The following is a 115,343-nucleotide window of genomic DNA, read 5'->3' as shown; positions in this document are numbered from 1 at the left end:
GCGATGCTGCTACATTCAGGCCATGCCGATCATCCACATAGCCGGTTTGATATTCTGGTCGCCGATCCACACACAACGCTAATTACGCAAGGCGATACCACCACAATAGCCAGCGGCGGAGAAGAACGCCATTCACAGGACAATCCGTTAACCCTGCTGCAAAACGTGCTCGACGCGCTGCATTTACAGCCTTCGCCGCAGGACGATCTGCCTTTTCAGGGTGGCGCGCTGGGGTTGTTTGGCTACGATTTAGGACGGCGTTTCGAGACGCTGCCGACAAAGGCTGAAGCCGATATTCCGCTGCCGGATATGGCGGTGGGAATTTATGACTGGGCCCTGGTTGTCGATCATCAACGCCAGCAGGTAACGCTGCTCAGCCACGGCGACGCACAGGAGCGGCTGGCCTGGTTGGCTGACAGATGCTTACCTGAATCTGCGGGCTTCCGGCTGACCTCCGGCTGGCGGTCGAATATGACCCGCACGCAGTACGGGGAAAAGTTTCGCCAGGTACAGGAATACCTGCACAGCGGAGACTGCTATCAGGTGAATCTGGCGCAGCGTTTTCAGGCACGTTACGAAGGCGATGAATGGGCGATGTTTCGCCAGCTCAATGCCGCCAACAAAGCGCCTTTCAGCGCCTTTTTACGCCTTGAGGAAGGCGCAATTCTCAGCCTGTCACCGGAACGCTTTATTCAGTTGCGTGAAGGCCACATCCAGACCCGGCCCATCAAGGGTACCCTGCCTCGTCTGAATAGCGCCGATGAAGATGCGCAACAGGCAGCAATACTGGCTCACTCACCGAAAGATCGCGCCGAGAATCTGATGATTGTCGACCTGATGCGTAACGATATCGGACGCGTCGCCGTTCCCGGCACGGTAAACGTCCCTGAACTGTTCGTGGTTGAGCCTTTCCCGGCGGTGCATCATCTCGTCAGTACCGTTACCGCGACACTACCAGAACATTTACACGCCAGCGATCTGCTGCGCGCCGCGTTTCCCGGCGGGTCGATTACCGGCGCACCGAAAGTACGGGCGATGGAGATCATCGACGAGCTCGAGCCGCACCGTCGCAACGCCTGGTGCGGCAGTATCGGCTACCTGAGCCTGTGCGGCAATATGGATACCAGCATTACTATTCGTACCCTGACGGCGCATAACGGCCAGCTATACTGTTCCGCAGGCGGCGGTATTGTGGCGGATAGCCAGGAGGACGCCGAATATCAGGAAACCTTTGATAAAGTGAATCGTATCCTGCACCAACTGGAGAAGTGATCCGTGGATGTTCCCAATCTGACTCTTGATGATTTTCTGTCGCGCTTTCAGCTCTTACGCCCCCAGCCCGGTCGCGGCACGCTTAACAGCCGTCAGGCGGCAGTGTTGATCCCCGTCGTTCGCCGGGAGCAGCCGGGACTATTATTGACGCAGCGATCCCCTCACCTGCGCAAACATGCCGGACAGGTGGCTTTTCCCGGCGGCGCGGTGGATGCCAGCGATGCCTCTCTGATTGCTGCCGCACTGCGTGAAGCGCAGGAGGAAGTCGCCATTCCGCCTGATGTGGTCGAGGTGATCGGGGTGTTACCGCCCGTCGATAGCGTTACCGGGTTTCAGGTCACGCCGGTGGTCGGCATCATTCCACCCGATCTTCCGTGGCACGCGAGTGAAGACGAGGTTGCCGCCGTGTTTGAAATGCCGCTGGCGGAAGCCCTGCGGCTGGGCCGTTACCATCCTCTTGATATCCACCGGCGCGGTAATTCGCACCGCGTCTGGCTCTCCTGGTATCAGCACTATTTTGTCTGGGGCATGACCGCAGGCATTATTCGTGAGCTGGCGCTACAAGTGGGACTCAAACCCTGACTATAGTTGTGGTAGCGGGGGGCTGCACTCATTAGTAAATCAGTGGTTACTCATTAGTTTAATTCATGTGAATAGTCGGGCTGAAATTGCCGTTCCCTCTTACACTAAGCCCAATTTTTACATCGTTACTGAGAACCAGTAACCCTGTCAGGAGTACATACCGTGATTAGTCTATTCGACATGTTTAAGGTGGGGATTGGCCCCTCATCTTCCCACACTGTAGGGCCAATGAAGGCCGGTAAACAGTTCGTCGATGATCTGGTCGAAAAAGATCTGCTGACAAGCGTCACTCGCCTGACCGTCGATGTCTACGGCTCGCTGTCGTTGACCGGTAAAGGTCACCATACTGATGTCGCCATTATTATGGGGCTGGCGGGTAATCTGCCTGCCACCGTCGATATTGACAGTATTCCGGCGTTTATACGCGATGTCGAAACGCGCGGCCGCCTGCTGCTGGCTCAGGGGGCGCATGAGGTGGATTTCCCCGCTAATGACGGGATGCATTTTCGCAGCGAAAATCTGTCGCTGCATGAGAACGGCATGCAAATTCATGCATGGAACGGCGATAAGGTTATTTACAGCAAAACCTATTATTCCATCGGCGGTGGTTTTATCGTTGATGAAGAGCATTTTGGTCAGGATGCCAGCAGCGACGTTAGCGTACCGTATCCATTCAAATCGGCAAAAGAGATGCTGGGCTACTGCAAAGAGACCGGTCTGTCGCTTTCCGGAATGGTGATGCAGAACGAACTGGCGCTGCACAGTAAAAAAGAGATCGAAGACTATTTTGCCGACGTCTGGCAGACGATGCGCGCCTGTATCGATCGCGGTCTGAATACCGAAGGCGTGCTGCCGGGTCCGCTGCGCGTGCCGCGTCGTGCGCCTGCCCTGCGCCGGATGCTGGTGTCCAGCGACAAGCTGTCTAACGATCCAATGATCGTTATTGACTGGGTAAACATGTTTGCGCTGGCAGTGAATGAAGAAAATGCCGCAGGCGGGCGTGTCGTCACCGCGCCGACCAACGGTGCGTGCGGTATCGTGCCCGCGGTGCTGGCGTATTACGATCATTTTATCGAGTCGGTCAGCCCGGAGATCTATATTCGCTACTTCCTCGCCGCAGGAGCCATCGGCGCGCTGTATAAAATGAATGCCTCTATTTCCGGCGCTGAAGTGGGTTGCCAGGGTGAAGTGGGCGTCGCCTGCTCAATGGCCGCGGCGGGTCTGGCGGAGTTGCTGGGCGCAAGCCCTGAGCAGGTGTGCGTTGCAGCAGAGATTGGCATGGAGCATAACCTCGGCTTAACCTGCGATCCGGTTGCCGGCCAGGTTCAGGTACCGTGCATTGAGCGTAATGCTATCGCCTCGGTTAAGGCGATTAACTCAGCAAGGATGGCCATGCGCCGCACCAGCGAGCCGCGCGTTTCGCTTGATAAGGTCATTGAGACGATGTACGAAACGGGCAAAGATATGAACGCTAAATACCGCGAAACGTCACGCGGTGGCCTGGCGATCAAAGTCCAGTGTGATTAAAACCTTTCGTTGCCCACCTTTACAGGTGGGCAAACTGCACGCTATTTTCTCGTCGCATTAGCCTTTCCGCACTACAATTTTAGTTAAAGGTACCGCTGGCACCGTCGCCAGTTACGCGAGAATGATCAAAACCAACTATGCAGACAGCGCAGCGGATTATCGTCAATTACCAGCGTAAACGATTTTTAGTCAGCGCCATTGTGGCGCTGGTAACGCTGAGTCTGACATTAGGTATACGATTTATTTCGCAGCGTAGCCTAAATCAGGAACGCATCCACGAGGCGGCGACGCAAGCCGTGTCGACGCTTGATAAAATCCTGCTGCCACTCGAAGATGGCCGCGAAGAAATCATTCGTCTGGTGGGTTTACCCTGTGATGAAGCGCAGCCGCTGATCCGCAAAAAAACGGCGGTACTGCAAACCGTGCGCTCTATTGCGCTGGTAAAATCCGGCATCCTGTACTGTTCCAGTATTTTCGGCACCCGCGACACGCCGGTTAATCAGCTACAGCCCGCGCTGCCTGCCAGCGAGGCGCGATTACTGCTCTCAACCGATCAGTCCTTGCTGAAAGGCTCGCCGATTATGCTGCAATGGTATCCGGTCTCGGCAGATGGCGAAGACGGCGTGATGGAAAGTATAAACATTGAGCTGCTGAGCAGTCTGATCCTGAGTCCACGCGCCCCGCTCATCTCGGCCTTAAGCCTGACGTTAGGCGACCGTCACTATATAGAGGGTCTCGGCGTAGTCGATCGATTGCCGGAAGATCCGGACCATCCCTTTTACCGTCTGGCGTCGGCCCATTTCCCGTTTACCATCAACGTCAGCACGCCCGGAGCCACCGCACTGGCGCTACGCGATCTGCCCAGCCAGCTTCCGCTGGCGCTGATCCTCAGCAGCCTGCTGGCGTGGATCGCCTGGCTTGCCACGGCGGGACGGATGAGTTTTACCTGGGAAATTAATCTGGGGATTGCCGCCCGAGAATTTGAGGTTTTTTGCCAGCCGATACTGAATACCAGAAATAATGAGTGTACCGGCGTGGAAATTTTGCTGCGCTGGAATAATCCCCGTCAGGGCTGGATTTCACCGGACGTTTTTATTCCAATTGCTGAAGATCATAATTTAATTATTCCCCTGACGCGGTACGTCATTGCTGAAACCGTGCGCAATCTGGCCGTCTTCCCGGCGGAGTTTCATATTGGTATTAATGTGGCTGCCAGCCATCTGCGCCGCGGGATCCTGCTGAAGGATTTGAATCACTACTGGTTTAGCGCGCATCCGTCACAACAACTGGTCGTGGAGTTGACCGAGCGTGCCGCGCTGGACGATGTGGATTACCGTCTCGTGCGCGAGCTGCACCATAAGGGCGTTAAACTGGCGATAGATGACTTCGGCACTGGCAACAGTTCACTGTCGTGGCTGGAAAAACTGCGTCCCGACGTGCTGAAAATAGATAAGTCGTTCACCGGTGCGATTGGCACCGATGCGGTTAATTCGACGGTAACGGATATTATTATTGCCCTTGGCCAACGGTTGCGTATTGAGCTGGTGGCGGAAGGAGTAGAAACGGAACAGCAGGCCACATATTTACGTCAGAACAACGTGCTATTGTTGCAGGGCTATCTGTATGCCCGGCCCATGCCTCTTGCCGAGTTGCCGAAGTGGCTGGCGGAAAGGTCTTCTCCGCCAGCACAGCACGATCGTCATCCAAATCCAATTATGCCGCTACGTTAAAGATTACTCTTCTTCGTCGTGTTCCGAAGGTTCTTTAACAACGCGAACCAGGTCTACGCGATAATCATTAGCTTTAACGATAGTGATCCGCAGCGGAGCCAGTTCAATTACCTCGCCCACGGCGGGAATATGGCCATTAACCGCGATCACCAGACCGGCGACCGTGGCGATATCGTCTTCATCGTTAACCAGGTTATCCAGATCCAGCGCGTGTTGCAGCGCGTGAAGATCGGTTCCGCCTTTCACCAGCCAGCCTTCACCATCGCCAATGATTTCCGGTGTTTCATCCGCATCCGGGAACTCACCGGCAATGGCTTCCAGTACGTCCAGCGGCGTGACCAGCCCCTGCACCACACCGAACTCGTTGGTTACCATCACAAAACTGCCGCGCGCACGGCGCAGAACGCCTAACAGGTTGATGGGATCCAGCGTCTCCGGAACCACGATAGCCGGAGAGGCAGAGGCCATCGCCGCGACATCTTCACCCGCTTCCAGCGCCACCAGCAGCTCTTTTGCCCGCACGATACCAATCACCTCATCCAGCTCGCCCCGGCACACCGGGAACAGGCTGTGCGGTGAGGAGAGGAGCTGTTGGCGGATGGCCTCAGTACTCAGGTTGGCATCAACCCAGCTAATGTCTCCGCGCGGGGTCATAATGCTGCGCAGCGAGCGGGAAGCCAGCGTCAGAACGCCATTGATCATGTAACGCTCTTCGTCAGCAAAGGCTCCTTCCGGGATCGGAACGTGGGTATGGCTGTCCGACTCACTTTGCGTACCGTTACGTTTGCGTCCGCCCATCAGACGCAGGATGGCGTCGGCGGTACGGGCGCGCAGCGGCAGCGTTGACTGATGGCGGATAAAGTTGCGTCGCGCCACCTGGTTGAAAAATTCGATAATAATCGAGAAGCCAATTGCCGCGTACAGATAGCCTTTCGGAATATGGAAGCCAAACCCTTCGGCCACCAGACTCAGGCCGATCATCAACAGGAAACTCAGGCACAGCACTACCACGGTCGGATGCTGGTTAACAAAGTTGGTCAACGGCTTCGACGCCAGCAGCATGACCGACATCGCGATCACCACCGCCGCCATCATCACCGGCAGATGGTTGACCATCCCTACCGCGGTGATCACCGCATCGAGGGAGAACACCGCATCAAGGACGACGATCTGTAAGACCACCACCCAGAAACTCGCGTAACCTTTACCATGTCCGCCGTCATGCTGGCGATTTTCCAGCCGCTCATGAAGTTCCGTCGTCGCTTTAAACAGCAGGAACAACCCCCCCAGCAGCATAATTAAATCGCGGCCAGAGAAGGCGTAGTCCCAGACGCTGAAAAGCGGTTTGGTGAGCGTCACCATCCACGAGATAACCGAAAGCAGCCCCAGTCGCATGATCAGCGCCAGCGACAGACCGATTAAACGGGCCTTATCACGCTGTTTAGGCGGCAATTTATCCGCGAGGATGGCAATAAAGACCAGGTTATCAATGCCAAGAACGATCTCAAGGACCACGAGCGTGAGTAGCCCGACCCAGATTGAGGGATCCATTAACAATTCCATGATCTGCTCCTGCTGACGACGTGTTTGGTCAGCGCCGGGGTTATTTCAGGCGCGACAAAGACGGAAGGAATAGTGAGGTGACGGGTGGCACGAGCGTGCGTGAATGTAAAGAGACGTCGGTGACGGTCCATATGACGGGCAACTGCCCTGTTCTCCTGCTATGTTAAACGAAAGATAAACATAACAGACAGAAATAACATTTGGCAAAGATTTACCTGTCTTTGCAATCTGTGCGATTTTTTGCGCTGCGAAATTAATCTCCGTACAAATTTAAATTACGGATCTTCATCACATTATTTATTTTTTTACTAACTAAAATAATTCACTGTAGTAACCATTTTAGGGCCAGAGCAGAGATCTGAATCGATTCGGTTTCTGACGACGATTCGCAATGCATCTTATAGTCGATGTATTAACGATAATAAAGGAGGTAGCAAGTGACGATTGCTATTGTAATTGGTACACATGGTTGGGCGGCAGAACAGCTGCTTAAGACGGCAGAGATGTTGTTGGGGGAGCAGGAAAACGTCGGCTGGATTGACTTTGTCCCAGGCGAAAATGCAGAAACACTGATTGAAAAGTATAACGCTCAGTTAGCGAAACTCGATACCGCTAGCGGCGTGCTATTTCTCGTCGATACATGGGGAGGCAGCCCGTTCAACGCTGCCAGCCGCATTGTCGTCGATAAAGAGCACTATGAAGTCATCGCTGGCGTCAATATTCCGATGCTGGTCGAGACGTTGATGGGTCGCGATGATAATCCGACGTTTGATGAACTGGTTGCCCTGGCAGTCGAAACGGGTCGTGAAGGCGTGAAAGCGCTGAAAGCGAAACCGGTTGAGAGTGCCGCACCAGCCCCTGTCGCTGCTGCGCCACGCGCGGCTGCACCGGTCAAACCGATGGGTGCAAATGACTATATGGTCATTGGTCTTGCGCGTATTGATGACCGCTTGATTCACGGTCAGGTTGCTACCCGCTGGACGAAAGAAACCAACGTCCGTCGCATCATCGTCGTCAGTGACGAAGTCGCGGCAGACACCGTGCGTAAAACCCTGTTAACTCAGGTTGCGCCTCCGGGCGTAACGGCGCACGTGGTTGACGTTGATAAAATGATCCGCGTTTACAACAACCCGAAATATGCGGGCGAGCGCGTCATGCTGCTGTTTACCAATCCAACCGACGTTGAACGTCTGGTGGAAGGTGGCGTGAAAATTACCTCCGTGAACATCGGCGGCATGGCATTCCGCCAGGGCAAAACTCAGGTCAATAACGCCGTTTCGGTCGATGAAAAAGACATCGACGCGTTCAAAAAACTTAACGAACGTGGCATTGAGCTGGAAGTCCGTAAGGTCTCCAGCGATCAGAAACTGAAAATGATGGAGCTGATTGGCAAAATCGGTAAGTAACGCGTCGCGCTGGTTATCATTCAATTTTCATATTTTAGTCTTACGTTTATAGGAGAAGTACAATGGAGATTACCGTTCTTCAGATTGTGCTGATATTTATCGTAGCGTGTATCGCGGGTATGGAGTCGATACTCGATGAATTTCAGTGCCACCGCCCGCTGGTCGCCTGTACCCTCGTCGGTATCGTTCTTGGGGATATGAAAACCGGTATTATTATCGGTGGTACGCTGGAAATGATCGCCCTGGGCTGGATGAACATCGGTGCGGCGGTTGCACCTGATGCGGCGCTGGCGTCTATCATTTCGACCATTCTGGTTATTGCCGGTCATCAGGGTATCGGTGCGGGTATCGCGCTGGCCATCCCGCTGGCGGCGGCAGGCCAGGTTCTGACCATCATCGTTCGTACCATCACCGTTGCATTCCAGCACGCTGCGGATAAGGCGGCGGAAAACGGCAACCTGACGGCACTGTCCTGGATCCACGTCTCTTCCCTGTTCCTGCAGGCGATGCGTATCGCGATCCCGGCGGTTATCGTTGCGGTTTCTGTCGGGACCAGTGAAGTCCAGAACATGCTGAACGCCATTCCGGAAGTGGTCACCAGCGGTCTGAACATCGCCGGTGGTATGATCGTGGTTGTTGGTTACGCGATGGTCATCAACATGATGCGCGCAGGCTACCTGATGCCGTTCTTCTATCTGGGCTTTGTGACTGCGGCCTTTACCAACTTTAACCTGGTTGCGCTTGGTGTTATCGGCGCGGTGATGGCAGTGCTGTACATCCAGCTGAGCCCGAAATACAACCGTTCCGCAGGGGCCCCGGTTCAGGCGGCTGGTGCAAACGATCTTGATAATGAACTGGACTAACAGGTGAGCGAAATGGTTGATATCACTAAAACTACCACCGAGAAAAAACTGACTCCGGGTGATATTCGTGGCGTGTTCCTTCGTTCTAACCTGTTCCAGGGTTCATGGAACTTCGAACGTATGCAGGCGCTGGGCTTCTGTTTCTCCATGGTACCGGCGATTAAACGCCTGTATCCGGAAAACAACGATGCGCGTAAACAGGCTATCAAGCGTCACCTGGAATTCTTTAACACCCATCCTTACGTTGCGGCTCCGGTTCTGGGCGTAACGCTGGCGATGGAAGAGCAGCGTGCTAACGGCGCTGAGATCGACGATGGTGCCATCAACGGTATCAAAGTTGGTCTGATGGGGCCGCTGGCAGGTGTAGGCGACCCGATCTTCTGGGGTACCGTACGTCCGGTGTTTGCCGCACTGGGTGCCGGTATCGCGATGAGCGGCAGCCTGCTCGGGCCACTGCTGTTCTTCATCCTGTTTAACGTGGTGCGTCTGGCAACCCGTTATTACGGCGTGGCTTACGGCTACCGTAAAGGTATCGATATCGTTAAGGATATGGGCGGTGGCTTCTTACAGAAACTGACTGAGGGGGCGTCAATCCTCGGCCTGTTTGTCATGGGGGCACTGGTCAACAAGTGGACACACGTGAATATTCCGCTGGTGGTATCGCGGATCACGGACCAGACCGGTAAAGAGAACGTTACCACGGTACAGACGATCCTCGATCAGCTGATGCCGGGTCTGGTTCCTCTGCTGCTGACCTTCGCATGTATGTGGCTGCTGCGTAAGAAAGTCAACCCGCTGTGGATCATCGTTGGCTTCTTCGTTATCGGTATCGCCGGTTATGCTGTTGGCCTGCTGGGTCTGTAATTAAGTGTTATGCTGCCGGGGCTCTGCCCCGGCTTTTTTTTGAGGAAAATTAATGACCCTGACCGATATCGTGCTGGTCGTGTTTATCGCCCTGCTGCTGGGATTTGCACTCTACGATCAGTTCATCATGCCCCGCCGTAACGGCCCCACCCTGCTCGCCGTGCCGCTGCTGCGCCGTAGCCGCATCGACGGTATTATCTTTGTCGGTTTAATTGTCATTCTTATCTACAACAACGTGAATGCGCATGGTGCAATTATAACCACATGGTTATTAAGTGCGCTGGCATTAATGGGTCTGTATCTGTTCTGGATCCGCATGCCGAAGATCATTTTCAAAAAAGCGGGCTTTTTCTTTACTAATGCATGGATAGAATATAACCGTATTAAAGAGATGAATTTATCCGAGGATGGTGTGCTGGTGATCCAGCTGGAGCAACGCCGCCTGCTGGTAAGGGTACGAAATATAGACGATCTGGAAAAAATATATAAATTACTCGTTACAAATTAACAGGTTATATTTATAGCCGCTGCTATATTTCCTTCACGCTGGTGTTCCTGAATATAGCCACGGCTATATTACCTGAGTAATACGCTTATATTTATTAACGTTTTATTCACCCATAAAACTAAATGAAAATCGTTATCAACTAGATAGCGAAATAATCATTTTTTGTTATTGTCTGATATTAATTAAATATGTTAAGGTTGCGCCCGTCATTGGGGAGTAGCCGATTTCCATATTCCCGGAAATGTACGTGTCAACATACTCGTTGAAAAACGTGGCGCGTACGGTTCGCAACACTGCGTTCAGGCGAGACCATAGGCGCATCAACCGCTGTTTGCTGGGGGTGGTGGTGTGTTTAATGGATCCCGGTCAGGACGCTTTTATGAATTTATCCGCTACCGTTCTTCTTGCCCTCGGCATGTCGATGGATGCCTTCGCTGCCTCTATCGGAAAGGGTGCCACCCTCCATAAACCCAAATTTTCTGAAGCCCTGCGTACCGGCCTTATCTTTGGTGCCGTTGAAACGCTGACGCCGCTGATTGGCTGGGCGCTGGGTATGCTGGCGACCCAGTTTGTGCTGGAGTGGAATCACTGGATCGCCTTTTTCCTGCTGCTGTTTTTAGGCTGCCGTATGGTATTTGAAGGCTTTCGTGGGAATGAGGAAGAGGAAGCGCCGCCGCACCGTCACGGTTTCTGGCTGCTGGTGACCACCGCGATTGCCACCAGTCTGGATGCGATGGCCGTCGGCGTGGGTCTGGCGTTCCTCCAGGTCAATATAATTGCTACCGCGCTGGCGATTGGCTGTGCAACGCTGGTCATGTCCACCACCGGTATGATGATCGGTCGCTTTATTGGCCCGCTACTGGGCAAACGGGCTGAAATTCTCGGAGGTATTGTGCTGATTGGTATCGGCATCCAGATCCTCTGGAGCCATTACGCCGGTTAACTCTCCCGCTGCCAGCAATGGATGCTGAAATCCGTCTGGCAGCGAAATGCAGACTGCGTCTTTAACGTTTCCCACACCTGCGGCTTTGCCCGCCATGCGAAAGGCGTCATTTGCAGCAGCGCCACCGCTTCTGCGCCATTGAGCGTCATGTCATAACCCAGCGTGTCATGCTGACGAAGCACAAACCCGGCAAGCTGCTCATTCGACAGTTCATGCAGATGGACTTGATCGTAAATCAGCCCCTTTAATTCCATAAGATGTCGGGGTCCCGGCGTTACCGTTATCACCCACCCGCCCGGCTTAACCACCCGCGCCAGCTCCTGCGGATTACATGGCGCATAGATGCGAATGATGACATCCATGCTCTGCGCGGTAAACGGCAGTCGCTGGCTGGATGCGACGCAAAAATTCACCTGCGGATAGCGTTTTGCTGCCGGACGGATCGCCGCTTTTGCCACGTCCAGCCCCCACGTTTCTCCGGCAATATCGGCAAACGCATGGGTGTAATAGCCTTCGCCACATCCTATATCGAGCAGCGCTGCCGGTTCCAGTACGCGCAGCTTTTCCACCAGCGCATCGCGTAGCGGCTGGTAGTGCCCGGCATCGAGAAAGGCGCGTCGCGCCTGCATCATATCCGCACTGTCTCCCGGATCGCGTGAACGTTTATGCTGTACCGGCAGCAGGTTAACGTATCCCTCTTTTGCCCGATCAAACTGATGCCGCTGCGGGCAAAGATAGCTGTTTTCATGCCGGGTCAACGGGGCATGGCAAAGCGGGCAACTGTAGGACATAACGACTCCGGGAAAAATTGAAGGGCGAAAGTGTAACGCTTATCGCCCCGTGAGGAAATCATTACAGTGTGGGAGGCTCCGCTGGTGAGGTATGCATCACCAGCAGATTTTTTGAATCGGCAGGCATGCCATCCGGCATCACGTTTTCCAGCCGCAATACATCCCCCATAATCTGACTGAAAACGGGCGCGGACACGGCCCCGCCGTAATATTTGCCATTTTGCGGATCGTTAATTACCACCACCAGCGCATAGCGAGGATGGCTGGCAGGCGCAACGCCCGCCGTGTACGCGACGTATTTATCAACGTACTTGCCGTCATCACCAATTTTTTTCGCCGTCCCGGTCTTCACCGCCACGCGATAGTCGCGCACCGCCGCCTTGATCCCGCCTCCGCCCGGCAGCGCCACGCTTTCCATCATGTGCTCAACCTGATGGACAATTTCTTCCGGCATCACCCGCTTGCCGATTACCGGCGGATCGATACGGGTGATCGACAGCGGCTTCTCAAGACCGAAACTGCCAATAGTTGCATAAACATGCGCCAGCTGTAGCGGCGTCACCATCAGGCCGTAGCCAAATGAAAAGGTCGCCCGGTCGAGTAAGCCCCAGTATCGACGCTGTGGCATCAGCCCGCTACTTTCCCCTGTCAGGCCAAGCCCCGTCGGTTCACCAAAGCCAAAGCCCTCATACGTATCCAGCAGATGCTGTACAGGCATAGCCAGCGAAAGCCGGGAAACGCCGGTATCACTCGATTTTTGCAAAATACCGGTCAATGTCAGTTCCGGATAGTAGCCCACGTCGCGAATGCGATGACCGTCCAGGGTATAGGGATGGGTATCGACCACGCTGTCAGGTTGCACAATGCCCTGCTGAAGTGCGGTCATGATCACCAGCGGTTTTACCGTCGAGCCCGGCTCAAAGGTATCGCTAATCGCCCGGTTGCGAAAATCATCCAGCGTCGCATTTTCCCGATTATTCGGATTAAAGTCCGGGTAGCTCGCCATTGAGAGGATCTCCCCGGTATCAATCTTAATTAATACCGCCGCCCCCGACTGTGCCTTGTTCCACCGGACAGCATTATCAAGCGCATCCTCCGTCACCGTTTGCAGACGTTCATCAATGCTGAGCTGAATATTGTGAGCCGGTACCGGCGTGACGTCGGTAAGATTTTCAATCACCTGCCCGTGACGATCGCGACGCACCAGACGTGCGCCCGCTTTGCCCGTTAGCTGGGCGTTAAAGCTTTTTTCCACCCCTTCAATGCCCTGACCATCGATGTTGGTAAATCCAATCAGATTCGCCGCCACGTGGCCCGCAGGGTAAAAGCGTCGGGATTCATCGCGCAGATTAATGCCCGGCAGATTCAGTTTGCCGACCCATTTTGCCTGCTGTGGATCGACCTGGCGTGCCAGATAAAGGAAACGCGAGCGCGGATGTTCATTGATGCGCTGTGCCAAAGTATCTAAGGGCATGTGTAACAGTTTTGCCAGCGCCTGCCAGCGCGCATCCGTTCCCGGACCGCCTTTTTGCAGCAGCGTATAGGGATCGGCCCAGATGGCACTGACCGGGACGCTGACCGCCAGCGGCCTTCCGTTACGATCTTCAATCATCCCGCGCGGTGCCTCTGACGGAATTTCACGCAGCGAGCGCATATCTTCTTGCTGAACCAGCTTATCCGGCTCCACGATTTGCAACCAGCCGACACGCACCAGCAGAACGGTCAGACAGCCTAAAATCGCAACGCACACCATGCCAAAACGCAGTGCAGTGAAATGATTACCCGAATTGATGCTTTTATGCTGCACGCAGACTCCATTCGTCCATTACAAAGCTATGATCGGGCAGGAGAATACCTTGTACGCCGGGTCAGCGGTGAGAATTATGATGTCGTTTTGCAACAAACCACGACGAGAAGAGGCGTACTGTAACACTTTGAAAAAATGTCGTAAAAAAGCCCCGCGCTGGCGAGGCTTTAAAGCTGATAGTGATGCGCATGCGCGCGACAAGATCAGTGGTTTCAGATTCAGATTGCGGTTACGTTAACAGCAGCCGGGCCTTTCTGACCGTCCTGAATTTCGAACTCAACGTTCTGGCCTTCAGCCAGAGTTTTGAAGCCGTTACCCTGGATGGCAGAGAAGTGTACAAACACGTCTTTGCTGCCGTCAGCAGGCGTAATGAAACCAAAACCTTTAGATTCGTTGAACCACTTAACTTGACCTTTGATCTTCGCCATTTGCAAAATTCCTTTGAGAGTTTTCTTCGCCCGGAGGCTCTAACATGGATAAACCTGAGACATTACATTACTGCATGAGGCACTAATAAAAGGTTCGGCAGAGAAGCGGTATTCAACGCAAGGTGTTTACTCAGGACTTCTTTACTGAAAATGCCACACATAAACAGAACTGTACCTCGTTTAACCTGAAGGTGTTATCACATACAACGTAAATTATGGCAAGCCATTTTTAAACGGGTATCGATCCATCGCACATATTTATTAGTTCTTTTTTGACCAACCCGCATTTTATGCGCTTTTTTGGGTAGCCAGCGTTGTACCACCCTCTGCTCCTGACGGCACGCCGAAGAAGGCAGAGCGGGGTTTTGCGCGGTAGTACATTAAATTCCAACGGTAAAGGCCGCCATTGCCTCTTACAACGTTTATCAGCAACTTAGATGATTTTGTGCATAGTTATGCGTAAAAAATCATAGACATCAAATAGCGCTGGCATACTTGTTAGCCACAATAGCGAAAATTTAATCAATGCGTAATGTTAATTAAATACTTTTATAGTGTGCACCAAAATAATGAAGCGCGGAAAGTATTGCATCATTGAAAGGCAATAAAAACGTTTCGATGAAGATAAGCTCTTTCTTAAAGAGATAATGGCACGAGGTTTTTAGGTTTATACAGCCCCGGCAGAGCAGGGATTATAATGTCGTTTTAATTGCCGGGTTTATGCGCAGCAGAGACAGGCTGTTTGCACCGATAGCGTGCAGGAGGGACCGGCAACGATAATGCATCGCTGCCGGGGTTCGCTGATTATCGTTCTGCGACCAGACGAATAAAATCGTCCTCTGCCGCTTCAGGCTTTTCAGGCTGGGCAACGGCTTCAGGCTTTTCAGGTTCGTTAGCTTCACAAAGACGGCGTAGCAACGCATTCTGCCGTTTTTGCTGATCGAGTAGTGCTTCCAGCAGTTCTATCTGCTCGCTGGTGCGAGAACTTGCCCGGTTAACGAAAAACCACAGCACCAGACCGACAGCCAGTATGACCAGAGAAACCAGCAGTGAGGCCAGATTAAGCGCCCCGGTACTCATTAAATCATTCATTTCACCACCTCAAAGGAAACACGCTATCTTACCACTCGCGGCGGGGAAGGAAATCACTGATGAAAAAAATGCTTACCAGGGAATGAATTTGTTTACCGCACAAATGCCGCTGAAAAACTGTACGTCCTGATCGCACAGAATATTGAGCAACTGGGTCCAGATGAGCAAACCGAGAACGATTGCCCCTACCAGCAGCACCCACCTAAATTTTTTCACTCCTGACTCCAGATCATCACTTCAGGCGACCAGGTTAACATGCGTATCTTAAACAGGGCGTTAACTGCACGTGTGTCACCTTCTTTAAAGAATTATCGTCTTGCACCAGGAAACCAGACCGGTAATCTTGCGTCAACGAGAGAAGTACAAAAGGAGTCCTCATGCGGCTTATCATACGCATTATCCTGTTACTGGCGCTGGTGTGGATTGGTTTATTGCTCAGCGGTTACGGCGTGTTAATTGGCAGCAACGTTAACGCGGCGGGCATGGGTCTGCAATGTCAGTATTTAACCGCCCGCGGCACCAGCACCGCCCAGTACGTTCACTCGGATAGCGGCATTATCGGGATGACGCGTTGTCCGCTGCTGCGTAAAAGTGAAACGGTGATAGCGCAGTAACCTTTACCTAATCACGCCGCCACTGGCGGCGTGACGGGCATCAGAATGGATAGGCGTTGTAGCCCATTTGTTCTGAAATCTTCCGTGCCGCCGTGTGCAGCATGGCCACATACTCGTGCAGACGTTCTTCAGAGAAACGCAGCGTCGGGAACGAGATGCTCAAACCGGCGATGACTACACCAAAACGGTCGAAGACCGGCACCCCGATGCAGCGCAGCCCCTCTTCCTGCTCTTCGTTATCTTCACCAAAGCCCTGCTCTCTCACCTGGTCGAGCATCGGCAGCAACGCTTCCGTGCTGGTGATCGTGCGTTCGGTGCTGCGTTTATACTCAACGCCTTCCAGGATCTGCACAACTTCATCACGATCGCGCCACGCCAGCAGCACTTTGCCTATCGCGGTGCTGTAGAGTGGGTTGCGACGGCCAATGCGTGAATACATACGCAGGTTGTACATCGAGTCGATTTTATGAATGTAGACAATACTGTCTTCATCCAGCGCGCCAAGGTGGATGGTCTCTTTGGTCAGACGCGACAGTTCACGCATCTGGATATCCGCACTGCGAATTAAATCGACGTTTTGCAGCGCGCGTGCGCCCAGTTCGAAAAGTTTAAGGGTCAGCGAGTATTTCTCGGACTCCCCTTCCTGAGCGACGTATCCCAGTGATTTCATGGTTTGTAAAAAGCGATAAACGGTGCTTTTCGACATCATGACGCGCTGCGACAGCTCGGTAATGCCAATTTCACGCTCTTCACCAAGCGCCTGCAGGATGCCAAAAACCTTCAATACTGAAGAGACAGAATCTGGCTGCTTGTCCAAATCTGCGAGTGCCATTTATCACCTCTGGGGTTTGTTTTATAAAAATCAGAACGAGTTTTTATTATAAATTCGTGCCCCCCCGGCCGCAACGGTTGTTCGGCTACTTCCTTACAATTCTGCGAACTAACGTTGAATTATCAGTGCTAAAATTATGTCCTGAATAATAATTTTCTCACCTTATCGTTTTACACTATGGATAAAACCTTTTCTGACGGTCTGCCCGTTGCTCAACGCTATGGGGCAATTGTCACCATTATTCTCGGCATCGCCATGGCCGTATTGGATGGTGCCATCGCCAACGTGGCGCTGCCCACCATCGCGGGCGATCTCAATGCCTCACCAGCCGCCTCTATCTGGATAGTCAACGCCTATCAAATTGCGATTGTTGTCTCTCTATTGTCACTGGCGTTTCTCGGCGATATGTTCGGCTACCGGCGTATTTATAAAATCGGGCTGGTGATTTTCACCTTTTCATCACTGGCGTGCGCGCTGTCGGACTCGCTGTTGACGTTGACGCTGGCCCGTGTTGCGCAGGGTTTTGGCGGCGCGGCGTTGATGAGCGTTAATACAGCCCTCATCCGCCTTATTTACCCTCCGCATCAGTTGGGGCGCGGTATGGGAATTAACTCTTTTGTGGTCGCCGTATCGTCAGCCGCCAGTCCAACTATCGCGGCAGGTATTCTCTCCGTGGCGTCCTGGAAGTGGTTATTTTTGATCAATGTCCCGCTCGGCGTGATCTCCCTGCTGCTGGCCCTGCGCTTTCTGCCACCCAATAGCGCACGTAGCAGCACCCCGCGTTTTGACTTGCCCAGCGCGGTGATGAACGCCCTGACGTTTGGCTTGTTGATCGCCGCCCTGAGCGGCTTTGCACAGGGGCAGTCGAAGGAGCTGATTATAGTTGAAGTGGTGGTGATGCTGGCCGCGGGCTTTTTCTTTGTCCGTCGACAGCTTCATCTGCCGGTGCCACTGCTGCCAATCGATCTGCTGCGTATTCCGATTTTTTCCTTGTCCATTTGCACCTCCATTTGCTCGTTCTGCGCGCAAATGCTGGCCCTGGTTTCTCTGCCCTTTTTCCTGCAATCCATTTTGGGCCGCAGCGAAGTGGAAACCGGGCTGCTGCTGACGCCGTGGCCGCTGGCAACGATGGTAATGGCTCCACTGGCTGGTTATCTCATTGAGAAAGTCCACGCGGGTTTGCTCGGGGCGCTGGGTCTGATCGTGATGGCCTGCGGGTTGTTCGGACTGGCATTGTTGCCCGCCTCCCCCTCTGACTGGAATATCATCTGGCCGATGATCCTGTGCGGTGCCGGTTTTGGCCTGTTTCAGTCGCCTAACAACCACACCATCGTCTCCTCCGCACCGCGTCAGCGCAGCGGTGGTGCCAGCGGGATGTTAGGTACGGCACGCCTGCTGGGGCAGAGCATCGGTGCCGCGCTGGTTGCGTTGATGTTTAACCTCTCCGGCAATGCTGGCACGCATACTTCGCTACTGCTGGCCGGAACCCTGGCAACGGTGGCTGCCATCGTCAGCGGTTTACGCATTACCCAGCCACGGGCGCAGGCATAAAAAAAAGCCTGGCCGTGAAAACACGGTCAGGCTTTATCATTCAGACATTACTTCAGGTATTCGCCGCTACGCAGCGCTTCAATGCGTTTATCCAGCGGCGGGTGCGTCATAAACAGCTCGCTCAACGATTTGGATTTCCCGTTAATGCAGAACGCCATCATGCTGCTCGCCTCCTGCGGCTCATAGCTGGTTTTCAGGCGCTGCAAGGCGGCAATCATTTTTTCACGCCCCACCAGACGTGCCGATCCGGCATCGGCATGAAACTCACGGTGGCGCGAGAACCACATCGTGATCAGGCTGGCGAGAATACCGAACAACAACTCCAGCACCATCGCCACCGCGAAGTAGATCAGCGGATTGCCGTTGTTGCCCTCGCCTTCATCGCGGTTGCCGCCGAGGAAACCGGCTGCAATTTGAGCGAGGATACGGGAGATAAAGATCACGAAGGTGTTCACCACCCCCTGAATCAACGTCATCGTCACCATATCGCCATTAGCAATGTGGCTGATTTCATGGGCGATGACGGCTTCCGCTTCGTCGCGGCTCATGTTCTGCAACAATCCGGTACTGACCGCCACCAGCGAGGCGTCACGACGCGCACCGGTGGCAAAGGCGTTAATATCCGGCGCATGGTAGACCGCCACCTGCGGCATGGCGATACCGGCCTGGCTCGCCTGGCTGGAAACGGTCTGCATCAGCCAGCGCTCGGTTTCGTTACGCGGCTGCTCAATAACTTCACCGCCGACGGATTTGAGGGCCATCCATTTCGACATCAGCAGCGAAACGATCGAACCACCAAAACCAAACAGCAGCGCCATGATTAACAGGCCGGTCATACTGCTCGACTGAATTCCCGTCAGGCTTAGCACCAGCCCAAACACAACCATTACTGCCAGGTTGGTCATCAGGAAAAGCGCGATTCGCATCATAATATTTTTTAACCTCAGTTTAACAAAACGCACTATGCGATACCCATATCGTATGGGTATTACGCTGATTTTCAAGCAAAGCAGGACGCTAAGTTACGAGAATCACGCAACTTTACATTTTGAAGGGTATTTCTTACGTCAGGCAAGATATGTAAAAAAACAGGCACAATTTCTTGTGCCTGTAGAAGGTTATTTGCTTTTCGCGGGTTGTGCCGCAGGTTGCTCTTTTTCCAGATGGGAAAGATCCACTGCAATATGCACCGTCTCATCAAGATACGGATCCGGCTCCTGATAATCCTTCGGCAGATCCTCAAGTTTCTTCAGCAGCGGTTTACCTTCGCGTTTGAAGCGATCGTTAATCCGCGCCAGACGCGTGGCATCATCTTCGGCATTCTCTTTTTCACGCTGGGCGTAGTTCAGAGAAATCGTGTTCCGCTTATCCTTCAGGGCATTAAAACGCGCGATGTCCTTGATGATGTACTGGAACTCGTGATCTTCAGCGATACGCGCGTTGTGATCCTTCAGCAATTCCGGACCAAACGGCGTCAGGTCGCCTGACTTGACGAAGGTTGCCGCGTTAATGCTGTCCCACGGGAGCGCATTATCTTCGAACTTCTCACCGGTTTCCGTCTCTTCCGTGCCGGTCGGCATGAGGATATCCGGCGTGACGCCTTTACGTTGCGTACTGCCGCCGTTCACGCGATAGAACTTCTGGATGGTGTACTGCACGGAACCCAGCGCAGGCCACTCAGGACGTAGCATCTGATCGTAAATCCGGTTCAGAGAGCGGTACTGTTGAACGGTACCTTTACCAAAGGTTGGCTCGCCGACAATCAGCGCCCGGCCATAGTCCTGCATCGCCGCCGCGAAGATTTCCGATGCCGACGCGCTGAAGCGATCGACCAGCACTACCAGCGGGCCTTTGTAATACACCACGCCATCAGTATCGCTGTCTTCGCGTACCTTGCCGTTATTATCACGCACCTGCACCACCGGGCCGGACGGAATAAACAGACCGGAGAGCGATACCGCTTCGGTCAGCGCCCCGCCACCGTTAGTACGCAGATCGATGATCACGCTGCTGACGTTCTGTTTTTCAAGCTTCTGTAGTTGAACCTTGACGTCATCCGTCAGGCCGACATAGAAGCCTGGAATATCCAGCACGCCGACTTTCTCTTTACCGACGGTTTTCACCGACATCTTGACCGCGCGATCTTCGAGACGGATACGTTCACGGGTCAGGGTGACAATGCGCGTTTTGGTTCCTTTACCGGCAGGCAATACTTCAAGACGAACCTTGCTGCCTTTCGGCCCTTTGATCAGCGCCACCACGTCATCCAGACGCCAGCCGATAACATCGACCATGCTCTGTCCAACCTGACCCACGCCGACAATGCGATCGCCGACAGCGATAGCTTTGCTCTTCGCCGCCGGGCCACCTGCGACCATCGAGTTGATCACCGTGTAATCATCATCCATCTGCAATACCGCGCCAATCCCTTCGAGCGACAGGCTCATTTCGGTATTGAACTGTTCGGTATTACGCGGCGACAAATAGTTGGTGTGCGGGTCAATCTCATGGGCAAAGGCGGTCATCGCCAGTGAGAAGACATCTTCACTGTTGGATTGCGCCAGACGACGGATCGCGAATTTATAACGACGGTTCAGCGTCTCGCGGATCTCTTTGTCGTTCTTACCGGTCAGCTTCAGGCTCAGCTCGTCATACTTAACCTTACCATCCCACAGGGCGTTCAGTTCGGCTTCATCTTTCGGCCACGGGGATTTGCTACGATCGAGGTTAAACGTATCGTTGCCGGTAAAATCCATCGGACGTTCCAGCACTTTTAATGCGTACTGGTAACGTTCGAAACGTCGCTGTTGCCCAAGATTGTACAGCGCATAGAAAACGTCCAGCTTGCCGGAACGCAGTTCGTCGCCGAGGGTCGTTTTTTTATCGGCAAACTTTTCTACGTCGCTGGCTAACAGAACGTTATGGCTGTAGTCGAGCAGGTTCAGATAGCGATCGAAGATTTTGGCGGAAAAAGCCTTATCCAGATCGAACTGGCGGTAATGCGAGCGCGTAAAGCGCGAGGTGACGCGCTCGCTTACCGTAGAGTGCTGCACTTCTTCCTTAAGAACCGGAATTTGATCGGCACGGGTGATCTCGTCCACCGCAAAAGCATGGCCTGCCGCTAAAAACATGCCTGCGATTGCAGTGAGCTTAAAAAATGTGTTCATGCCAGGCCTGCCTCCGTTTCAGAACACCAGGTGTTCTGCGCGTACAATCATTGACATACCAGACGTCAGCTGTACTCGAACGCCATCTTTGGTGATTTCCAGGATGGTGGCATCCATGGCGTTATTCCCTGCCTTCACCTTCAGGGACTGGCCTACGGACAACGTAGACAGATCTGAAACTGGAGTGAGTTTTTCTTCACGAGCCACAGGCTGCGCTTTAGGAGCCGGTTTGGCGGCGCGAGGTTTGCGCTCACCCTCTTCTTTACGACGCACCTGAGGACGCGGCTTACGCTCGCGACGCGGTGCATCGGTAGCCTGCTGGCCTTCACCTGCGGCTTCACGTTTCTTCGCCTGCTGCTCAGCACGCTGTGCCTGCACGCGTGCTTTGGCTTCTTCCAGCTGCTGACGAGCGTGAAGCACGTGCTGCTCTTCGAGTTCGCCGCAGGCGTTGCCGTCGAGATCGACACGCGTCGCGCCAGCTTTAATACCGTACAGATAACGCCAGCTTGAAGTGTACAGACGCAGGGCAGAACGGAGCTGGGTCTTGCTGAGGCTCATTTCGCCTTCAACGCGGGAGACCAGATCCTGAAAAATGCCGATTTTAAGCGGACGCGCTTCCCCTTCAGCACTGAAGCACTGAGGAAAACGTTCGGCCAGAAAAGCGATAACTTCTTTACTGCTATTCAACTTAGGTTGATTTTCCATGAAATTTCCTGATTACAACGGACGTAGCCAACAAGCCCGCAGGCATGAACAGGCGTCATTATAATGACGCTATCGGTAATTGCTACGTTATCCGTTGATTATCCTGCTTTGAGGGCAAAGAATTTTTGATAATCACTGGCAGCAAGCAGCTTCTCAAGATGCCCGACCAGTTCGCTCAGCCCCTGTTCGTCCTCGGCGGTGAAGCGCGAGAAGACGGTGCTGTCGATATCCAGAACGCCAATAATCTGATTTTCTACCGTCAGCGGCAGGACAATTTCAGCATTGCTGGCGGAATCGCAAGCGATGTGGCCGGCAAAAGCGTGGACATCTTCAACCCGCTGGACGCGGTTTTCGGCAACGGCCGTGCCGCAGACGCCCCGTCCCACCGGAATACGTACGCAGGCGATTTTGCCCTGGAAAGGCCCTAATACCAGGGTATCCTCTTCCAGCAGATAAAATCCGGCCCAGTTTACCCCTTCCAGGCGCTCAAAAAGCAGCGCGCTGGTATTGGAAAGAATCGCCAGAAAACTGGTTTCACCTGCCATTAATGCCTTTAAATCACGGTTCAGATCCGCGTAAAATTCTGTTTTGTTCATTATCCAACCATTTGTATTCATCCGGACGTCGGTTCTTCGCCCGACTCTTTGCCCTATAAAATAAGCATTAAATGCGTTTATGCTCAAGGTGAATCCCATTCATGAGTTAAGATAGTTTTATATATCCATTCCTGTTCTCACTAAATGGCACTTAAAGCAAACACGATTACACCGACAAAAAAAATTATCGTACATTCGGTTAGCGATCCGCTGCCCCGCGCACATTATCAACGTTGCCCGCAATGCGATACGCTTTTTATGTTGCCGGTGATGAAATCACACCAGAGCGCCTGGTGTCCGCAGTGCGAGGCGAAGATCCGTGACGGGCGCGACTGGTCACTCACCCGCCTGGGGGCGATGGCGATTGCCATGCTGCTGCTCATGCCTTTTGCCTGGAGCGAGCCGTTATTGCGGGTCTACCTGCTGGGCATTCGTATTGATGCCAACGTGTTTCAGGGGATCTGGCAGATGAAGGAGATGGGCGATCCTGTCACGGCGGCGATGGTGCTGTTTTGCACCGTTGCCGCGCCGTTGGTGCTGGTCTGCGCGATCGCTTATCTGTGGCTGGGCAATGTCCTGGGGATGAATTTGCGTCCGGTGCTGCTGATGCTGGATAAACTCAAAGAGTGGGTAATGCTCGATATCTATCTGGTGGGCATCGGCGTGGCGGCAATCAAAGTCCAGGATTATGCCTTTCTGCAACCGGGTATCGGCCTGCTGGCGTTCATTTCGCTGATGCTGCTGAGCATTCTGACGCTAATTCACCTGAATATTGAGCAGCTCTGGGAACGTTTTTACCCCACGCGCCCGGCTACCCGCGCCCATGAAAATCTGCGCGTGTGCCTGGGATGCCATTTTACCGGCCTTCCCGACGCACGCGGTCGCTGCCCGCGCTGTCACATTCCGCTGCGCCTGCGCCGCCGTCACAGCCTGCAAAAGTGCTGGGCCGCGTTAATCGCCTCGCTAATCTTTTTGGTGCCTGCTAACCTGCTGCCTATCTCCGTGATTTATCTTAACGGCGGACGTCAGGAGGATACGATTTTTTCAGGCATCCTTTCGCTTGCCAGTAGTAATGTTGCCGTCGCGGCCGTGGTGTTTGTCGCCAGTATTCTGGTGCCCTTTACCAAGGTCATTGTGCTGTTCACGCTGCTCATTAGCATTCATTTTAAATGGGCGCATGGGCTGCGCCTGCGCATTAATCTGCTGCGCATGGTGACGTGGATCGGCCGCTGGTCAATGCTGGATTTGTTTGTGATTTCGTTGACGATGTCGCTTATTAACCGCGACCAGTTACTTGCGTTTACCATGGGGCCAGCTGCGTTTTATTTCGGCGCAGCGGTAATTTTGACTATTCTTGCTGTTGAATGGCTGGACAGCCGCTTACTTTGGGATGCACATGAGTCAGGAAACGCCCGCTTCGACGACTGAAGCGCGAATTAAAACAAAACGGCGTATTTCGCCATTCTGGCTGCTGCCGGTGATCGCATTGCTGATCGCTGGCTGGTTAATCTGGAACACGTATGAGGATCGTGGCACCACGGTCACTATTGATTTTATGTCCGCTGACGGCATTGTGGCCGGTCGTACGCCGGTGCGCTATCAGGGGGTGGAAATCGGTACGGTGCAGGAGATCCGCCTGAGCGACGATCTGAAAAAGATTGAAGTGAAAGTCAGTATCAAAAGCGACATGAAAGACGCGCTGCGTAGCGAAACGCAGTTCTGGCTGATTACGCCGAAGGCTTCTCTGGCAGGTGTCTCGGGTCTTGATGCGCTGGTAGGCGGTAACTATATCGGCATGATGCCCGGTAAAGGTGAACCGGAAGACCATTTTACCGCCCTGGATACCCAGCCTAAATATCGCCTGAATAACGGCGAGCTGATGATTCATCTGCACGCACCGGATCTGGGTTCACTGAACAGTGGTTCGCTGGTCTATTTCCGTAAAATCCCGGTGGGCCGGGTCTACGATTACGCCATCAATACCAATAAAGAAGGCGTAACCGTTGATGTGCTGATTGAACGCCGCTTCACCAATCTGGTGAAAAAAGGCAGCCGTTTCTGGAACGTGTCGGGCGTTAAAGCGGATGTGGATTTTAGCGGCGCGAACATTCAGCTTGAAAGCCTGGCGGCGCTGGTCAACGGGGCGATTGCCTTCGACTCGCCTGAAGGTTCCAAACCGGCCACGCAAAACGATGAATTTGGTCTTTATGAAGACCTGGCGCACAGTCAACGCGGTGTACTGGTCAAGCTCGACCTGCCCAGCGGTAGCGGCCTGAAAGCGGGTTCTACTCGCCTGATGTATCAGGGGCTGGAGGTCGGCGAACTGAGTAAAATCACGCTTGATCCCGGTGGTGCCGTCAGCGGTGAAATGACCGTTGATCCGAGCGTGGTCAATCTGCTGCGGGAAAACACCCGCATTGAACTGCGCAGTCCGAAGCTGTCACTGGACAACGCCAGCGTCAGCTCTCTGCTCACCGGCAGCACCTTTGAGCTGGTGCCCGGCGAAGGTAAACCGCGCGATCACTTCGTGGTGCTTCCGGCTAACAAAACGCTATTACAAGAGCCTAACGTACTGACGCTGACGCTGACCGCGCCGGAAAGTTACGGTATTGATATCGGTCAGCCGCTGATCCTCCACGGCGTGCAGATTGGTCAGGTGCTTGAACGCAAGCTGTCCGACAAAGGCGTTTCGTTTGCCGTTGCGGTCGATCCGCAATATCGCGATTTAGTCCACGGCGACAGCAAATTCGTGGTGAACAGCCGCGTGGATGTCAAAGTCGGTCTGGACGGCGTTGAGTTTCTCGGTGCCAGCGCCAGCGAGTGGGTTAGCGGCGGTGTTCGTATATTGCCGGGCAAGAAAAGCGAGATGAAATCCAGCTATCCGCTGTACGCGAATCTGGAAAAAGCGCTGGAAAATAGTCTGAGCGATCTCCCCACCACCACCCTGACGCTGACCGCCAGTACCTTACCGGACGTCCAGCCGGGTTCGGTGGTGCTGTATCGTAAGTTTGAGGTCGGAGAAGTTATCACCGTGCGTCCGCGCGCCAACGCCTTTGACATTGAACTTCACGTGAAGCCGGAATATCAAAACCTGCTCACTAAAGACAGCGTCTTCTGGGCGGAAGGCGGCGCGAAAGTGCAGCTTAACGGCAGCGGCCTGACGGTGCAGGCTTCCCCGCTCTCACGCGCCATCAAAGGGGCAATCAGCTTTGATAACCTGAGCGGCGCGGGCGGCGGCCTGCGTAAAGGCGATAAACGTATTCTCTACGCGTCGGAGAACGAAGCGCGCGCGGTAGGCGGACAAATCACGCTGCATGCCTTTGATGCCGGTAAGCTGGCAGCCGGGATGCCGATCCGCTACCTGGGTATTGATATCGGCCAGGTCCAGACGCTGAACCTCATCACCTCGCGCAATGAGGTGCAGGCCAAAGCGGTGCTCTATCCGGAATATATGCAGACCTTCGCCAGGGCGGGCACCCGCTTCTCGGTGGTAACGCCGAAGATTTCTGCCGGAGGCGTGGAGCATCTGGATACCCTGTTGCAGCCTTACATTAACGTCGAACCGGGCCAGGGCAATGCCCGCCGCGAGTTTGAACTTCAGGAAGCCACGATCACCGATTCACGCTATCTCGACGGCCTGAGTCTGGTGGTGGAAGCGCCGGAAGCGGGTTCACTGAATATCGGTACGCCGGTGCTGTTCCGTGGTATTGAAGTCGGTACAGTGACCGGCATGACCCTCGGCTCACTTTCAGACCGCATTATGATCAATCTGCGCATCAGTAAACGCTATCAGCATCTGGTGCGCAATAATTCGGTCTTCTGGCTGGCCTCCGGCTACACCCTGGACTTCGGCATTACCGGCGGCATGGTGAAAACCGGGACCTTTAATCAGTTTATTCGCGGCGGTATTGCCTTTGCGACCCCACCGGGAACGCCGCTGTCGCCGAAAGCGCAGGAAGGTAAACACTTCCTGTTGCAGGAAAGCGAGCCGAAAGAGTGGCGTCAGTGGGGAACTGCCCTGCCGCGTTAACCGTCCCTGCTCCGGCGTACCTGCGCCGGAGCAAATGTGCTACACTGCGCACCCGTTTTTTTCTCTGGTGTGCGCCGTGTCTACCCATTCTGTCTTCTTCCCTGATGAATTTCTGACGCAAATGCGGGCGATCATGCCTGCGCATCTGTCATTCGATGATTTTATTGCCGCCTGCCAGCGCCCTCTGCGCCGCAGTATCCGGGTGAACACGCTTAAAATTTCCGTGACAGATTTCCTGACGCTGGTTGCGCCGTACGGCTGGCAGCTGACGCCGGTTCCCTGGTGTGCAGAAGGTTTCTGGATCGAGCGTGAGGATGAAGAGGCATTACCTCTCGGCAGCACGGCAGAGCATCTCAGCGGGCTGTTTTACATTCAGGAAGCCAGCTCAATGCTGCCCGTCGCGGCCCTTTTTGCCGATGGCGCAGCACCGCAGCGCGTCATGGACGTCGCCGCCGCACCAGGGTCTAAAACCACGCAGATCGCGGCCAGAATGGGCAATCAGGGCGTCATTCTGGCTAACGAGTTTTCCGCCAGCCGGGTGAAAGTGCTGCATGCCAATATCAGCCGCTGCGGCATCAGTAATGTCGCGCTGACCCATTTTGACGGGCGCGTCTTTGGTGCCGCTCTCCCGGAAGCCTTTGATGCCATCCTGCTGGATGCACCCTGCTCCGGTGAAGGCGTGGTGCGCAAAGATCCGGATGCGTTAAAAAACTGGTCGCCGGAGAGTAATCTCGATATCGCCGCCACCCAGCGCGAGCTAATAGAAAGCGCGTTTCATGCTCTGCGCCCCGGCGGCACGCTGGTTTACTCCACCTGCACTCTGAACCCGCAGGAGAACGAAAACGTAGTACAGTGGCTGCTGTCCCGCTTTCCACAGGCCGTCGAGGTTGCCCCGCTGGGCGATCTTTTCCCTCAGGCCACAGACGCGCTTACCCCGGAAGGTTTTCTGCACGTCTTCCCGCAAATTTTTGACTGTGAAGGCTTCTTTGTCGCCCGGCTACGTAAAACTGCCGCCATTGAGGCGCTGCCTGTGCCTGGGTATAAAGTGGGTAAATTCCCTTTTATGCCGATGAAAACCCGCGAGGCCGCGCAGGTGGTCGATGCCGCCAGCAGCGTCGGTCTTCACTGGGGTGACAGCCATAAGCTGTGGCAGCGTGATAAAGAGATCTGGCTGTTCCCCGTCAACGTGGAATCCATGCTGGGCCAGGTCCGTTTTTCACGCATCGGTCTTAAACTTGCCGAAACTCACAATAAAGGGTTTCGCTGGCAGCATGAGGCAGTTATTGCCCTCGCCGACCGCGAAAAAATGCCTTTTGAACTCACCGCCGCAGAAGCCGAAGAGTGGTATCGCGGCCGGGACGTTTATCCGCAGCACTCCCCGTCGACAGACGATGTGCTGGTGACATTTCAGGGTTTCCCGCTGGGGCTGGCGAAAAAAATCGGGTCGCGTTTGAAAAACAGTTATCCTCGCGAGCTGGTGCGAGACGGGCGATTGTTCGCGGCCAGACCGTGACGAGACGCAGAGATTCAGCATCTTCTGACTGGCTATTTTAGTGCCGTTGACTACGCTAAAAGATGAGCGACAGAACTGGTCGTACCACGTTTTTAGCAGATCAACGGAGAGCAATATGACGAAAACCAATGTGCGTATCGGTGCCTTCGAGATTGAAGATGCTGAACTGAAAGGGGATGTCCAGGGTGAGCGAACATTAGTGATCCCTTGTAGCTCAGACCCGGATTTATGTATGCAGCTTGATGCCTGGGATGCCGATACCAGCGTCCCGGCTATCCTTGACGGGGAGCATTCCGTTCTTTATCGCGAGCATTATGATCAACAGACCGATTCATGGGTAATGCGTCTTGCCTGACCCATAATGAACCCGTCCATGAGGCGGGTTATTTATCCTCCGACCTTTCCCCCGCATCGTTTCATCCCCTACACTTAGTTTATGTTTTTGCAGGCCTGAGGACAGGATGTACGCACTGGTATTGTTTATTTGTTATCTGGATGGCGGCTGTGATGACATCGTGGTAGATGTCTACAATACCGAGCAGCAATGTATCGTAGCCATGCACGATCAGCGGCTGCGGCACGGCGGGTGCTATCCCGTTGAAGAATTCATTGATGGTTTCTGGCGTCCGGCTCAGGAATACAGCGACTTTTAATCGTCTCTTTCTCCCCGCTTTTTACTCCGGGTCATTCACTGGCCCTCTCTGATAGTGTGCTCAACAGCGTTATGCACACAGATAACAGCATCGCCTGCTGCCTATAAAAAATGGCTAATGTGCCGAAAAAGAGTAGACGCACGTGGGGCCGAGTATGCTATGGTTTACAGCGAATGCGGAAAATCCAGGCGATTTTCGGGGCGTTTAAAGGGACAGATAAAAAAAGCCCAGCGTATTCAAATAGATAAAAAGAGACCGAATACGATTCCTGTATTCGGTCCAGGGAAATGGCTCTTGGGATAGAGCCGTGCGCTAAAAGTTGGCATTAATGCAGGCTTAGTCGCCATGCCTTATAAGAATAGTTGACCGTGCCAGGTTTTCCAGTCTGCTGTAAAAACGACCAGAAAAATCGCCTGTCATCAGAGTCAAAAAAAGAAAAAACCGCAGCTTTTCATAAAGATAAGCCTGCGGTTTTTTACTGGAAATTAGCCAGGTATTTCTCGTTACTGGCAGAGTTTTTGTGCTCGCTCAATAAACGGGTCCAGACTCATTTTTTGCCCCGGATGTTTCGGGTCGTCAATTTGAATCACGCTTAACGGTTGCCCGCTCATCTTACCGGCTTTGATCTGCTGCTCAGCGATATCATTCAGCGGATATTGCACCAGCGTCGAGGGGTTAATCACCACCAGCGCATTGCCGGGTCGGCACGTCAGCATCACTTCTTCGCGATCGAACGCCCATTTATCTTTACCAATATCGAAACGGCTGACGGTAATCAGGCCGGGCGCAGCCAGCGCAGCGGCTGAAGTGGCCAGTAAAACAGCAGAGATCACAATTTTTTTCATGGTTTTTGCCAGGTTATTCAAAAAGGTTCCCACGTCGCGAACACGCTAACGGTAGCCAGCACCAGTGCACCGAGAACCATTTCAGCGTGAGTCATACGAATAAAAAATGTCTGTAACCGCGCATTATCGCGCTTCATTTTAGGTACCAGAACATAACGGTTCACCAGCGCAATAGCTACCATCAGCACCACAAGCGCACATTTCAACAACAGTGCACGGCCATAGTCAGCCGCGCTTAGCAATGCGCCCTGCACAAGCCAGGCGTTGTTAACACCGGTAAGCAGCACCCCTGCCACCGCCAGGTGTCCATAGCGCGAAAAACGCATCATGGTGTAGATGGCGGGCTGCCGCCAGCGCCCGTTCGCCAGGCGCAGGCAATACACAAAAGGCAACAACCCGCCGAGCCAGACTGAGGCACACACTAAATGCAGCGCCTGATTTGTCCGATGCAGCAGTCCGGTCAGCCCGCTATGCATCGCCGTGTGGCCGGTACTTGCCTGTAGAATTAACTGGGCGCAGAGCAGCACTAACAATAAAGCAAGTTTGCGCCGGGGCCGCATCATGGCAATCGCCAGCGTTAACCCGCTCAGCACGATTTGCCAGAGCCAGACATTGCCAAAGCGGGTGCCGATCACCGCCCACCAGACGTCGGGCCGCCAGACATCCGGCCAGCCGCCAGCCATCATGCCTCCCTGCACCATTAATAACAGCAGCGCGGTTATCGCATTAAGCGCAAGCAGGAGGCGGATCGGTAAACGAAAACGGCGGGCGAGGCGCTGGCGGATCGCATCGTGGGCCAGCCACGCGCTGAAGAACGCCCAGCCAGACGCCAACATCAGCGCCGTAAAGTGTAAAAAACGCAGCCCAACCCACGCCAGTTCCAGCATATTATTTCACGCTAAAGTGATATTGCCCCTGCGTCTTATGCCCGTCGACGGACACAACATGCCAGTCAACGGTATACTGACCCGGTTTGAGTGGCTGATTCAGTGGGACAATCAGCTGGGTTTGATCTTTTTCATTACGCTTTGCTTTACCGGTGTCGATAACCGCTTGCGCCGGTCCGGTTAACGTTACGCCGCTGAAGCTGGCTTCCACGCCTTCAGAGAAATTAAGCGTCAGCGCCTGCGGTGCTGCGGCAACTTCCGCGTCGGCAGCCGGGTATTGATGTTTAAGATGGGCGTGAGCCCAAACAGCAGGTGTCGTCAATGCTATCGCCAGCATAAGCGCGATGTTACGCACAGAAGAGGCAGTAAAGGCCATTATGTCATTCCTTTTTGTTATGTAATTGCATCAAAGAATAACGCTGTATAATGCCTTAGTCGAGAATAGTCATCGGCAGGCTTGTTATTCTGCGGCAGTCTTAGTAACTTTTGCGTGTTTGAAAAAGGAGAGACCGATGCAAACCAATCTGGCCCAGCTTTCCCAGCAGGAAATGGATAAAATCAACGTTGACCTGGCGGCCGCTTCCGTGGCGTTTAAAGAGCGCTACAATATGCCGATCGTTGCCGAAGTGGTGGAGCGAGAGCAGCCTGAACATTTGCGCGACTGGTTTCGCGAACGGCTGATCGCCCACCGCCTTGCGTCCGTCAATTTGTCACGCTTGCCCTGGGAACCCAAAGCAAAATAAGCGCGATTTTTTATGCTAATTCAGGAGTAAACCATGCTGCGCGTTATTGATACCGAAACCTGCGATTTGCAGGGAGGAGTGGTTGAAATCGCCTCGGTGGACGTGGTGGATGGAAAGATCACCAACCCCATGAGCCATCTGGTTCGCCCGGACCGCCCTATCAGCCCGCAGGCAATGGCTATACACCGGATCACGGAAGCGATGGTCGCCGATCAGCCGTGGATTGAAGACGTGCTGCCGTTTTATCAGGGCAGCCCGTGGTATGTCGCGCACAACGCCAGTTTTGATCGCCGGGTGTTACCGGAGATGAATGGTGAGTGGATTTGCACCATGAAAATGGCGCGTCGCCTGTGGCCGGGGATCAAATACAGCAACATCGGTCTGTATAAATCGCGGAATCTGAACGTGCAGACGCCAGCGGGACTGCATCATCACCGCGCGCTGTATGATTGCTATATCACGGCCGCGCTGCTTATCGATATTATTAACACCTCGGGGTGGACGCCGGAAGAGATGGTCGAAGTGACCGGGCGTCCGGGGCTTATTTCAACGTTCAGCTTCGGGAAATACCGCGGCAAACCGGTCGCTGAAGTCGCCGAGCGCGATCCGGGCTATCTACGCTGGCTATTCAATAATCTCGACAGAATGAGCCCGGAGATGCGCCTGACGCTCAAGCACTATCTCGACAAAGCTTAACGCTCTGCTTTTCCGGGCAGCGTGCCCTGTGCAAGCGCAATGAGGAAAGTATACTCCATGGCGACACCCTCATAGCTCTTAAAGCGCCCGGACTTGCCGCCGTGCCCGGAGTCCATATCGGTACACAACAGCAGCAAATTTTCGTCGGTTTTCAGCTCACGCAGCCTCGCCACCCATTTGGCCGGTTCCCAGTACTGCACCTGTGAATCATGCAGCCCCGTTGTCACCAGCAAATGCGGATAGGCCTTCACGTCGACGTTGTCGTAAGGGCTGTAGCTTTTCATATAGTGATAATACGTTTCGTCTTTCGGATTGCCCCACTCTTCAAACTCACCGGTGGTGAGCGGGATAGATTCATCCAGCATGGTGGTCACCACATCGACAAACGGCACCTGAGCAATCACCCCGCGAAACAGGTCCGGACGCAGGTTAATGGCCGCGCCCATCAGCATACCGCCCGCACTGCCCCCCATGCCAAAGCAGTATGTCGGGTCGCCGTAGCCCTGCCTGAGCAACGCATCGCAGACATCAAGGTAGTCGTTAAAGGTATTTTTCTTCTTCAGGAATTTACCCTCTTCGTACCACTGCTGCCCCAGTTCGCCGCCGCCGCGCACATGCGCAATAGCGAAAACGAATCCCCGATCGAGCAGGCTCAGACGACTACTGCTGAAATCGGCATCCATACTGGTCCCATACGAACCGTAGCCGTAGACCAGAAGCGGATTTTTACCTTTGCGGAAATGCTGTCGGTGATAAACCAGCGACACGGGGACCTCTACGCCATCGCGCGCGGTGATCCACAGATGCTCGCTGCGATAGAGACTGCTGTCAAAACCGGCCACCTCTGACTGCTTCAATACCTGACGTTCACCGGTATCCATATCCAGTTCAAACAGCGTATCGGGTGTGGTCATTGATGAATAGCCGTAGCGCAGGCGCGAGGTTTCCGGCTCCGGATTGTAGGCCAGCCAGGTAACATACGCCGGATCGTCAAAGGCGATGCCGGTCACTTCCCGGGTTTTACGATTAATTTGCCGCAGGCTGGTCAGCCCTCGCTGACGCTCCTCCACCACCAGCCAGTCGGTAAAGAGGGTAAATCCCTCCAGCATGATGTCTTCCCGCGCCGGGATCAGCACTTCCCATTGCCGTTCATCACGCACGCGACTGCGGTAAAGACCGAAGTTTTTACCCTCGCGGTTAGAGCGGATATAAAATTTATGCTGATAATGATCGATGCTGTATTCGTGATCTTTGCGGCGCGGTAGAAAAGGTTGTGGCTGCGCGTCAGCCAGCGACGCGTCCAGCAGCAAAATCTCGCTGGTGGTGGCGCTGGAGAGATAAATGACGATGAAATGCTGCGAGGTGGTTTTATGCAGGCCGACGTAAAAGGTTTCATCGTGCTCTTCGTAAATCAGTTCGTCCGATGCCGATGAGGTTCCGACCATATGTCGCCAGACCTGGTACGGCAGCAGCGTGACCGGATGTTTACGCACATAATAAAGCGTCAGCGAATCGTTGCCCCAGACGAAATCGGGGGAGATGTTATCCAGCAATTCCGGATACCAGTTACCGGTTTGCAGATTACGCAGACGCAGGCCGTACTGACGACGCGACAGATAATCTTCCGCCAGCGCCATGATGGTATTATCCGGAGAAACCGCCATGCCACCAAGCGTATAAAACTCGCTGTGCGCCGCGCGTTTATTGGCGTCCAGCAGCAGCTCCCACTCATCCCATTCCGCAAGCAGCACCGACTGACGCTGATAAATAGCGTATTCACAACCAGGTTCGTAAATATGCCGGTAACGATAGCCGTTTCGGGTCCAGGGAGCAGAAACCTCACGTTGCGGAATACGCGCGACAATTTCCTCCAGGATACGGTCCTGAAGCCCCTGCTGCGACGCCATCACCCGATGACCGTAGCTATTTTCCTGCTGAAGGTAATCGAGAACCTCAGGATTTGAGCGCGTGTCATCGCGCAGCCAGTAGTAATCATCGGTGCGCGTGTCGCCGTGAAGCGTCATATGGTGCGGTATACGTCTGGCTTTTGGTGGCATAGCTCGGTTCTTTGGCTTTTTCTACATCCTATAAGATTGGCAAAAGACGCCTGTGATGCAAGCGAGACGCAGATACTTTCCGCACGAATTACTCAGGAAGCGCCTGTTTTTGCTGCTTAAGATCCTGCTCAACACCATCACGGACGTCTTGTGGTATGTTCAGCGCGTCACCGAGAGCATTAAGATAGCTCCGCTCCATAAAGTGATCGACATCGATAGCCGCGCAGCTCAGGAAATATAATTCCAGCGCTTCTTCTTCGTTCGGTACGTCACGCGCCAGCCTTTGCGGGTCGAGCGGCTGCGCCATAGCTTGCCTCACCAGCACCCTGCCCTCCTCTTCAACCCCGGCCTCGCGCATCTGTAGCTCAATGGCCTCACGCTCATGGTCGTCGATATGACCATCGCTTTTCGCGGCAAACACCAGCGCCAGGATCAGACGCTCTGTCCGCTTGTCCAGCGGCGTGCTTTGCGTGCCGTACTGCGGTTCAGCCTGATGGGCATCACGGATCTTGTCTTTGTATTTATTCCATAACACGGTTCCGGCAACCGCACCGCCGCCCATTAACAGCGCGCCGGTGCCATATTTGCTAAGAAGTTTACGTGATGATTTGTTCCCCACCAGCAGTCCGGCAAGACCGCCGAGCGCACCAGGCACCAGAAGCTGATTCAGACCTTGTGCACCGGATGACGAGGAAGAGACGCCTTTTTGCGCCAGAAGAGACTGTAGCTGATTAAGCCAGTTTGCCATGCGAAGATCCCTCCAGTTACCTGATAATGAAGATTCAGAGTAAGCGAAGGGACGTCAGAAAGTGTCAATGTGACAAAAGGTGCGCAAATAACTGTCGATTATCGGCTCTGATAGCTTGCACTGCCCGCCGCGCAATCGACCTGGACGAGATAATGGATATCGGCACTTTTACCCCGCACGGTGATCGGCACTTTCCACTTGCCTTTCTCACCCTTGATTTCATTGGTGTCTACCCACACCACAGGATCGGCCTGACCGATTTTCTGCCGATCTTCAGCCCAGCGGACGATACGGTTTTGCTGATAGTCACGTTTCACGCTTGCCGCGATGCCATCAGCATCCAGCTTTTCACAGTTGGGAAATTTGACCGTCTTCGAATGCGGATCCTGACTTACCGCGTGCACTGACGCACTTCCTGCCAACAGCAGCAGACAGAAAAGCGCTCCACGTTTATTCATTGTTTTCTCCTTATGACCCATTGTGACCAAGGACTAAAGAAAAAGCATGGTACAAAACGGCGGGAGCGCAAGTGGCTATTACGCCGCTTTGGTCCGTTTCGCGGGCGCATCCTCAGTTACGGCTTTTGGCGCGGGTAATTTTCCGGCTTTCAGCAGATTACCGAGAACATCTTTTTGTTCGGCAAGCCACATCGCCATGACTTCACGCTGCTCGTCTTCCAGCGTTACGGGCGACTGACCAAGCCAGTTCCCCAATACTTCCGCCAGATCGAGCATTTTGTCATAAGCATCGGCTTCCTTTTTGCTGGCAAAAGACATTTTTTCCTCACCTTCACGGATCACAACGTATTTAACTTCAACCGCCATTTTTGCAGCCCCATATCACTGTAATTTTATACAGTATAACACCCCGTTTTCAGCGAATCAATCAGTGAAAAGCATGTCGGCAAAGACAGGCGCAAACGTTTTCGTTTATACTGCGCGCAAATGCGTTAAAGGGAAAAAGTGATGATTTTATTAGGTACCGCGCTGCGCCCGGCAGCCACTCGCGTGATGTTATTAGGCTCCGGCGAATTAGGAAAAGAGGTGGCAATTGAGTGTCAGCGCCTGGGACTGGAGGTAATCGCAGTCGATCGCTACGCCGACGCCCCCGCCATGCACGTCGCGCACCGTGCACACGTCATCAATATGCTGGACGGTGAGGCACTCAAGGCGCTGGTCGAAGCCGAGAAGCCGGATTATATCGTGCCGGAAATTGAAGCCATTGCGACCGATATGCTGGTTGAACTGGAGCAGTCCGGACAGAAAGTGGTGCCCTGCGCCCGCGCCACGCAGCTGACGATGAATCGCGAAGGTATCCGTCGGCTGGCGGCGGAAACGTTATCGCTTCCCACCTCGGCGTATCGCTTCGCCAGTAGTGAAGAGAATTTCGTGCAGGCCGTGCGCGAAATCGGCCTGCCCTGCATTGTGAAACCGGTGATGAGTTCGTCCGGTAAAGGGCAATCTTTTATTCGTACTGAAGATCAGCTCAGCGACGCCTGGCGCTATGCCCAACAGGGTGGTCGTGCCGGAGCGGGACGCGTCATCGTTGAAGGGGTGGTGAATTTTGATTTTGAAATCACCCTGCTGACCGTGAGCGCGGTGGATGGCGTCCATTTCTGTGCGCCGGTAGGACACCGCCAGGAAGATGGCGATTATCGCGAGTCGTGGCAACCCCAGCAGATGAGCCCGCTTGCGCTTGAGCGGGCACACGCCATCGCCCGCGAGGTGGTGCTGGCGCTCGGTGGTTTTGGTCTGTTTGGCGTGGAACTTTTTGTCTGCGGCGACGAGATCGTCTTCAGCGAGGTCTCACCGCGTCCGCACGATACCGGGATGGTGACGTTAATCTCCCAGGATCTGTCAGAGTTTGCCCTGCACGTTCGCGCTTTCCTCGGCCTGCCGGTGGGCGGCATACGTCAATATGGCCCGGCAGCGTCGGCGGTGATCCTGCCGCAGTTGACCAGCCAGAACATTACGTTTAGTCACGTCGAGGAAGCCACCGGCGCAGGCTTGCAGGTGCGTCTGTTTGGTAAGCCGGAAATTGAGGGTACGCGTCGTTTAGGCGTGACGCTGGCAACCGGTGAGAGTGTTGAAGACGCCATTGCGCGGGCAAAAACGGCGGCGGCAAACATCAAGGTCGCGGGATAAACAAACGGGCGCGAATGCGCCCGTTTCTTATGACGCTCGTTGACTTACTGCTTCGCGCCTTCGACTGCTTCACGCGCCAGTTTAGTAATGCGATCATAATCACCCGCTTCCAGCGCATCCGCCGGCACCAGCCACGAACCGCCGATACACAGCACGCTTTTCAGCGCCAGGTAATCACGGTAGTTAGCCGGAGAAATCCCGCCCGTCGGGCAGAAACGGACCTGAGAGAACGGGCCCGCAATAGCCTGTAGCGCTTTCGTGCCGCCGTTGGCTTCCGCCGGGAAGAATTTGAATTCTTTCAGGCCGTAGTCCATCCCCAGCATCAGTTCAGAAACGGTGCTGATGCCTGGGATCAGTGGAATCGTCCCTTCAGTTGCCGCTTTCAGCAGCGGCTCGGTCAGACCTGGGCTGATGGCGAACTGCGCGCCTGCTTCGGTCACTTCTGCCAGTTGTTGCGCATTTAGCACGGTACCCGCACCGATGATGGCATCCGGGACCTCTTTCGCAATGGCGCGGATAGCGTCCATCGCACACGCGGTACGCAGCGTCACTTCCAGCACGCGCACGCCGCCTGCAACCAGCGCCTTCGCCATCGGGACAGCGTGTTCCAGCTTGTTCACTACGATAACCGGTACAACCGGACCGGTGGTCAGGATTGCTTCTGCACTTGTTTTCCAGTTTTTCATCAGACTTTTTCTCTCGCCAGATCTACAAATTTGTCATCTTAAAAAGTGATGCAGGTTGCACCCTGTTCGGCACCGGATAGCTTCTCACGCAGTGCACTAAACAGTTCACGCCCCGTCCCCACACGCAGTGCGCTCAGGTCAGGAATATGCGGCTGTCGGCTCGCAAGTTCCTGTTCATCGACCAGCAGCGTCAGCTCGCCCGTCTGCCCGTTCACGCGGATCATGTCGCCATCACACACTTTCGCCAGCAGTCCGCCGTCATACGCTTCCGGCGTAACATGAATGGCTGAAGGCACTTTACCCGACGCGCCAGAAAGGCGGCCATCGGTCACTAACGCAATTTTGAAACAGCGGTCCAATAATACACCAAGTGGCGGCATAAGTTTATGTAATTCTGGCATGCCGTTCGCTTTCGGTCCCTGATGGCGAACCACCACCACGCAATCTTTATCCAGGAGGCCGGCTTCAAAAGCAGGCAGCACATCATGCTGGCTTTCGAAAACCACGGCTGGCGCTTCAATGACCTGATTTTCAACCGGCACCGCCGACGTTTTCATCACCGCACGCCCCAGATTGCCGCTCATCACTTTCGTGCCGCCATGCTGAGAAAAAGGCTTATCAATGGAGGCAATAATGCTGGCATCCAGCGAAGCCTCTGCGCCTTCCCGCCATTCCAGCTTACCCTCGTTAAGCCACGGCTCCAGCGTATAGCGAGAAAGTCCAAAGCCCGCGACGGTGTTGACATCCTCATGCAGCAAACCGCCTTTCAGCAGTTCGCGGACCAGCACCGGCACGCCACCTGCGGCCTGGAAGTGATTAATATCTGCCGGACCGTTAGGATACAACCGCGCCATCAGCGGCACGATGGCAGAAAGATCGGAGAAGTCATCCCAGTTAATGAGAATGCCTGCCGCCCGCGCCATCGCCACCAGATGCATCGTATGGTTCGTCGAGCCGCCTGTCGCCAGCAGCGCCACGATCCCGTTAACTACCACTTTTTCGTCGATCATCTTACCGAGCGGCATGTATTCCGTGCCGTTGCTGGTCAGACGCGTCACCTGCCGCGCGGCCGCAGAGGTTAATGCCTCACGCAGCGGAGCATCGGGTTGAATGAAAGAGGAGCCGGGTAATTGCATCCCCATAAACTCAATCACCATCTGATTGGTGTTCGCCGTACCGTAAAAGGTACAGGTGCCTGGCGCATGATAGGACGCAGCCTCTGACTCCAGCAGCGCCATCCGGTCAACCTTACCTTCGGCATAAAGCTGGCGGATCCTGACTTTTTCTTTATTTGGCAGGCCGCTGGCCATCGGTCCCGAGGGGATAAACACCGATGGCAGGTGACCAAAAGAGAGCGCGGCCATCGCCAGACCGGGAACAATTTTGTCGCATACGCCAAGCCACAGCGCCCCGTCAAACATGTTATGCGATAGCCCTACCGCCGCTGACATGGCAATCACTTCACGGCTCAACAAGGAGAGTTCCATCCCGTCCTGCCCCTGCGTGACGCCGTCACACATTGCCGGTACACCGCCCGCCACCTGCCCGACCGCGTTTGCCTCGTGCAGCGCCTTGCGCAGAATCTCCGGGTAGTGTTCATAGGGCTGATGTGCTGACAGCATATCGTTATAGGAGGTGATGATGGCAATGTTATTGCGCAGCATACTTTTTAAGGACGCTTTGTCATCCGGCTGGCAGGCGGCAAAACCATGTGCCAGGTTGCCGCAGGCCAGCGTTGAACGTTGCACGGTACTGCTTTTGGCCGCTTCAATGCGAGCGAGGTAGCCCGAGCGGGTCTCATGTGAACGTTCAACAATTCGTTTTGTTACCCGTAACAAATCAGGATTCATAAAAGCCCCTTAATATTTAATCTTGTTAGCGGCACCGTAAGCGGATCTTCACTACGTGATAAATAGCGTATCGGCAGGGTTTGCGCAGCTCAGAGGTAAATTACTGGGAGTAGTGTAATAAAAAAAGCCCTGCGGGGAAATCCACGCAGGGCTTAAATGTTCGAAAATTACGCGACAATCTGAGTTAGATCATGTTACCGGTAAAATAACCCACAAGGATTATTCGAACTCGTTCCATGAACGACCATCGCGGGTGATCATCGCGACCGAAGCAACCGGTCCCCAGGTGCCCGCCTGATACGGTTTTGGTGCATCCTGATCGGCAGCCCAGGCTTCGGTAATAGAATCCACCCATTTCCACGCCTCTTCCACTTCGTCACGACGCACAAACAGCGCCTGAATGCCACGCATGGTTTCCAGCAGCAGGCGTTCATACGCGTCCGCCAGATGCGTCTCGTTGAAGGTTTCGGAATAGCTCAGGTCAAGCTTGGTGGTTTGCAGGTTGTGCTTGTGATCCAGGCCCGGTACTTTGTTGAGGATCTGGATATCGACCCCTTCGTCCGGTTGCAGACGAATAGTCAGCTTGTTCTGCGGCAGCTCCTGCCACGACTCTTTGAATAAATTGAGTTCCGGATTTTTAAAATAGACCACCACTTCAGAACATTTGGTCGGCAGACGTTTACCGGTACGCAGATAGAACGGCACGCCTGCCCAACGCCAGTTGTCGAGGTCGACGCGGATCGCCACAAATGTTTCCGTATGGCTGGATTTATTCGCGCCCTCTTCTTCCAGATAACCCGGCACTTTTTTACCCTGTGCGAATCCGGCAGTGTATTGACCACGCACCGTTTTTTCGCGCACGTTGGTACGGTCAATGCGGCGCAGTGACTTCAGCACCTTCACTTTTTCATCACGAATGCTGTCCGCGCTCAAATCGGCTGGCGGAGACATCGCAATCATGCACAGAATTTGCAGCAGGTGGTTCTGGATCATATCGCGCATCTGACCGGCCTGGTCAAAGTAACCCCAGCGGCCTTCAATCCCCACCTCTTCCGCCACGGTAATTTCAACGTGGTCGATGGTGCGATTATCCCAGTTATTTACAAAGAGCGAGTTGGCAAAGCGCAGCGCCAGCAGGTTAAGTACCGTCTCTTTACCGAGGTAATGGTCAATACGATAGACCTGGCACTCTTCGAAATACTCACCGACCTGGTCGTTGATATCGCGGGAGGTTTCCAGCGAGGTACCCAGCGGCTTCTCCATCACCACGCGCGCCGGTTTCGCATTTAACTTCGCCTTGCCCAGCCCTTTACAGATGGCACCAAAGGTATCCGGCGGCATAGCAAAGTAGTTAATCGTGACGCGATTTTCCTGATCCAGCATTTTCCCCAGACGGGAAAAAGCCGCCGTATCATTGACATCCAATGTGCAGAAATCCAGACGGGCGCTGAGCTTATCCCACAGGCCCTCATCGATTTTTTCTTTCATGAAGGTTTCCAGCGCCTCACGGACAACGCTGGTATAAGCTTTTTTATCCCAGTCCGCCCGTCCTACGCCCAGAATACGGGTGTCATCATGAATTTGGCCTGCTTTTTCGAGCTGATACAGGGAAGGCAGCAATTTGCGACGTGCCAAATCACCTTTCGCCCCGAATATGACCAAATCACATGCATGAGCCGTTTGCGTTACCGCCATGTCATTCTCCTCAATTGGACATCCTGGTACTTATGCCAGGTCTTACTTGTAATTTTCTTACGCTGCACTGTACTGTGTTTACGAAACTACTGAAACCCTCGGCCCCGGCGAGCGCCTGTAAAAGGCATAATTGGGAAAACGCGCGGGCTGCATTTAGGCATCTCCCTCATTTTCCTGTTACTTTTGCCCGGAATTGTGTGCCTGAAATCCGACCGCGATCATGTAATGAAAAAAAACAACACCATTTTGCCGTCCTTCTCCACCCTTCTCGATGTCACCGGAGTATATTCTTGCTCAAACGCACGACAATTCTACTTATTAAGCGATCCTTTATCACCGTGAGCGCACTGTAAATAATGAATATGCTGGAAAAAATTCAGTCTCAACTGGAACACCTTAGCAAATCCGAGCGTAAAGTGGCGGAAGTTATTCTCACCGCCCCTGCCCAGGCCATCCATTCCAGCATCGCGGCGCTGGCGGTGGAAGCCGGCGTCAGTGAGCCGACCGTCAACCGCTTCTGTCGCAGCATGGAGACCCGCGGCTTTCCCGATTTTAAACTGCATCTTGCGCAAAGCCTTGCCAACGGAACGCCCTATGTGAATCGCAATGTGGATGAAGATGACAGCGTCGAGGCCTATACCGGGAAAATATTTGAATCGGCGATGGCGAGCCTCGATCATGTGCGTCAGTCTCTGGATATGGCGGCCGTCAACCGCGCCGTCGATCTTCTGACCCAGGCAAAAAAAATTGCCTTCTTTGGGCTGGGTTCCTCCGCCGCCGTCGCCCATGACGCGATGAATAAATTTTTCCGCTTTAACGTCCCGGTCGTCTATACCGACGACATTGTTCTGCAACGCATGAGCTGTATGAATTGTAGCGATGATGACGTTGTAGTGTTGATTTCACATACGGGTCGCACCAAAACGCTGGTCGAACTGGCACAGCTGGCGCGTGAGAATGACGCCATGGTCATTGCGATCACCTCTCCGGGGACACCGCTTGCCCATGAAGCAACCCTGGCTATCACCCTTGACGTACCGGAAGATACCGACATTTATATGCCTATGGTTTCCCGATTGGCGCAATTGACCGTCATTGACGTGCTGGCTACCGGATTTACCTTGCGTCGTGGGGCAAAATTCAGAGATAACTTGAAGCGTGTCAAAGAAGCGTTAAAAGAATCGCGTTTTGATAAAGCACTACACACTTATGGGGATCTCCCCAGGAAAACGATAACAAAGCTGTAACTTATTGCGTCATTCGGTTAAGTTCTTGCAGTGTTGTTTAAACGCAGAACCGCCGAATTCCTGTTCAGGCAACACCAAAAATTGATTCAGTCAACGGAGTATTACATGTCCAGAAGGCTTCGCAGAACCAAAATTGTTACCACGTTAGGCCCGGCTACCGATCGCGATAATAACCTCGAAAAAGTTATTGCCGCCGGTGCTAACGTTGTGCGCATGAATTTCTCGCACGGCACCCCGGAAGACCATAAATTACGTGCCGATAAGGTTCGTGAAATTGCTGCCAAACTTGGCCGTCATGTTGCGATTCTCGGTGACTTACAGGGCCCTAAAATTCGCGTGTCGACGTTTAAAGAGGGGAAAGTGTTCCTCAATATCGGGGACAAATTCCTGCTGGATGCCAATCTGGGCAAAGGCGAAGGCGATAAGGAAAAAGTGGGCATCGACTATAAGGGCTTGCCTTCTGACGTGGTGCCAGGTGACATCCTGCTGCTCGACGATGGTCGTGTGCAACTGAAGGTGCTGGAAGTCCAGGGGCTGAAAGTCTTTACCGAAGTGACCGTGGGTGGCCCACTGTCCAATAACAAAGGCATCAACAAACTGGGTGGCGGACTGTCCGCCGAAGCGCTGACCGAAAAAGATAAAGCCGATATCGTCACCGCAGCGCAAATTGGCGTGGATTATCTGGCCGTCTCCTTCCCGCGCTGCGGCGAAGATCTGAACTATGCCCGCCGTCTGGCACGTGATGCAGGCTGCGATGCGAAAATCGTTTCCAAAGTAGAACGTGCGGAAGCGGTAGCAACTCAGGATGCAATGGACGACATTATTCTTGCCTCCGACGTGGTGATGGTTGCCCGTGGCGACCTGGGCGTCGAAATCGGCGACCCGGAACTGGTTGGCATCCAGAAAGCGTTAATCCGCCGTGCCCGTCAGTTGAACCGCGCGGTGATCACCGCGACACAGATGATGGAGTCGATGATCACCAACCCAATGCCGACCCGCGCGGAAGTGATGGACGTGGCAAACGCCGTACTGGATGGCACCGACGCCGTGATGCTGTCTGCGGAAACCGCTGCCGGGCAATATCCGTCAGAAACCGTCGCTGCGATGGCGCGTGTCTGCCTGGGCGCGGAAAAAATCCCGAGTATCAACGTCTCTAAACACCGCCTGGACATTGAATTCGATAACGTTGAAGAAGCGATCGCCATGTCGGCAATGTATGCTGCCAACCACACCAAAGGCGTAACGGCAATTATCACCATGACCGAATCGGGCCGCACCGCGCTGATGACCTCACGTATCAGCTCTGGCCTGCCGATTTTCGCCATGTCCCGTCACGAACGCACGCTAAACCTGACCGCGCTGTATCGCGGCGTCACGCCGGTCTATTTTGACAGCGCCAATGACGGCGTTGTCGCCGCTACCGACGCGGTTAATCTGCTGCGTGATAAAGGCTATCTGGTGTCAGGCGATCTGGTGATCGTGACCCAGGGCGACGTAATGAGCACCATTGGTACGACGAATACGACGCGTATTTTGACGGTGCAGTAAGCAACGTTGTGTGACTCAGACCCGGCGGCATTGCGCCGGGTCTTTCCCATAAAAAAGGCCTCATCAGAGGCCCTTTTTCTATTTCTTCTTCGGATACAACTCCCGGCGTCGGTATGGCTCAGTCTCGCCAGGTTTACGCGTCTTCAGCAGTTTTAAAAGCCAGGTATATTGCTCCGGGTTTGGCTCCACCAGCTTTTCCACCTCTTCATTCATCCGCCGGGCGATAGTGCAATCGTCAGCGGTCAGCAGGTCATCCATCGGCGGACGCACATGGACGGTGAGGCAGTGCGTTTTACTGTCATAGACCGGGAACAGCGGCACGACGCGCGCCTTACACACTTTCATCAAACGCCCTACTGCGGGCAACGTTGCTTTATAGGTGCCAAAGAAATCGACGAATTCGCTCTGTTCCGGGCCGTGGTCCTGATCGGGGAGGTAATAGCCCCAATACCCATTGCGGATAGAGTGGATAAAGGGTTTGATGCCATCGTTACGCGGATGTAAGCGGCCACCAAAACGCAGCCGGACCTTGTTCCAGACATAATCAAAGACGGGATTCCCCTGATTATGAAACATGGCAGCGACCTGCTGCCCTTGCGACGCCATCAGCATCGCCGGGATATCTACGCCCCAGCCGTGCGGTACCAGTAAAATGACTTTTTCATTGTTGAGACGCATCTCATCAATGATCTCCTTCCCCTGCCAACGGATACGATCCTGAACCTTTTTTTCTTTACGCAGCGCCAGTTCAGCCATTAGCACCATCGCCTGCGGCGCGGTAGCGTACATTTCGTCAATAATCGCTTCACGCTGCTGTTCGCTCTTTTCAGGGAAGCAGTAAAGCAGGTTAATCTGCGCACGGCGGCGGGCGCTCTTACCCAGCTTTCCTGCCAGACGTCCCAGCTTGCCTAACAGCGGATCGCGGAAGGCAGGTGGCGTCAGGGCGATACCTGCAAAGGCAAAAATGCCCAGCCAGGCTCCCCAGTAGCGCGGGTGCAGAAAGCGTTTCTCATAGGTTGGAATAAATTCACTATTGTTTTTCTTAGGTTCCATGCAAGTTCCGGTCTGAGCAGAGTGACGTCAGAAATAATGTCTTAGTGTAGCGAGGCTGTGGATGACGCACAAAAGAAAAAGCCGGTGCGCTGAGGTCACCGGCTTTACATGACTGCTTTTTAATCAAAACGCAGTTGTGGCATGACCTCTTTAACCTGCGCCAGGTAATCGGTACGATCTTTGCCCGTCAGACCCTCGGTGCGCGGCAGCTTCGCCGTCAACGGGTTAACCGCCTGCTGGTTGATCCATACTTCATAGTGCAGGTGTGGACCGGTAGAGCGTCCGGTATTGCCGGAAAGCGCGATACGATCGCCACGTTTTACCTTCTGACCCGGTTTTACCAGCAGTTTACGCAGGTGCATATAGCGGGTGGTATAGGTGCGACCATGACGGATCGCCACATAATACCCTGCCGCCCCGCTGCGTTTTGCCACCACGACTTCACCGTCGCCGACGGCGAGAACTGGCGTCCCCTGCGGCATCGCAAAATCGACGCCACGATGCGGTGCAATGCGCCCCGTCACAGGATTCAGGCGACGCGGATTAAAGTTGGAAGATACGCGGAACTGACGTGACGTCGGGAAGCGCAGGAAGCCCTTCGCAAGCCCGGTACCGGTACGGTCATAGAACTTACCGTCTTCTGCGCGGAAAGCGTAATAGTCTTTGCCATCAAGGCTTAAACGGACGCCAAGAAGCTGGCTTTGTTCGGCTTTTCCGTCCAGCATTTCACGCGACATCAGAACGGCAAACTTATCGCCTTTCTTCATTTTGCGGAAATCCATCTGCCACTGCATCGCTTTTACTACCGAACTCACTTCGGCGCTACTGAGCCCTGCCTCTTTAGCGCTGGCAATAAAGCCCGAGCCGACGGTGCCTTTCAGGCTACTGTTAACCCAGTCGCCCTGCTGCAACTCGCTGCTCATTTTAAAGCCGTTGGCGGTGCGATCGTACGTGCGGGTTTCGCGGCGGGACATTTCCCAGGTCAGACGTTGTAAATCGCCGTCAGCCGTCAGCGTCCAGGAGAGCTGTTGGCCGATTTTTAAATTCCGCAGCTCTTTATCAGAGGCGGCGAGCTGGGTGATATCCCCCATATCAATACCGTACTGATTTAACACGCTGCTCAGGGTATCGCCGGTGGAAACCACGTATTCATGGACGCCGGATTCGTTACCGATTTTATCGTCCAGCTCATCCTGCGGGATGGCTTCATCTTCCTGCGGTGCCTGATCGATAGGTTCACTGGCTTCGGGAAGCAGCGACCTGACCTCATTTTTCTCCAGCTCGATAACTTTAACAATCGGCGCAGATTGAGGATGGTAGACGTAGGGTCGCCAGACGGCGACCGCTAAAGTGAGAACAGTAAGCGACCCCAGCATGACGCGATGAGGTCGGGGCAGATTATTAAATGCCAGGGCGACAGAGCGGGCTATCTGTTGCACGTATTCACTTCCTCGTTAATCTCCTTTCAGGCAGCTCGCATACTGATTCGCAAGCTGGGTCAGGAACTGGCTATAGCTCTCTTTACCCAACTTGATACTGGTGCCAAGAGGATCCAGCGTTCCCATTCGAACGGAGGTTCCCCGGGCGACAGCTTCAACGACCGCTGGCCTGAACTGTGGCTCAGCAAAAACGCAGGTTGCTTTTTGCTCAACCAACTGTGTTCTGATTTCATGTAAACGCTGAGCACCGGGTTGAATTTCGGGGTTCACGGTAAAATGGCCAAGCGGGGTCAGCCCATAATGTTTTTCGTAATAACCATAGGCGTCATGGAATACGAAATAACCTTTACCCTTCAACGGTGCCAGCTCAGTACCCACCTGCTTATCGGTAGCGGCGAGTTGCGCCTCGAATGCTTGCAGATTGGCGTCAAGTTTGGCTCGACTTTGCGGCATAAGTTCCACTAATTTTTCATGGATTGCAACCGCACTGGCCTGGGCAATCTCCGGGGACAACCATAGATGCATGTTATAATCCCCGTGATGGTGATGATGGTCACTATTTTCACCATCATCATGATCGTGATCGTGCTCATCGCCATCATCGTCGGACCCTTTTTGCAGCAGCGGCTTCACCTTTGCCAGATCGGCAATAGTGACTTTTTTTGCCTCCGCCGTGCCCTGAACGGACTTAGTCATAAACGCTTCCATGTCCGGCCCAATCCAGACCACTAAGTCCGCGTTTTGTAAGCGTTTTACATCCGAAGGCCGCAGAGAATAGTCGTGCTCGGAGGCACCATCTGGCAGTAAAACTTGCGTGTCTGTTACACCATCAGCGATGGCCGAGGCGATGAAACCCAGTGGTTTAATCGAAGCGACTACCGCAGCATCAGCATGATGTGCTGTGCTACCCCAAAGTGCTACTGATAAAGCAGCGAAAAGAAACGTATTTTTATGTAACATAATGCGACTTATAATCGTAATGGATAGGTGAAATGTGATATTATAACATTCATCATCTTGTGCAACCTTTAATTGAAATGACAAATCTAATCACCCTGGAAAAGGTCTCGCTCTCTTTCGGGCAGCGCCGCGTGCTGGCGGATGTCTCCCTGCAATTGAAAAGTGGGAAGATCTTAACGCTGCTTGGCCCTAACGGGGCAGGTAAGTCCACGCTGGTACGCGTCGTACTAGGGCTGGTAGCACCCGACAGTGGTGTCATCAAGCGAGACGGCAAGCTGCGTATTGGCTACGTGCCACAAAAATTACACCTTGATGCGACCCTGCCGCTGACCGTTAGCCGGTTTATGCGTTTGCGTCCGGGTACCCACAAAGATGATATTTTGCCTGCGCTCAAACGCGTTCAGGCCGCTCATCTGATCGATGCGGCAATGCAAAAACTGTCTGGCGGTGAGACACAGCGCGTGTTGCTGGCCCGCGCCCTGCTCAATCGCCCGCAACTGCTGGTCCTTGATGAACCGACGCAGGGCGTGGACGTCAACGGCCAGGTGGCTCTTTACGATCTCATCGATCAGCTGCGACGCGAGCTGGATTGTGCCGTGTTGATGGTGTCGCACGACCTGCATCTGGTGATGGCAAAAACCGATGAAGTGCTGTGCCTTAATCAGCACATTTGCTGCTCAGGAACGCCGGAAGTGGTGTCATTGCACCCGGAATTTATTTCAATGTTCGGGCAGCGCGGAGCCGAACAGCTCGGCATCTATCGCCATCATCATAATCACCGCCACGATTTACAGGGCCGTATTGTACTGCGCCGGGGAAATGGACACTCATGATTGAACTTTTACTGCCCGGCTGGCTGGCCGGAATTATGCTGGCCTGCGCCGCCGGTCCACTGGGATCGTTTGTTGTCTGGCGTCGAATGTCCTATTTTGGCGATACGCTGGCCCACGCCTCATTGCTTGGCGTGGCGTTTGGCCTGCTGCTGGATGTGAATCCGTTTTATGCCGTGATCGTGGTGACGCTGTTACTGGCGGCGGGTCTGGTGTGGCTGGAAAAGCGTCCGCATCTGGCGGTCGATACGCTGCTCGGCATTATGGCCCACAGCGCGCTTTCACTGGGCCTTGTAGTGGTCAGCCTGATGTCGAATATTCGCGTTGATTTGATGGCTTATCTGTTTGGCGATCTGCTGGCGGTGACGCCGGACGATCTTATCGCTATCGCTGTGGGTGTCGCAGTGGTGCTGGGAATTTTGCTCTGGCAGTGGCGCAATCTGCTGTCGATGACCATCAGTCCGGATCTGGCGTTTGTTGACGGCGTGAAGCTACAGCGGGTTAAACTGCTGCTGATGCTGGTGACGGCGCTGACCATTGGCGTGGCGATGAAGTTCGTCGGGGCGTTGATAATCACCTCACTGCTGATTATCCCGGCGGCGACCGCGCGTCGTTTTGCCCGCACGCCGGAACAGATGGCTGGGGTGGCCGTTGGCGTGGGGATGATTGCCGTGACCGGCGGTTTAACCTTTTCGGCTTTCTATGATACGCCTGCGGGGCCGTCGGTGGTGCTGTGCGCCGCGTTGCTGTTTGTGTTTAGCATGATGAAGAAAACGGCGCAGTAACACTCTCCCTCTTCCCCGGTGGCGCTACGCTTACCGGGGCTACGATAGGGTGGCCGGATAAGATGAAACCGCCTTACGGCATTTGCGGTGGCGTAATGCCGAAGTGATCCCACGCCCGCACCGTTGCCATCCGACCGCGCGGCGTGCGCTGTAAAAAGCCCTGCTGGATCAAATACGGCTCCAGCACATCTTCGATAGTTTCACGCTCTTCGCCGATGGCTGCCGCCAGATTGTCCAGCCCCACCGGGCCGCCGAAGAACTTGTCCAGCACCGCCAGCAGCAGCTTACGGTCCATATAGTCAAAGCCTTCCGCATCAACGTTCAGCATATCCAGCGCCTGTGCGGCGATTTCCGCCGAAATAGTGCCGTCATGGCGTACTTCAGAAAAGTCGCGCACGCGTCTGAGCAGACGGTTGGCGATACGCGGCGTACCGCGCGCCCGGCGGGCCACTTCCAGCGCCCCCTCCTCGCTCATCTCAAGCCCCATGAACCGCGCACTTCGACCCACGATATATTGCAGGTCCGGCACCTGATAAAACTCCAGACGCTGCACAATACCAAAGCGGTCACGCAGTGGTGATGTCAGAGAACCGGCGCGGGTGGTCGCGCCAATCAGCGTAAACGGCGGCAGATCGATTTTAATCGAGCGCGCGGCAGGCCCTTCGCCGATCATGATATCAAGCTGATAATCTTCCATTGCCGGATAGAGCACTTCCTCCACCACCGGCGACAGGCGATGAATCTCATCAATAAACAGCACGTCGTGCGGCTCAAGATTGGTCAACATCGCGGCCAGATCGCCCGCTTTCTCCAGCACCGGGCCGGAAGTGGTACGCAGGTTAACGCCCATTTCGTTAGCGACAATATTTGCCAGCGTCGTTTTCCCTAAGCCCGGAGGCCCAAAAATCAGCAGGTGATCAAGCGCTTCGCTACGCAGCTTTGCCGCCTGGATAAAAATCTCCATTTGCGAACGCACCTGCGGCTGTCCGATATACTCTTCCAGCAATTTAGGACGAATAGCGCGATCTGCAACGTCTTCAACCAGGGTATTGCCTGCTGAAATCAGGCGATCTGCTTCTATCATTGTTTACCTCATAGAGCCGCGCGCAGCGCTTCGCGGATCAATGTTTCGCTGCTGGCATCCGGACGAGCAATTTTGCTCACCATTCGGCTGGCTTCCTGAGGTTTATAACCCAGCGCCACCAGCGCAGCAACGGCTTCCTGCTCTGCATCGTCAGTCGCCGGGCTTGCCGGAGAGGTCAATACCAAATCTGCCGCCGGGGTGAACAGATCGCCGTGCAGTCCTTTAAAGCGGTCTTTCATCTCGACAATCAGGCGCTCAGCGGTTTTCTTACCAATGCCCGGCAATTTCACCAGCGCCGCCGGATCTTCACGCTCAACAGCATTAACAAACTGCTGCGCCGACATACCGGAGAGGATCGCCAGCGCCAGCTTCGGTCCGACGCCGTTGGTTTTGATCAGCTCTTTAAACAGGGTCCGTTCCTGTTTGTTATTGAAGCCGTACAGGAGCTGAGCATCTTCGCGCACCACAAAATGCGTGAAAACGATGGCTTCCTGCCCGGCGTCCGGCAGTTCGTAGAAGCAGGTCATCGGCATATGCACTTCATAGCCTACGCCGCCCGTCTCCAGCAGCACGATCGGGGGTTGTTTTTCGAGAATAATGCCTCTGAGTCTGCCTATCACGTGACGCTCCTGCGTTGATGGCTCACAATGTCAGCGTGTATCATACAAAAAAGGCTGGATAGATATCCAGCCGAAAAACAGGTTATTGCCATTTTTGTTCAGTTCACTCACAGCCCGAGTTTCCTGCGCCCTTTTCGGCTTCGTACATGATAATTGGCGCATTTTATCATCACTTTTTTACCGCCTGAAACGACGGCTTCGAGCGTTGTGTTGCTGGCACGCAGACGATAGTGGCCCTTACGGATAAACCGCATGGCATCTTCTGCATCGCTCGTTTCGAATAACAGGTGAAGAGACTTATTATAAATACGATAGAGTTGCGGTTTTTCTGGTCCGGGAAAACGTCGCTGTTTAAATTTATGCAACAACACAATCAAAAAAATAAAGCCGAGGATAGCCCATACCGTAATGACCCCAGGCAGGCGACTGACGTTAAAGAAAATATTCTTACAGGGTTTGCCAATCTGCGGTTTTTCCGGGACGACATTGACACATTCAACGGCTGAAGGCTTCTCGCGTTCATCTTCTGCATGATAGACATAGTCTTTATTCTGGCTACGCCAGGTGATGTCGTAATCATAAAGTGCAGAGCAGTCTTCCCTTCCACGAAAATGAGTACAGGTATCCGTCATTCGACGCTCGGCGCTGCTGATATAGCGCACGTTTGACACAATCCCATCAACGGTTGTGCTATGACGATGGTACTGGTATTCGGTGAAGACGGTATAACCGCTATAGCCGGTAAACATCAGCAATAAAATCAAAAATGTTTTTTTCAGGACACTGACGTTCATACTGCCTATGCTGCTCCAGGGTTATACTGTGGAGGTATAGTTTTACATCATCATCAAAACATAACAATGTGTTAGTTAAAAATCCACTTACCCTCTGGAGACAACTGCCAGCGCCGTCTGGGCGTATAAAATCAGCACGTTGATCTCTGTGGCAAGGCATTATTGCTTAACTAACCAGGCGATATACCTTATTTCAAAAGAAAGGCAAAAATAAATAATCATGATAAATCATACGACGTTAAATATTTCAAACACTCCTGACAGCAATTAAAAGATGCATTCATCTTATTTCTATATGCAGATATAAAGTCCAACTATTGTAATAGTTGAAAGTTTATTTAATCATATTACTCTCTCGCATTTTCAGACAGACGTTTGCTTTCAAATTATCAGTTCAGGGAATGACAAAATGAATATCAATTACCCAGCCAAATATGAAACCGGCGATATCGTTTTTACCTGTATTGGCACCGCGTTATTCGGGCAAATTTCAACCGCGTCGCGCTGCTGGAGTAATCACGTTGGCATTATTATTGGGCACAACGGTGAGGATTATCTGGTTGCCGAGAGTCGGGTCCCGCTCTCGACCGTTACCACCCTCTCCCGCTTTATTCAGCGCTCCGCAGAACAGCGTTACGCCATACGTCGGTTACAGGGCGGGCTGTCGGAAGAGCAAAAGCAGTTAATTGTGGAACAGGTACCTTCGCGTCTGCATAAGCTCTATCACACCGGCTTTAAATACGACTCATCGCGTCAGTTTTGCTCGAAGTTTGTGTTCGATATTTATAAAGAGGCGCTATGCACGCCGGTTGGCAATATTGAAACCTTTGGGCAACTGCTGCGCAGCAATCCTGATGCAAAGCTGACGTTCTGGAAATTCTGGTTTTTGGGGACAATTCCGTGGGAGCGGAAGACGGTCACGCCCGCCAGCCTGTGGCACTATCCAAATCTGGATCTCATTTATGATAGCCGCATGCAACAGCGCACTCCTGAAGACGCCTTATAATATACAGGCGGGCCACGCCCGCCCGTTATTACTGGCTAACCGGAATTTATTCTACGTCCGCAATTAATTGTCCTGGCTGACTCAAAGACCAGTCGATCACTTTTTTAATAGCAACCTGATATTAGCGCAACCTTCCCCGCGCCAGATTCAGCCGCGATTCGCTCATTTGCATCGCGTTCTGGGTGACATGGCAATGCGTGATGGCAATGGCCAGCGCATCCGCCGCATCCGCCTGCGGATTAGCCGGCAGCTTCAGCAGCGTGCGCACCATATGCTGTACCTGACTTTTTTCCGCGCTGCCGATGCCAACCACGGTCTGCTTGACCTGACGCGCCGCATATTCAAACACCGGTAAATCCTGATTCACCGCCGCGACGATCGCCACGCCCCGCGCCTGCCCAAGCTTAAGCGCAGAGTCAGCATTTTTGGCCATAAAGACCTGCTCAATGGCAAAAAAATCCGGCTGGAACTGGGTGATAATTTCCGACACGCCTGCGTAAATCAGCTTCAGGCGTGACGGCAAATCATCGACTTTGGTGCGGATGCATCCGCTGCCCAGATAGGTTAACTGCCTGCCCACCTGGCGGATCACGCCGTAGCCGGTAATGCGCGAGCCGGGGTCAATACCGAGAATAATCGACACGCTATGCCCTCTGCCCGCAGGCGTTTAACAGCGCCATTACAGGGTCGCCGCCACCTCATCAGAGATGTCGCCGTTGTGGTAGACTTCCTGCACGTCGTCGCAGTCTTCCAGCATGTCGATCAGGCGCAGCAGTTTCGGCGCAGTCTCGGCATCCATGTCAGCTTTGGTAGACGGGATCATGGAGACTTCTGCTTCGTCCGCTTTAAAACCTGCTGCTTCCAGCGCATCACGCACGGCACCCATCTCTTCCCAGGCGGTATAGACGTCAATGGCACCATCGTCGAAGGTGACAACATCTTCAGCACCCGCTTCCAGCGCAGCTTCCATGATGGCATCTTCATCACCAGAGGCAAAAGAGATCACGCCTTTTTTGCTGAACAGATAGGCCACGGAACCATCGGTGCCCAGGTTACCGCCGGTTTTGCTGAAGGCATGACGCACTTCGGCAACGGTACGGTTACGGTTATCGGACAGGCATTCTATCATCACCGCCGTGCCGCCAGGACCGTAACCTTCATAAATGATGGTTTCCATGTTCGCGCCTTCGTCACCGCCCACGCCACGTGCGATGGCTCGGTTGAGGGTGTCACGCGTCATGTTGTTGGACAACGCTTTATCAATCGCCGCGCGCAGACGCGGGTTTGAGCCAGCATCACCGCCGCCCAGACGGGCTGCCGTCACCAGTTCACGAATGATTTTGGTGAAAATTTTACCGCGCTTGGAATCCTGTGCCGCCTTGCGGTGTTTGGTGTTGGCCCATTTACTATGACCTGCCATAAATCTTTCTCCACGAAACCGCCTCTTCAGGCGGTATGAATAATAAATTCTTCAATTGCCTGCCGGTTACTCCACGACTTGGTTAATGCAGCCGCAGCGGGCGCATCAAGCCAGCGGTAGGTCAGATGTTCGGTAAAAACAATCTGCCTTTCGTGGGGCAGCGCAAGACAGAACCAGGATTCCGTATTGCGCTCAATACCCGGCGCGTAGCGATGACGTAAATGACTAAAAATTTCAAACTCCACCGTGCGCTGACAGTCGAGTAAGGTCAGTTGCTCGGCGGCAACATCAATGGTGACCTCTTCATTTACTTCACGCACAGCGGCCTGCCACGCGGTTTCTCCCTCTTCCAGGCTGCCGGTTACCGACTGCCAGAAATCGGGATCGTCGCGTCGCTGCAACATCAGCACCCGTTTCGTATCCTGCGCGTAAATCACCACAAGGACAGAAACGGGACGCTTATAGCGCATATTACTTATTCTCCGGTGACTCTTTCTTGATCACGTCGATACCCAGCTCGGTCAGCGCAGCCTGATTGGCGAAACTTGGCGCTTCGGTCATCAGACAGGCGGCAGCGGTGGTTTTCGGGAACGCGATAACGTCACGGATGTTGTCGGTACCGGTCAGCAGCATGGTCAGACGATCCAGACCAAATGCCAGACCCGCGTGCGGCGGTGTACCGTATTTCAGGGCGTCCAGCAGGAAGCCGAATTTTTCGCGCTGCTCCTGCTCGTTAATGCCCAAAATGCCGAACACAGTTTGCTGCATGTCGCCGCGGTGAATACGCACGGAACCACCGCCCACTTCATAGCCGTTGATGACCATATCGTAAGCGTTCGCCACCGCGTCTTCCGGTGCGGCTTTCAGTTCGTCAGCCGTCATGTCTTTCGGCGAGGTGAACGGGTGATGCATCGCCGTCAGGCCGCCTTCGCCGTCATCTTCAAACATCGGGAAGTCGATAACCCACAGCGGAGCCCATTTGCTCTCGTCGGTCAGGTTCAGATCTTTACCCAGTTTGAGACGCAGCGCGCCCAGCGCGTCGGCAACCACTTTCTTGTTGTCGGCACCGAAGAAAATCATATCGCCGTCCTGTGCGCCGGTACGTTCCAGAATCGCGTCAACAATCTCAGCATTCAGGAACTTGGCGACCGGGCTGTTGATACCTTCCAGACCTTTTGCGCGTTCGGTCACTTTGATATACGCCAGGCCTTTCGCACCGTAGATCTTGATGAAGTTGCCGTAGTCGTCAATCTGCTTACGGCTGAGCGTTGCACCGCCCGGTACACGCAGCGCGGCAACGCGACCTTTGGCATCATTAGCCGGGCCGGCAAAGACGGCAAACTCAACGTTTTTCAGCAGGTCGGCAACGTCGACCAGTTCCATCGGGTTACGCAGATCCGGTTTATCAGAACCGTAACGACGTTCGGCTTCAGCAAAGGTCATTACCGGGAAGTCGCCCAGATCCACGCCTTTTACGTCCTGCCACAGACCGCGCACCAGAGCTTCCATCACTTCACGCACCTGCGGCGCGGTCATGAAGGAGGTTTCCACGTCGATCTGAGTGAATTCCGGCTGACGGTCAGCACGCAAGTCTTCATCGCGGAAGCACTTAACGATCTGATAGTAGCGGTCAAAGCCGGACATCATCAGCAGCTGTTTGAACAACTGCGGAGACTGCGGCAGCGCGTAGAACTTACCTTTATGGACGCGCGAAGGCACCAGGTAGTCGCGCGCGCCTTCCGGCGTGGCTTTGGTCAGCATCGGGGTTTCGATGTCGAGGAAACCGTGGTCGTCCATAAAGCGGCGCACCAGGCTGGTAATTCTGGCGCGGGTTTTCAGGCGCTGCGCCATTTCCGGGCGACGTAAATCGAGGTAGCGGTACTTCAGACGCGCTTCTTCGGTATTCACGTGATTGGAGTCGAGCGGCAGCGATTCTGAACGGTTGATGATGGTCAGATCGGTGGCAAACACTTCCACTTCACCGGTCGCCATCTCTTTGTTGGTGTTTTTTTCGTCGCGCGCACGCACGGTGCCCGTGATCTGAATGCAGAACTCATTACGCAGTTCAGAGGCCAGCTTAAAAGCCTCGTCACGATCCGGATCGAAGAAAACCTGAACGATGCCTTCGCGGTCGCGCATATCAATGAAGATAAGGCTGCCAAGATCACGACGACGGTTGACCCAACCACACAGAGTCACCTGCTGCCCCACGTGGGACAGTCGAAGCTGTCCGCAATATTCTGTACGCATGAGATATCCCTTAACTTAGCCGCAGGCTGGTTGTCGCCTGCCGTGCAGGCAATACTGTCGCAGCTTTAGCTGAATGTCACAACTGGATGAAAAAAGGGGGCTATTATACTGGAATTTCTGCCTCGCGATAAGTCCGATACGTACCGGAAGCGCGTTTGCTGCGCGGTTATTGCGTATTCTCACAAAAATTAACAAAATTTGGCGCGCTGACCGCGTAGGATTAACGGCTCACGTCATAAATTATGGGGAAGAACATGCTGGAATTGAACGCGAAAAAAACGGCGCTGGTGGTGATTGATTTGCAGGAAGGTATTCTGCCGTTCGCGGGAGGCCCTTACGCGGCTGACCAGGTGGTAGAACGCGCCGCGCGGCTGGCGGCAAAATGTCGTGAACAGGGTTCTCCTGTCGTGCTGGTGCGCGTCGGCTGGTCCGCTGATTTTGCCGAAGCGCTAAAACAACCGGTTGATGCGCAAGCGGGCGGCGGCGCGCTGCCGGACAACTGGTGGCAGTATCCCGCCGCCCTCGGCAAACAGCACGGTGATATTGAAGTCACTAAACGCCAGTGGGGCGCGTTTTACGGCACCGATCTGGAGCTACAACTGCGCCGTCGCGGAATTGAGACTATTATTCTTTGTGGTATCTCCACCAATATCGGCGTGGAATCCACCGCCCGTAACGCCTGGGAACTGGGCTTTAATCTGGTGGTGGTCGAAGATGCCTGTAGCGCCGCGAGTGCCGAACAGCACCAGGGCAGCATGAGCCATATTTTCCCGCGCATTGGCCGAGTGCGCAACACTGAGGATGTTCTTAACGCCCTATGATTTACATCGGTCTGCCGCAGTGGTCGCACCCGAAATGGGGGCGACTGGGAATTACCAGCCTCGAAGATTATGCCCGCCATTTTAACTGCGTGGAGGGCAATACCACGCTCTACGCGCTGCCTAAAGCGGAGATCGTTCAGCGCTGGCGCGAGCAGACCCATGATAACTTTCGCTTCTGCTTTAAATTCCCGGCCACCATCTCTCATCAGGGGGCGCTGCGCCACTGCGACGATCTGACCGATGAGTTTTTACACCGTATGTCGCCGCTGGCAGATCGCATCGGCCAATACTGGCTTCAGCTCCCGGCAACCTTTGGCCCGCAGGATCTCCCGGCGCTGTGGCATTTTCTTGATACTCTGCCTGCGGCCTTTACCTATGGCGTCGAGGTACGACATCCGGAATTCTTTGCCAAAGGGGATGCCGAGCAGCAATTTAATCGGGGACTTCATGAGCGCGGCGTCAACCGCGTGATCCTCGACAGCCGTCCGGTACACAGCGCCCTTCCCCACAGCGAGGCGGTGATTAAGGCGCAAAATATGAAGCCTAAAGTGCCGGTTCACGCGGTAGTAACCGCCAGCAACCCGATGGTGAGATTTATCGGCAGCGACGATATGGTGCAAAATCAGGCGCTTTTTGCAGGCTGGCTGAAATTACTCCCGCAGTGGGAAGAAACCACAACGCCGTGGCTTTTTCTGCATACTCCTGACATTGCTCATGCCCCGGAACTGGTCGATACGCTATGGCCTGCCTTACGGGCAGCGCTACCCACTCTGGGCGACGCGCCCGCCATCCCACAGCAATCTTCTCTTTTCTGATGGCAGCGCCTGGCTTAGACTGTGCGGCAAGCCTGCCTGAAAGGAAATGTGTATGGTAAGCGCGCTATATGCCGTACTGGGTGCGTTGTTATTGATCAAGTTTTCGTTTGATGTTGCACGGCTGCGTATGCAGTATCGCGTTTCCTATGGTGACGGCGGATTTAGCGAACTGCAAAGCGCCATCCGCATTCAGAGTAATGCGCTGGAATACATTCCCATCGCGCTGGTGCTGCTGCTGTTCATGGAAATGAACGGCGCAGAAACGTGGATGGTCCACGTCTGCGGCCTGCTACTGCTGGCAGGACGCCTGATGCATTATTACGGCCTGCACCAGCGGCTGGGTCGCTGGAAACGTTCAGGCCTGAGCGCCACATGGTGCTCGCTGTTGCTAATGGTGCTGGCGAATCTCTGGTATATGCCGTGGGAGTTGGTTTTCACCCTCCATTAGCGCACAATACGCCACTTTTTTTATTTTAGGTTTTAACGTTATGTCTGATCGCGACACGCTTTTTTCTGCGCCTATCGCCAGCCTCGGTGACTGGACCTTTGATGAACGGGTAGCCGAAGTCTTCCCGGATATGATCCAGCGCTCGGTTCCCGGTTACTCTAATATCATTTCGATGATCGGTATGCTCGCTGAACGTTTCGTCCAGCCGCAGACGCAGGTGTACGATCTGGGCTGTTCGCTCGGGGCTGCCACGCTCTCTATTCGCCGTAATATCGCGCATGAAGGCTGCCAGATTATCGCGATTGATAACTCGCCCGCGATGATTGAGCGTTGCCGTCGTCATCTTGACGCGTATAAAGCGCCCACGCCTGTTAATGTCATTGAGGGCGATATCCGCGACGTCAGGATTGAAAATGCCTCAATGGTAGTGCTGAATTTTACCCTGCAATTTTTGGCTCCCCCTGAGCGACAGGCGTTGCTGGACAAAATTTATCAGGGGCTGAATCCCGGCGGCGCGCTGGTGCTGTCGGAAAAATTCAGTTTCGAAGATGCGACCGTCGGCGAACTGCTGTTCAATATGCACCATGACTTTAAACGCGCTAACGGCTACAGCGAACTGGAAATCAGCCAGAAGCGCAGCATGCTGGAAAACGTGATGCTCACCGACTCGGTGGAAGCGCATAAAGCGCGTCTGCACCAGGCGGGTTTTGAGCACAGCGAACTGTGGTTCCAGTGCTTTAACTTTGGTTCGCTGGTGGCACTGAAAGCCGGGGTTGCAGCATGATTGAGTTTGGAAGCTTCTATCAGCAAATCGCCAAAGGCCCGCTGGCGCACTGGCTGGAAACGCTGCCTGCGCAAATCGCCAGCTGGCAGCGCGAATCGCAGCACGGGTTGTTCAAGCAGTGGACCAACGCCGTTGAATTCCTGCCGGAGCTGTCTCCCTATCGTCTCGACCTGCTGCACAGCGTCACTGCCGAAAGCGAAACACCGCTCAGTCAGGGTCAGTTGACGCGCATTGAAACTCTGCTGCGTAATCTGATGCCGTGGCGTAAAGGTCCGTTCTCGCTTTATGGCGTGGATATCGATACCGAATGGCGCTCCGACTGGAAGTGGGATCGCGTTCTGCCGCACCTTTCCGATCTCAGCGGACGTACCATTCTCGATGTCGGCTGCGGCAGCGGTTATCACCTGTGGCGGATGATTGGTGCGGGCGCGCAGATGGCGGTGGGTATCGATCCGACGCATCTGTTCCTCTGCCAGTTTGAAGCGGTGCGTAAACTGCTGGGCGATGACCGACGCGCGCATCTGTTGCCGCTGGGGATTGAGCAGCTTCCGGCGCTCAACGCCTTTGATACCGTCTTTTCGATGGGCGTCCTGTATCACCGCCGCTCGCCGCTGGAGCACCTGTGGCAGCTTAAAGATCAACTGGTCAAAGATGGCGAGCTGGTACTGGAAACGCTGGTGGTGGAAGGCGATGAAAATACCGTGCTGGTGCCGGGCGATCGCTACGCGCAAATGCGCAACGTCTATTTTATTCCTTCCGCCCTGGCGCTGAAAAACTGGCTGGAAAAATGCGGTTTTGTTGACGTACGCATCGCCGATGTTTCGGTAACGACCACTGAAGAGCAGCGACGTACCGACTGGATGATCACCGAGTCGCTGGCCGACTTCCTCGATCCGAATGACAGTCAAAAAACGGTCGAAGGATACCCCGCTCCCCTGCGCGCGGTGCTGATTGCCCGCAAGCCCTGAAGATAAAAAAAGGCCCCTGTAAATGCAGGGGCCTGGTACAAGCAAGCATCATATGGGCGACATGATGCGCGGTAAAAATCGTTAATGCTGTTGGCTGAAACGCGTGATAATCGCTTTCATCTCTGCCACCGATTCTCCGTTGACGGCGTAACGCTGATATTCGTCCGCGTTCGGGTCCGTCGACATGGATAATCCAGGATTACGGTAGCGCATTGTGGAGGGGATCCATCCGCCAGCGGAGCTGTGGACCTCTTTAACACCTGCGTTGAGAAACGTTTCGAGATTGCCAGCGCGAACGCCGGATCCGGCCATAATAATTGGAACACGGGAACGGGCAATAAGTTCCGCAATTAATGAAACTCCTTTTTCCGCGTTAGCCTGTTGACCAGACGTCAGGATGCGCGCGACCCCAATTTTGTTAAGGTTATCAAAAGCCTGAACAGGATCGGCACACATATCAAATGCCCGATGAAAAGTGACGGCGAGATTGCCTGCCGCCGCCATTATTTGTGCCATCCGGGGTAAATCGACATTGCCGTCTTCATCCAGCACGCCGATCACCAGCCCGGGAAAACCCAGTTCACGGACGGTACGGACATCCTCCAGCATGGTGGCAAACTCGCCGTCGCTGTAGCAAAAGTCGCCGCCACGCGGCCGAATAATGGGATGTACCGGGACGCTCACCTGCTGGCGGACCGATTTCAGCACCCCGTATGAGGGCGTCAAGCCCCCTTCCAGCGGTGCGGCACAAAGTTCGATGCGATCCGCGCCGTGTTGCTGGGCGGCAAGCGCACACTCCAGGCTGTAACAGCAAATTTCCAGTAGCGCCATACGTTCTCCTTTAGTCCTTTACGGGTGTAAGTAAGCGGTAGTGCAGAAGCTGGCGCGTATGCCAGCCTGCTAAAATCAGCACCGTCGTCAGCGCGCCGAGTAGCGCACAAAACATATCTGACTGGGTATCCCACGGATCGCCCTGGGTACCGAGAAAATCATCCGCGCCCTGCCCCATCGCCAGCGCGGCCCACCATTCAATCAGCTCGTAGGTGGCGCTGATTGCCAGCGCAATGCAGCAGACGATAAACGCCAGCATTTTCTTGCCGCGGATAATCTGCCCACGCAGCAGGATCTCCCGCGCCGCCAGCGCCGGAACCAGCCCCTGAAAAAAGTGCCCGAGTTTATCGTAAGGGTTACGGCTCAGGCCAAACCACGCCTGAACGTCGAAACCAATCGGCACCTTCGCGTAGGTATACATTCCACCGACAATCAGGATGATGGCGTGGAAAAAAATAAGGACATAAAGCAGCGGCGTCAGCGGATAGCGCCGCTGCGTCAGGAGCAATAGCGGTATAACGATAATGACCGGCGTCACTTCCATCAGCCATGTCGCACCATCGTGGGTCGCCACGCCGGTATAAACCAGGATAAGCAGCAGGATCAGCACGCCGGTTTTCATCATCAGCGGAGTTAACGTCGGAGTCATTTGGGTTCCATCAGTGGAAAAAGAGGGTAACTATCAACCCTGCATGAAAAATTTTCAATCCTCCGTCTGTGCTTCGCTGGCGACAATTGCCTCAATCGACCACGGATGAAATTTGAGGGTGATTTTACCGTCGGTAACCGCCAGCGTGGGGTTAGGTAGACGTTCATTATCGCCTTTTGGTGAACTGGTTTTCACCGCAATCCCTGGTTGACTAAGCCCCTCATCAGACAACAATGCCAGCGCGCGCGCATTAAGTGTTTCCGGCGCGCCCGGCAGCACTATTTCGATATGTTCCCAGCCTTCATGCGGATAACGCTTTTCGCCAGGCCAGGGCAGTTCCACCACCGTGAAGCGCCAGTGGGCGACCTCAACAGGTTCCGCCAGTTTGAAAAGACAGATGGGCCGGCCATTAATGTTATTTTCTGACAGCAGTTCACCGCACCGTTCAAAACCACGCCGCCAGCGCTCCGCTGTGGTGTTTTGATGACAGCGCAGCGAAATATGATCGGCGTCCAGCGGCGTAATATCCAGTCCCAGCCGGGCGCTAAGCTGCGCCAGCGCCTGCGTGAAACGCGGTAAGTCTGCGCAAATATCCTGTAATTCATCTGTTGTCTGCCAGTGGGCCATGCTCGTTGCCTGAAATTGTCTGTAAAACCGCTAATTTACCCTGTCGCCGCGGGCGAACCAACCTTTGATTAGCGTGTGCTGACGCTCCCTGGCAAATGCAGTATAATGACGGGCTAATTTTTCTCATGTCGGCGCGGCGCGGTTTATTCCATGACGTCACGCCATCAACGTAAGGTATTCCGGTGAATATTCAGGCTCTTCTCTCAGAAAAAGTCAGCCAGGCGCTGATTGCGGCGGGTGCTCCCACCGATTGCGAACCGCAGGTTCGTCAGTCGGCTAAAGTACAGTTTGGCGATTATCAGGCAAACGGCGTCATGGCCGTCGCCAAAAAACTGGGCATGGCACCGCGACAACTGGCAGAACAGGTTCTGACTCATCTCGATCTTAGCGGTATCGCCAGCAAAACCGAGATTGCCGGGCCGGGCTTTATCAATATCTTTCTGGAACCCGCTTTCCTCGCAGGCCTGGTGGACGATGCGCTGAAATCTGAACGTCTGGGCGTTGTACAGCCGGCACCGCAGACCATTGTGATCGACTACTCCGCACCAAATGTGGCGAAAGAGATGCACGTCGGCCACCTGCGTTCGACCATCATCGGCGATGCAGCGGTACGTACTCAGGAGTTTCTCGGCCATAACGTGATCCGCGCTAACCATGTCGGTGACTGGGGCACCCAGTTCGGGATGCTGATCGCGTATCTGGAAAAACAGCAGCAGGAAAACGCCGGTGAGATGGCGCTGGCGGACCTCGAAGCGTTTTACCGCGACGCCAAAAAACATTACGACGAAGACGCTGAATTCGCCGAGCGCGCGCGTGGCTACGTGGTCAAGCTTCAGGGCGGCGACGAATACTGCCGCGAGATGTGGCGCAAGCTGGTGGATATCACCATGGCGCAGAATCAGATCGCCTATCAGCGCCTCAACGTCACGCTGACCCGCGATAACGTGATGGGTGAAAGCCTGTATAATCCAATGCTGCCGGGCATCGTGGCCGATCTGAAAGCCAAAGGGCTGGCGGTCGAGAGCGAAGGCGCGACGGTGGTTTTCCTTGATGAATATAAAAACAAGGAAGGCGAACCGATGGGCGTGATCATCCAGAAAAAGGATGGCGGCTACCTTTATACCACCACCGACATCGCCTGTGCCAAATACCGTTACGAGACGCTGCATGCCGATCGCGTGCTGTATTATATCGACTCCCGTCAGCACCAGCATCTGATGCAGGCATGGACCATCGTGCGCAAAGCGGGCTATGTGCCAGAGTCCGTGCCGCTGGAACACCACATGTTCGGCATGATGCTCGGCAAAGATGGCAAACCGTTTAAAACCCGCGCGGGCGGCACGGTGAAACTGTCCGACCTGCTGGATGAAGCGCTGGAACGCGCCTGCCGTCTGGTGGCCGAAAAGAACCCGGAGATGCCTGCCGACGAGCTGGAGAAACTGGCCAACGCGGTCGGTATTGGCGCGGTGAAATACGCTGACCTGTCGAAAAACCGGACTACCGATTATATTTTCGACTGGGATAACATGCTGGCCTTTGAAGGCAATACCGCGCCGTATATGCAGTATGCCTATACCCGCGTGCTTTCCGTTTTCCGCAAAGCGCAAATTGATGAGCAGCAACTGCTGAACACCACGGTGCGCATCAGCGAAGATCGTGAAGCCCAGCTGGCGGCCCGCCTGTTACAGTTCGAGGAAACCATCACCGTGGTGGCGCGTGAAGGGACACCGCACGTCATGTGCGCCTACCTGTACGATCTCGCCGGCCTGTTCTCTGGCTTCTACGAGCACTGCCCGATCCTCACCGCTGAGAGTGAAGAGGTGCGTAACAGCCGCCTGAAACTGGCGCTGCTAACGGCGAAAACGCTGAAGCTGGGGCTGGATATGCTGGGAATTGAGACGCCAGAACGGATGTAATACTGCTTATAAAACGGTGCCAGGGTGCACCGTTTTATATTCACTCTTTCCGACGCCATAACGTCAGCCCACTCGAAACGGCCACCAGCAAGACACTCCCATCCCAGGAAAATCCGGCAGCACGAAAGCTGTAATCCTTTGCAATAACGCAACAGCCCTGCTGGAACTTTCTAATAAGCGCTGTTTTGCCCGGCGGACAGTAGACAATTTTTTCCTTTGGCCATTCAGGCGCGATACATTCAACGCTCTCGCCATACTGATTTACGGCAGGTAAACCGCCGCCGCATAACCCCGCAATAGTAATGACCTCATCCGCCAGTGGTCCGGTTCCGCGGCAGGTTAAACTGGCCGGATGGTAGCCTTCAAAGAATTCCTCATAATCCCGATGACACTTCTCGCCTGTAAAGCAGTTAAAAATGCCTCTTCCTGAGGATGAAATCACCATAAGCAGAGGAGAAACACGCGAGAAACCCACCTCCGTCAGACCACCCACCGCGACGTCGCAGATCTTCTGCCAGCCCTCGGGCGTTGCGTTTTCAGGTATAAGATTGAGATCGTTAATAAAGGTATTTTCTGAGGCCGCTTTTCCGAATAGATGTTCAAATAATGGCATGGCGATCCTCCTGTCAGGGTCCATAAACTGAATTATCTGAAGATAAAAGCAAAAAAGCCAGTCAGTTTCCTGACTGGCTCAGACTGCTGACAAACGTGAGACCGTGAAATTATGCCTGGCGGCGCTGCGCTTGCACAGGCCTACGGGTTACGCATAACTTGTTGATGGTTTTCGTAGGCTGAGTAAGGCGAAGCCGCCACCCGGCAGAACGGCGAACACAGTAGCAAAGCAGCTTTGTAATCAACCCTAAGCCAGTCAGTTTCCTGACTGGCTTTTCATTAATTACTCCCATCAAAAATACTTACGCAAATACTCCGTCAGGCACAAATTCGCCATCGCCTGCCCATAAGGCATCGAGGTCAGCGGGATCTGGCGATAAAAATCCAGATCTGACCCCATACCCGTACCGAAGGACGTTTGCAGCAACTCCCCTTCCGGCGAAATATGCGCCACAATCCCTTTAATCGCTTTCTCGGCAATCTCTACATACTCCGGTCCGACGTAGCGTTTACGCACCGCTTTTAAAATACCATAGGCAAATCCGGCAGTGGCGGAGGCTTCCAGGTATGAGTGCGGATCGTCCAGCAGCGTATGCCACAGACCGCTGTCGTCCTGGCATTTCGCCAGCGCGGCAATCTGCGCGTTCAGGACCTGCACCAGATAGCGGCGCACCGCGTTGTTAGCAGGCAAATCCAGCAATTCGAGGAAATCCGGGATCACGATGGTTAACCAACTGTTGCCACGCGCCCAGCGGGCGTTAGCAAAGTTATGGTGTCCGTCATAATTCCAGCCGTGGAACCACAAGCCGGTTTCCCGATCCATCAGGTTCTGCACATGAAGCAGGAATTGATAGGTCGCCTCTTCAACATACTCCGGCCGATTAAGCAATTTACCGATTTTCGCCAGCGGCAGAACGGTCATCATCAGCGTGTCGTCCCACATCTGCTGATGATTCTCTTCCGCGAGGGTAATGTGCTGCATTCCACCGTGTTCGGTGCGCGGCATCTCGTACATGGCCCATTCCGCCCACGTCTCCAGCCATGGCAGGTATGCCGGGTTATGGCTCTCCTCATAGCGATACGCCAGTGTCAGGAACGGGGCCATGGTATTGACGTTTTTGGTGGTCGCACCCTGGGCAAAACGGTCAGCGAACCAGGCGTCGATAATATCGCGCATCTGAAGATCGCCCGTCTGTTGGTAATACTGCCAGATGCCGTACAGACCTACGCCGTGCGTCCACTCCCATCCGGCCCAGCCCTTAGTGTCGATCACCCGCCCGTCATCCAGTCGCAGCAAAAATTCACCGCTTTCATCGTGAATATTGACCAGATTGTGCGTGACCTTCTGAATCAGCGCCTGAAGTTCCTCCCTGCTGATAAAACGCTCTGGCTGACGGAGTAACGCGCTATGTTTGACAGGCCAAACCTTCATATCCTTAACCTCTGTTGTATGTCGAATTCAATGGAGCACCCTGACTGAGCGGACGCGCAGCGGGTTTATTACGATTGAGATAACCAATATTGTTATTTCCCCACAGCGTGTCGTAGGGCAATCCCGCCAGCATTTCGACCGTCGCACGCGCCTCCGGCGTCACGCTTTCCGGCAACGCGTGTCCAGCCTCGCGCATCTTCGCGGTTTCTTCACGCAGGACGCTGTGGGTTTTTAAATTCAGTTTGAAGCGCAGGGAGACCAGGAAACCGCAGGCCAGCACAATAATCGTGCCCACGCTTAAAATCATCAGAATGGTGTGACTCACCTCCGGCGGCTGCGTTTTCTGCCCGGAGACGAAACCGGACATCTGCATGATGATCCCCACCAGCATCACCGCACCCGCCTGCGAGGCTTTGCGCGTCAGGGTCATGATCCCGGCAAAAATCCCTTCACGACGCTGCCCGGTAATGACTTCATCTACGTCGGCGATATAGGTGTAGGTGTTCCACGGTACGTAGTTGATGCCCCCGCGTCCCAGGCCGGCGACGGCGGAAAGCAACAGCAGCAGCGAATAAACATCGCTGAGGCCCGCGTAATAGAGTACGGCATAGGAAATCGAGGCGAGACCGAACAGAACAACAACCATTCGGTAAGAGGGCGCAGGCCCAAAACGGATGCACAGCGGGATCATCGCAATCACCGCGATGAACTGGAAAATCGCCATTGTACCCAGCAGATTCGAGGCCAGCGAGGCTTCCTGCATTAGCACAAAGACCACATAGTAGGTAAACACCGCGTTAAACACATCCTGCGCAATGTAGCCGCCAAGATACATCCCAAGATGCTGACGAAAGATCTTAATACGCAGCGTGGAGGAAAGCTCAATCACCAGCCGGTTCAGACTCTGTCCAAGCGTCAGGCTGCGTTTCTCTTCTTCCGCTCTCAGCGCTGCCTCGGTCCACGCTTCACGCGGACGCTCCCAGGTAAAGCACCAGACCAGGGTCAGCATGATCGCGCAGAGCACGGAGAACACCAGACTCGCGTAGAAGAAAGAGATCGGATTATCTTTACCGAATGCGGTCAACAGCACGCCCGGCAGGAAGGACGCAAGAATGGCCGACATCTGCGCCATCGAAATTCGAGCGCCGGAAAATTTGGTTTTCTGTTTGAAGTCATCGGTCATCTCCGGTACCAGCGTTTCATAAGGCACCAGGATCATGGTGTAGACCACGTCAAAAATGAGATAGGTCAGCAGGTAGTACCAGAAGCTCATCTCCCCGACCCACATTAGCGAATAGCTAAAGACGCAGGGGATGCCGAGCAGAATAAAGAATTTACGGCGGCCAAAACGCTTGCCGAGCCAGGTGGAACCGAAGTTGTCGGTCAAAAAGCCCATCAGCGGGCTGACGACCGCATCCAGTACCCTGGCGGTCGCAAAAATAAAGGTGGCTTCAATCGGCGTTAAGCCGCAAAAAGTGGTGTAGAAATACAACAGCCATGCGGCGGTGAGCGCTGTGGTTCCCGCGCCGAGGAAGTCGCCCGATCCGTAAGCGAGATAGTTAACGAGTTTTGGTTTGCGTGTATTCATTGCCGTACCCTTTTTTATTTTGGGATACCCCCGGCAATTTGGCTTCGCCAAAGGGAGTTATTACACGGCTACAGTAAAAGTATGCAGAATGGCTTACCTTTTCGTTTTTGCCATTACCTTGCCGTAAATGGCAAAAACGCAAAGAGTCGCGCTACTCACCTCACTGATTTATAAAACAGCGTTTCTTTTGTATCAAAAGGACGGGTCAAAAATGAGAGCCAGCCATCAGATTTGCCTGACAGCCGGTGAAAAAGGCAGCGATTAGCGGTAGTTAACGATCACCTGATTGCTGGAGACTTTCAGAGCGGGTAGCAGGCGTCCTCCCCCCGGAACATCCCAGACGAAGCGCAACGGCTCCACGGCAGGTACGCCGGTCAGCCCCCGGGTGGTGCCGCTCTGCCCGTCCAGCGGCACACAACGGCTTTGTGAACATAAACGCACATTCAGGCCAGCAGGCGTCGGGCCGTTCAGCTCGTAACGCCAGGCCACCAGGGTCATCAGCCCGTTCACCGGTTGAGAAGAGGAAAGCGGCGCGGAAGAGGCCGCCACACCGCGATGATTCAGCGTTACGCCTCGTCCGCTGGCCTGCCATGCGCCCTCGCCCGCGGCCATGGCACTCAGCGGCAACAGCATCAGCCAGACTAATTTATGCATTATTTGCCTCCGATGGTGGCGGTCATGCGGATATTGCGGTTATCCGACAACTCCATATTCGACAGCACGACAAGCTGGGGCAGGCTGCGGCGCAGGAAACGCGCCAGCAGCGGACGCAGGGCGTGATTCACCAGCAGCACCGGCGGCGCACCCAGCATCTCCTGACGCCCTAACGCTTCTTGCGTCTGCGCCAGCAGGCGATCGGCCAGACCCGGCTCCAGTCCGCCGCCGCCCTGCAACGCCTGAAGCAGCAGACGCTCCAGCGGCGTATCCAGACCGATAACCTGAACTTCCCCGCTGCCGGGGAACCATTGTTGGGTAATAGCAAGGCCCAGCGCCACGCGCACCACCGCGGTCAGCTCGTGCGGATCGCTCTGCACCGGCGCATGCTCCGCCAGCGTTTCCAGAATGGTGCGCATATCGCGGATCGGGATTTTCTCTTCCAGCAGGTTTTGCAGCACTTTATGTAGCGTCGTCAGCGTGACCACACCCGGCACCAAATCTTCCGTCAGCTTCGGCATCTCTTGCGTCACCCGATCCAGCAACTGCTGCGCTTCCTGACGGCCAAACAGCTCTGCCGCAAACTGGCTGATCAGATGATTGAGATGGGTAGCGACCACAGTACTGGCTTCCACCACGGTAAAGCCCTGAATTTGCGCCTGCTCTTTCAGCGCACTCTCGATCCAGATGGCAGCCAGGCCAAACGCCGGATCCACCGTCTGCTCGCCGGGCAACGACCCTGCGGCGGTGCCAGGGTTAATGGCCAGCCAGCGTCCCGGATACGCTTCGCCGCTGCCGATCTCCACGCCTTTCATTAAAATGCGGTAACGCGCCGGAGAGAGATCCATGTTGTCACGGATATGTACCACCGGCGGCAGGAAGCCCAAATCCTGGGCAATCTTTTTACGAATACTGCGGATGCGCCCCAGCAGTTCGCCATCCTGCTGAAAATCGACCATCGGGATCAACCGATAACCCACTTCCATCCCCAGCGTATCTTCAAGCTGCACGTCGCTCCACGTGGCTTCAGCGGCCTGGGTATTTTCCGGCATTTTGACCGGCGTCGGCTCGGCAACTACCTTGGCTTCACGACCACGCGCCCACCAGGCCAGTCCCAGAAGGGCGGCGGTAAACAGCAGAAACACAAAGTTCGGCATCCCTGGCACCAGGCCAAGCAAACCTAATACCCCGGCGCTCAACATCATGACGCGCGGATTATTAAACAGCTGCGTCACCATCTGCTCACCGACATCCTGCTCGGTGCTGACGCGGGTAACGATAACGCCCGCCGCCGTGGAGATCACCAGCGCCGGGATCTGTGCCACCAGACCGTCACCGATGGTCAGCAGGGTGTAGGATTCCGCCGCTTTTGCCATCGGCATACCGTGCTGTAACACGCCGACCAGCAGGCCACCAATGACGTTGATCACCATGATCAAAATCCCGGCCACCGCATCACCGCGCACGAATTTACTCGCCCCGTCCATTGAGCCGTAGAAGTCCGCCTCTTGCGTGACCTCAGAGCGGCGCTTTTTCGCCTCGTCTTCACCGATCAACCCGGCGTTGAGATCGGCATCAATCGCCATCTGTTTGCCCGGCATCCCATCCAGCACAAAACGCGCACCCACTTCGGCGATACGTCCGGCACCTTTGGTGATAACCATAAAGTTGATAATAACGAGGATAATAAAGACCACGATGCCGATGGCGAAATTACCGCCGACGAGGAAGTGTCCGAACGCCTCGACCACCTTCCCTGCCGCTGCGCCGCCGGTATGCCCGTCCATGAGGATAATACGCGTTGAAGCCACGTTAAGCGCCAGACGCAGCAGCGTAGTGAACAGCAGGATCGTCGGGAACGCCGCAAATTCAAGCGTGCGCTGGGTGAACATCGCCACCAGCAGCACCATAATCGACAGCGCGATATTAAAGGTAAACAGCATGTCGAGAATGAATGCCGGCAGCGGCAGCACCATCATCGACAGGATCAGTAAAATCAGCACCGGCCCGGCCAGCACCTGCCATTGCGTCGATTTCAGGTTGTTGGGCAGACGTAACATTGCCACCAGGTTAGCCATCAGTGTCCTTCTCATTCATAAAATCCAGCGCCTCTGGCACCGGAAGATTTTCAGGTTTTTGCGGGCGCTGCCCACCCGCCAGTCGCCAGCGTTTAAGCTGCCAGACCCACGCCAGCACTTCCGCCACCGCCGCATACAGCTGGCCGGGGATCTGCTGACCGATTTCCGCATGTCGATAAAGCGCACGCGCCAGCGGCGGTGCTTCCAGTACCGGCACCCGATGTTCAGCCGCCAGCTCACGAATACGCAGCGCCACCAGCCCCGCCCCTTTCGCCACTACTTTCGGCGCGCTCATTTTGCTTTCGTCGTACTGCAATGCGACCGAGTAATGGGTGGGGTTGGTAACAATCACATCGGCTTTCGGCACATCGGCCATCATTCGTCGCCGCGCCGCCGCACGCTGCATCTGGCGAATACGCCCCTTCACGTGCGGGTCGCCTTCGCTCTGTTTGAATTCATCGCGGATATCCTGCCGCGACATGCGCAATTTTTTCAGGTGACTGTGGATTTGCCAGAAGACGTCAAACCCCACCATCGGGATCACCCCGAGCGCCACCAGCAGCGCGCACAGGCCAACCAGATCCAGCGCGTTGCCCATCGCCGTCAGCGGCGACTGGCTAATTAAATGCATCATATCCGGCCAGTGTGACCAGAGATAAAACCCGGTCACACTGCCTACCAGCACCGCTTTGAGCAGCGCTTTCACCAGTTCCGCCACCGACTGGGCTGAGAACATGCGCTTAAGACCGGGCAACGGGTTGAGTTTATCGAGTTTTAAGGAGAGCGACTTGCCGCTAAAAACCAGCCCGCCGAGCATGACCGGAGCCACCAGCGCCACGATCACCACGCCGGTAATTAACGGCAACAGCCCGAACATCGCCTCGCGGATCAGCAGGATGATTTGTCCGAGAATAAGGTTGGGATCGTTAATAATGCCGTGGTCGAAGCGTAGCCCGCCTGAAAGCAGCGCCGCCAGCCTGCGGGCAAGCGATTCCCCGCCAATCCAGATGACGCAGACGCCTACCAGCAAAATCAGCAGCGACGTCAATTCACGGGATCGGGGGATCTGCCCTTCCTCACGCGCTTTTTCAAGTCGCTGGGGGGTGGGGGATTCTGTTTTGTCGTCGCTATCTTCTGCCACGCGTTATGCTCGCCCTGCCTTTTACCAGCCGTTATCATGCCAGAATCGACCGGGGCTAATGCGCGGAATAGCTGAGGTAAAAAGGGCCTTTTAGGATGTTAGCCTTGCGGGGAGAAAAACCGATTCGCTTCGGAGGGATGCGCCGCTTTTGAAAAAGCGGCGCACGTTACATCAAAAACCTAAACTGTCCAGCAGATCGTCAACCTGGTCCTGGCTGGCGACCACGCCGACTTTGGAGGCGTCAACCTGCGGGCCGTTGAGCAGGCTTTCGTTTTCACGTTTCGCCCGCGCGCCCGGCTCCGGCATGTTCTCCAGCAGCACCATTAACAGCTGGCGCTCGATTTCCTGGATCACATCCATCATGCGTTTGATCACCTGACCGGTGAGATCCTGGAAATCCTGGGCCATCATGATTTCCAGCAGTTGCGCATTGGTAAAACTGGTGTGGCCCGGTACATCCGCCAGATAGCTGCGGGTATCACTCACCAGCTCGCGGGCGTCCGACAGTTCAATCGGATTTTCAAACCACTGGTCCCAGCGCCCGGAGAGCGCTTTGGCCTGGCTTTCCATCTGGTTCTGGTGCGGTTGTGAAAGTTCCACGCAGTTTAGCGCGCGCTCTGCCGCCTGGGCGGTCATTTGTACCACATAGTCAAGACGATCGCGGGCATCGGGGATCGCTTCCGCCGCTTCGGCGATGGCCTGATCCAGACCCAGTTCGCGCAGGCTGTCACGCAACATACGGGTCAGACTACCGATGCGGGCAATTATATCGCCGGCTGAATGTTCTTCAGCAAGATTGAAAGATTGCATCATAACAGGTCCTTACATGCCAAGTTTCTCGAAAATCTTATTCAGCTTTTCTTCCAGAGTGGCTGCGGTGAAGGGTTTAACCACGTAGCCGCTGGCCCCCGCTTGCGCGGCAGCAATGATGTTTTCCTTCTTCGCTTCTGCTGTCACCATCAGTACCGGCAACGACGACATTGCGCCATCAGCACGAATGGTTTTTAACAGCTCCAGACCGTCCATATTGGGCATGTTCCAGTCGGAGATCACAAAACCAAAGCCACCCGCCTGCAATTTATTCAGTGCATCCACGCCATCTTCTGCTTCTTCAACGTTGTTGAATCCCAGCTCTTTTAGCAGGTTACGCACAATGCGACGCATGGTGGAAAAGTCATCCACAACCAAAAACTTAAGCTCTTTATCCGCCATAAAAAATTACTCCTGGTTCAAATACGTATTGCCTGTCCGGCACTGATTTTCGCCAGCATCTGCTGGCTTATCTGACTAAGATCGACCACTTCGCTCACACCACCGGTATTGATGGCTTCGCGCGGCATGCCGAACACCACACAACTTGCTTCGTTCTGGGCGATAGTCCAGGCACCCGCCTGGTGCATCGCCAGCATTCCGGCCGCGCCATCGTTGCCCATCCCCGTCAGGATCACCCCGACGGCGTTGCGCCCCGCATGTTTCGCCACCGAATGAAACAACACATCGACTGACGGACGGTGCCGGTTAACCGGCGGACCGTCATGAATTTTGATTTGGTAGTTGGCCCCGCTACGCGCCAGCTCCATATGCTTATCGCCGGGTGCAATATAGGCATGGCCCGGCAGCACGCGTTCGCCGTCCTCGGCTTCTTTCACGCTGATCTGACAGAGTTTGTTCAGACGCTCGGCGAAGGATCGGGTAAACCCTGGTGGCATATGCTGGGTGATCAATACCGCGGGGCTGGAGAGCGGCAGCGGCTGAAGCACATGGCGAATCGCCTCGGTGCCACCGGTGGAGGCACCGATCACCATCAGTTTTTCCGAACTCAATAGCGGCCCGGCTTTCAGCGTCACCGATGCCGCAATCGGTTTGTGCGCCGCCAGTTTAGCCCTGGAGGCGGTGCGCACTTTTTCGGCGATCATCTCGCTGTAGGCCAGCATCCCTTCGCGAATGCCTAGCTGCGGCTTGGTCACAAAATCGATCGCGCCAAGTTCCAGCGCGCGCAGCGTAACCTCCGAGCCTTTACCGGTCAGTGACGAGACCATCACCACCGGCATCGGGCGCAGACGCATCAGTTTTTCCAGAAAATCCAGCCCGTCCATGCGCGGCATTTCGACATCCAGCGTCAGCACGTCCGGGTTGTATTTCTTGATGAGATCGCGCGCGACCAGTGGATCGGGTGCAGTCGCCACCATCTCCATGTCGCTATGACTGTTTATAATTTCGGTCATGATTTGGCGCATCAGCGCCGAGTCGTCGACCGAGAGCACCCTGATCTTGCTCATGCTTTTTCCTTACTCAGTGCGTAGACCGTCTGCCCGCGCAGGGTAAAATCGCGCACCAGTTGGCTGAAGTTTTCCGAGTGTCCGGCAAACAACAGCCCGTCGGGTTTGAGCAGCGGTACAAAGCGGCGCAAAATGTCCTGCTGCGTCGTTTTATCAAAGTAGATCATCACGTTACGACAGAAGATGGCGTCAAACGGCCCCTGCACGTTGTACTGTTTTTCCAGCAGATTTAACGGCGAGAACTCGACATAGTTCGCCAGCTCTTGTCGCACCCGCACCAGCCCGGAATGTGGTCCGGTGCCGCGCATGAAGTAACGCTGAAGCTGCTGCGGCGACAGGGTTTTTAACTCCTCCTGACGGTAAATCCCCTCCTGCGCTTTACGCAGCACTTCGGTATCGATGTCGCTGCCGTAGACCTTCCAGCGTCCCGGCGCGGTTCCCAGGGTATCGGCGAGGGTGATCGCCAGCGAGTAAGGCTCTTCACCGGTAGACGCTGCCGCACTCCAGACGCGGTATTCCCCCTGACGTTTGCGGGCATGCTCCGCCAGCACCGGAAAGTGATGCCCTTCCCGGAAGAAGGCGGTCAGGTTGGTGGTCAGCGAGTTAATAAACGCCTGCCACTCTGCGCTGTTTGGATTGGCTTCCAGCATCCCCAGATAGTGACCAAAGTCCTCCAGCCCGAGGGTGCGTAAACGGCGCACCAGACGGTTGTAGACCATGTCACGCTTGTGGTCCGCCAGCACGATCCCTGCGCGCTGGTAAATCAACTGACATATCCGACGAAAGTGCGTGTCGGACAGCGCGAGGCGCTGCGTCATCTGCATAAGTAAAGACGTTTGCCCGGCGGGCAGCGATGATGTCATAGCGCCTTCTCAATTACCTTCAGGAGATCTCTGACGCCACAACGGGCGGCGTCCGTACTTCTTGCGTTGCAGGTTGCTCTTCAAGCTGAAAACGGGAAACCAGCGCGGTCAAATGGTTCGCCTGGTTGGTTAGTTCGCCGGTGGCGGCAGCCCCCTCTTCGACCAGCGCGGCGTTCTGCTGGGTGACCTGATCCATCTGGCTGACCGCCAGTGCCACCTGCTCAATGCCCCGGCGCTGTTCATCTGAGGCGGAGGCGATTTCACCCATGATGTCGTTAACCTGGGTGATGGAGCGGACGATTTCACTCAGGGTTTTGGCGGCGGTGCCTGCCTGGGACGATCCTTCCTGAACCCGGGAGACTGAGGCTTCAATCAGCACTTTGATCTCTTTTGCCGCCTGCGCACTGCGGCTGGCGAGGTTACGTACTTCCCCCGCGACCACGGCAAAACCGCGCCCCTGCTCACCGGCACGCGCCGCTTCTACCGCCGCGTTAAGCGCCAGGATGTTGGTCTGGAAAGCGATGCCGTCGATAACGCTGATGATGTCGCCAATCTTCTGCGAACTGGTTTCGATATCACGCATGGTGTCAGCGACGTGCGCGGCCTGTTCGCCGCCTTTTTTGGCGGTGTCTGCCGCGCTGCGCGCCAGCCCGGACGCCTGACGAGCGTTATCGGCGTTCTGTCCGACCGTCGCGGTTAACTGCTCCATGCTGGCGGCGGTTTCTGCCAGCGAGGCCGCCTGTTGTTCAGTACGTGATGAGAGATCGTTATTGCCCTCGGCGATTTCTGAAATACCCGTATGCATCGCAAAGCTGCCCTGACGGACTTCGCTCACGGTGGCCCGTAGCGCCGTCTGCATCGCTTTCAGGCTGGCAAAAATCGCCGAGATTTCATTTTTGCCGTACACCGCGACCGGGCGGGCAAGATTGCCCTGGGCAATGCTGTCAAAGTGGCTGGAAATAATTGCCAGCGGCTGAACGATCATCCGTCGTGACCAGAACAGCGAGGCGGTGGTCAGCAGACCGGCAATGATCACCATCGCGATGAAAATCGCCGCCGACATGTGGTAGTTCTTTTCACTGCCGTGGCGCGCCTGCCCCATCAGCTGATCGATATGCGTCTGCCAGGCGGTGAAGTTTTTATCAAACGCCTGCTGGGATTGCTCAACCGGGGCGCTCATAAAGTCGGAAAGCTGGTTGCTTTCAAGCCAGGTGGCCTGATGTTCCAGATCGTTACGCCAGGCGGTGAAGCTTTTTTTAGTTTCAGATTGCAGCGCCTTGCCGGTATCGGTTACCGCAGGTAGCGCCAGCAGCTCGGCAATGTACTTATCCGCCAGCTTCATGCTGTCACGGGCGCGGGTCATCAGCGCCTTGATCTCTTCTGGCGGATAGCTCAGGGCCGTCAGCGTTCCGGCTTTATTCAGCGCGTTACTGGCCTGTAGCATTACCGCCCGGCTTTGCATCAGCAGCGTGCGCTGATGGTTGCTACGCTCGATTTGGTTGACGTTCTGCACGCCGTCGCGAAAGGCCCAGAAGGACAAGCCGTTGCTTCCTACCTGTAGCACACCACAGAGTACAAGGATCAAAAATAACGTGGTCGAGATACGAATACGATTAAACATCAACGCTCCCATTACGCGGCAACGCGCCGCCATCACAAAAAATTAAAAGGTTTCCCAGTTATTATCAGCACCGACGATTGCCGGACGTGAATGCTGTGCTGCCACCGCCACTGGCTGTAAAGACGCGGTCTGAGTGGCGATACCAGAGAGACGAAATGCCGATACCGCCTGGGTCAGTCGACTCGCCTGCTCTTCTAGTTCTGCGGCGGATGCAGCGGCACCCTGTACCAGCGTGGCGTTCTGCTGGGTGACCCGATCCATTTCGGCTACCGCCAGCGCCACCTGATCAATCCCCCGGCTTTGCTCGTCCGAGGCGGAAGCAATTTCGCCCATAATGTCGTTGACCCTGGTCACGGCGTTAACAATGTCGGCCATCGTTTCGCCCGCGCTTTCGACCAGTACCGAGCCGGTATCGACGCGCGAAACGGAGTCATCAATCAGGGTTTTGATCTCTTTGGCTGCCTGCGCGCTACGGCTGGCAAGGTTGCGCACTTCGCCCGCCACGACGGCAAAGCCGCGCCCCTGCTCTCCGGCGCGCGCCGCTTCAACCGCAGCGTTAAGCGCAAGGATGTTGGTCTGGAAGGCGATGCCGTCGATAACGCTGGTGATATCGGCAATTTTTTTCGAACTGGCGGCAATGTCGTGCATGGTGTTAACCACGCCGTCTACCACCTTACCCCCGTGGCGGGCTGTGTCGGACGCGCTGCGGGCAAGCTGTGAAGCCTGACGCGCATTGTCGGCATTCTGTTTCACTGTCGCGGTCAGTTGTTCCATGCTGGCGGCAGTTTCTTCCAGCGCGGCAGCCTGCTGTTCGGTACGTGAAGAGAGATCGTGGTTGCCACGGGCGATGTCCGTCATGCCGCTATAAATGGCATCCGAGCCGCCGCGCACGTTGCTCACCGTATTGATGAGTTCCTGCTGCATATGATCGACCGTCCCGGCAAGCTCGGTCATTTCATTGCGCCCGGAGAGCGTCACGCGCTGGGTCAAATCACCGCTGGCGATGTGGCGCAGATGGCGAATAATCGCCGCCAGTGGCGTGAGCAAAATATGGCGAATGGCGTACCAGACGCCGACCAGCACAATCACCAGCACCAGCGCCAGGATCGCCAGTTGCCACTGGGCAAAGCGGTAATCCTGCGCGCTGGCGGTAAACGCTTGCTGGTAAAGCGATTCGCTTAACGCCGCGTACTGCGTCATCGCCTCGCCCATTGCATTCTGCATTCCCTGCGTGGGCTGAGCGAAGTAAGCCTCCATCTGACCGTTTTCGAGGAACTGGATCAGCTCCGTCAGCGCGGCGTGGTATTTCTGGTAACCGGCGTCCAGCGTCTGACTGGCGGCCAGCATCTCCTTTGGCTGCGGCGTGCGCTGGAAAGCAGCGTAATGGCTGGCCGCGTCATCAAGCGTGCTGCGGGCATTTTTCAGCAGATCGGTTTTCGCGCTGCTCTGCTGATTTGTCGCGTCCATCATCATGCGAGCGGAAGAGCGGCTGAGGTTGATGCGCGTTTGCAGCATCAGCGCCCAGCTTTTATTGATTTCAGCCTGATGAGTACGAAGATCGTTGGAAAGAACAAAGCTTTGCTGATTCTGCTGTAAAGAGGAGAAAAGCAGACCGCCGGATAACAGTTGCAATAGCGCGAAGACGCCCAGCACCATCATCAGCAATGTGACAACGCGGATACGATTCAACATACATCACCTTCTCAATGGCTTGTTATCGAAGTTATCGGCAAGCCGGAAGGGAACTTTATGTTTGCGTTACGGAATAATCTTACTGGTCTTGATCAGAAGGCGATGTCGATCAGCAGCGTGTCGCTATAGTCGCCGACGGGGGGCGTGGTTTGCCCGCTCAGGATGCGGGCGGTGTAATTATACGTGCGCAGTAATCCGTCCTGACTCACGGCCGATGAACTGTTACTGTCCCAGCGTTCCGCGCCGGTGCTGCCCCAGCGGTTAGTCGTGCTGCCTTTGTAAATATCGTAGCTCAGCCGGTTCGCCCCGAACGCCATATTGCGCACGTTGCCGTTTGCCCAGCTTCCGTTATTAATCCCTACCGTGTAGCTGCTGCCTTTGGTACAGGTAATTCCCACCGACTGAGAAATGGTGGGGAAATCCCGCACCAGTGGTGCACTGCCAAAATTAACGTTGGGCGCATTGATAGTAATGCAGTCGTTAGTCACGGTCAGATCGACCTGGGTGCTCAGGGTGCGGGTACCTGTTTGCGCGGTGGTACAAAGTAACGATATCCCCAGCGAACAGACGCTGTAGCTTACCGAGAAATTCAGCGTTACCCGATACGGACCGGCGCTAACGCTTTGGCCGCCAACGGTACGTATATAAACCGGCAGCGTATAGCGTTTTGAGGAGAGCAGGCCGAGAAGCGTATTTCCGCTCCAGGTATAACTTTGTCCGATGGTGGTTTCGGTGGTAGCAGAACAGTTCTGTCCGCCGCATAGCCGCACCGGGATCGCATCCGGATTGGCTGGCGTATCGGTACGCCGCAACGTTGCCCGATTACTGGCATTAAGCGAGGCGCTGGTATAGTTGAGCGTCACCGAGTCATTGGTCAGCAGATTCAGAATGGTGTCGCATTCAACCACCAGATTCACCGCGACTTGCGACTCATTATTGCTTACGCTAAATGAAGAGAGCGTGCCGAACGCCGCATTGCCAACGCTCAACACGCAGGCGGCGCGCAGCCCCGGCGCGAACAGGAAAAGCAGCACCAGCAGAAAAGGCAGACGTTTCATTACTGGCCTGCCTTACAGGTCAACGGCCCGTAAGTTTGCAGTTTATGCAGCGGATTTTCCCGCAGCGTAAGCGTCACATAACAGGTGGAACCGTCGGTTTTTGCAATTTTCAGTTCATTCACCGCGCTGAGATTTTCCAGCCAGGCAATACCGTCATAACCCACCACCGTTGTTGCCTGCCGGTTTCGGTAAACCTGGCTTCCCAGCGGAATGTCATGTCCCTCTTCGTCATGGAGGATAACGCTGGCGACCTTCGTTTGGGTCATCGGGAACTCTACCAGATATCCGCTGTTACGACGCAGTGCTACCCGCTGCTCTGTTTCCCGCAACCGGGTATCGGCAGGTAGATTCAGCGCATCGATCCGGTAACTTGCCGGATAGTAGGCCGAGACGCCGCTCACCAGCAGGTAACCGTTTTTGTCCGTTTTCCCCACCGGTTGATTTTCATAGCTGACCGGAATATCGGCAAAGCCATCGGTGCTGATCACCACAAAGGCGTCGTTGATTTTATTAGCGGTGAAGAACTGACCGTCCATCAATACCAGTGCGCCCATCGCTTCACCCCACCAGGTCATCATGTCACGCTCACCATAACCGCCGCCCTGCAACTCGACGTTGTTATTGCGCCAGCCGAGTGACGCCTGCTGATATTGGCTGGCCTGCGACTGTCTGGCCCATGCCAGGTCCCAACCGAACCCACCTTCGGCAGGCATGGCATGGCTGTAGTTGACGCGCTGCGTGCTGCCCGCATCCGGCGTTTTTTCCATGCTGATACCCGCGCCGTCCCGCTCGCCAAGCGGAATTTGTATCGACATCGCCATGGTCCAGTCATCCTGCTGCTGGTCATGGCTGGCGGCCAGATAAATACTGCTGCTGCCCCACAAATTATGGCTCCAGGAGATATTCAATAGCTCGCTACGCTGACCATCAAAACTCTGTACGCCGATCCAGGCGGCCCCAACATTGCCAAATTCCTCAAGATTCATGGAGAGAGAATACTGATCGGCGCTTTTACTCAGGCTGGCAATAGGATGGTTATCGGCGTCCATCATCACCGGGCGGTCATAGAGCGCCAGGTTACCAAACGTTGCATTGCGCCGGGTATGCTGGGTCCCGAGACTAAAGGTGCTGGTGTTGTACTTGTAACCCCAGTTAAGTTGATGGCCGCTTTCGCCGCGCATCTCGCTTTGGCTCCAGGCGCTGTTCACCACGCCCAGCCGCCAGAGTCTGACGATGCTACCTATGCCGCCCAGCGCCAGCGATTGTGCACTCTCTGCGTGGCTTTCCATGGTCAGCCAGTCAGTTACGCCGTAGCGATACGATCCGCTCGCCACCGCCGGGCCATAATCAAAATTATCCACACCGTAGCTGCGGCGCAGCGCCCCCAGGGTTATAGCGCCATCGCTTAAGCCGGGGCTGAGTAACTCGCTGTCGACATAAAACGGCAGCACCGTACTGACCTGCCGACCCAGCGCATCAGTCGTGACCAGTACCGCATTACCCGCACCGTTGACGTAGGGCAAATTGGTCAGCGAAAAGGGGCCGGGCTGGAGCTGTGTGCTCCCGGCGCGGTAACCATCGATAAACAGATCGACCGACGAGGGAACCGCCGCCTCGCCGGAAAACGCCGGCAGCGGCCAGGTCACCAGATCGGGGCGCAGAGAAAAATCCCTGCCATAGCGCAGCCCTCCAATGCGCACACTGTTGCTCCAGTTCAGCGAGTCGCTGATCACATCGCCAACGCTCCACTGGGTGATGTCATCTTCATTGGTGATGTTCAGGGTGGTGTCATAGCGGATATATCCTTCCTGCTGCGGGTAATTCCCGCTAAGGGTGTGCCGCAGGCTACCGGTTGAGGAGAGCGAACCCGCATCGTAGAAGTAGCGGAACTCGTGCCAGAGCGAAATCTGTCCGGCACCGTGCTCGGTCTGGCTGGTATAGAGATCGTAATTGACCAGCGCTCCCTGCCCGTTCACCGGCTCGCTGCGGGGCACCCCATCCTGAAACGAGGTTGCCCGCGCAGGTAGCCAGTCGCGCGGGACACTCAGCAGCAGACGCTGACCATTGCCGTCATAGTCAACGCGGACGTCCGGTAACGTGGAAAGATTAACCTCCCCTTGCGGCAGATGCTCTCCCGGTAGTCCGGCACGCTGTAAATCGGCGCTGGACATGAAGTAATTTCCCTCTCGCTGCACAACGGGCAGCACCTGACGGGTATCGTAATGATTAATCACCAGCGCAAGATGATAAAGCGACCGGGTATTTACCGCGGACGCATCCGGCGGCGGAGGAAGGGCATCATCCGCCTCCTGGGCGTTTACAGCGGTAGCGCTGGTGACAAAAGTCAGTAGCATCAGCGAACTTAATTGCCCGGTGCGGAGTGCCATTGCGCATCCCTTGCATTAATGGTCGCCCGCAGTTCGTCCGGGCGAGTGACGCCTGCCGGCAGTGGCCAGTGGCGCGTCTGACCGGGGAGAACATATCCCAGTAACCCTTCTCCCAGCTTATGTTTCTTTCCGTTCTGCTCTATGCTCACCTGACTTAAGCGAAGATGGACATTGCCGCTATTGGTGATCTCTAACGCCGGTTTGCCTTGTTGTTGTACGGTTCGCCAGCGCAAGCGACTCTTGTCAACGTCAGCATGTTCGGCCGCATTAACCTGCGTGCGGATCCCGTTGCCATAGACGAACAATGGCAGCGAATAGCGCATCTGAAGTTTGATGCCCATTTGCGGCGTCGCCGGCTCGTTGGGCTGAGGGATCTCGTCGATGATGATGCGATAGGCTTTTTCGGTACCTGATGGCGCGCCGGTTTGTTTAATCAGGCGGATTAACTGCTTACTGCCGCGATCGATACGCAGGATCGGCGGACTGGCAACAACATCCTGTTGCGCCTGATAACGCTCATAGCCGCCCTCCTGCGTCCAGCGTACAATACGAACCTGCATGGTGGTGGCGCTATTGCCCTGATTCTCGATCCACAGTTCGGTCGCATTCATCTCAGCACCCAGCCAGGGGTCAATCGGCCACAGTAAAACGGTAGCAGCGGCAGTGGCTTTATTGATCCCCACCAGCGAACTGGTTAGCAGCAGGCAGACTGCCAGCAATAATGTGGTAATACTTCTCATTGATATCTCCCTGAATCACCACGATAAGGTCACGGTAAGTTGATCGCTGTAAACGCCTGCCGGACTCAAGCCAGTCAGTTGCGCCACGCCAAACAGTGTCAGTACGATATTGCTGGCGTCACTGACAGGGACGGCGACCGTCTGGTTGACGCCTATCTCACTATTCGCCGCCAGCGAGCTGTTGTTATAGAGCCGATAAGGAACGCGCTCCTCGCCTTGTGCCCGCTGCATATTGCGCACGGAGGTGGCGTGCTGTCCCTCATTGATACTCATACTGAGCGCCACTCCCGGCGTGCAGGCCAGCGACAGCGCGGTATTAGGGACAAACTGGGTGCTCACCGTGCCGGAGGTGACACCCGAGCGTGAACCAAAATTCAGCGATCCCAGTTCGCCTCCCGTTCCGCTAATCACTGAACAACCGCGCACAATTGACGCGTTCACCTGAAAGGTTTGCGTGGTAATTGCCCGCGGCTGTGCGAGCGGGAAAAAGAGTGCCAGCGCCAGAAAAAAGCGTAAACGCCCCCTGGCCTCCGCCAGGAGGCCTGTATTTTGTCCCGACATGGTGCGAAGCTAGTAAGTTACGCTGACGTTAATCGTGTCGGTATAGGTTCCAGGAACAACGGTAACGCTATTTCCGCCATCTTGTATCCGCCCGTAGAGGGTATAGTTATCAACGCCACCGGTATTTGAGGCAATAGGAATAGGGGCATCGTTAGTAATTTCATTATTAAAGCCGCTGTCACTATAAAGGTTATATGCAACACCCTGAGTGGTATCTGCGGTATTAACTAAATAACGCGGATCGGTCCCCGGCGTACCGACTGAAGAGCCAGGATTAGTAGTATTGGTATTTCCGGTAACCTGTACAGAATAACTGGCAGTAGTGCATTGAATACCAAAACTATTTCCTCCGGTCGCGCCCGTCAACTGTGTGGTAAGGGTTGAAAACGTTGCAGGGTGAGTACCAAAATCCAGCGTACCGAAATTAATACCATTCTGGCTGGGAGAGCCATTAATTAAGCAACCATTGGTCAATGTTAAGGTAGCACCAATAGTACCACTGCTGGTTACTGCGAGGGCCTGTGAACTCATTAAAACCAGAATACTGCTTGTCGCGATTAAAAGGCGCATTCGGTTCATTGTACCGTCTCCGGCAAAGGGATGAGGTCGGCGTTTTAATTTACGCCGCAGTCCGTTTAACTCTGATATGACAAAGGATAAACCCGTCTGGTTAAAATTTAGTTTAGATTACCTGAATTAGACAGCCGCTTAACGATCCCTGATTTTGGTGGTGTAAAAATTTATTTATATATTACAGCTACTTAAACCTTATATTTTTATTCCATCAATTTATTTCATAGAATATAGCTATTTTTTGTGACTGTTATCACGATGATATGGCGATTTTTTTTAAAATAGTTAAAACAAGTCTGGGAAAAAAGAGACATTATCAGCAATGAAACCGCAGGCAATAACGCGATGTTAAGGCAACTTAACTCTATATTAATAACACTTAATAAAGTGCAGTAATTATTAAAATAGTAAGCATATAAGAAAGCGCGAAATAACGGCGCGAGCGGAAAGCGGCAGAGAGGGAAAAGAGAGGCAAAATAAAAAGCCAGCTGTTGACAAGCGTTATCCCGTGGAGTGATCCCTGCGGCGCTTCGCTTGCACAGGCCTGGAGATCACAAATAACCTGTTGATATTAATGCTTTTATTAGACCGTGTGAGGCGTAGCCGCCACCCGGCAACACGGCACACAATAGCTAAAACTGCGTTGTCATCAGTCTCAGAACAAAAAGGTTCCTTGCGCTTATCCAGCGCAAGGAACCCGATACTATCAGGCAGCGTGAGTAGCAGCCGAGTCGAGCAGCGCCATTTCTTCGCTGTTCAGCAGTTTTTCGATGTTGACCAGAATCAGCATCCGCTCGCCGATCGCGCCGAGACCGGTGAGGTATTCGGTGGAGAGCGTCACCGCGAATTCCGGTGCCGGGCGGATTTGCTCGGCAGTGAGCGAAAGCACATCAGAAACACCGTCAACCACAATACCCACCACGCGCTGACCGAGATTGAGCACGATCACCACCGTGTTGTCGTTGTACTCCACGCCCTGCTGCTCGAATTTCACTCGCAGGTCGACAATCGGCACGATCACGCCGCGCAGGTTGGTCACGCCTTTAATAAACGCAGGCGTGTTAGCAATGCGCGTGACCTGATCGTAGCCGCGAATTTCCTGCACTTTCAGAATATCAATACCGTACTCTTCATCGCCCAGCGTGAAGACCAGAAACTCCTGGCCCGATGGCTCACCTGCCAGTTTTGTCACATTATTCATACCGGTCATGTTTTTACCCTTTTAACTTAATCAGGCTGCTGTGTGCGCCATACGTTGTTCACGATTTAATCCCTGAAGCGCTGAGACATCGACAATCAGCGCCACGCTACCATCGCCAAGAATGGTGGCGGCAGAAATTCCAGGAACTTTACGGTAATTGCTCTCAAGGTTCTTCACCACCACCTGATGCTGACCAATCAACTGATCGACCAGCAGCGCATAACGGCGTCCGGCCGTTTGCAGGATCACCACAATGCCCTGCGTTGCCTCGGTTCTGGCACCCTGTACGTCAAAGACTTTCCACAGTTCGACCAGCGGCAGGTATTCGCCACGTACTTCCAGCACGCGTTCGCCACCCGCCAGCGGATGCAGATCTTCTTCGCGCGGTTGCAGAGATTCCATCACCGCGTTCAGCGGCAGGATAAACACCTCACCGCTCACTTTGACCGACATGCCGTCGAGGATCGCCAGCGTCAGCGGCAGCAGAATGCGGATGGTGGTCCCGGTCCCCTGCTTCGACTGGATCTCGACGTGACCGCCCATCTCCTGAATGTTACGTTTCACCACGTCCATGCCCACGCCGCGTCCGGAAACATCGGTCACCTGTTCAGCGGTAGAGAAGCCCGGCGCGAAGATCAACATGCCGACCTCTTCGTCACTCATGTTGTCATGGACCGGCATGCCCTGAGAAACGGCTTTGGCAAGGATGCGTTCGCGATTAAGCCCCGCGCCGTCGTCGGTAACTTCAATACAGATGTTGCCGCCCTGATGCTCGGCGGACAACACCAGATTACCCACCGCGGACTTCCCGGCAGCAAGGCGCGTCTCCGGCGATTCAATACCGTGATCGAGGCTGTTACGCACCAGATGCGTCAGCGGATCGATAATGCGTTCAATCAGGCTTTTATCCAGTTCGGTAGAGCTGCCCATCAGGGTCAGTTCCACCTGTTTATTCAGCTTGCTCGCCAGATCGCGCACCAGACGCGGGAAGCGGCTGAAGACGTACTCCATCGGCATCATGCGGATGGACATCACCGATTCCTGGAGATCGCGCGCATTACGCTGGAGCTGGCCCATGCTGGTGATCAGATCGCCGTGGGTGACCGGGTCCAGTTCATTCGAGCGCTGGGCCAGCATCGACTGGGTGATCACCAGTTCGCCGACCAGGTTGATCAGTTGATCGACCTTCTCCACCGCCACACGGATGCTGGAGGATTCGCTGACGCGCGCCGGTTTTTCAGCATTGCTGCGCCCGGCCGGTGCCTCTTTTGGTACCGCGACCAGCACCGGCGCGGCAGGCGCTGGCGCGTCTGCGGCGGGTTGATCGTCCTCTTCCGTTTCAGGCTCGTCCGCTTCAACCATGTCAAAAGCAATCTGATCGGCTTCAATAACAAAGCACAGCACGGCAACGATGTCGTCTTGTTCTATGCTACCGTCGAGGATCGCGGAGAGGGAATCTGCGGTTTTTTCCACCCCGGTGAGGGTCGCCAGATTACCCAGTTCCTCTTCCAGCAAATCCGGCTCGCCCGCTTTCAGGCGCGACAGGATAATGCGCGTCTGCCCACCGGCGCTCGCCTGCGGTTCCTCTTTCTCTACTACCGTCAGTTTGGCGGCGGGTGGCGGGACGACCTCGCCTTTTGCCTCCAGCGCTAACTGACGCAGCGCCGCGCAGATATATTCAAAGCTGGCAGCGTCCGGCTCCTGAGAGCGTTTATAGGCATCGAGCTGTTCCTGCATAATATCTTTGGTTTCCAAAAACAGGTTGATAATGTCGGTGTTGAGCTGCATTTCCCCGCGTCGGGCTTCATCCAGCAGGTTTTCCATCAGGTGCGTGGTCTCCTGCAAAACGGAGAACCCGAAGGTGCCCGCGCCCCCCTTAATGGAGTGAGCTGCGCGGAAGATCGCATTCAGCTGTTCTCCGTCCGGCGACTCAGGGACCAGATCCAGCAGGTGCTGCTCCATGTCGGCCAGTAATTCATCGGCTTCATCAAAAAAAGTCTGATAAAAATCGCTAATATCCATGCTCACGCTATCACCTCGGATCGGCTTGTGGCGATGTGGGACTGGCCGCCTGCGGCGCTGCCGCAGATGACGATAATTCACTAAATGGCACGTTCTGACTTTCGGCATTCTCGTCGAGAATGGCCTGTTCGGTTCGCTTGTTGAGGACCACCAGGCTAATGCGGCGGTTGATGGCATCATCGCCCCCCCGGTCGGACAGCCGCATGGTCGCGGCCATGCCTACCACCCGCAGGACCTTGCCGCTATCCAGGCTGCCGGCCACCAGCTCGCGACGCGAGGCGTTGGCGCGATCGGCGGACAGCTCCCAGTTGCTATAGCCCTTATCACCGCCTGCGTAAGGGAAATCATCGGTATGCCCGGACAGGCTGATTTTATTGGGGATCTCGTTCAGTACCGGCGCGATGGCGCGCAGAATATCGCGCATATAGGGCTCCACTTCTGCGCTGCCGGTTTTAAACATTGGCCGGTTCTGGCTGTCGATAATCTGGATGCGCAAGCCTTCCTGCACAAGGTCAATTTTCAGGTGCGGCCTGAGCGCTTTTAGCTTCGGATCGGCTTCGATAAGCTGGTCCAGTTCACCCCGGATCTTTTTCAGCCGGCTGATTTCCATCCGTTCCCTGAGCTGTTCAACGTTGGGCTGTTTATGCACTTCGCCCTGCTGCTGGGTGTAATCATCGCCGCCGCCGGGGATCGGGCTGTCGCTGTTGGAGACGCGTGGCCCACCCGCCACCGCCGTCGCCAGCGGAGTACGAAAATATTCGGCAATCTGGATAAGCTCTTTCGGGCTGGAGATTGAAATCAGCCACATCACCAGGAAGAACGCCATCATCGCGGTCATAAAATCGGCATAAGCGATCTTCCACGACCCGTGAGCGCCGCCGCCGTGACTTTTATGTTTCCGCCGCTTAACAACGACGATAGGATGCGCCTGATTCTTCATGCGTCCTCAGTCGTGGTTTGCTGGGCAGAAGGGTTTCTCACCGCGCGCACGTGCTCTTCCAGTTCAACAAACGAAGGACGTTCGCTGGAGTAAAGCGTTTTACGGCCAAATTCCACGGCAATCGGCGGCGCGTAGCCGTTCAGGTTAGACAGCAGGGTAATTTTGACGCACTGCATCATCTTGCTGGTTTCGGCGCTTTTTTGCCGCAGGACGCTGGAGAGCGGCGAGATAAAACCATATGCCAGCAGAATGCCGAGGAAGGTTCCGACCATCGCATGCGCGATGAGCGCGCCCAGCTCCGCCGCCGGACGATCCGCCGAGGCCAGCGCATGCACCACGCCCATGACCGCCGCCACGATACCAAACGCCGGCAATGAGTCGCCCACCGAGGCCAGCGCATTCGCCGGTACTTCGGATTCGTTTTCGTGGGTTTCGATCTCTTCGTCCATCAGCGCTTCGATCTCGAAGGTGTTCATATTGCCGCTGATGATGAGGCGCAGATAATCAATGATAAAATCCAGCATCACGCCGTCGGCGAGAATGCGCGGATAGCTGGCGAAGATTTCACTCTCTTGCGGGTTTTCAATGTCCCGTTCAAGCGAGAACATCCCCTGCTGGCGCGACTTGGCCATCAGGCGATAGAGCAGCGCCAGCAGGTCCATATACATGCTTTTGGTGTATTTCGAGCGACGGAACAGCAGCGGGATCGCTTTCAGCGTCCCTTTGATCGACTTACCGTTGTTGCCAACAATAAATGCACCCACGCCTGCCCCGCCGATAATAATAATTTCAGCCGGTTGATAGAGTGCTCCAAGGTGTCCGCCGGTCATCATATAACCGCCGAAAACTGTACCGAGAACGACCAGGTAACCCAATAAGATAAGCACGACATCATCCTTTCTGTTGACCAGAGCAGGATGCACAAATCGACCATTAACGCGTCAGGGAGGCAAAAAAAAGCAGCGGTAATTGCTTACCGCTGCTGGAGTGTTGACCACACCGTATCGGTTAAACAGCCTGTTCGATCTGTTCATCCAGCAGTTGTGGAGTACTATCGGCAATATCACGGGAAAGTTTACGTCTTTTTACGGCACGGGATGGTGGCTGGCATAAACTGCACACAAAACTGCCCACAGGCTGATGGGCATGGGTAATAAAATTGCCGTTGCAGCAGCTGCAATGCGACAGTTGAAGCATTCCGCTCTCAACAAAACGCACCAGCGTCCAGGCACGGGTGAGCGCCAGCAGCGGCGCTTCGCCGTCCATCTGCGGGCACTGCTCAAGATACAGGCGATACGCTTTAATCACCGCATCAACCCCGCTACATAATCCGGTTTTAAGCAGGTACTGCCAGGCATTACAGAACATGGATGAATGAATGTTCTGTTCCCAGGTCATAAACCAGTCGGTAGAAAACGGCAGCATGCCTTTCGGCGGCGGGCTACCGCGCAGCTCTTTATACAGTTTGATAAGTCGACCACGGCTCAGCTGTGTCTCACTTTCCAGCATCTGTAAGCGAGCGCCCAGCGTAATCAGCTCCATTGCGAGCTGAATATCACGGGCTTCCTGAACAATGCTTTTTTCGCTCATCCTCAGGCCCTTTTCTTGCGCGCGGCGGCAGCCTGGCCCGCGTCAGAGAGCAAACGGGTAGAAAGAAGGATCCCGGTATGAATTTGTTGCAGGTCATCGACGCGCGAATCCTGCGTCAGCCGGTTGATGGTCTCGTGACTATCAAAACGGAATTCGCAAATGAGCTGATTAGTTTCAGCCAGTTTCACCATTTGCGGCAGCGTCAGTTCAACCAGCGTCGTCGCCATCTCTTCGTTAATGCCGAGACGGAACATGGCTGACGGTTTGTCCTGACTAATCAGACGTTGTGCAAGGAGCAAGTATGACAGGTTGATGTCATAAATATGTTTTAGCAACTCGGATGTATGCATTTTACCCATCCAGCATAACCAACCATTGTTTTATGCGGCATAACCGCACCCCGTGATGTCGCCGGGAAAGTCCCGGTAAAAAAGAAAAGGTCAAAATGCATAGTTGTACTTAGATGCTACCGCAGTGGAAAAGTCTCTTTGTGGTGGACTATGTCAACAGAAACATGTTAAAGAATTCTTACAAATGTCTAAGATTTTTCCTAATTCGCCGCAACTTTACTCGTCAGCCTTACCACATACAACGAGGCGCTGCCGTGATTTTAGGAAATATGTGATCGACATCACATAATGTACGCAAATATTTATCATAAATCCATCATTACCGATGATGTGTTGATGTATTTTTATGCAACTCTGCGGTTTGCCTGGTCACGTTAAGCAAACGGACCCGTCTGAAAGCGCAATAACAGTAGGTTAATTGTCTCAATGCTGCCAGGCAGAATGAAAAAAATAAATTTCGTCTCTATTGTAGAAATTGATTCAAAAAAAGGCATTCATAAACATAAGCTTAGTATTTAATGTAACAAAAATAATCGCCATACGTCATTATCGCCTTAATGTTAATTCTTGCATCAATTAATTAACATTAAATGATAATAGTTTTCATATACGTACAACGTATTGGCATATTTTATTATTAATCGCGTTCATTAATGCATTTTATAAGAATAATTAATGAATAATTTGAAGAACGGCGCAAAACCACGCCCTGGGCTCTTGAAGTCAGCGGATAAATGGAGTAAGGAAAGAAGATAGCCTGGTTTTATGCGTCTGAAAGGAGGTCCGATGCGTTATCAACATTTGCTTGTGGCGGTTGCCGCCACCCCGGAAAGCCACCGTCTGGTGGCAAAAGCCGTCTCGATTGCCCGTCCGCTTAATGCCCGTATCAGTCTGATTACCCTCGCCACCGACCCCGAGATGTATAACCATTTTGCTGCGCCGATGATGGAAAATCTTCGTGACGTGATACAGGAGGAGACCCAGCAATTTTTACGCGATATCGCGCAGCATGCGGACTACCCCATCGCCGAGACCATTATCGCCTCCGGGGAATTGAGTGAGCATATCAAAGACTTTTGCCGCACGCGGCAGGTGGACTTAGTGCTCTGTGGCAATCATAACCACAGTTTTTTCTCCCGGGCGACCTGCTCGGCCAAAAATGTGATTGGCAATACCCATGTGGATGTCCTGCTGGTGGCGCTGGAATAAAAAAGGCCCGGCAGCACGCGCTGCCGGGCCAGAGATCATTACCTTAATCAGGCCAGCTTTGGAAACGTCGCCACCTTATGTTGCAGCTGACTCTCTTCGCTGCGTGGCGCGATCTGCTTTAGGTCGTGGATAAACCTCTCCTGCCAGTGATTGATATCATTCTTCTGAATAACGTCCATCATTTCGGCATGACGAGATATACGTTCGGCCAGCGGCATGTTTAACGCGCGGTGTAACCCCGCAGCCACATCATCCCGATCGTAAGGATTCACAATCAGCGCCGATGTCAGTTCATTGGCCGCGCCGGCAAATTGTGAAAGCACCAGCACGCCCGGGTTTGCCGGATCCTGCGCGGCAACATACTCTTTTGCCACCAGATTCATACCATCGCGCAGCGGCGTCACCAGACCCACATCCGAATAGCGGAAGACTTTCATCAGCAGCTTACGGTCGAAGTGCTGATTGAGGTAATACAGCGGCGTCCAGCCCAGTTGCCCGTACCGACCATTAATGCGTCCTGACAGGTTCTCCAGCTGGTGACGGATATCCTGGTAAGCCTGCACTTCACCACGCGAGGTGGGCGCAATTTGCGTATAGCGGATCTTACCGTGATGCTCCGGGTATTTTTCCAGCAGCGTCTCATAGGCCATAAAGCGTTCCGGTAGGCCTTTGGAATAATCCAGACGCTCAACGGAGAAGATATTTTTGACGTTCTTCAGCTCGTTTTTAAGCTGTGCCAGCTTCGGCGGCAGCGGACCGGTGGCCTGACGGGCGATCTCTTCCGGCTCGATACCAATCGGGTATACCTCAGTGCGGAAGTTTTTGCCCCACGCGGTATGGGACTTGCCATCACGGGTGGTCAGACGCGTTTGCGCCGCGATACATTCGAGGAACGCCTGGCGGTCATTTTCAGTCTGGAAACCCAGCAGATCGTAATCACACAGTTGCTCCAGAAGCTCGGCATTCGGCGGCAGTGCGTTGAAGATTTCCGGCGTCGGGAACGGAATATGCAGGAAGAAACCGATCTGATTGTGGATGTTTCTTTTGCGCAGTTCGCTGGCAAAGGGGAGCAGATGGTAATCGTGGATCCACAGAATATCATCCTTTTCCACCAGCGGCACCAGCTTGTCTGCCAGCAGTGAATTAACGCGCTGATAGCCCTCCCAGGCGTCACGCTGGAAGTTGACTAAATCGAGGCGGTAGTGAAAGGCGGGCCACAGCACGGCGTTGGAAAACTGGCTGTAGTAATGTTCGTAATCCTGTTCGCTCAGGTTAAAGGATGCCCAGGTAATGTTGCCTTTGCTGACGGTCTTTAAAGGCTGGTCTTCGTTACCTACCTCCCCGCTCCAGCCGAACCACAGTCCACCTGCGGCTTTTAACGCGCCGAGAACCCCCACCGCCAGGCCACCGGCGCTAGCCTTCTTATCATCGGGCGGGGCAATACGATTAGATACTACGACTAAGCGACTCATGGCCATCTCTCCTGTCTGTTAGCGCTTTTTCTTTTAATAGTTGGTTATCAGCAATAGTTTGTAGCCACTGATGCACATCGGCGACACTGGCCAGACGCCATTGCGCCTGGGTTGCCCCCGGTCCTACTTTGATGGAAATCCCGTTTAACTGGTTAACCACCCGGAATCCGGCCTCATCGGTAAGATCGTCACCCACGAAAACCGGCGTTCTACCGCGAAAGGGTGCTTCCTGCATAAAGGCAGCAATCGCTTCACCTTTATTGATCCCCTGCGGTTTAAGTTCGACGACACATTTACCGGGCTGGAGCGCCAGCTGCGGATAGAGTCCCACGATCCCTTGCGCCAGCGCCATAATGCGCTCCTCATACTGCGGAGCCTGGCGATAGTGCAGTGCAAACGCCATGCCTTTCGCCTCAAGCTCGCAGCCTGGCATCACCGCCAGTGCGGTGGTCAATTGATCGTTGAGCGTCCGCACGACATCCGCCGGCAGTTCTACGGTATGCGTTTTGTCATTAAAATCACGTCGCTGGGCACCGTGCACACCGGCAAGCGGAAAATGCAGCGGACTGGCGAGCGCATCAAGTTCGGCCATTGAGCGCCCGGAAACCAGTGCTACCGCGCCCTCATTTTTCTGCGCCAGCAGTTGAAGCGCAGTACGGACTTCCGGCGTCAAAAAAACCTGATCCGGGTGCGGTTTGATTTCAGCGAGGGTACCATCGAGGTCAAAGAACCAGGCGTGATTTCCTTTAAGTACAGGCGGTACAGATAACTGGTCAGCCACCCTGATTTCCTCCTTACATTTACAGCCCAAAGCGGGTAATTAATCAAACGTTAGCAATGTAAGTATAGACAGTGTGACCAGCCTCGCCATTTTCAAATGAAAACGCCAGCGACATTGGCCGCTGGCGTTACGTTAGAGGTAGACTTAAAAGTTAGACGGTACGTTTCGCCTTTTGTTTGTAGCGGTCGAAGATCACCGCTGCCAGCAAAATCAGACCGCGCACCACATACTGCGAGAACGGCGAGATGTTGAGCAGGTTCATGGCATTCTCCACGGTACCGAGAATTAAGATCCCCGCCACCACGTAAGAGATCTTACCAATCCCCCCTTTCAGCGAGACGCCGCCGAGCACGCAGGCAGAAATGACGATCAGCTCATAGCCGATAGAGGTCATCGGCTGGCCGCTGGTCATGCGCGAGGCGAGAATAATACCCGCCGCCGCCGACACCAGGCCGGAGAGCACGAAAATAATAATTTTGGTCCGTACCACCGGCACCCCGGCCAGCCGCGCTGCTTCTTCATTGCCGCCGATGGCCAGCGTATTACGGCCAAAGGTGGTTTTATTGAGCAACAGACCGAAAATAATCAGGCAGCCTACCGTCAACCAGATAGGCGCAGGCAGTCCCAGCCAGTTCGCATAACCGAGCGCAAAGAAGCGCTCGTCTTCAATCCCCACCGCTTTACCGTCAGAGATAATGTACGCCAGACCACGCACAATCTGCATCGTCGCCAGGGTGGTGATCAGAGCGTTAATCTTCAGTCTGGCAATCACAAAACCATTCACCAGGCCGCAAATGACGCCCAGCATCAACCCGGCAAATACGCCCAGCCACAGGCTTTCGGTCTGGTTAATCACTACCGCCGTGGTCACGCCCGCGCAGGCGATGACCGACGCGACGGAGAGGTCAAAGTCGCCGGAGGCCAGGCAAAACAGCATCCCGCAGGCCACCATCCCGGACATCGAGATAGCCAGCCCCAGCCCCTTCATGTTAATAAACGAGGCAAAGTTCGGCACAAAAATCGCGCAGGCGAGAAAGACCACGGCGAAAACCACCAGCATGCCGTACTGATCCCAGATCCGCCCGAAACTCATTGACGACTTCGACGCGCCGGTTGTAGTTACAGATGACATTTTCAACTCCTTCTCAGGCTACTGCCTGGCTGACTTTAGGCATCGCAAGGCTGAGCGCCTGCTGTTCTTTGGCGTCGTGGTGCAGAAGTTCACCGGCCACCTCGCCTTCGCGCATCACCACGATGCGGTCGGCGACGCCCAGCACTTCCGGCAGGTCGCTTGAGGCAAAGAGGACGGCGACGCCGGACGCGGCAAGCGCATAGATCACGTTATAAATTTCATGCTTTGCCCCCACGTCGATACCGCGCGTCGGCTCGTCGAGCAAAATGACTTTCATGTCTTCGGACAGCCAGCGCCCGAGGATTGCCTTCTGCTGGTTTCCCCCGGACAGGTTCATGATCAGCTGTTCCGCGCCCGGCGTTTTGATATTCAGCGACTGAATATGGTGCGCGGCGTTACGCGCTTCCCACGCATTGTTTATCACGCAGCCTGCATGGATATGCTTGCGTCGGGCGCTGATATTAATGTTGTCACGCACCGAGTGGACCGGAATAATACCTTCCGCTTTACGATCTTCCGGGCAGAGCATCATCCCGGCGCGAATGGCCTGCGACGGTTTCTCGATGGATATCGGCTGGCCGTCGATGTAGACCTGTCCACCGGTGATGCGAGTGCCGCCAAAAAGTCCTTTCATCAGCTCGCTGCGCCCGGCTCCCACCAGCCCGAACAGGCCAACGATCTCGCCGCTGCGCACCGACAGACTGATCGGCATCCGCACGCCGGGGGCCTTGACGTTTTCCAGCCGCAGGCGTTCTGCGCCATAGTCACGCGGCTGCCAGCCGTAGATATCGCCCAGATTACGCCCCACCATCGCCTGCACCAGCGCGTCGTGATTGACCTTCTGCATATCGGTAAAGGTGCAAACGTAGCGACCGTCTTTAAACACGGTAATGGCATCGCTCAGGGCGAAGATTTCTTCCATTCGGTGCGATACATAAATGATGACCCGCCCCTCCTTGCGCAGCTCGCGGATCACCCGGAACAGGTTGTCGATTTCACGCGCGGACAGGGAGCTGGTCGGTTCGTCAAAGGCAATCACTTTGGCATTACGCGCCAGCGCCTTGGCAATCTCCACCATTTGCCACTGCCCTATTGAGAGGTACTTCAGCGGCGTTTGCGGATCAATATCCAGACCTAAATGTTCCAGTTGTAACCGCGCTTCATAATTGAGCAGCGAGCGGTTCACGAGGCCGCCTTTATGCGGAAGCTGACCAAGGTAGATGTTTTCCGCCACGGTCATTTCCGGGATCAAATGCAGTTCCTGATAAATAATTGCCACGCCGGCATTCAGCGCGGCGGGCGTATCGGCAAAGGAGACCTCTTTCCCCTGTAGCGCCAGCGTGCCGCTGGTCGGGGCATAATTGCCGCTGAGAATTTTCAGCAGGGTGGATTTGCCGGCTCCGTTCTCACCCATCAGGGCGTGGATCTGCCCGGCATAGCAATCAAAGCTGATGTCGGAGAGCGCCTTTACGCCGGGAAAGGTTTTGCTAATGCCGCGAAATGAGAGATAAGGGGTAGACTGCTGCATAACGACTCCGCCATTCATAGTGGTACGTAAACGGCCCCTCGCGAATGTGAGGGGCTTATTCATGGTTGACTGAAATCGATTAAAGACCTTTCTTCGCCAGCTCTGCTTTGAAGTTATCGCGGGTGATCAGCACGACGTCGGTAACCGCGGTGAATTTCGGCGGCTCCACGCCCTTCTCAACCCAGTTGTAGAGCATCTCACTGGTTTTGTAGCCATGGATATCCGGGCTTGGCAGTAAGGAGCCGAAGAAGCCAGTTTGCTGATTTTTTGACAGCTCACTGACTGCATCCACGCCGTTAATGCCGATGCCGATCACATCAGGGGCTTTGAATCCCTGACCTTCGGTGGCGCGAACGCCGCCAAGCACGGTGTTATCGTTCATGCCGACAATCAGCCAGTGTTTCACTTCCGGATGCTGAACCAGCAGCGAGTTACCGGCATCAAATGCGCCGGGGATATCGTTAGATTTGGTTGGAACCTGATAAATTTGTTTTTCCGGGAAGCCTGCGGCTTTCAGGGCGTCCATTGAGCCTGTCGTGCGGCGACGCGCGGTGTCAAGCTCATTAGCAGTAATGGCCATGACGCCGGTTTCTTTCACGTCCCAGCCGCGTTTTTGCATCTCTTTATACAGCTCCTGCCCCTGACGCGCGCCAATCTCGCTGGCCGCCATCATCACCAGCGGAACGCTCTCCATCGGCTTACCTTTGGCGGTGACAAACTGATCGTCCACGGCAATCACTTTCATGTCGTAGCCGCGCGCTTTAGCGACAATCGCCGAGCCGAGTTTCGGGTCGGGCGTACAGATGACAAAGCCTTTTACGCCGCTGGCAGCCAGGCTATCAATGGCATTGAGGGTCTTCTCACCGTCAGGCACGGCGATCTTAACCACTTCAAATCCCAAATCTTTCCCGGCTTTATCGGCAAACTTCCACTCCGTCTGGAACCAGGGTTCTTCCGGTTGTTTGACCAGAAAACCGAGCTTCATGGATTCAGCAATAGCCGATTGTGACATAATCGCAGCCAGTCCGATGGCTGCCAGTGCTTTAGTGAATTTGTGCATGTTAAACTCCAGCGTTAACATTCTTCTATGTAGGGAAAATTCGTACTCAAATTTTTTTATCAGACATAAAACAACGCATTAGCATCAGAAGCCTGGTGAATGCTTTTGCTGGAACATTAATAGCGGGAAATTAATTCTCCATAGGAGAGCGCCATCACATCGCAGGATTACAGTCATTGCGTACATATATTCAGCAATAAATGACATAAAACGGAAGGGTATTGTCGGACAATTAAATGAAGCTGTAACAGGATTGTCTATATCCTCAGCGTGCTTATCCTTGTCCCGGATGGGAGGCGCATCCGGGACCCGCTGTCACCAGGGATAATAAATATGATCGGCATGCTCACGCGCGGGGGCTTCATCCCCCAGCAGGCGTGCGGCGACGGTCAGCGCAAAGTCGAATACCCGCCCCAGTCCCTTGCCGCTGATCAAATTGCCGTCCTCAACAACCGGCGCGTCCACATATTCCCCATCGGTTACCGATTGCCATAAATCGCCAGAACACACATAGCGACGGCCTTTCAGTAACCCGTGACCTCCCAGCACTCTGGCCGCAGCGGAGCAAATGGGGCAAATAAGCTTACCGGCATTGTCGTGCGCGGTGACAAACGCCACAACGTCCTCACTGGCCGCCAGATTAACGCTGCCCTGTGGACCGCCGGGCAGAACAATGGCGTCGTAGAGGTGCGCCTGACGTTCGGTCAGCGTCGCGTCGGCGACCAGCGGAATATTGTGGTAACTGACTACCGCACGTGATTCGGCGCAAGCCAGCGTTTCCACGTTGATATGTAAACGGCGTAATATGTCGATGGTGACAATCGCTTCCGCTTCTTCAAAACCGGGTGCCAGCAAAACGGCAACGTTCTTCATTCTTTACTCCCTTAAATTCATCTGTGAATGTTAAAAACGCTCATCAGACGTTCAGGCTCAAATAGCAGCGTCTGAGGACGAATATCTTGCAGGGATGAAAATGATCTGGCGCAATTTTATCGTCGATTATTGAATTCCATGAACACGCTCAGCGTTGGTGTAACCCGAAGACGAATAGCGCCAGCTCTCATTCCCAATGCCATGCTACGCTTTTTAAAACACTTTTTCAACTATTGTAAAATCACGTTACTTTTATATTTATCAACAATTTAATTTCTGATGTAGGTATTTAATATTAGTCATCATTCTTTTTTCAGAAGTTGTAACCAGTGATGAATCCGGGCGATTGAGACTTTCCTTAGCAAATGGAACGTCTTATTCTTGCGGTAGGAATTACGGAAAATTAACCACCGATCACATACAGCAGTAGCGGAATGTATTTATTCTGTGGTCAGTATCGGTGGCGCAGGAATAACGTTAAACCCGGCGTTTTCATGAATTATACGCTTTCGTATAAATCGTCCCCCAGGTAATAAGGATATTGGTATGCTAGCTTTAGGAATGGTTCAAAAACTCAACACCCAGATGAACCTGGAGTATAACGCGTCCAATCGCTACCTCCGTCTGAGCGAGTGGTGCGCTAAACGTAAACTCACTGGCACCGCCATATTTCTGCGCACGCAGGCGCAAATCAACGTTACCCGCATGATGCGCGTGTTTGATTTTATGAAAAAATCCGGCGCAAATCCGGTGGTCGCGACGACAAACCCTATTGAGGAGCAATGCACCAATCTCGAAGAACTCTTTTCCCAGACCATGATGGATTTTCAGCACCGCAGTGAAACGCTGACCAAACTCATAGAGGAAGCCCGGTCGCAGAACGATGCGGCTACGCTGGCTTTCTTAACCCAGATTGCCACTGAAAGGGAGGAGCACGGGCTTTTGTTGCAAACCATCTTTGAAGAAGTGCGTCATGCGGGTCAGGCCGGCATGAAAATGGAGCAGACTGACCAGCATTTGTTAAACGTCGTTAATTACCAGCAACATTAATTTCTTAATTCGCCCCGGCCCGCTCATGGTCCGGGGTGGAATAGTACCTCTTTCCCCTCTTTACTGCCAATCTTGTCGCCTCACACTGGATACAAATGTTAATGAAATGTGTATAACATGATGTTTTAATTAACATTTTATAAATTAGATCTACCTCTCATCGTTTACCCTTACAAAATGTAATGCTTCAGGAAAATATGATGATGTTGCAAAAGGTGCTCTATGATTACCCTTGAGTTTGTGGTCATTATTCTTTGCCTGCTGGTGGGCACGCGTTTCGGTGGGATGGGGCTGGGTCTGATCAGTGGGATCGGCCTGTTTATTCTGACTTTTATTTTTGGACTTGAACCTGGCAAGCCGCCTGTCGACGTTATGCTCACCATTCTGGCGGTTATCGGCTGTGCCGCTACGCTGCAAACGGCGGGCGGTCTGAACGTCATGATGCAGTTCGCTGAACGCTTACTGCGTAAACATCCGCAGCATATTACTCTGCTGGCACCTTTTACCACGTGGTCCCTCACCTTCCTGTGCGGCACCGGGCATGTGGTCTACACCATGTTTCCCATTATTGCCGATATCGCGCTAAAAAAAGGTATTCGTCCTGAGCGCCCAATGGCGGTGGCTTCTATCGCCTCGCAAATGGCGATCACCGCGTCGCCGGTGTCGGTGGCGGTGGTCTCGCTGGTATCGATTATCGGCGCAAATCACGGCGTGGGTCAGGCGTGGGGGATCCTGGAAATTCTGGCCGTCTCCGTTCCGGCCTCGCTGTTTGGCGTCGCCATTGCCGCTTTGTGGAGTCTGCGCCGTGGTAAAAATCTGGAAGACGATGCGGAGTTCCAGGAAAAGCTCAAGGATCCAAAACAGCGCGAGTTTATTTATGGCAGCAGCGATACCCTGATGGATCAGCGCTTCCCAAAACAGGCCTACTGGTCAACCTGGATTTTCTTTGCCGGGATCCTGGTGGTGGTACTGCTTGGGGCCATCCCGGAACTGCGTCCTTCGTTTGAGTTGAAAGGAAAACTGACACCGCTATCCATGAACCTGACGATCCAGATGATGATGCTGATCGCCGGGGCCATTATGTTGATGGTGTGCAAAGTTAACGCAACGACGATTTCGAACGGGGCGGTGTTTAAAGCCGGGATGGTAGCGATTTTCTCGGTCTTCGGCGTCGCGTGGATGAGCGATACCTTCTTTCAGGCTCATCTGAGCGAATTAAAAATGGCGCTGGAAGGGGTGGTTAAAACGCATCCGTGGACCTACGCCATTGTCCTGTTTCTGGTCTCAAAACTGGTAAACAGTCAGGCTGCGGCGCTGACCGCGGTGGCACCTATGGGGTTGATGCTCGGCGTAGAGCCGAAAATGCTGGTCGCCTTCTTCCCGGCATCCTATGGCTATTTTGTCCTGCCGACCTATCCAAGCGACCTCGCCTGCATTGGCTTTGACCGCTCGGGCACCACGCGCATCGGCAAATTCATCATCAACCATAGCTTTATTCTGCCGGGGTTAATCGGCGTCAGCTGTGCCTGTGCCGCAAGCTACCTGCTGGTACAAACCTTTTTCTGATGCTGCTGCAACGAAAAAAGCCAGGCATCTGCCTGGCTTTTTCAATGGGCTTCATCCTGCGGGGTAAATTTCATTTCGATCAGCGCAATGGCTTTTTGAATGCCACGCAGGGTGACGGGATCGGCGGCGGCAGGATGAGTCGTGAAATCAATCGCTTTTAACTGGGCAGACATCTTCTCGCGAACCTCAGCGGGCGCGATGATTTCAATAACATCAAGAATTTGTTTAATGACCAGCTGGCAGGCTACGATATCGGATACCAGTTCCTGATCGGCACTCAGATTGTCGGACATATTGCGCTCCTTGTTTAAGGGGCGTAATAGTATCGCACGCGCGCTGAAATGTCAGAGCGGAAATTCAGACATAAAAAAACCTGCCGTGGCAGGTTTTTTTATCAGAACATAGCGCCAGGCGGTACGTCTTTGAAGGTTTTGCAGTAGTTTTCGAACATGCTTTTCAGGATTTTGCGAAATTTCATTTTGTGCTCCGATTTTGTTATGCAGGTGTTACTGTCTACACGTCTATAATATGACCTGCATCACAAAAATCAACCATAACGTGATAAAAATCACATAAATTTTACACGTATTGGTAAAGTATTAAACAAAAGTTATGTCAAATCTGCGGCTTATCCGCGCCTTTACTGGATTTTTTTCTTTTATGGTGGCAGGCATACAATGAGTGAAACAGTCTCTGGCAAGGAGAAGCGCGGATTATCGCCCGCCGCTTTACTGGTTGCTGGCGCTTTTTTTATGGAGTTTCTGGACGGAACGGTCATCGCCACGGCCCTGCCCGATATGGGAAAAACCTTTGGCGTCGAGGCCGTTGATCTTAACATTGGCATCAGCGCGTACCTCATCACGCTGGCGGTGTTGATCCCGGCGAGTGGCTGGATTGCCGATCGGTTCGGTGCCCGAAAAGTCTTTACCCTGGCGCTGGCTATTTTTACCCTCGCGTCGGTACTGTGCGGCCTCGCAACCAGCGTGGAAAGTTTTGTTGCGATGCGCATTTTTCAGGGCGCAGGCGGCGCGTTGATGGTGCCCGTGGGAAGGCTGGCGGTGCTGCGCACCACGCCGAAACATCAGTTGATCACCGCCATCGCCACCCTCACCTGGCCCGCGCTGGTGGCACCGATAATCGGCCCACCGCTGGGGGGCTTTATTACCAGCTATGCGGACTGGCGCTGGATCTTCTTTATTAACCTGCCGATTGGCTTAATCGCGATCCTGTTATCGCTGCGGATTATTCCTGATATTCGCGATGAACAGCGCCGTCCTTTCGATTTACCCGGCTTTCTCGCCACCTCGGTTGCCATGATAAGCCTGGTTTATGCGATGGAAGCGCTGGGAGCGGAGAACGTTCAGGGCGGGATCACCACGGCACTGCTTGTCATCGGAGGGGCAGCGGCTTTTTACGCGTTGCGCCATTTTCGTCATGCCGCGTGGCCGATGATCCGCCTTGAAGCGATGCAGGTTCCGACCTTTCGCGTCACGATGTACGGCGGTTCGCTGTTTCGCTCGTCGATCAGCACCGTGCCCTTTTTGTTGCCGCTGCTATTTCAGGTCGGTTTCGGTATGGATCCGTTTCATGCCGGGTCGCTGGTGCTGGCCGTCTTTGTCGGTAATCTGACAATTAAACCCGCCACCACGCCTCTGATCCGCTGGCTGGGATTTCGTCGTCTGCTGCTGATTAACGGCGCGCTGAACGTGCTGGCGTTGCTGGCCTGCGCCTTCCTGACGCCGACCACCCCGGTCTGGCTGGTGTTGCTGATCCTCTATCTGGGCGGCGTGTTTCGTTCGGTGCAGTTTACCGGCATTAGCACGCTGGCCTTTGCTGACGTCCCCTCCAGCCAGATGAGTTATGCCAATACCCTGTTCAGTACCGCCACACAGCTGGCGGTCGGGCTTGGGATCACCCTGGGAGCGATTGGTATTCGCCTTGGTGAACGCATCAGCGACTGGCTGGCGCTCTCCGCTATCCCCGGCATCAGTTTCCGGCTGGCGTTTGTGTTTATTGCGCTGATCTGTCTGGTAGGAATGGCCGATACCTTCCGGCTGACCAGAGACGCGGGAAGCGCGGTGTCGAAAAAGGTGAAGTAAAACGCGGTAAGATGACTTCCGGGGGATAATGCCGGGTGGCGGCTTCGCCTTACCCGGCCTATAAATGCCACAATATCAGCGGATTACACTATTGCTGCAGGCCCGGTAAGCGCAGCGCCACCGGGCAAAACAGCACGGTGGATCAGCCAATAATTTCGCGGACGAACGCTTCAATCTCTCTGTTCTGGCAGTTCTCAAAGAAACACTGCTGGAAGCGCGGGCCGGAAACCGCCGTCTTCACCAGTTCCGGATCGATAGCGCGCAGGGTATCCAGATAATTATCTTTCACCACCGCCGCTTTCACCTGGTTCAGAATGCCCGCGTTGCGCACCTGCGGTTCTTTACGCTCCGGCGGATAGCCTTCACCGGTACGTCCAGTGAAGGCTTTTTCGAAGATGAAGCGCACGTTCAGCTCTGCGCCCCAGCCAAAACCTTTGGCAAAAGGCAGCGCCAGCGCGTTACCGTTGTTGATCTGCGCGAAAAGAAAAGCATCGGCAGGATCAATACAATAACCGCAAACGACGCCAGGATGGATATTCAGGGACATCAGCGCGCCCTGCCCGGTACCACAACCCGTCACCACAAAATCCACCGCTTTCGAATTCAGCAAAATGCTGGCCATAATCCCGAGGTGAATATAGGTCAGATGATGATCGTTCTCATCGCTCATGCCGACGTTGTAAACCGGGAAATCTTTCTCACTTGCGACCGCGTTTAATTCGTTGAGGATGACGGCATTCTTGCTGGCCTGGCTATTTTCCATCATCAGTGCAATTTTCATTTCTTACTCTCCTGAGTGCTGTGCGGGGTGCCCCGCCTTGATGTCAGATGCATTCAACTTTACTACCTGACAAACAGACTTTCAAATTTAATGAAAAATTGTTTTAAAAATCACAGATAGCATCACATTTTTTTGCAGCCTCAGGGGCAGCGCATTTTTCTGTCAGATTCAAAAAATATCTATTCGCTGTGCTGATGGTTGGTTAGACTTCAAATTAAACAAAACGATAACAGGAATCTTCTGAGTGGATCAGCACAGCCCGCCCTCCCGACCCCTGGTAGTTTTCGTAGCCCTGCTATTTCTGGCGCTGCTGTGCGCATTTCCGCTTTTTGCCGCACCTTCTGCCCCGAAGGAGGCGGTTCCGGTCTGGCTTTATGACGCTCCGAGCTACGAGTTCTGGCGCGATCCGCACGGTCACTATCAGGGGTTTTATCCGCAACTTATTCAGGCCATCAATCAAAAATATGGCTACAACCTGCAAATCCAGCCCATCGGCGGTAATGAAATTAGTCAGAGTTTTAACAATGATCGCTATGGTGTATATGCTGGCGTGATCCGCACAGAAGCCCGCGCGCGAACCAAAATTCTCTCTACCCGTCTTTTCAGTAATGAAGTCCTCGCCGCCAGCCTGACCCGCACCATCACTTCCGCGGACGAGTTAAACCAGACCCGGGTGGTATTCCGCCGCAATGATGCCACCTGGGATCAGGTCAATATCCGTTATTCCGACCTCCGCTTTAGTCAGGTCATTTTTGTCACCACCAGCGAAGAGGCCTTCCGCCTGCTGAGTGAAAATAAAGCTGATTTTTATATTAATGACGCGACCGAAATGGAAGACACTCTGCGTTATTACACTATCTCCCGTCCGTTCCCCGACCTGCATATCGCCTCAGTGCTGGCGTTCAGCCCTGAGTTGCGCGGCCTGCGGACCAATGTCAATCAGCTTATTAACGACTGGCTACGCAGCGGGAAATTGCGAAAGCTGGAAGACCAAACGCGGCGTGATTTTTTGCTCAGCCGTATTGTGCTCAGCGAGGAAGAGAAGCGCTGGCTCGCCGCCAATAAGCTCACCGTCTGGCTGCCAAAAAATGAAAATTTCGCCCCGCTAATCTGGAAAGATGCGCAGGGATATCACGGTTCGGTAGTGGATATGATCAACGATATCCGCGATCTGCTGCACGTTGAAGTGGACGTTCAGTACGTTGATAATTACGTCTTGCGCATGCGGCAAGAGAAATGGCCTATCCGCCTGGTTAATCTGGTTAACACCAATGATGCCAGCCAGTCTGACGGTATGATTGGGCCGGTGGTCGCCTGGCACAATGTCTATTACAACCGCATCGACCAGCCTTTCCTGTGGGATGAAGAACAAATTCGTCATCAGCGGGTCGGAGTGCTGCGCGGCTCGTTTTCGGGGCTTTATCTCAGACAACGCTTTGGCAATGAGGTTTTTATCGTCAGCGCTGCCTCGGTTGAAGAGTTACTGGATGCCATCGAAAACCATCGGATTGATTATATCCTTGGCGACCTCAGTTCACTGGAGCTGTCATTACGGGGAAATGAACTGTTTCGCGGCGTGCTCAAAATGGCTGGCCTGACCCGGATTGATTATGAGATTGGACCGTGGGTTGATCCGGCCCATCCGTTACAGCATTTACTGGCGCAGATCCATCGCATTTCCAGTTTCCGCACTCAGATGGAGCGGCACGTTGAACCCACCCTGATGCCGGAACTCACCAAAAACACCTTTAAAATGATCAGCATCGTGCTGCTGATCACCGCCCTGTTTAGTGTCTGTTTGCTTATCATCATGTGGCGGCAAATGAAGCAGAACCGGGCGGTCAACCGTAGCATTGTGGAGGCGATGGAAAAGGTGAACCGGGCGCATGATGATGAGACCGGCAGCCATATCCATCGTGTCGCTCAGTATTGCGGCCTGATGGCGCGCGAACTGAAACTACCGCGCCGGATGGTACGGGAAATCGAGCATTTCGCCTCGCTACACGACGTCGGTAAAATCGCAGTACCGGAACGCATTCTGCGCAAGCAAGGTCCGCTGTCGCCAGAAGAGTTTAGCGAAATGAAACTGCATACCCTGAAAGGCTGGCGCATTATTCAGGGACTGGGGCTGGGTCCCGTTGCCGAAAATATTATCCATTTCCACCATGAAAAGTGGGACGGCAGCGGCTACCCGGAAGGATTGCGCGGCGAACAAATTCCCATCGAAGCGCGGATCCTGGCGCTGGCAGATGTTTACGACGCCCTGCGGCAAAAGCGCGTCTACAAACCGGGTTATTCGCACGAGCGTGCCTGCGAGATGATTTTTCAGGGGGCAGGACACCATTTTGATCCACAGCTGGTGGCGCTCTTTCGCCAGCAGCATTTGAAATTTCAGGCAATTTTTGACACGCAGGCCGACTAGCGCCCGCCGTTGTGATAACTGGGCGTAGATCCGCTGGCTATTCTGCGGATTGCGGCTGACGGTAAACGGTAGGATAGGCAGACTCCCTTAAAAGCAGAACCGCGTAATGAATAAAGCTGCCATTCTCTTTTTCCTGCTGACGCTTGCGGGCTGTTCGGTTAACCGACAGGCTGATGTCAGCGATGTTGATACCACCAGCGGCATCGTGCGTTTAACCTACGGACAGGCCATGCTCCAGTCCGCCACCACCGATCCGTACCTGGCACAGGGCACCGCAACACGCCAGTGTCAGCAGGCCGGTTACGCCACGGCGGTTGCCTACGGCCAGCCCATCACCACCTGTACGGTGACCAGCGGTTCGCTGTGTCTGAATGAAAAAGTCACCCTGCAATATCAGTGTCGCGGCGTCGCCGTCAGCCAGAATTCGGTGGTGAGTTACTGGTGATCCCTGTGCCAGCGTTGCCGCTGGCGCTATTTAAACGGAATTATTCTTATTCTCGCGTTTATATTAAATAACGCAAATGCGTATTATTCCTGGTCGCATTTTAACGAATTAAATTTTTATTTAACCTTTTGCAAATAATTAAATAACAAATTATAGTGGCGGCATAATAACCCCTGGCAGATATTGCGGAGCGCATCATGCTTAAAGCCGATATGATCGAAAAATTAAATGCACAAATGAACCTTGAGCTGTTCTCTTCTCTGCTTTATCAGCAGATGAGCGCATGGTGTAGCTATCACAGCTTTGAAGGGGCCGCCGCTTTTCTGCGCCGCCACGCGCAGGAAGAGATGGGGCATATGCAGCGCCTGTTTGATTATCTGACCGATACCGGTAGCCTGCCGCAAATCACCGCTATCGCCTCGCCGTTCGCGGAATATGAATCGCTCGACCATCTGTTCCACGCCACCTATGAGCATGAACAGCTGATCAGCAGCAAAATTAATGAACTGGCCCATGCGGCAATGACCAGCCAGGATTATCCAACCTTTAATTTCCTGCAATGGTACGTCGCTGAACAGCATGAGGAAGAAAAACTGTTCAAATCCGTTCTCGATAAATTATCGCTGGCAGGCAAAAGCGGCGAAGGTCTCTATTTTATCGATAAAGAACTCTCCACCCTCGACGCGCAGAATTAATTCTCCGGGCCAGCTTCGCGCTGGCCTGAATTAATGACGGCAAATTTTACTTTCGTGGGTATTAAATCCTTCCTGCTGCGCAATGAATTTACCTTTTTGCTGTAAAAACGCCACTAATTCTCCGGCCGTCATATTTTCGGCGGAACAGGTATGAAACCGCGCCTGCTCGCCAAAGCGAGCCATAATTGCCGCTTCCAGACTGGCGGTAGTGTAGCTCTCGCCAGAATCAATCATCATGTTCAGTACATCATGGCCGTGTATTGATGTCATAACCCCTCCTGAAAAATGCCAGCATAGCGTTGCTCCCGCCGGGATGACTTGCGCTAAAACAGGTTCTGATCTATTGACCAGAGAAATAGTGTAAAGATTTAAATACAGTAACTGTAACTCTGATTTGACGATTATCACGAATTAACATACTCTGCGCGGCATAATTATCCTTCAAATGCCGTTAGCTGTAGAGGAATTCGTGAGAAACCGCGCTCTGGGTAGTATTTTAATCGTTGCGGGCACTACTATTGGTGCAGGAATGCTGGCGATGCCGCTGGCGGCAGCAGGCACCGGTTTCGGTGTAACGCTGGGGTTACTCATCAGTTTATGGGCGCTGATGTGTTATACCGCGCTGTTGCTGCTGGAGGTCTATCAGCACGTTCCTGCCGATACCGGGCTTGGCACGCTGGCCCAGCGTTATCTTGGTCGCTATGGTCAGTGGCTGACCGGGTTCAGTATGCTGTTTTTAATGTATGCCCTGACGGCCGCCTACGTCAGCGGTGCGGGCGAGCTGCTGTCGTCCAGCCTCAGTGACTGGCTGGCTATCACCCTTCCTCCCTCTGCCGGCGTGTTGCTGTTTACCCTGGTCGGCGGCGCGGTGGTCTGTATTGGCACCTCATTAGTCGATCTCTTTAACCGCTTTCTGTTTACCGCAAAAGCGATTTTCCTGGTGGTGATGCTGGCGCTGCTGCTGCCCCATATTCATCAGGTCAACTTACTCACCCTGCCGCTGGAAAAAGGGCTGGCACTGTCGGCGATCCCGGTCATTTTTACGTCGTTCGGCTTTCACGGCAGCGTGCCGAGTATCGTGAGTTATATGAATGGCGATATTAAAAAACTGCGGCGGGTCTTTATGGTCGGCAGTTTTATTCCGCTGGTAGCCTATATCTTCTGGCAGCTGGCGACGCTCGGCAGTATTGGCTCTCCCGCGTTTGCGGCCCTGCTGGCGACCCATGCGGGTCTTAACGGATTATTGCAGGCGATCCGTGGAGTGGTTGCATCACCGCACGTCGAACTGGCAGTGCATCTGTTTGCCGATCTGGCTCTGGCCACCTCTTTCCTCGGGGTGGCGCTGGGACTGTTCGACTATCTGGCCGACCTTTTTCAGCGTAAAAATAGCCCGATGGGACGTCTGCAAACCGGCCTGCTGACCTTCCTGCCACCGCTGGCGTTTGCGCTGTTTTATCCGCGCGGCTTTGTGCTGGCGCTGGGTTATGCGGGCGTCGCGCTGGCGGTGCTGGCGTTGATCATCCCTTCCCTGCTGGCGATGCAAAGCCGTAAACGCAATCCGCAGAGCGGCTATCGTGTCGCAGGCGGTCAGGTGGTGCTGTGGCTGGTACTGGGCTGTGGCGTGGCGATTATTGCGGTGCAGTTTTCGATAGTTGCAGGCTGGCTACCTGCGGTGAGCTGATCAAAAACGTCAGGGACGGTTATCCGTCCCTGACGAAGGTTTAATGCAGGCAGCACTGCTTGAATTTTTTGCCGCTGCCGCAGGGGCACGGATCGTTGCGGCCGACCGTTTTTTCTACCCGTAACGGCTGCTGTACCGGCGTAACCGGGGCTGGGATCTGATGGGTAGACCAGTAAGCGAACAGGTTGAGCGCCGCCGGTTCCAGCTTATCGATACTGCGATCGCGCTCCTGCGGCGTCAGCGTATCCAGTTTATCGAAGTTAGCTTCCAGACCATGTAAGGCGATGGCATCAAGTTCAGGGCGCAACGTTTCCGGCAGCGATGACCAGTCGGCCAGCGCAACGCCGCGCATATAGCCAAAACACCACTCTTCGACGATCGTAAACTCACTCCCTTCGATTTCGCGCGTACCAAATATCGGTTCAAATTGCTCAGGATAATGTTCAAGCCGTTCGGCAATGTCCGCCATATGCTGAAAACAAAGCGCCATAAACCGCTCCATCTCCCGTTCTGACTCCCAGGCAGGTACATTTTGCGTGCCACCCCAGATAGCCAGCAGCCAGTCGGTCGGCTCAATCTCATGCGGCGCAGAGAGCACGGCGGTGAGCAGTCCATCCAGTTCGGAGACGTCGAGAACGCCGTCATCAGTGCTATATTTCACCAGCACATCGTCGAGCCACTCCAGCTCGGTTTCGTTCAGTGGTCCGCTATTCATAAGATGTTTCCTCTGCGACGGGCAATGTGAATGATAGTAACCTAATGGCGGACACAAGTCCTAAGCGATCAATCCCCTGGCCTTTGCCAGAAGAAAAGCCGTAACCGACGTGGCATCGGTGACGTTGCCATCGAGGATCAACTGCATAAAATCGTCTGTTTTGATTTTGCGGGCGGTGAGACCGTACTCTTCGGGATCGAGCGACGGCGCATGATGGGTTAATTCGGTTGCCAGATAAATATGATAACCCTGCTGCGAATAGCCCTGCGCCAGCTTTTGATAGCCGACGCGGATCATCTTCCCTGCGACTAAGCCGGTTTCTTCCCGTAGCTCACCGGCGGCAACCTGCTCAGGCGTGGCGGTTAGCGTATGTTCCCAGGAACCCTGAGGAAGCTCAATGGTTCTCTCCCCCAGCGGATAGCGAAACTGCTCCACAACGAAGAGAGCATCATCTTCGATGGGCAGGATCACCACAAAATCCGGCTTCTCGATAACCGAATAAATCCCCTGACTGCCGTCCGCTCTGAGAATGCGATCCTCGCGCAGCGCCATCCATTTATTCCGGTAGATCTCTTCAGTCGAGAGCGTTTTTATTTCCGTTGTCATTCCGGCCTCCGTTGGCAAAAGGTTAACCATCAGCATACCTTTTGCGGCGTGGAGTATGAAGGAGTTTACGCGATGCCCGCATTACCAGTTAAAACTTTTCACCAGCGTCAGTTCACCCGCTTTGCGCATGGGAACGATGAAGGTTTCCTGCTTTTCATTGGCAGAGCCTTCGTCACTGATAATGGTTAATTGCGCGGTGGTCAGTTCCGTCTCACTACGGCCACCGTAGTAATTGATATACACCAGATAACGCCCCTTCACGGGCGCAGGCATGGCAAAAATCTCCGGACCGTAGCCGGTCGTCACATCGACATCCAGCGCACCGCCATTATTCAGTGCCGGATTGCCATACCAGGCATGTTCACCGTCCGGCGTCACCACGTGCATGTCTAAATCGGTGTTATCGGTATCCCACGACAGTACCAGCCGCAAACGGGCACGGATCGCGCCAGTGCCCGGCGTTGAATAGAACTGCATACGGTTACGGCTCTTACCGTCAGGGCTGACGACTTCAATACTGTTGCTGCCTTCCGGGAAAATATAGGGACGCGCAAAGGAGCCATCATCTTCAAAACGCTGCGGCATGCTGGCACCGTTGACCACCAGCCTGCCGGGTTGCTTTTTGCCCGTTGGTGAGAAATTTTTGATCTGCCCACGAATTTGCGCGGAGATATTTTGGTCGCTGGCCATATTGACCGTTGACGCCGGGTAGTTCACCGACTGCGAAAACGCCGCATTGTCGCCCCCGGCCGCACTCCAGCCGGACAGCGGCGCGTCGATCTGAACCTCCTGAGTGCCAGCGCTGTCCGCCAGCGCCGGGAACGAGATAAATAATAACGGAAACAAAATACGGGTCATTGTACGCATAGCATTAGTCCATTAATAAATGACGGGCCAGGTTTTCCACATAAGATTCATCCAGTCCCGAGGGATAACCGTCGAAAGCCAGATGCAGGTACTCATGCGTTACATCAAGCCTGTCCTGTAGCGTAAAAAAATTGCGAATATACAGACGCTTTTGCTGCCTGTCGGTAAACGGAAAACCTGACACCAGTTTGCAAACCGCAAAATTTGACGGCTCGCTATAGCCAGGTTCCAGATCCAGTTGCCTGCGCCACTGCTCCCGTTTTGTCATCAGCCAGCGTTTTGCCTCAGGCATCGGCTGACAGGTGGAGTGCGGATCGTCCCAGCGGCTCAGACTGGCATAAGGAAAGGCAGCAGAGAGGATCGCGTCAAAGCGCTCTCCCTGCGCTGCCTGCTCGCGTGCGTTTTGCCATGAGAGCAGACCCGTAGCGGCGCGTTCCCTGTGATAATTTACCGGCCCGCCCGCCAGGATCATATCCTGTGTCCAGGCCGTGACCTGACGCGCCGCATGGCTGGCAGGTGAAGGTGAAACGCGCTGGCTGGCGCTACTGTCGCCGATCCTCAGGCAGTCGCCCTCGCGCTGCGCGTTTTGCAGTAACCAGGTACGGATAACGATGGTCATCGCTTTTGCCGCTTCCAGCGGCGTGCTTGCCGCCTCGCGATCCAGTACCCGGGCAACATACTCTTCGCGGTCGAGGTGCGCCTGAAGACGCAGCGTGCCGTTTTCGGTCTGGAGCAGGGTCTCGCCGCTGCTCACCAGAGTAAGGTGATTGCCATTGCTGAACGTCACGCGATAGCGTCCGGATAGTGGACCGGCGGTAACGCTTTGGGTGGTGTTTTCTTTTGTTACCGACTGCACCGGATAGCGGGCAAACATATCCACCAGCACGCACTGACCACTGGCAACATCTGACGGCACGGGCAGCAGTTGATTAAGAATGGCGGCATAGCGCGTCAGTATCGTTTTACTGGTACCGTTACCGCCAGCCCAGACGGGCGTACCGTCCGTCAACCAGCCAGCGAATCCTCCCTCACGGGAATGCGCCTTGTCGCTGGCAAACCAACTCCAGGTTTTTACCCGTAGTCGTCCGCCAAGCTGCGCGGCCACCCCCTCTTTGCTACTATCCAGCATCACATCCAGCAATACATTTCGGGCTTTTTGCTGCGCGGGCAATACGGCTAATGAGTCGAGCAGCGCTTTAACGCTGACCTGCGTTTGCGGCCCGAGTGAGGACAGTGAACTCACCCATGACGGCGCATTGTGCTGTCGCCAGTATGCATCCCATGCGCTTTCATCAATGTGTAACCGCGAGGGAGCAAAGTAAAGCCCGCATGAGCGGACCAGCGCCGTATCGCGGGTAATGTTTTCTCCGGGATGACAGCAGTACACCTCCTCGGGATCGTGTCCCTGACATTGATAAGGCTGCTCCGTCTGGTGGGTATCCTCCAGCCAGGCGTAAACATACAGTTTCCATATGCTTCCCAGCGGGGAAGCGGTATCTTCCGGCAACGCGGAGGCGTGACTTACCCCCGCCTCGGTTAACGTATAGAGCCGGTCGCCCTCCGCCTCACGAAGCGCCAGCCGCAGAGATGCTCCTTCTGCCGTTGCCAACAGAGGGAGGAGACAAAGTAGCCATATCGCGTGCGCCAGCCTCACTTATTTCACCTGCATTTCAGTCCAGTCCGTGCCGGATGCCAGGCTCTGCTGGTCAGGTGCGTAACTGCGCACATAGCGAGCCGGTGGTAAGACAAATTTCCCTTTTTGCGAAAAGCGCAGCAAATGGCGGAAGGTGGTGGTTCCGGTCAACGTATTCACCGGGATCATATACGCCAGCTCGCTCATTTCATTGCGTGCTTTTTCCAGCGGCTCACCCTGCTGATTTTTCGTCCCCGGCTTGCGGACGGAAATCCCCCAGGTGGTGCGTTCCACATCGGCACCTGGCGGCAGCGGAACCTCAACCTGACCATAACGCAGCGGTGATGTCTGCTCGCTGATCAACGTAATTTCATCAAGGTACAGCGCGTCGCTATCAATTTCATTGCCGCTGACGGGTTGCAAAGTGAAGTCCATCGCATCCTCACCCGCCACCAGTTTGAATAACTGACGCTCGACTTTCACCGCAATATTACGTTGCCGCGCCAGACTGGCCGGTTCACGCCAGCGGATCTGCACATTCTGTGGGGTCGCGATATCATCCGGTAATGAAATAACGTCCGGCACGCCCTGCCCGGTCCAGCGCCAGTATTCGCTGCCATTCGCCGCATGGCGCTTCGCCCATGCGCCTGCGGGTGCAGGGAGCGTTACCGCCGGGGTCGAATGCATCAGTGTCGTCAGCCAGGTCAATGCCAGCGCGCGATCCATGCCCGACTGCTGCGCGGTTAAGCTGCGCAGAATGGCGGCCACCTGACTCGCATCACCCTTGCCATTGAGCAGAACGACCGTGCGGGCCAGCGGCTGATTGCTGTCGGCAGCCAGACGCAGCGCATTTTCCTGCTGTTCCTGACCCTCAACTGAACTTAATCCGGCCCTGTTCAACAGCGTCGTGGTCAGCACCCTCGCTACCGCGTCGCCGAGCGCCGACTCCGGTTGCCAGAGGATCAGACTGTCATCAGGGCCACGCACGTCATCTGCCCGTAGCGCGCCGCTCGCTTCCGGGCGGCGGGAAACGGCTTCATCTAGTCCTTTCAACAGACTCTTCACCGGCAGCCCCATTTCCTGTGCCCAGGCCAGCACCAGCGCCCGATGCAGTAGCGGCATGGCGTTTGCCTGCTCGGCGTAACAATCCAGCATATGCTGCCAGTATTCTGCTGATTGAGGGACCCCCAGCGCCTGACTGGCGTGCCAGTCGGCATACCATGCCCAGGCGGTCAGCAACGCGCTGCTGTCTTCACTGCCTCCCCACCAGGCAAAACGCGCGCCCGGTCCCGCCAGTTGCATCAGACGCAGACGGTTGCTTTGCATCATCTGCCGCAGATCGTCGGCGGCTACGCCGTCATGAGTGGGCAGCGAGCGCCAGGCCAGGCTTAATGGGATCAGACGGCTGGCCGTATTGACCACGCCGCCATAAGGTTCGTCGATAAGCTCATCAAGGTTATTGCGGAAAATATCCTGGGCGCTATCACTGCTTTGCAGGCGAATACTGCGCGCATGTTCCGGCAGATCCAGCAGATTATCCCCGCCAGTTAACAGCACATTTTTTTGTTCATCCACCCGCCAGGCGTTATCAATAAAGTCCAGCGTCGTGCTGATGCTGTCCTGGGTCTGACCGTTTTGCAGCAGTTCAGCGTTGAACAGGCCAGACTGCTGAAAATGCTGGGTCAGTGGAATATAGTTTGCCCCTTGATGGAGCGTCAGCGGCTGACGCTGTTCCTGTCCGGCAAAATGCGTCACCAGTTCTACGGCTGCGTTATCCTGCTGGCTGAAAATAAACACCCCGGCCTCAGGTTGATCGCCTTCCCGGAATACCGTCGGCATGCTCAATTTCATATAGAGATTTTTTTCTGAACGCAGGAAGGCGCGGCGTTGCCCTACCAGGCCGTCAGCGTTCATCCCCCGGGCGGTAATTCGCCAGCGGGTCAGGGAGTCCGGCATGAGGAAAGTAAAGTACGCTTTGCCCTGTTTATCCGTCGTCAGCGAGGGCAGCCACGCCGCAGTATCCACCTCTTCGCGGCGCGGACGTTCGAGCATCTTCACCCGCCGTTCGCTACGGTTGGTGGCACCCGGCATTGTAGGTTCGCTGGAGAGCGCCTGATCGTAGCTAATAAACGATAAGCTGGAACTGGTGCGCACGTTATTGCGCCCCAGCGGGTAGAAAAATGCGCCAATATCCGGCGCGACCTCCGGCTGAAGCGCGTAGATCATCTCATCCACCACGCCAACCGTCAGCGTTGCGGAAACCGGTTTGCCTTTGAGCAGCGACGTCAATTCAACATTGACCAGTTCACCGGGTTGGTAGTGGGTTTTATCCGTTTTCACCTGAATATCCAGATGCGGCGTCACTACTTTAATGCCCGCATTCTGGAAACTGTACTGTCCGTGACGCGTATAAAGCACGGAAAATGTCGTATTGGGCGCGAAGGCTTCAGCGACCGGCACCTGAGCGACATACTGGGTATCATTCAGACGCTGGAGCGTCAGCCAGTTTGCCGGGCGCGATAGCAGCGACTGTTTCTCAACGTTATCCCGCTCCAGCGTTAACAACGCTTCCTGTACTGGTTCGGGGAAGGTAATGAGTATCTTCGCGATTTCACCCGGCTGATACTGGGTTTTATCCGGTGTAATATCAATGGCTCCGCTCTGCGCCTTGCTGCCAGGGCCGGTGACGGTATGACTGATACCACCGATGATTAAATCGTCTTTATCACGTAAGGTCAGGTTGTAGTTACTTGGCTTGTCGAACCGGACGGTGAACGATTTTCCGTCTGCTGCGACTTGTCCTCGTTGGGTTTCACGATCTTCAAGGCGAACCCACTCATATTTCACGGGCTTCTGCTTCTCTGACGTCAGCGCGGAATAGCGGAAAACCACATCGTCTCCAGACGTGCTGAACTGCGCCGCGGTTTGCAGGGAATAGCTCGCCAGCCCGCGCTCAATCAGGATCTCTTTGGTCGAATTCACCCGATATGCCGCCCCGTCACTGGCTGAAATAGTCAACAGATAGCGGCTGGGTTTTTCCGCTGCGGGCAAGTTTAGCGCCAC

General features: G+C 54.4%; 110 protein-coding genes, 1 pseudogene and 1 riboswitch (2 of these 112 running past the window's edge). Of the genes and pseudogenes, 38 read left to right on the top strand and 73 right to left on the bottom strand.

All coding sequences use genetic code 11. The annotated features are described in order from the left end of the window. The 4 genes from pabB to INT84_RS09785 all read left to right on the top strand — a co-directional run. A protein-coding gene (gene pabB / locus INT84_RS09800; RefSeq protein WP_194206630.1) for an aminodeoxychorismate synthase component 1 crosses the window boundary here: on the top strand, nt 1-1,272 show its 3' portion. 90 nt of this gene lie to the left of the window's left edge; the window shows 1,272 of its 1,362 coding nt (coding positions 91-1,362); its start codon lies off the left edge, out of view; it ends in the stop codon at nt 1,270-1,272. A gap of 3 nt (nt 1,273-1,275) precedes the next feature. Then, on the top strand, nt 1,276-1,854 hold the full coding sequence (locus tag INT84_RS09795) for a CoA pyrophosphatase (protein ID WP_176918837.1): 579 nt from the start codon (nt 1,276-1,278) through the stop codon (nt 1,852-1,854). A 162-nt stretch (nt 1,855-2,016) separates the two neighbouring features. Next, nucleotides 2,017-3,381, top strand: a complete 1,365-nt coding sequence (sdaA, locus tag INT84_RS09790) for an L-serine ammonia-lyase (protein WP_194206629.1) — start codon at nt 2,017-2,019, stop codon at nt 3,379-3,381. 137 nt (nt 3,382-3,518) lie between these two features. Continuing rightward, entirely contained in the window at nt 3,519-5,111 is a 1,593-nt protein-coding gene (locus INT84_RS09785; protein WP_194206628.1) for an EAL domain-containing protein, read from the top strand. A gap of 3 nt (nt 5,112-5,114) precedes the next feature. Here the strand turns inward: INT84_RS09785 and yoaE are convergent, their stop codons facing one another. After that, nucleotides 5,115-6,674: a CNNM family cation transport protein YoaE gene (yoaE, locus tag INT84_RS09780; protein ID WP_194206627.1), complete on the bottom strand. Its 1,560-nt coding sequence runs from the start codon at nt 6,672-6,674 to the stop codon at nt 5,115-5,117. 437 nt (nt 6,675-7,111) lie between these two features. Here yoaE and manX point away from each other — a divergent pair, with 437 nt between their 5' ends. The 5 genes from manX (at nt 7,112) to mntP (ending at nt 11,258) form a co-directional block, all read left to right on the top strand. After that, a complete protein-coding gene (gene manX, locus INT84_RS09775; protein ID WP_194206626.1) occupies nt 7,112-8,080 on the top strand; it encodes a PTS mannose transporter subunit IIAB in 969 nt (322 codons plus the stop codon). Nucleotides 8,081-8,142: 62 nt separating this feature from the next. Continuing rightward, nucleotides 8,143-8,943, top strand: a complete 801-nt coding sequence (manY, locus tag INT84_RS09770; RefSeq protein WP_176918842.1) for a PTS mannose transporter subunit IIC — start codon at nt 8,143-8,145, stop codon at nt 8,941-8,943. Nucleotides 8,944-8,955: 12 nt separating this feature from the next. Then, complete coding sequence (gene manZ / locus INT84_RS09765; RefSeq protein WP_176918843.1) at nt 8,956-9,807, top strand: PTS mannose transporter subunit IID; 852 nt, start codon at nt 8,956-8,958, stop codon at nt 9,805-9,807. A 52-nt stretch (nt 9,808-9,859) separates the two neighbouring features. Next, complete coding sequence (locus INT84_RS09760; RefSeq protein WP_194206625.1) at nt 9,860-10,315, top strand: DUF986 family protein; 456 nt, start codon at nt 9,860-9,862, stop codon at nt 10,313-10,315. A gap of 199 nt (nt 10,316-10,514) precedes the next feature. Next, a riboswitch (yybP-ykoY riboswitch) is annotated at nt 10,515-10,693 on the top strand. Between the two features lies 1 nt (nt 10,694). Next, complete coding sequence (gene mntP / locus INT84_RS09755; RefSeq protein WP_176918845.1) at nt 10,695-11,258, top strand: manganese efflux pump MntP; 564 nt, start codon at nt 10,695-10,697, stop codon at nt 11,256-11,258. On the opposite strand, the gene rlmA is transcribed toward mntP, so the two are convergent. From rlmA to mgrB, 6 genes and pseudogenes are all read right to left on the bottom strand, one after another. Further along, nucleotides 11,255-12,049: a 23S rRNA (guanine(745)-N(1))-methyltransferase gene (gene rlmA / locus INT84_RS09750; protein ID WP_194206624.1), complete on the bottom strand. Its 795-nt coding sequence runs from the start codon at nt 12,047-12,049 to the stop codon at nt 11,255-11,257. The two genes, mntP and rlmA, sit on opposite strands and share 4 nt — an antisense overlap. A gap of 61 nt (nt 12,050-12,110) precedes the next feature. Further along, nucleotides 12,111-13,856 carry a peptidoglycan glycosyltransferase FtsI gene (gene ftsI / locus INT84_RS09745; protein ID WP_370529653.1) on the bottom strand — a complete coding sequence of 582 codons (1,746 nt, stop codon included), beginning with the start codon at nt 13,854-13,856 and terminating at the stop codon, nt 12,111-12,113. 218 nt (nt 13,857-14,074) lie between these two features. Beyond that, complete coding sequence (gene cspE, locus INT84_RS09740) at nt 14,075-14,284, bottom strand: transcription antiterminator/RNA stability regulator CspE (protein ID WP_001062678.1); 210 nt, start codon at nt 14,282-14,284, stop codon at nt 14,075-14,077. A gap of 39 nt (nt 14,285-14,323) precedes the next feature. Then, nucleotides 14,324-14,445 (bottom strand): annotated as a pseudogene (locus INT84_RS09735) (DUF2627 domain-containing protein). A gap of 643 nt (nt 14,446-15,088) precedes the next feature. After that, nucleotides 15,089-15,376, bottom strand: coding sequence for a YebO family protein (locus tag INT84_RS09730; protein WP_176918848.1), 288 nt, complete (start codon nt 15,374-15,376; stop codon nt 15,089-15,091). A 72-nt stretch (nt 15,377-15,448) separates the two neighbouring features. After that, nucleotides 15,449-15,592, bottom strand: a complete 144-nt coding sequence (gene mgrB / locus INT84_RS09725) for a PhoP/PhoQ regulator MgrB (protein ID WP_176918849.1) — start codon at nt 15,590-15,592, stop codon at nt 15,449-15,451. Between the two features lie 161 nt (nt 15,593-15,753). Between mgrB and INT84_RS09720 the strand changes: the two genes are divergently transcribed. Further along, nucleotides 15,754-15,990: a YobH family protein gene (locus INT84_RS09720; RefSeq protein ID WP_194206623.1), complete on the top strand. Its 237-nt coding sequence runs from the start codon at nt 15,754-15,756 to the stop codon at nt 15,988-15,990. A gap of 40 nt (nt 15,991-16,030) precedes the next feature. On the opposite strand, the gene kdgR is transcribed toward INT84_RS09720, so the two are convergent. Further along, nucleotides 16,031-16,822, bottom strand: a complete 792-nt coding sequence (kdgR, locus tag INT84_RS09715; RefSeq protein WP_176918851.1) for a DNA-binding transcriptional regulator KdgR — start codon at nt 16,820-16,822, stop codon at nt 16,031-16,033. A 177-nt stretch (nt 16,823-16,999) separates the two neighbouring features. On the opposite strand from kdgR, the gene INT84_RS09710 reads away from it, so the two are divergent. Then, a complete protein-coding gene (locus tag INT84_RS09710; protein WP_194206622.1) occupies nt 17,000-18,373 on the top strand; it encodes an MFS transporter in 1,374 nt (457 codons plus the stop codon). Between the two features lie 47 nt (nt 18,374-18,420). Here the strand turns inward: INT84_RS09710 and htpX are convergent, their stop codons facing one another. The 4 genes from htpX to INT84_RS09690 all read right to left on the bottom strand — a co-directional run bounded on the left by htpX (nt 18,421) and on the right by INT84_RS09690 (nt 22,841). Then, nucleotides 18,421-19,302, bottom strand: a complete 882-nt coding sequence (htpX, locus tag INT84_RS09705; protein ID WP_176918853.1) for a protease HtpX — start codon at nt 19,300-19,302, stop codon at nt 18,421-18,423. Between the two features lie 189 nt (nt 19,303-19,491). After that, entirely contained in the window at nt 19,492-21,540 is a 2,049-nt protein-coding gene (prc, locus tag INT84_RS09700; RefSeq protein ID WP_194206621.1) for a carboxy terminal-processing peptidase, read from the bottom strand. 18 nt (nt 21,541-21,558) lie between these two features. After that, nucleotides 21,559-22,245 (bottom strand): RNA chaperone ProQ, encoded by a 687-nt coding sequence (gene proQ, locus INT84_RS09695; RefSeq protein WP_176918855.1) that lies wholly within the window; start codon nt 22,243-22,245, stop codon nt 21,559-21,561. Between the two features lie 98 nt (nt 22,246-22,343). Next, nucleotides 22,344-22,841 (bottom strand): GAF domain-containing protein, encoded by a 498-nt coding sequence (locus INT84_RS09690; RefSeq protein ID WP_176918856.1) that lies wholly within the window; start codon nt 22,839-22,841, stop codon nt 22,344-22,346. Nucleotides 22,842-22,985: 144 nt separating this feature from the next. Here INT84_RS09690 and yebS point away from each other — a divergent pair, with 144 nt between their 5' ends. From yebS to INT84_RS09665, 5 genes are all read left to right on the top strand, one after another. Beyond that, nucleotides 22,986-24,269 carry a membrane integrity lipid transport subunit YebS gene (gene yebS / locus INT84_RS09685; RefSeq protein WP_194206620.1) on the top strand — a complete coding sequence of 428 codons (1,284 nt, stop codon included), beginning with the start codon at nt 22,986-22,988 and terminating at the stop codon, nt 24,267-24,269. Next, nucleotides 24,238-26,871 (top strand): PqiB family protein, encoded by a 2,634-nt coding sequence (locus tag INT84_RS09680; protein WP_194206619.1) that lies wholly within the window; start codon nt 24,238-24,240, stop codon nt 26,869-26,871. Before yebS ends, INT84_RS09680 begins: the two co-directional genes overlap by 32 nt. Nucleotides 26,872-26,947: 76 nt before the next feature. Further along, nucleotides 26,948-28,384, top strand: a complete 1,437-nt coding sequence (gene rsmF, locus INT84_RS09675; RefSeq protein WP_194206618.1) for a 16S rRNA (cytosine(1407)-C(5))-methyltransferase RsmF — start codon at nt 26,948-26,950, stop codon at nt 28,382-28,384. A 115-nt stretch (nt 28,385-28,499) separates the two neighbouring features. Next, on the top strand, nt 28,500-28,739 hold the full coding sequence (locus tag INT84_RS09670) for a YebV family protein (protein ID WP_194206617.1): 240 nt from the start codon (nt 28,500-28,502) through the stop codon (nt 28,737-28,739). A 106-nt stretch (nt 28,740-28,845) separates the two neighbouring features. Then, the gene (locus INT84_RS09665; protein WP_194206616.1) at nt 28,846-29,037 is read left to right on the top strand and encodes a YebW family protein; all 192 of its coding nucleotides are present in this window, start codon (nt 28,846-28,848) and stop codon (nt 29,035-29,037) included. 503 nt (nt 29,038-29,540) lie between these two features. Here the strand turns inward: INT84_RS09665 and INT84_RS09660 are convergent. The 3 genes from INT84_RS09660 to yobA are packed head-to-tail and all read right to left on the bottom strand — an operon-like array spanning nt 29,541 to nt 31,145. Further along, nucleotides 29,541-29,882 carry a YebY family protein gene (locus INT84_RS09660; RefSeq protein WP_176918863.1) on the bottom strand — a complete coding sequence of 114 codons (342 nt, stop codon included), beginning with the start codon at nt 29,880-29,882 and terminating at the stop codon, nt 29,541-29,543. Nucleotides 29,883-29,899: 17 nt separating this feature from the next. Next, a complete protein-coding gene (copD, locus tag INT84_RS09655; protein WP_194206615.1) occupies nt 29,900-30,769 on the bottom strand; it encodes a copper homeostasis membrane protein CopD in 870 nt (289 codons plus the stop codon). A gap of 1 nt (nt 30,770) precedes the next feature. Then, nucleotides 30,771-31,145 carry a CopC domain-containing protein YobA gene (yobA, locus tag INT84_RS09650; RefSeq protein ID WP_176918865.1) on the bottom strand — a complete coding sequence of 125 codons (375 nt, stop codon included), beginning with the start codon at nt 31,143-31,145 and terminating at the stop codon, nt 30,771-30,773. Nucleotides 31,146-31,281: 136 nt separating this feature from the next. Between yobA and INT84_RS09645 the strand changes: the two genes are divergently transcribed. Together INT84_RS09645 and exoX are read left to right on the top strand one after the other, a co-directional pair. Continuing rightward, nucleotides 31,282-31,512: a DNA polymerase III subunit theta gene (locus INT84_RS09645; RefSeq protein WP_176918866.1), complete on the top strand. Its 231-nt coding sequence runs from the start codon at nt 31,282-31,284 to the stop codon at nt 31,510-31,512. Between the two features lie 33 nt (nt 31,513-31,545). After that, complete coding sequence (gene exoX, locus INT84_RS09640; RefSeq protein ID WP_176918867.1) at nt 31,546-32,208, top strand: exodeoxyribonuclease X; 663 nt, start codon at nt 31,546-31,548, stop codon at nt 32,206-32,208. On the opposite strand, the gene ptrB is transcribed toward exoX, so the two are convergent. The 4 genes from ptrB to INT84_RS09620 form a co-directional block, all read right to left on the bottom strand. Then, nucleotides 32,205-34,265, bottom strand: a complete 2,061-nt coding sequence (gene ptrB / locus INT84_RS09635; protein WP_194206614.1) for an oligopeptidase B — start codon at nt 34,263-34,265, stop codon at nt 32,205-32,207. The two genes, exoX and ptrB, sit on opposite strands and share 4 nt — an antisense overlap. 88 nt (nt 34,266-34,353) lie before the next feature. Continuing rightward, a complete protein-coding gene (locus INT84_RS09630; protein WP_194206613.1) occupies nt 34,354-35,013 on the bottom strand; it encodes a tellurite resistance TerB family protein in 660 nt (219 codons plus the stop codon). 98 nt (nt 35,014-35,111) lie between these two features. Beyond that, entirely contained in the window at nt 35,112-35,471 is a 360-nt protein-coding gene (yebF, locus tag INT84_RS09625; RefSeq protein ID WP_194206612.1) for a protein YebF, read from the bottom strand. Nucleotides 35,472-35,549: 78 nt separating this feature from the next. Then, nucleotides 35,550-35,837 (bottom strand): YebG family protein, encoded by a 288-nt coding sequence (locus tag INT84_RS09620; RefSeq protein WP_194206611.1) that lies wholly within the window; start codon nt 35,835-35,837, stop codon nt 35,550-35,552. 141 nt (nt 35,838-35,978) lie between these two features. On the opposite strand from INT84_RS09620, the gene purT reads away from it, so the two are divergent. Then, the gene (gene purT, locus INT84_RS09615) at nt 35,979-37,157 is read left to right on the top strand and encodes a formate-dependent phosphoribosylglycinamide formyltransferase (protein WP_194206610.1); all 1,179 of its coding nucleotides are present in this window, start codon (nt 35,979-35,981) and stop codon (nt 37,155-37,157) included. Between the two features lie 44 nt (nt 37,158-37,201). Here purT and kdgA read toward each other — a convergent pair whose 3' ends face one another. The 3 genes from kdgA to zwf form a co-directional block, all read right to left on the bottom strand. Then, on the bottom strand, nt 37,202-37,843 hold the full coding sequence (kdgA, locus tag INT84_RS09610; RefSeq protein ID WP_194206609.1) for a bifunctional 4-hydroxy-2-oxoglutarate aldolase/2-dehydro-3-deoxy-phosphogluconate aldolase: 642 nt from the start codon (nt 37,841-37,843) through the stop codon (nt 37,202-37,204). A 38-nt stretch (nt 37,844-37,881) separates the two neighbouring features. Then, entirely contained in the window at nt 37,882-39,693 is a 1,812-nt protein-coding gene (gene edd / locus INT84_RS09605; protein ID WP_194206608.1) for a phosphogluconate dehydratase, read from the bottom strand. Nucleotides 39,694-39,912: 219 nt separating this feature from the next. Further along, entirely contained in the window at nt 39,913-41,388 is a 1,476-nt protein-coding gene (gene zwf / locus INT84_RS09600; protein ID WP_194206607.1) for a glucose-6-phosphate dehydrogenase, read from the bottom strand. A 356-nt stretch (nt 41,389-41,744) separates the two neighbouring features. On the opposite strand from zwf, the gene INT84_RS09595 reads away from it, so the two are divergent. Both INT84_RS09595 and pyk read left to right on the top strand, forming a co-directional pair. After that, nucleotides 41,745-42,635, top strand: coding sequence for a MurR/RpiR family transcriptional regulator (locus tag INT84_RS09595; RefSeq protein WP_176918875.1), 891 nt, complete (start codon nt 41,745-41,747; stop codon nt 42,633-42,635). A 105-nt stretch (nt 42,636-42,740) separates the two neighbouring features. Then, nucleotides 42,741-44,183 carry a pyruvate kinase gene (pyk, locus tag INT84_RS09590; protein ID WP_176918876.1) on the top strand — a complete coding sequence of 481 codons (1,443 nt, stop codon included), beginning with the start codon at nt 42,741-42,743 and terminating at the stop codon, nt 44,181-44,183. A 78-nt stretch (nt 44,184-44,261) separates the two neighbouring features. On the opposite strand, the gene lpxM is transcribed toward pyk, so the two are convergent. From lpxM to znuA, 3 genes are all read right to left on the bottom strand, one after another. Then, complete coding sequence (lpxM, locus tag INT84_RS09585) at nt 44,262-45,236, bottom strand: lauroyl-Kdo(2)-lipid IV(A) myristoyltransferase (protein ID WP_194206606.1); 975 nt, start codon at nt 45,234-45,236, stop codon at nt 44,262-44,264. A 119-nt stretch (nt 45,237-45,355) separates the two neighbouring features. Then, nucleotides 45,356-46,675 carry a murein DD-endopeptidase MepM gene (mepM, locus tag INT84_RS09580; protein WP_194206605.1) on the bottom strand — a complete coding sequence of 440 codons (1,320 nt, stop codon included), beginning with the start codon at nt 46,673-46,675 and terminating at the stop codon, nt 45,356-45,358. Nucleotides 46,676-46,690: 15 nt separating this feature from the next. Beyond that, the gene (znuA, locus tag INT84_RS09575; protein WP_194206839.1) at nt 46,691-47,635 is read right to left on the bottom strand and encodes a zinc ABC transporter substrate-binding protein ZnuA; all 945 of its coding nucleotides are present in this window, start codon (nt 47,633-47,635) and stop codon (nt 46,691-46,693) included. Between the two features lie 77 nt (nt 47,636-47,712). Here znuA and znuC point away from each other — a divergent pair, with 77 nt between their 5' ends. Both znuC and znuB read left to right on the top strand, forming a co-directional pair. After that, on the top strand, nt 47,713-48,468 hold the full coding sequence (znuC, locus tag INT84_RS09570) for a zinc ABC transporter ATP-binding protein ZnuC (RefSeq protein ID WP_194206604.1): 756 nt from the start codon (nt 47,713-47,715) through the stop codon (nt 48,466-48,468). Beyond that, nucleotides 48,465-49,250: a zinc ABC transporter permease subunit ZnuB gene (znuB, locus tag INT84_RS09565; protein ID WP_176918881.1), complete on the top strand. Its 786-nt coding sequence runs from the start codon at nt 48,465-48,467 to the stop codon at nt 49,248-49,250. Before znuC ends, znuB begins: the two co-directional genes overlap by 4 nt. Before the next feature lie 73 nt (nt 49,251-49,323). On the opposite strand, the gene ruvB is transcribed toward znuB, so the two are convergent. From ruvB to INT84_RS09550, 3 genes are all read right to left on the bottom strand, one after another. Next, nucleotides 49,324-50,334, bottom strand: a complete 1,011-nt coding sequence (gene ruvB, locus INT84_RS09560) for a Holliday junction branch migration DNA helicase RuvB (RefSeq protein WP_176918882.1) — start codon at nt 50,332-50,334, stop codon at nt 49,324-49,326. Between the two features lie 8 nt (nt 50,335-50,342). Continuing rightward, complete coding sequence (ruvA, locus tag INT84_RS09555; protein ID WP_176918883.1) at nt 50,343-50,954, bottom strand: Holliday junction branch migration protein RuvA; 612 nt, start codon at nt 50,952-50,954, stop codon at nt 50,343-50,345. Between the two features lie 107 nt (nt 50,955-51,061). Beyond that, nucleotides 51,062-51,748, bottom strand: coding sequence for a hypothetical protein (locus INT84_RS09550; protein ID WP_194206603.1), 687 nt, complete (start codon nt 51,746-51,748; stop codon nt 51,062-51,064). A gap of 409 nt (nt 51,749-52,157) precedes the next feature. On the opposite strand from INT84_RS09550, the gene INT84_RS09545 reads away from it, so the two are divergent. Beyond that, a complete protein-coding gene (locus tag INT84_RS09545; protein WP_194206602.1) occupies nt 52,158-52,754 on the top strand; it encodes a YebB family permuted papain-like enzyme in 597 nt (198 codons plus the stop codon). A gap of 121 nt (nt 52,755-52,875) precedes the next feature. Here the strand turns inward: INT84_RS09545 and ruvC are convergent, their stop codons facing one another. The 4 genes from ruvC to aspS are packed head-to-tail and all read right to left on the bottom strand — an operon-like array spanning nt 52,876 to nt 56,424. Then, nucleotides 52,876-53,397, bottom strand: a complete 522-nt coding sequence (gene ruvC, locus INT84_RS09540; RefSeq protein WP_194206601.1) for a crossover junction endodeoxyribonuclease RuvC — start codon at nt 53,395-53,397, stop codon at nt 52,876-52,878. A 36-nt stretch (nt 53,398-53,433) separates the two neighbouring features. Continuing rightward, nucleotides 53,434-54,174: a YebC/PmpR family DNA-binding transcriptional regulator gene (locus INT84_RS09535; protein ID WP_176918889.1), complete on the bottom strand. Its 741-nt coding sequence runs from the start codon at nt 54,172-54,174 to the stop codon at nt 53,434-53,436. 26 nt (nt 54,175-54,200) lie between these two features. Then, complete coding sequence (nudB, locus tag INT84_RS09530; protein WP_228066012.1) at nt 54,201-54,644, bottom strand: dihydroneopterin triphosphate diphosphatase; 444 nt, start codon at nt 54,642-54,644, stop codon at nt 54,201-54,203. 1 nt (nt 54,645) lies between these two features. Beyond that, complete coding sequence (gene aspS / locus INT84_RS09525; RefSeq protein WP_194206600.1) at nt 54,646-56,424, bottom strand: aspartate--tRNA ligase; 1,779 nt, start codon at nt 56,422-56,424, stop codon at nt 54,646-54,648. Between the two features lie 254 nt (nt 56,425-56,678). Between aspS and INT84_RS09520 the strand changes: the two genes are divergently transcribed. From INT84_RS09520 to cmoB, 5 genes are read left to right on the top strand one after another with little or no spacing between them, the layout of a single operon-like run. Then, entirely contained in the window at nt 56,679-57,245 is a 567-nt protein-coding gene (locus tag INT84_RS09520; RefSeq protein ID WP_194206599.1) for a hydrolase, read from the top strand. Further along, nucleotides 57,242-58,060: a DUF72 domain-containing protein gene (locus INT84_RS09515; protein WP_194206598.1), complete on the top strand. Its 819-nt coding sequence runs from the start codon at nt 57,242-57,244 to the stop codon at nt 58,058-58,060. The genes INT84_RS09520 and INT84_RS09515 overlap by 4 nt, the downstream gene beginning before the upstream one ends. 52 nt (nt 58,061-58,112) lie before the next feature. After that, nucleotides 58,113-58,508, top strand: a complete 396-nt coding sequence (locus INT84_RS09510) for an MAPEG family protein (protein ID WP_194206597.1) — start codon at nt 58,113-58,115, stop codon at nt 58,506-58,508. A 40-nt stretch (nt 58,509-58,548) separates the two neighbouring features. Then, nucleotides 58,549-59,292 carry a carboxy-S-adenosyl-L-methionine synthase CmoA gene (gene cmoA, locus INT84_RS09505; RefSeq protein ID WP_194206596.1) on the top strand — a complete coding sequence of 248 codons (744 nt, stop codon included), beginning with the start codon at nt 58,549-58,551 and terminating at the stop codon, nt 59,290-59,292. Further along, nucleotides 59,289-60,260 (top strand): tRNA 5-methoxyuridine(34)/uridine 5-oxyacetic acid(34) synthase CmoB, encoded by a 972-nt coding sequence (gene cmoB, locus INT84_RS09500; protein ID WP_194206595.1) that lies wholly within the window; start codon nt 59,289-59,291, stop codon nt 60,258-60,260. Before cmoA ends, cmoB begins: the two co-directional genes overlap by 4 nt. Nucleotides 60,261-60,341: 81 nt before the next feature. Here the strand turns inward: cmoB and cutC are convergent, their stop codons facing one another. From cutC to INT84_RS09485, 3 genes are read right to left on the bottom strand one after another with little or no spacing between them, the layout of a single operon-like run. Then, the gene (gene cutC / locus INT84_RS09495; protein WP_194206594.1) at nt 60,342-61,091 is read right to left on the bottom strand and encodes a copper homeostasis protein CutC; all 750 of its coding nucleotides are present in this window, start codon (nt 61,089-61,091) and stop codon (nt 60,342-60,344) included. 10 nt (nt 61,092-61,101) lie between these two features. Continuing rightward, on the bottom strand, nt 61,102-61,740 hold the full coding sequence (locus INT84_RS09490) for a DUF2238 domain-containing protein (RefSeq protein WP_194206593.1): 639 nt from the start codon (nt 61,738-61,740) through the stop codon (nt 61,102-61,104). Nucleotides 61,741-61,794: 54 nt separating this feature from the next. Beyond that, nucleotides 61,795-62,367 carry a VOC family protein gene (locus INT84_RS09485; protein ID WP_194206592.1) on the bottom strand — a complete coding sequence of 191 codons (573 nt, stop codon included), beginning with the start codon at nt 62,365-62,367 and terminating at the stop codon, nt 61,795-61,797. Between the two features lie 182 nt (nt 62,368-62,549). On the opposite strand from INT84_RS09485, the gene argS reads away from it, so the two are divergent. Continuing rightward, nucleotides 62,550-64,283, top strand: coding sequence for an arginine--tRNA ligase (argS, locus tag INT84_RS09480; RefSeq protein WP_194206591.1), 1,734 nt, complete (start codon nt 62,550-62,552; stop codon nt 64,281-64,283). A gap of 40 nt (nt 64,284-64,323) precedes the next feature. Here the strand turns inward: argS and INT84_RS09475 are convergent, their stop codons facing one another. The 23 genes from INT84_RS09475 to flhD all read right to left on the bottom strand — a co-directional run bounded on the left by INT84_RS09475 (nt 64,324) and on the right by flhD (nt 89,665). Next, the gene (locus INT84_RS09475) at nt 64,324-64,896 is read right to left on the bottom strand and encodes a hypothetical protein (RefSeq protein ID WP_194206590.1); all 573 of its coding nucleotides are present in this window, start codon (nt 64,894-64,896) and stop codon (nt 64,324-64,326) included. A gap of 291 nt (nt 64,897-65,187) precedes the next feature. Next, entirely contained in the window at nt 65,188-66,327 is a 1,140-nt protein-coding gene (locus tag INT84_RS09470) for a glycoside hydrolase family 105 protein (RefSeq protein ID WP_194206589.1), read from the bottom strand. 4 nt (nt 66,328-66,331) lie between these two features. Next, nucleotides 66,332-67,915: an MFS transporter gene (locus tag INT84_RS09465; protein ID WP_194206588.1), complete on the bottom strand. Its 1,584-nt coding sequence runs from the start codon at nt 67,913-67,915 to the stop codon at nt 66,332-66,334. A gap of 261 nt (nt 67,916-68,176) precedes the next feature. Next, nucleotides 68,177-68,569: a flagellar protein FlhE gene (locus tag INT84_RS09460; protein ID WP_176918903.1), complete on the bottom strand. Its 393-nt coding sequence runs from the start codon at nt 68,567-68,569 to the stop codon at nt 68,177-68,179. Next, complete coding sequence (flhA, locus tag INT84_RS09455; protein ID WP_194206838.1) at nt 68,569-70,647, bottom strand: flagellar biosynthesis protein FlhA; 2,079 nt, start codon at nt 70,645-70,647, stop codon at nt 68,569-68,571. The genes INT84_RS09460 and flhA overlap by 1 nt, the downstream gene beginning before the upstream one ends. Further along, complete coding sequence (flhB, locus tag INT84_RS09450) at nt 70,640-71,788, bottom strand: flagellar biosynthesis protein FlhB (RefSeq protein WP_194206587.1); 1,149 nt, start codon at nt 71,786-71,788, stop codon at nt 70,640-70,642. Before flhB ends, flhA begins: the two co-directional genes overlap by 8 nt. A 171-nt stretch (nt 71,789-71,959) precedes the next feature. Continuing rightward, on the bottom strand, nt 71,960-72,601 hold the full coding sequence (cheZ, locus tag INT84_RS09445; RefSeq protein ID WP_176918909.1) for a protein phosphatase CheZ: 642 nt from the start codon (nt 72,599-72,601) through the stop codon (nt 71,960-71,962). A gap of 9 nt (nt 72,602-72,610) precedes the next feature. Beyond that, entirely contained in the window at nt 72,611-73,000 is a 390-nt protein-coding gene (gene cheY / locus INT84_RS09440; protein WP_176918910.1) for a chemotaxis response regulator CheY, read from the bottom strand. A 17-nt stretch (nt 73,001-73,017) separates the two neighbouring features. Further along, nucleotides 73,018-74,067, bottom strand: coding sequence for a chemotaxis response regulator protein-glutamate methylesterase (locus INT84_RS09435; protein ID WP_176918911.1), 1,050 nt, complete (start codon nt 74,065-74,067; stop codon nt 73,018-73,020). Further along, nucleotides 74,064-74,930 carry a protein-glutamate O-methyltransferase CheR gene (cheR, locus tag INT84_RS09430; protein ID WP_176918912.1) on the bottom strand — a complete coding sequence of 289 codons (867 nt, stop codon included), beginning with the start codon at nt 74,928-74,930 and terminating at the stop codon, nt 74,064-74,066. Before cheR ends, INT84_RS09435 begins: the two co-directional genes overlap by 4 nt. A gap of 19 nt (nt 74,931-74,949) precedes the next feature. Beyond that, nucleotides 74,950-76,551 (bottom strand): methyl-accepting chemotaxis protein IV, encoded by a 1,602-nt coding sequence (tap, locus tag INT84_RS09425; RefSeq protein WP_194206586.1) that lies wholly within the window; start codon nt 76,549-76,551, stop codon nt 74,950-74,952. 42 nt (nt 76,552-76,593) lie between these two features. Further along, nucleotides 76,594-78,243, bottom strand: coding sequence for a methyl-accepting chemotaxis protein II (gene tar, locus INT84_RS09420; protein WP_194206585.1), 1,650 nt, complete (start codon nt 78,241-78,243; stop codon nt 76,594-76,596). 92 nt (nt 78,244-78,335) lie between these two features. Further along, nucleotides 78,336-79,301: a spore coat U domain-containing protein gene (locus INT84_RS09415; protein ID WP_194206584.1), complete on the bottom strand. Its 966-nt coding sequence runs from the start codon at nt 79,299-79,301 to the stop codon at nt 78,336-78,338. Beyond that, nucleotides 79,301-81,688: a fimbria/pilus outer membrane usher protein gene (locus tag INT84_RS09410; RefSeq protein WP_194206583.1), complete on the bottom strand. Its 2,388-nt coding sequence runs from the start codon at nt 81,686-81,688 to the stop codon at nt 79,301-79,303. The genes INT84_RS09415 and INT84_RS09410 overlap by 1 nt, the downstream gene beginning before the upstream one ends. Further along, a complete protein-coding gene (locus tag INT84_RS09405) occupies nt 81,664-82,428 on the bottom strand; it encodes a molecular chaperone (protein WP_194206582.1) in 765 nt (254 codons plus the stop codon). The genes INT84_RS09410 and INT84_RS09405 overlap by 25 nt, the downstream gene beginning before the upstream one ends. A gap of 15 nt (nt 82,429-82,443) precedes the next feature. Beyond that, complete coding sequence (locus INT84_RS09400; RefSeq protein WP_194206581.1) at nt 82,444-82,989, bottom strand: spore coat U domain-containing protein; 546 nt, start codon at nt 82,987-82,989, stop codon at nt 82,444-82,446. 9 nt (nt 82,990-82,998) lie between these two features. Further along, on the bottom strand, nt 82,999-83,568 hold the full coding sequence (locus tag INT84_RS09395; protein ID WP_194206580.1) for a spore coat protein U domain-containing protein: 570 nt from the start codon (nt 83,566-83,568) through the stop codon (nt 82,999-83,001). A 700-nt stretch (nt 83,569-84,268) separates the two neighbouring features. Then, nucleotides 84,269-84,772 (bottom strand): chemotaxis protein CheW, encoded by a 504-nt coding sequence (gene cheW / locus INT84_RS09390; protein WP_176918918.1) that lies wholly within the window; start codon nt 84,770-84,772, stop codon nt 84,269-84,271. A 21-nt stretch (nt 84,773-84,793) separates the two neighbouring features. Beyond that, the gene (gene cheA / locus INT84_RS09385; RefSeq protein WP_194206579.1) at nt 84,794-86,791 is read right to left on the bottom strand and encodes a chemotaxis protein CheA; all 1,998 of its coding nucleotides are present in this window, start codon (nt 86,789-86,791) and stop codon (nt 84,794-84,796) included. Nucleotides 86,792-86,795: 4 nt separating this feature from the next. Continuing rightward, on the bottom strand, nt 86,796-87,725 hold the full coding sequence (motB, locus tag INT84_RS09380) for a flagellar motor protein MotB (protein ID WP_176918920.1): 930 nt from the start codon (nt 87,723-87,725) through the stop codon (nt 86,796-86,798). Further along, nucleotides 87,722-88,612, bottom strand: coding sequence for a flagellar motor stator protein MotA (motA, locus tag INT84_RS09375; RefSeq protein ID WP_176918921.1), 891 nt, complete (start codon nt 88,610-88,612; stop codon nt 87,722-87,724). The genes motB and motA overlap by 4 nt, the downstream gene beginning before the upstream one ends. A gap of 121 nt (nt 88,613-88,733) precedes the next feature. Beyond that, nucleotides 88,734-89,321: a flagellar transcriptional regulator FlhC gene (gene flhC, locus INT84_RS09370; RefSeq protein ID WP_176919000.1), complete on the bottom strand. Its 588-nt coding sequence runs from the start codon at nt 89,319-89,321 to the stop codon at nt 88,734-88,736. Then, complete coding sequence (gene flhD / locus INT84_RS09365) at nt 89,318-89,665, bottom strand: flagellar transcriptional regulator FlhD (protein WP_176918922.1); 348 nt, start codon at nt 89,663-89,665, stop codon at nt 89,318-89,320. The genes flhC and flhD overlap by 4 nt, the downstream gene beginning before the upstream one ends. A 786-nt stretch (nt 89,666-90,451) precedes the next feature. On the opposite strand from flhD, the gene uspC reads away from it, so the two are divergent. Beyond that, the gene (gene uspC / locus INT84_RS09360; RefSeq protein ID WP_194206578.1) at nt 90,452-90,874 is read left to right on the top strand and encodes a universal stress protein UspC; all 423 of its coding nucleotides are present in this window, start codon (nt 90,452-90,454) and stop codon (nt 90,872-90,874) included. Nucleotides 90,875-90,921: 47 nt separating this feature from the next. On the opposite strand, the gene otsA is transcribed toward uspC, so the two are convergent. From otsA to INT84_RS09330, 6 genes are all read right to left on the bottom strand, one after another. Then, nucleotides 90,922-92,346: an alpha,alpha-trehalose-phosphate synthase gene (otsA, locus tag INT84_RS09355; protein WP_194206577.1), complete on the bottom strand. Its 1,425-nt coding sequence runs from the start codon at nt 92,344-92,346 to the stop codon at nt 90,922-90,924. Continuing rightward, nucleotides 92,321-93,127, bottom strand: coding sequence for a trehalose-phosphatase (gene otsB, locus INT84_RS09350; RefSeq protein ID WP_194206576.1), 807 nt, complete (start codon nt 93,125-93,127; stop codon nt 92,321-92,323). Before otsB ends, otsA begins: the two co-directional genes overlap by 26 nt. A 151-nt stretch (nt 93,128-93,278) precedes the next feature. Then, the gene (araH, locus tag INT84_RS09345; RefSeq protein WP_194206575.1) at nt 93,279-94,259 is read right to left on the bottom strand and encodes an L-arabinose ABC transporter permease AraH; all 981 of its coding nucleotides are present in this window, start codon (nt 94,257-94,259) and stop codon (nt 93,279-93,281) included. A 13-nt stretch (nt 94,260-94,272) separates the two neighbouring features. Beyond that, the gene (gene araG, locus INT84_RS09340) at nt 94,273-95,787 is read right to left on the bottom strand and encodes an L-arabinose ABC transporter ATP-binding protein AraG (protein ID WP_194206574.1); all 1,515 of its coding nucleotides are present in this window, start codon (nt 95,785-95,787) and stop codon (nt 94,273-94,275) included. A 79-nt stretch (nt 95,788-95,866) separates the two neighbouring features. Then, nucleotides 95,867-96,847: an arabinose ABC transporter substrate-binding protein gene (locus INT84_RS09335; protein WP_176918928.1), complete on the bottom strand. Its 981-nt coding sequence runs from the start codon at nt 96,845-96,847 to the stop codon at nt 95,867-95,869. 315 nt (nt 96,848-97,162) lie between these two features. Beyond that, entirely contained in the window at nt 97,163-97,720 is a 558-nt protein-coding gene (locus INT84_RS09330; RefSeq protein ID WP_194206573.1) for a DJ-1 family glyoxalase III, read from the bottom strand. A 546-nt stretch (nt 97,721-98,266) separates the two neighbouring features. Here INT84_RS09330 and INT84_RS09325 point away from each other — a divergent pair. Beyond that, nucleotides 98,267-98,770, top strand: a complete 504-nt coding sequence (locus INT84_RS09325; RefSeq protein ID WP_194206572.1) for a non-heme ferritin-like protein — start codon at nt 98,267-98,269, stop codon at nt 98,768-98,770. 222 nt (nt 98,771-98,992) lie between these two features. Continuing rightward, nucleotides 98,993-100,336 carry an anaerobic C4-dicarboxylate transporter gene (locus tag INT84_RS09320; RefSeq protein WP_194206571.1) on the top strand — a complete coding sequence of 448 codons (1,344 nt, stop codon included), beginning with the start codon at nt 98,993-98,995 and terminating at the stop codon, nt 100,334-100,336. Nucleotides 100,337-100,377: 41 nt separating this feature from the next. Here INT84_RS09320 and INT84_RS09315 read toward each other — a convergent pair whose 3' ends face one another. Both INT84_RS09315 and azuC read right to left on the bottom strand, forming a co-directional pair. Continuing rightward, nucleotides 100,378-100,629, bottom strand: coding sequence for a DUF2766 family protein (locus INT84_RS09315; protein ID WP_176918932.1), 252 nt, complete (start codon nt 100,627-100,629; stop codon nt 100,378-100,380). Between the two features lie 101 nt (nt 100,630-100,730). Further along, nucleotides 100,731-100,814: a stress response protein AzuC gene (gene azuC / locus INT84_RS09310; RefSeq protein WP_103676150.1), complete on the bottom strand. Its 84-nt coding sequence runs from the start codon at nt 100,812-100,814 to the stop codon at nt 100,731-100,733. A gap of 199 nt (nt 100,815-101,013) precedes the next feature. Here azuC and INT84_RS09305 point away from each other — a divergent pair, with 199 nt between their 5' ends. Next, on the top strand, nt 101,014-102,435 hold the full coding sequence (locus INT84_RS09305) for an MFS transporter (RefSeq protein ID WP_194206570.1): 1,422 nt from the start codon (nt 101,014-101,016) through the stop codon (nt 102,433-102,435). Nucleotides 102,436-102,577: 142 nt separating this feature from the next. Here INT84_RS09305 and INT84_RS09300 read toward each other — a convergent pair whose 3' ends face one another. Then, complete coding sequence (locus INT84_RS09300; protein WP_194206569.1) at nt 102,578-103,216, bottom strand: RpiB/LacA/LacB family sugar-phosphate isomerase; 639 nt, start codon at nt 103,214-103,216, stop codon at nt 102,578-102,580. Between the two features lie 244 nt (nt 103,217-103,460). Between INT84_RS09300 and INT84_RS09295 the strand changes: the two genes are divergently transcribed. From INT84_RS09295 to ftnA, 3 genes are all read left to right on the top strand, one after another. Next, complete coding sequence (locus INT84_RS09295) at nt 103,461-105,638, top strand: HD domain-containing phosphohydrolase (protein WP_370529650.1); 2,178 nt, start codon at nt 103,461-103,463, stop codon at nt 105,636-105,638. 106 nt (nt 105,639-105,744) lie between these two features. Beyond that, on the top strand, nt 105,745-106,083 hold the full coding sequence (gene yecR, locus INT84_RS09290; protein ID WP_194206568.1) for a YecR family lipoprotein: 339 nt from the start codon (nt 105,745-105,747) through the stop codon (nt 106,081-106,083). A gap of 197 nt (nt 106,084-106,280) precedes the next feature. Continuing rightward, nucleotides 106,281-106,778: a non-heme ferritin gene (gene ftnA, locus INT84_RS09285; RefSeq protein WP_176918936.1), complete on the top strand. Its 498-nt coding sequence runs from the start codon at nt 106,281-106,283 to the stop codon at nt 106,776-106,778. 30 nt (nt 106,779-106,808) lie between these two features. Here the strand turns inward: ftnA and INT84_RS09280 are convergent, their stop codons facing one another. Beyond that, on the bottom strand, nt 106,809-107,048 hold the full coding sequence (locus INT84_RS09280) for a YecH family metal-binding protein (RefSeq protein WP_194206567.1): 240 nt from the start codon (nt 107,046-107,048) through the stop codon (nt 106,809-106,811). Between the two features lie 259 nt (nt 107,049-107,307). Here INT84_RS09280 and tyrP point away from each other — a divergent pair, with 259 nt between their 5' ends. Then, nucleotides 107,308-108,459 carry a tyrosine transporter TyrP gene (gene tyrP / locus INT84_RS09275; RefSeq protein WP_255515973.1) on the top strand — a complete coding sequence of 384 codons (1,152 nt, stop codon included), beginning with the start codon at nt 107,308-107,310 and terminating at the stop codon, nt 108,457-108,459. Between the two features lie 40 nt (nt 108,460-108,499). Here the strand turns inward: tyrP and INT84_RS09270 are convergent, their stop codons facing one another. From INT84_RS09270 to INT84_RS09250, 5 genes are all read right to left on the bottom strand, one after another. After that, entirely contained in the window at nt 108,500-109,174 is a 675-nt protein-coding gene (locus INT84_RS09270) for a YecA family protein (protein ID WP_194206565.1), read from the bottom strand. Between the two features lie 60 nt (nt 109,175-109,234). After that, nucleotides 109,235-109,780: an NUDIX hydrolase gene (locus tag INT84_RS09265; RefSeq protein ID WP_194206564.1), complete on the bottom strand. Its 546-nt coding sequence runs from the start codon at nt 109,778-109,780 to the stop codon at nt 109,235-109,237. 81 nt (nt 109,781-109,861) lie between these two features. Continuing rightward, entirely contained in the window at nt 109,862-110,638 is a 777-nt protein-coding gene (locus INT84_RS09260; protein WP_194206836.1) for a YfaP family protein, read from the bottom strand. A gap of 13 nt (nt 110,639-110,651) precedes the next feature. After that, nucleotides 110,652-112,301, bottom strand: a complete 1,650-nt coding sequence (locus INT84_RS09255) for a DUF2300 domain-containing protein (protein WP_370529649.1) — start codon at nt 112,299-112,301, stop codon at nt 110,652-110,654. Then, nucleotides 112,302-115,343 carry the 3' portion of an alpha-2-macroglobulin gene (locus INT84_RS09250; RefSeq protein ID WP_370529648.1) on the bottom strand. Its footprint extends 1,593 nt past the window's final position, so only the last 3,042 of its 4,635 coding nucleotides appear in the window; its start codon lies off the right edge, out of view; its stop codon occupies nt 112,302-112,304.

Origin of the sequence: Superficieibacter sp. 1612_C1 (genome assembly GCF_015234305.1) — a bacterium.
Classification (GTDB): domain Bacteria; phylum Pseudomonadota; class Gammaproteobacteria; order Enterobacterales; family Enterobacteriaceae; genus Superficieibacter.
Note: the sequence above shows the minus strand (reverse complement) of the source record. Positions and strands in the feature narration are given on the sequence as shown.

What these genes read in the sequence shown, in the direction of transcription:
- tar (WP_194206585.1), bottom strand. Translation starts at nt 78,243, where the DNA reads ATGTTGAATCGTATCCGCGTTGTCACATTGCTGATGATGGTGCTGGGC.
- proQ (WP_176918855.1), bottom strand. Translation starts at nt 22,245, where the DNA reads ATGGAAAATCAACCTAAGTTGAATAGCAGTAAAGAAGTTATCGCTTTT.
- yoaE (WP_194206627.1), bottom strand. Translation starts at nt 6,674, where the DNA reads ATGGAATTGTTAATGGATCCCTCAATCTGGGTCGGGCTACTCACGCTC.
- INT84_RS09535 (WP_176918889.1), bottom strand. Translation starts at nt 54,174, where the DNA reads ATGGCAGGTCATAGTAAATGGGCCAACACCAAACACCGCAAGGCGGCA.
- INT84_RS09710 (WP_194206622.1), top strand. Translation starts at nt 17,000, where the DNA reads ATGGATAAAACCTTTTCTGACGGTCTGCCCGTTGCTCAACGCTATGGG.
- cheW (WP_176918918.1), bottom strand. Translation starts at nt 84,772, where the DNA reads ATGACCGGTATGAATAATGTGACAAAACTGGCAGGTGAGCCATCGGGC.
- uspC (WP_194206578.1), top strand. Translation starts at nt 90,452, where the DNA reads ATGCGTTATCAACATTTGCTTGTGGCGGTTGCCGCCACCCCGGAAAGC.
- manY (WP_176918842.1), top strand. Translation starts at nt 8,143, where the DNA reads ATGGAGATTACCGTTCTTCAGATTGTGCTGATATTTATCGTAGCGTGT.
- INT84_RS09415 (WP_194206584.1), bottom strand. Translation starts at nt 79,301, where the DNA reads ATGAAACGTCTGCCTTTTCTGCTGGTGCTGCTTTTCCTGTTCGCGCCG.
- flhD (WP_176918922.1), bottom strand. Translation starts at nt 89,665, where the DNA reads ATGCATACATCCGAGTTGCTAAAACATATTTATGACATCAACCTGTCA.
- kdgR (WP_176918851.1), bottom strand. Translation starts at nt 16,822, where the DNA reads ATGGCACTCGCAGATTTGGACAAGCAGCCAGATTCTGTCTCTTCAGTA.
- motB (WP_176918920.1), bottom strand. Translation starts at nt 87,725, where the DNA reads ATGAAGAATCAGGCGCATCCTATCGTCGTTGTTAAGCGGCGGAAACAT.
- INT84_RS09305 (WP_194206570.1), top strand. Translation starts at nt 101,014, where the DNA reads ATGAGTGAAACAGTCTCTGGCAAGGAGAAGCGCGGATTATCGCCCGCC.
- yebF (WP_194206612.1), bottom strand. Translation starts at nt 35,471, where the DNA reads ATGAATAAACGTGGAGCGCTTTTCTGTCTGCTGCTGTTGGCAGGAAGT.
- INT84_RS09680 (WP_194206619.1), top strand. Translation starts at nt 24,238, where the DNA reads ATGAGTCAGGAAACGCCCGCTTCGACGACTGAAGCGCGAATTAAAACA.
- INT84_RS09490 (WP_194206593.1), bottom strand. Translation starts at nt 61,740, where the DNA reads ATGACTCCGACGTTAACTCCGCTGATGATGAAAACCGGCGTGCTGATC.
- cmoA (WP_194206596.1), top strand. Translation starts at nt 58,549, where the DNA reads ATGTCTGATCGCGACACGCTTTTTTCTGCGCCTATCGCCAGCCTCGGT.
- INT84_RS09320 (WP_194206571.1), top strand. Translation starts at nt 98,993, where the DNA reads ATGATTACCCTTGAGTTTGTGGTCATTATTCTTTGCCTGCTGGTGGGC.
- kdgA (WP_194206609.1), bottom strand. Translation starts at nt 37,843, where the DNA reads ATGAAAAACTGGAAAACAAGTGCAGAAGCAATCCTGACCACCGGTCCG.
- INT84_RS09395 (WP_194206580.1), bottom strand. Translation starts at nt 83,568, where the DNA reads ATGAACCGAATGCGCCTTTTAATCGCGACAAGCAGTATTCTGGTTTTA.
- INT84_RS09270 (WP_194206565.1), bottom strand. Translation starts at nt 109,174, where the DNA reads ATGAATAGCGGACCACTGAACGAAACCGAGCTGGAGTGGCTCGACGAT.
- INT84_RS09265 (WP_194206564.1), bottom strand. Translation starts at nt 109,780, where the DNA reads ATGACAACGGAAATAAAAACGCTCTCGACTGAAGAGATCTACCGGAAT.
- INT84_RS09300 (WP_194206569.1), bottom strand. Translation starts at nt 103,216, where the DNA reads ATGAAAATTGCACTGATGATGGAAAATAGCCAGGCCAGCAAGAATGCC.
- aspS (WP_194206600.1), bottom strand. Translation starts at nt 56,424, where the DNA reads ATGCGTACAGAATATTGCGGACAGCTTCGACTGTCCCACGTGGGGCAG.
- INT84_RS09400 (WP_194206581.1), bottom strand. Translation starts at nt 82,989, where the DNA reads ATGTCGGGACAAAATACAGGCCTCCTGGCGGAGGCCAGGGGGCGTTTA.
- INT84_RS09785 (WP_194206628.1), top strand. Translation starts at nt 3,519, where the DNA reads ATGCAGACAGCGCAGCGGATTATCGTCAATTACCAGCGTAAACGATTT.
- znuB (WP_176918881.1), top strand. Translation starts at nt 48,465, where the DNA reads ATGATTGAACTTTTACTGCCCGGCTGGCTGGCCGGAATTATGCTGGCC.
- znuC (WP_194206604.1), top strand. Translation starts at nt 47,713, where the DNA reads ATGACAAATCTAATCACCCTGGAAAAGGTCTCGCTCTCTTTCGGGCAG.
- tyrP (WP_255515973.1), top strand. Translation starts at nt 107,308, where the DNA reads ATGCTGGCGATGCCGCTGGCGGCAGCAGGCACCGGTTTCGGTGTAACG.
- purT (WP_194206610.1), top strand. Translation starts at nt 35,979, where the DNA reads ATGATTTTATTAGGTACCGCGCTGCGCCCGGCAGCCACTCGCGTGATG.
- htpX (WP_176918853.1), bottom strand. Translation starts at nt 19,302, where the DNA reads ATGATGCGAATCGCGCTTTTCCTGATGACCAACCTGGCAGTAATGGTT.
- INT84_RS09510 (WP_194206597.1), top strand. Translation starts at nt 58,113, where the DNA reads ATGGTAAGCGCGCTATATGCCGTACTGGGTGCGTTGTTATTGATCAAG.
- INT84_RS09550 (WP_194206603.1), bottom strand. Translation starts at nt 51,748, where the DNA reads ATGAACGTCAGTGTCCTGAAAAAAACATTTTTGATTTTATTGCTGATG.
- ptrB (WP_194206614.1), bottom strand. Translation starts at nt 34,265, where the DNA reads ATGCCACCAAAAGCCAGACGTATACCGCACCATATGACGCTTCACGGC.
- INT84_RS09720 (WP_194206623.1), top strand. Translation starts at nt 15,754, where the DNA reads ATGCGGCTTATCATACGCATTATCCTGTTACTGGCGCTGGTGTGGATT.
- INT84_RS09665 (WP_194206616.1), top strand. Translation starts at nt 28,846, where the DNA reads ATGTACGCACTGGTATTGTTTATTTGTTATCTGGATGGCGGCTGTGAT.
- INT84_RS09335 (WP_176918928.1), bottom strand. Translation starts at nt 96,847, where the DNA reads ATGCACAAATTCACTAAAGCACTGGCAGCCATCGGACTGGCTGCGATT.
- lpxM (WP_194206606.1), bottom strand. Translation starts at nt 45,236, where the DNA reads ATGGAACCTAAGAAAAACAATAGTGAATTTATTCCAACCTATGAGAAA.
- mntP (WP_176918845.1), top strand. Translation starts at nt 10,695, where the DNA reads ATGAATTTATCCGCTACCGTTCTTCTTGCCCTCGGCATGTCGATGGAT.
- rlmA (WP_194206624.1), bottom strand. Translation starts at nt 12,049, where the DNA reads ATGTCCTACAGTTGCCCGCTTTGCCATGCCCCGTTGACCCGGCATGAA.
- azuC (WP_103676150.1), bottom strand. Translation starts at nt 100,814, where the DNA reads ATGAAATTTCGCAAAATCCTGAAAAGCATGTTCGAAAACTACTGCAAA.
- INT84_RS09315 (WP_176918932.1), bottom strand. Translation starts at nt 100,629, where the DNA reads ATGTCCGACAATCTGAGTGCCGATCAGGAACTGGTATCCGATATCGTA.
- INT84_RS09460 (WP_176918903.1), bottom strand. Translation starts at nt 68,569, where the DNA reads ATGCATAAATTAGTCTGGCTGATGCTGTTGCCGCTGAGTGCCATGGCC.
- INT84_RS09435 (WP_176918911.1), bottom strand. Translation starts at nt 74,067, where the DNA reads ATGAGCAAGATCAGGGTGCTCTCGGTCGACGACTCGGCGCTGATGCGC.
- INT84_RS09645 (WP_176918866.1), top strand. Translation starts at nt 31,282, where the DNA reads ATGCAAACCAATCTGGCCCAGCTTTCCCAGCAGGAAATGGATAAAATC.
- araG (WP_194206574.1), bottom strand. Translation starts at nt 95,787, where the DNA reads ATGCAGCAGTCTACCCCTTATCTCTCATTTCGCGGCATTAGCAAAACC.
- INT84_RS09545 (WP_194206602.1), top strand. Translation starts at nt 52,158, where the DNA reads ATGAATATCAATTACCCAGCCAAATATGAAACCGGCGATATCGTTTTT.
- INT84_RS09260 (WP_194206836.1), bottom strand. Translation starts at nt 110,638, where the DNA reads ATGACCCGTATTTTGTTTCCGTTATTATTTATCTCGTTCCCGGCGCTG.
- INT84_RS09730 (WP_176918848.1), bottom strand. Translation starts at nt 15,376, where the DNA reads ATGAATGATTTAATGAGTACCGGGGCGCTTAATCTGGCCTCACTGCTG.
- nudB (WP_228066012.1), bottom strand. Translation starts at nt 54,644, where the DNA reads ATGCGCTATAAGCGTCCCGTTTCTGTCCTTGTGGTGATTTACGCGCAG.
- INT84_RS09630 (WP_194206613.1), bottom strand. Translation starts at nt 35,013, where the DNA reads ATGGCAAACTGGCTTAATCAGCTACAGTCTCTTCTGGCGCAAAAAGGC.
- otsA (WP_194206577.1), bottom strand. Translation starts at nt 92,346, where the DNA reads ATGAGTCGCTTAGTCGTAGTATCTAATCGTATTGCCCCGCCCGATGAT.
- prc (WP_194206621.1), bottom strand. Translation starts at nt 21,540, where the DNA reads ATGAACACATTTTTTAAGCTCACTGCAATCGCAGGCATGTTTTTAGCG.
- cmoB (WP_194206595.1), top strand. Translation starts at nt 59,289, where the DNA reads ATGATTGAGTTTGGAAGCTTCTATCAGCAAATCGCCAAAGGCCCGCTG.
- exoX (WP_176918867.1), top strand. Translation starts at nt 31,546, where the DNA reads ATGCTGCGCGTTATTGATACCGAAACCTGCGATTTGCAGGGAGGAGTG.
- copD (WP_194206615.1), bottom strand. Translation starts at nt 30,769, where the DNA reads ATGCTGGAACTGGCGTGGGTTGGGCTGCGTTTTTTACACTTTACGGCG.
- INT84_RS09405 (WP_194206582.1), bottom strand. Translation starts at nt 82,428, where the DNA reads ATGAGAAGTATTACCACATTATTGCTGGCAGTCTGCCTGCTGCTAACC.
- cspE (WP_001062678.1), bottom strand. Translation starts at nt 14,284, where the DNA reads ATGGCGAAGATCAAAGGTCAAGTTAAGTGGTTCAACGAATCTAAAGGT.
- INT84_RS09280 (WP_194206567.1), bottom strand. Translation starts at nt 107,048, where the DNA reads ATGACATCAATACACGGCCATGATGTACTGAACATGATGATTGATTCT.
- INT84_RS09670 (WP_194206617.1), top strand. Translation starts at nt 28,500, where the DNA reads ATGACGAAAACCAATGTGCGTATCGGTGCCTTCGAGATTGAAGATGCT.
- INT84_RS09330 (WP_194206573.1), bottom strand. Translation starts at nt 97,720, where the DNA reads ATGAAGAACGTTGCCGTTTTGCTGGCACCCGGTTTTGAAGAAGCGGAA.
- tap (WP_194206586.1), bottom strand. Translation starts at nt 76,551, where the DNA reads ATGTTTAATCGTATTCGTATCTCGACCACGTTATTTTTGATCCTTGTA.
- flhA (WP_194206838.1), bottom strand. Translation starts at nt 70,647, where the DNA reads ATGGCTAACCTGGTGGCAATGTTACGTCTGCCCAACAACCTGAAATCG.
- INT84_RS09595 (WP_176918875.1), top strand. Translation starts at nt 41,745, where the DNA reads ATGAATATGCTGGAAAAAATTCAGTCTCAACTGGAACACCTTAGCAAA.
- INT84_RS09690 (WP_176918856.1), bottom strand. Translation starts at nt 22,841, where the DNA reads ATGAACAAAACAGAATTTTACGCGGATCTGAACCGTGATTTAAAGGCA.
- yebS (WP_194206620.1), top strand. Translation starts at nt 22,986, where the DNA reads ATGGCACTTAAAGCAAACACGATTACACCGACAAAAAAAATTATCGTA.
- znuA (WP_194206839.1), bottom strand. Translation starts at nt 47,635, where the DNA reads ATGTTACATAAAAATACGTTTCTTTTCGCTGCTTTATCAGTAGCACTT.
- INT84_RS09465 (WP_194206588.1), bottom strand. Translation starts at nt 67,915, where the DNA reads ATGAATACACGCAAACCAAAACTCGTTAACTATCTCGCTTACGGATCG.
- INT84_RS09520 (WP_194206599.1), top strand. Translation starts at nt 56,679, where the DNA reads ATGCTGGAATTGAACGCGAAAAAAACGGCGCTGGTGGTGATTGATTTG.
- edd (WP_194206608.1), bottom strand. Translation starts at nt 39,693, where the DNA reads ATGAATCCTGATTTGTTACGGGTAACAAAACGAATTGTTGAACGTTCA.
- INT84_RS09760 (WP_194206625.1), top strand. Translation starts at nt 9,860, where the DNA reads ATGACCCTGACCGATATCGTGCTGGTCGTGTTTATCGCCCTGCTGCTG.
- ftnA (WP_176918936.1), top strand. Translation starts at nt 106,281, where the DNA reads ATGCTTAAAGCCGATATGATCGAAAAATTAAATGCACAAATGAACCTT.
- pyk (WP_176918876.1), top strand. Translation starts at nt 42,741, where the DNA reads ATGTCCAGAAGGCTTCGCAGAACCAAAATTGTTACCACGTTAGGCCCG.
- INT84_RS09620 (WP_194206611.1), bottom strand. Translation starts at nt 35,837, where the DNA reads ATGGCGGTTGAAGTTAAATACGTTGTGATCCGTGAAGGTGAGGAAAAA.
- INT84_RS09660 (WP_176918863.1), bottom strand. Translation starts at nt 29,882, where the DNA reads ATGAAAAAAATTGTGATCTCTGCTGTTTTACTGGCCACTTCAGCCGCT.
- yecR (WP_194206568.1), top strand. Translation starts at nt 105,745, where the DNA reads ATGAATAAAGCTGCCATTCTCTTTTTCCTGCTGACGCTTGCGGGCTGT.
- yobA (WP_176918865.1), bottom strand. Translation starts at nt 31,145, where the DNA reads ATGGCCTTTACTGCCTCTTCTGTGCGTAACATCGCGCTTATGCTGGCG.
- INT84_RS09515 (WP_194206598.1), top strand. Translation starts at nt 57,242, where the DNA reads ATGATTTACATCGGTCTGCCGCAGTGGTCGCACCCGAAATGGGGGCGA.
- cutC (WP_194206594.1), bottom strand. Translation starts at nt 61,091, where the DNA reads ATGGCGCTACTGGAAATTTGCTGTTACAGCCTGGAGTGTGCGCTTGCC.
- cheZ (WP_176918909.1), bottom strand. Translation starts at nt 72,601, where the DNA reads ATGATGCAATCTTTCAATCTTGCTGAAGAACATTCAGCCGGCGATATA.
- cheR (WP_176918912.1), bottom strand. Translation starts at nt 74,930, where the DNA reads ATGACATCATCGCTGCCCGCCGGGCAAACGTCTTTACTTATGCAGATG.
- INT84_RS09410 (WP_194206583.1), bottom strand. Translation starts at nt 81,688, where the DNA reads ATGGCACTCCGCACCGGGCAATTAAGTTCGCTGATGCTACTGACTTTT.
- cheY (WP_176918910.1), bottom strand. Translation starts at nt 73,000, where the DNA reads ATGGCGGATAAAGAGCTTAAGTTTTTGGTTGTGGATGACTTTTCCACC.
- INT84_RS09485 (WP_194206592.1), bottom strand. Translation starts at nt 62,367, where the DNA reads ATGGCCCACTGGCAGACAACAGATGAATTACAGGATATTTGCGCAGAC.
- INT84_RS09470 (WP_194206589.1), bottom strand. Translation starts at nt 66,327, where the DNA reads ATGAAGGTTTGGCCTGTCAAACATAGCGCGTTACTCCGTCAGCCAGAG.
- ruvB (WP_176918882.1), bottom strand. Translation starts at nt 50,334, where the DNA reads ATGATAGAAGCAGATCGCCTGATTTCAGCAGGCAATACCCTGGTTGAA.
- manZ (WP_176918843.1), top strand. Translation starts at nt 8,956, where the DNA reads ATGGTTGATATCACTAAAACTACCACCGAGAAAAAACTGACTCCGGGT.
- INT84_RS09325 (WP_194206572.1), top strand. Translation starts at nt 98,267, where the DNA reads ATGCTAGCTTTAGGAATGGTTCAAAAACTCAACACCCAGATGAACCTG.
- INT84_RS09475 (WP_194206590.1), bottom strand. Translation starts at nt 64,896, where the DNA reads ATGCCATTATTTGAACATCTATTCGGAAAAGCGGCCTCAGAAAATACC.
- araH (WP_194206575.1), bottom strand. Translation starts at nt 94,259, where the DNA reads ATGTCATCTGTAACTACAACCGGCGCGTCGAAGTCGTCAATGAGTTTC.
- zwf (WP_194206607.1), bottom strand. Translation starts at nt 41,388, where the DNA reads ATGGCGGTAACGCAAACGGCTCATGCATGTGATTTGGTCATATTCGGG.